This is a genomic window from Nocardia uniformis NBRC 13702 (genome assembly GCF_001613345.1).
Taxonomy (GTDB): domain Bacteria; phylum Actinomycetota; class Actinomycetes; order Mycobacteriales; family Mycobacteriaceae; genus Nocardia; species Nocardia uniformis.
In genome coordinates, this window is the sequence record NZ_BDCE01000046.1 from 115,344 (window position 1) to 227,310 (window position 111,967).

Sequence of the window (111,967 nt, forward strand, 5' to 3'; positions counted from 1 at the left end):
CGTCGCCGATAAAATCGGGCCGGATCGCGACATCGTGGGGGCGGCTGTCGCCTACCGCGATGCCGCCGAACGGCGCGCCATTGTCACGCGGCTCGCGGCCGGACGGTGGCATGAGGCGTCGCTGGTCTCGGCCAAGTCCTCACATCTGGCGGTGGCGCGAGCCATGACCTGGGTGGATGAATTCGACGATCTCGCCATCTGTGAGGTCGTTCCCGGCTTCCAAGCGTTCTCCCTCATCGACGGCGAACGTACCCGGGTGCTGGCGGCGGTCACACTGAACGGCGGTGCGGCCAGTGAGGAGGCCATGCGGGCCGCCGTCACCGCGGCCTGGGATCAGTTCGACGCTGCCGGGGTCCGCCCGGATGCCGTGGTGCTGATCGGTTCCGCCGCAAGCGAACCCGGCGTGGTAGCGGCGCTCCAGGCGGGATTCGGTGCGCCGATCATTCCGTGCCGGGTAGCGGCGGCCGCTCCGGCCATCGGCGCGGCGCTGGCCGCGCTGCCGGAGGTCGAGGTCGCCGGTGAGGCGGCCGAACGGCTGAAGCGCACCCGTGGCACGGCGGCGCTGTTCGCGGCGGCGAGCGTGCTCGCTGGCGGGCTGGTAGCAGGCGGGGTGTACACGGCGAGCAGTAACTCGCGCACGGTGCCCGAACCCATGCTCACCGACGCCCGGGTACGCGCCGACGGTAATCGTGTCGGTAATCAACCGATCGCCGATACCGGTTCGGCTCTCGGGTCTTCCAATGAAACGCATTGGGAACCCGGCATCACCGCACCCACCGAAGTCGGGGCCGAGTTGTCCCGGGAGTCGGCACCCGTGGCCGAACTCGATGTGGTGACCATCGATCCGAGCGGTAGTTGGGGTCCGGATTCGGAATCCGGAGCGCTCGGGCTCATGAGTCCGAAGCCGCTCCTCGAGGCCGAGCCGGAGGCCAATACCGGACCCGGCCACCAGTCCATCATTCCCGCCCCGACCAACCAGGTCGGCGCACCCGACGGCTTCGGTCTGTTCCCCGGGGAGGCGGCCCCGCCGCCGGTGGGTTCTCCGGAATTCCAGAAGTGGTGGGAGGGGCACTGGTCGATGATGCTGAAGTGGGCTGTCGAGCTGATGCCCCGCGCATAGCTCCCCTGCCTCCCCGAAAACTTCAGCGCTCGGTAGAGATCCGTCGACCGTTGTGTATGCGTGCCGACGGTTTTGAGCGGGGACGCCGCGACCTGTCGGTGATTACACCGACAGGTCGCGGTGGATTTCGGCTCGGTGTCTAGACCGAAAGGTCGCGGCGGAGCTTGGCAACGTGGCCGGTGGCGCGGACGTTGTACTGGGCGAGTTCGATCTTGCCCTTCTCGTCCACCAGGAAGGTGGAGCGAATGACGCCGGTGACCTTCTTGCCGTACATCATCTTTTCGCCGAAGGCGCCCCACGCGGAGAGCACCTCCTTATCCGGGTCGGACAGCAGCGGGAAGGTGAGCTGCTCGTTCTCCTGGAATTTGGCCAGCTTGGCGGGCTTGTCGGGGGAGATGCCCACGACCTCGAGGCCCGCGCCCTCCAGCGCCGCCAGGCTGTCGCGGAAATCGCAGGCCTGCTTGGTGCAGCCGGGAGTGCTCGCCGCCGGGTAGAAGTAGATGATCACCTTGCGTCCTTGGAAATCGGACAGCGATACCGAATTGCCATCGGCGTCGGACAGGGTGAAGGCGGGGGCGGTGTCGCCGGGACTGAGCCGGGAATTCTCGGTCATGCCCTGCACGCTAGCCGACCGGACGGACGGTGGTCAGCCGCTGTACCGAGGCGATGGACATCTCGGACGTTAGACTCGCAGCGGGTCGGGACCACAGGCCGGGAAGTGCCGTGTTTTATCGCGGTGGCAGCCCGAAAGTCGGTATGGCCCCATCGGACGACAATGCCGCACCTGAGGCGGCCGAAGACAGGAGTGTGACGTGGCGAGGGATACCGACGACATTCAGCGCGAGATCGAGGCCGCGCGCCATCGGCTCGCGACCACGCTCGACGAACTCGCGGTGCGCGCCGATCCGCAGCGATTGGCCGACAACACCAAGCACGCCATTGTGGCGAAGGTGAACGAGCCGAAGATCAAGTACAGCCTGATCGGCGCGGGTGCCCTCTTCGTACTCCTGCTGCTGGTCAAGATCTTCCGCTGAGAATTCGCCCAACTCTCGGGGCTCTCAGGGGCTTCGCCCCCGGAAACCCCACATGGGCGGCCGGGTCGAGGCGCGTGATCTGATACTCGCGGCTGCGGGGTGCCTGCGCCCGCCTTGGCCACCTCGATCGCCCCGGTTGTCCAGAAGACGCGAGGCCGAAAAGACGAACACCCGGTGCGGTCGAGGCACCGGGTGTTTTGTGTCTGAATCAGGTATTCGTGAATCAGACCGTCGGGCAGGCGAAACCGTCGCCGTCGGGGTCGAGGTGCGGGCCGTAGCCGTCCTCGCCCCGGAACAGTGGGGCGCGGCCCGCGTTTCGGGCGTCATCGCAGTTGCGGAACGAGCCACCGGCGGAACCGGTCTGGGTCAGCTGCGCCGAACCGACGGCGGCCGAGCCGGTATCGATGGTGGATGAACCGGTGCCGGTGGAACCGGTGGGGACGTTGGCAGAGGCGACGGCGGCGGGGGCAAATGCCGCCAATCCCGCGACACTGGCCGTGACGAGAAGCCTACGAACGTTCATGTATTCCTCAATGTTTTGTACGCGATGGGGGGTGAACCGCCGTCCACCTTCGCGAGGGACCGTTGCATTGTCAACCGGATGGGCTATTCATCGAGGCAGAAGCCTTGCGCGAGGACCCTTTCAGTGGTGTCCGACGCCATGCTCTGCGGGAATACGACCCATTCGTCCGGCTTGGAAATCCTCGATGGCATCGATGATCTCCTGTCGGGTATTCATGACGAACGGGCCGTACTGCACGACCGGTTCCCGAATGGGTTGACCGCCGAGCAGCAGCACTTCCATATCGCCGGTGCGGCTTTCTTGTTTCATATCCGCGCCGACGGTGATGGAATCGCCGCGACCGAGTACCGCCAGTTGTCCCGAGACGACCGGACGACGGTCGGCACCAAGCGTGCCGCTGCCGGAGATCACGTAGACCATAGCCGTGAAGTCTTGCGGCCAAGGCGTTTCCAACTGTCCGCCCGGAGTGAGCGAGGCGTGCGCGTACGCGATCGGCGTATGCGTCGACCCCGGACCGGCGAAGCCGCCGATATCGCCCGCGATGATTCGCATCAGGGCGCCACCGTCGTGTGAGCTGACGAGGGTGAGTTCGGCGGCCCGCAAATCCTGATAGCGCGGGGCGGCCATCTTGTTGTCGCGCGGCAGATTCACCCACAGCTGGAAACCGTGCATATCGCCGCCGCGCACCACCAGATCCTCGGCGGGCAATTCATCGTGCAGGATGCCGGAACCTGCCGTCATCCATTGGGTATCGCCTTCGCCGATCGTCCCGCCACCGCCGTGTGAATCGTGGTGGACCATACTGCCGTCGAGGACATAGGTGACGGTCTCGAATCCGCGATGCGGATGCCAGGGCGCACCCTTCGCCTCGTGTGGCTCGTAGGTGACCGGACCCATCTCGTCGAGCAGGATGAACGGATCCGCGCTGCGCAGATCCATACTCGGGAAGGGGCGGCGCACCTCGAAGCCCGCACCCTCGCGCTGGGTATGGGCGGTGACCAGACGGGTTACCGCGCGTTCGCGAGAGGTGGCGGCGTCCGGGCGGGGCAGCCGCGGCAGCACCAGAATGTTGTCGACGGTGATGGCGGGCATGGGGACCTCCTCCATGGGGCCGGGGGCGAACCCGCGGCACTGTTAGTGTCCATGTCAACCAAAGAGGGTTAGGATCTATTTCATGGTGCGCTGGCTGAACGACGCGGAACAGGAAACCTGGCAGTCCTATATCCGGATGCGGCAGCGGCTCGAAGCCGCCATAGCCGCCGGATTGGCCGCCGATGGACTGTCCACTTCGGACTACGAGATTCTGGTGGCGCTCTCCGGTGCGGGTGGCGAGATGCGCGCGAATGCCCTCGGCACGGAGATCTGCTGGGATAAGAGCCGGCTGTCCAAACATCTGGCGCGGATGGACAAGCGTGGCCTGGTGTCGCGGTGTACGGCCACCGATGATGCCCGCGGGCGTGAGGTGCGGTTGACCGATGCGGGTAAGGCGGCCCTCGAGAATGCCGCACCGAACCATGTGGAGTTGGTTCGGCACGCGTTCATCGACCAGCTGAGCACCTCGGAGGCCGAGGCGCTGCGGTCGCTGTCGAAGAAGGTCGTGGGTCGGGTCGAGCGGGAGGATGCGCTCGGCTGAGCGCCGCTAATCCACGCCGCCGGATTGTCCGACGCCGGATTCCGGCGCGGCGGAAGGCTTTTCGAACTGCGCGCGCTTCCAGTCGCCGAAGGGCTCGTCGCGCTCGCGCACGGCCTGGCGGAAACCGGCTGTCATGGATCGTAATTGGAAGGCGTAGCCCTCGCGGGTGTGCCGGGAGATGCCGTCGAACACCGTGCTCACCATGCCGGAATTGGCCACACCCTGATTGATCAGCGCGCTGTTGAGGGCCAGCTTCGCCATGATCAGCTGATTGATCGGCATCTGTGAAATGCGTTGCAGTAGATCCTCGGTGCGCTCATCGAGCTCATCGGCGGGCGGCGCCTCGATGGCGAGGCCCCATTCGGCGGCCTGCTTGCCACTGAGGCTGTCGCCGGTGAACAGCAGGCGCTTGGCCCGCTGATCGCCCACCCGATGCGCCCACATGCCCGCTGCCGGGATGCCCCAGGTGCGGGTGGGCGGGTAGCCGAAGCGGGCATCCTCGGCGCAGATGATCTGATCGGCGAACAGGGCGATATCGGTCCCGCCCGCGATGGCGAACCCGTGCACCTTGGCCACGGTCGGCTTATTGGCGTACAGCAGGCTGGCGAAGCCGCGATTGAAGCGCGACATCATCTGATAGTCGACCATGGGATCCCAATTGGCCCAGGGGTTGTGGTTGCGCGCCTGGACGACCGGATCGAGCACGGTGCCCTCGACGGGGGCCGCGCCCTCGGTCGGGCCGAAGCTGTTCTCCGCGAAGATCGACAGGTCGTAGCCGCCGCAGAAGCCCTTGCCGCGTCCGCTCACCACAATGACGTGCACGCGCGGGTCGAGATCGGCGCGCTCCACCGCTGACGCCAGCTCGATCGGGGTATCGGCGGTAATCGCATTGCCCTGTTCGGGGCGATTGAAGGTGATCCGCGCGATCCGCCCGGTCACCTCGTAGGTCAGGGTGCGGCCGGTGAAGGCGCCCTCCGGCTCCGGGCGGTCGACGAACAGTGATTCGTCGCCGCCGGTCAGGTCGTCGCGCCAGGCCGCGGGGCGGGTTCCGGAGTGGTTCTCGAAGTCGGGTGACACGCAAGCAGTGAACCCCCGTTCATTTCTTGCTGTCAAGGTCTCCACATCATCCCGGCGGGTATTCGGCCGGAATCCACAACTCGCTGCGGATCAACCGATGGTGGTGGAGTCCGGCCGAGCCAGCCGGAATGACGGAACGGGCCGGGATCACCGCAATGACGGGACCGGCGGGGATCAGCGGTCGCCCGGCGTCCAGGGTTTGACGGGCGGCTTCACCCAGAGGATCTTCTCGTCGAGGTGTGTGCGACGCGCGGCCGGATGCTCCGGATGCCGCGCCGCCCACGCATCCTTCTCATCCAGTAACCGCCCCACCACCTGCCAGGTCTCCTCGGAGCTCGGCGGATTCGTATCGGCCTCGCGCGCCAATTTGCGGCGCTGAGCCATCGGCAGATTCAGCAGCTCCGCCCCGGTGACACCGCGCTCCCACACGTACGCCGCCAGCCGCCGCGCCTTGAGCAGGCGGGCGTTCTCGGCGGAATCGGTGTGCGCGAATTCGTTCATCGGGGCTCTTCACATCGGCTGGGGATCTCTGTCCAGCCTACTGTGGGCACGGACCGCTACCGGGTGGCGAGGGCGCTCGAGCTGCCATGAGAGCGGAAAGCGATCGACGCGGTGTGGGAGGGATGTCGCGGTTCTCCGGCATACTGCGCGAAACATCTTCGGAAACCAAAAGATTGGGACCATGAGCGACGAACTGCCCGCCCTGCTGGTGGATCCACCATGGGAGCGGGAGGCCCGAGCCGCCGTCGCCGAGCCCACCGGTCCGCCGAAACTGCCCTGGCTGCACCGGGATCAGCTGCCGAAGGTGTGGTTGCGAAACGGGCGCGTTCTGCCCGCCGGTGCCGTGGACAACCTGATCGGCGCGCTCGCCCTCGGACCGGTGTCGAACGCGGACCCGCACGGCTATCCGGGTCTGCCGGAAACACTCGAACAGTGCGACCGAGATGCGTTGGCCGACTTCGGTTGGGCACTGTTCGACGACTGGGTGAGCGCCCGAATGCCACCCGGCAACGGCTGGGTGATCGACCAATTTCTGTGGTTGGCCAATGATGACTCCGTACGGCAGCTGGGTGCACTCCTGCTGAGCTGGCCCGGAGTCGGCACCGATGAGCACGCGGCGGGTGTGCTCGGCGAGATCGGCACCGATGCCGCACTGGCGCAACTGCATCGAATCACGCAGTGGGCCAAGGCTCCCGGACTCAGGTCGACGGCCGAGGAATGCCTGGCCCGGGCGGCGACGAAGCGCGGGCTCGGCATCGACGAGCTGGCCGACCGGCTCGTCCCCGATTTCGGACTGGATGCCGACGGCACTCTCGCGCTGGACTACGGTTCGCGCCGCTTCACCGTGGGATTCGATGAGAACCTGACGCCCTTCGCGGTCGACGAAGCGGGGGTGAACAGGCAGACCCTGCCCGAACCCGGGATCATTGACGACCGGACACTCGCACCCGCCGCCTACCATCGCTTCAACGAGCTGCGGAATCAGGCGCGCGTGGTTGCCGGCGATCAGATCCGGCGGCTGGAACTGGCCATGGTGACCGGACGTCGCTGGAGCGCAGCGGAATTCGAGCGCTACCTGGTGACACACCCGCTGCTCCGGCATATCGCGCGCCGCCTGGTGTGGACGACGGGCGAGATATCCTTCCGGCTCGCTGAGGACTTCACCCCCACCGATATCGACGACACCACCATCACGCTTCCGGAGACCGCCCGGATCGGGATCGCGCACCCGGTGGAGCTCGGTGCGGAGGCATCGGGTTGGCGCGGAGTCTTCGCCGACTACGAGATCGCCCAACCCTTCCCGCAACTGCGGCGACCAGTGGACGATCCGACGGAGACCGAGCGAGATACCGGCGGTATCGATTGATTCGACTGCTGTAGCAAACGGCTAGCAAGTGGGTGTCGTCACGTACTGGACGGTCCGTCTCGGCGTAACTTGAAAAGGTTCGTGCCCACTCGTTCGATCGACCGAAAGGGATTGTCGTGACCGCCCCGATCGCGCTGAGTTGCGTCACTCTCGACACCGCCGATCCACGCGGGCTCGCCGCGTTCTACAGCGAGCTGCTGGACTGGCGGATCGTGCACGCTCAGGACGAATACGTCCTGATCACCGACGGTCGGTCGGTACTGCGCTTCGGCCTGGTCGAGGGACACGCCGCCGCACCCTGGCCGGAGGATCGCGACCACCCCAAGCGCGTCCATCTCGACCTCGAGGTCGCCGATATCGACCAGGCCAGCGCGCGGGCGGTCGAACTCGGCGCGACGGTACCCACCTTCCAGCCCGGCCTGAATCCGGACTGGGAGGCCCAGCAGCCCTGGGCGATAGTCCTGGATCCGGAGGGCCACCCGATCTGCCTCAATCTCCGCGACCTCGACTGAATTCGGAACCTACAGGGGCTGAATGGATTCGGCGAGCGCATGGGCGGCGGCGCGGTCCACCGGTGCGTCCGCATTGCCGAGCCAGGTGATCCACCAGCGTTCATCGCCGGAGCTCACCACCGCGGCATACACCTCCGCCTGCGGATCGTCATCTGCGAACCGCACCCGGTAGAAGCATGAATCACCGTCCACCTCACGGCCTTTCACCTCCCTGTTCTCCCGATCGACGCGCTCACCCGAGGAAGGGAGGAAGAACTCACCCATGCCGGAGCCCAGCGTGCAGGCGGCCTTGGCATTGTCGGATTCCGCGGACGCGAAGAGTGAGGAGTCCAGCTTGCCGAGCAGGATCGCGCCTTCTCCGCCGGGCTGCTCGAGCGCCACCTGGCCGTAGACGAGGCGGCCGCCACCCTCCTGTGACGCCTCCTGCCAACCCTCCGGTGCGACGAAACTCATTCCGGCGGCCTCACTTACGATGCGGTCGGCCGCGTCGGAGTTCGAACGCCATTGGGATACGGCCAGGTACGCGACGCCTGTCAGCGAGCCGATCAAGAGGACAGCGCACGCGGCAATAGTCCACCGGGCCGTACGCCGCGACACCGTGGGTGGCGGCTGGGACTGGTTCGGGTCCACCCGGTGACGTTAACAAAGGGGCTGGTCAAGGCGGTGGAGGTTGGCCATCGCCACGCCGTCCCGTCATTCCGGCGTGCTTTTTGGCCGGAATCCACCTTCGATCGGTACGAGGCGTCGATCACCACACTGCGGGCCGCACCCGTCCCGGTGTGACCACGCGGGCCAAGGCACTACGCAATTCGACAACCCCACCGTCGCCCAGCGTTGTCGCCCACCCTCCGGTGAATTCGGCGATGGCCGCGTCGGCCGCACGGGTGCACGCCCAGCCGCGTCCGGTCAAGGTGATGAGGCGGGCACGAGAATCGTGGGGGTGCGGATTGCGTTCGGCGTACCCCTTGCGCACCAGTTCGTCGACCATCTGGCTGGCGGCCTGTTTGGTGACGCCGAGGTGTTCGGCGATCTCGCCCACGGTCGCTCCGTGCGGGGCCATGCGCACGAAGGCGAAGCCGTGGGTCGGGCGCACATCGGTGAATCCGGCGGCGACGACGCCCGCGTGGATGGCATCGGTGACCTCGGCGGCCGCGGCGAGCAGCAGTAGCGGCAGATCCTGCGCGGATTCGGGCATGACTGGAATTTTGACACTTGACATGAAAGTCAACAAGCTTGACTATCTATCGAATAGGCAAGCTGCTTGACTAAAGGGAGAAATTCATGCCTGTGATCCGTGCTGCCGAAACCGTCGTTCACGAAATGCACAACACCCGCTTCACGGCTATGGTCCGGCCCGGAACGGGTAGCACCGAACTGTGCGTTTGGCGGATCGAGATCGCCCCCGGCACCGTGGGCGTCGCGCACACCATTCACCGGGAGGAAGCCTTCGTTGTCCTGTCGGGCACGGCGATCCTCACTATCGATGGTGAGGCATCGCCCGTGGAGGTCGGTGACGCCGCCGTGGCCAATGCGGGCTCGATCATCAGCCTCACCAATCCGGGCGCGGATCCGGCCACGCTCCTGGTGACCACCTCGGTCGGTTTCACCGGCGAACTCCCGGACGGCACCATCGTGAACCCGCCGTGGGTGAACTGACCTGCGATCGCTCGTCCACGGTGAAACGACAAGGGCGAGACCGTTTTACGATTTCGCCCGCTTCGGTGCCGGTCATGGCGGAAGGTGATCGACAACTCGCACGGTGCCCGTTATCGATCTGTAACGTGGGGCGAGGGATCGATGTACCCGATACAAGGAGTTGAATACCGTGGAGGAGGTCTTGCGGCCGCTTATCGTCTTCGGCGGCACACTCGCTGTCTCCGTCGTCGCCGGATTGCTGGTCGACCGCGTGTTGCGCTACAGCGGCAATCGGCGTCCGGGATCACATGTGGCGACCCTGCTGCGCCGTATCCAGCTGCCCCTCCAGGCGTTACTCGCCACGGCCGGTTTGCATTTCACCTATCCGCTGGCACAGCTGGACCTGGACCAGGATGAGGTGATCCGCGGCGTGCTCGCCACCCTGGCGATTATGTCCGCGGCCTGGCTGGCCATGCGCACCGCCGATACGGTGGCCGAGAACACGCTCAACAAGTACGCCACCCGCACCGCGGATACCGCGCGGGTGCGGCGCCTGCACACCCAACTCGGTCTGGTTCGCCGCATCATCACCACCGTCCTGGCCGTGACGACCGCCGCGGTGGCCATGCTGATCCTGTTCCCCAGCCTGCGCACCCTCGGCACCTCACTGCTGGCTTCGGCGGGCGTGTTCGGCATCATCGCCGGTGTGGCCGCTCAGTCGACCCTCGGCAATCTCATGGCCGGACTACAGATCGCATTCGGCGATTCGGTGAAGATCGGCGACACCGTGGTGGTCGAGGGGGAGTGGGGCACCATCGAGGAGATCACCCTGACCTTCCTCACCGTCCGCATCTGGGACGACCGCCGACTGACCATGCCGGTCTCGTATTTCAACAGCAAACCCTATGAGAACTGGTCCAAGGGCGGCCCGCAGATCACCGGCACCGTCTTCCTGTACCTGGACCACACCACGCCGGTACCGGAACTGCGCCAGCACCTGCACGACTATCTGCGCGGACGCGAGGACTGGGACGGACGCTCCTGGAATCTGCTGGTCACCGACAGCATGCCGACCAGCATTGTGGTGCGCGCGTCCATGTCGGCCCGCAACGCCGACGATGTGTGGAATCTGCGCTGCGCCGTGCGTGAGGAACTGCTGGGCTGGCTGACCCGCAACCACCCCTACGCACTGCCCAAGATCCCGACCGCCATGGTGGCCGGGGCGCCTGCCATGGCGGAATAGGCGGCAGCGCGTCCCGGTCGGGTGCGGCGGAGCGCCCGGTCACCGATCGGCGGCGCGCTCCACCTGGATCTCGGAATCGGCGGCATCATCCTGGATCGGCCAGGCGTCGATCCGGGATGATCGCCGACAGTTCTTCATGCTCGAAGCCCATGCCGCGCCGTCGAGTACTACTTGCCGAACGTGAGGACTGCCAACGGGAGTGGGCGGTCGACTTTGGCCTGGTACTCGGCCAGCATCGGGTTGTTCCCGAGCGCCCAGGCCGCGAACTCGTCGTACTCCTCACCCTCGAGAACCTTGCAGGTGCCCTGGAACGTCTCAGCGCCGTGCTCGATGGTGACCTGCGAATTCTTCTTCGCGTTGTAGAACCAGGCGGGGTATTTGCCCTCGATGAACGAGCTGACGTACAACACCTCGCCGGCCTCCGTCGGGCGGCGCAGCAGCCCGAGCGGCACCATATGCTGCTTGCCGCTCTTGGCACCGGTGGTGGTGAGCAGCACCAGTTCGCCGCCTTCGTACGCGCCGCCGACTTTGCCCTGGTTCTGGCGGAACTCGGCAATGACACCGTCATTCCAATTGGCCATCTCGGCCTCGGTGTACTCCTGGTTCCAGGGCGCATCGGGATCGTCGTAGGAGGTGATCTCGGTCGTGGACTCCGACATCGCAGACTCGTTCTCGCTCATCCCCGCAATTGTGCCGGAGACCACCGACACGTTTCGACAGAACAGTGTCATCAGCATTGCCGGACCGAATTCGCTGCCGTCTCCGCTGATTTCGCCAATGCGGTCGCGGATCCATCAATGCGGCCCAGCTGCCGCGCGAGCGCGGGCGGTCGCCGCGCCCGCGACGAGGGAACCCGTCTACATCGGCCAGCACCGCGCGGCGATGCCAGCCCTGGATGGTTCCTGAACCAGTTGTCCGCGTTAGCAATGGGAGAGGTCTCCGAAGCTGTCGGAGGCTCTCGTTCCAGAGCTCTTCGTCGAATCCCGTTGCAATGGCCGTTCCAGGCAATAACGCTCACACCGGTCCATCAGCGGATCGCTGGCTTTCGGTGTCTCCTCTGCGGCGCGCCGCGGCGCGCGTTCGCTTGTCGTACCGGTTCACGCGTGGTGCGGGACGGCCCGGCCAGCGGGTGGCCAGTGTATGTCGTTGTGGCCGACTTTGCGTGTTCCGTCGGGGCGGCGGCGGGATAGGAATGGTGTCGAGCGCAGAGCGAGGACGATGGCGCCTATGGCGACACCGCCCGCTGCCGCGATTGCCCGCGTCAGAGACGGCATCAGTGGTGCGATCAACAACGCCGCGTACGCCGCCGAACACCAGTACATGCGTGCGTTGTAGGGCTTGGAATCGGCCGTGAGGACCGCGTAGCCGATGACACCGCCCATCAGCATGGCCCCGGTGATGAGAATCGCAGCCATCGGGCTAGCTTCGGGAGATCCGGTAGGGCGAGCTCGTGGGCGCGAGCTGCGTCGCGAGGATGACCAGCGTGCCGACGATGATGCCTGCTCGAATGTCGGGGGGAGCGAGGACGCATAATGCGGCCGCGCCTACCGCCAGCGCGGTGGTCAGTGTGGCGGTGGCTCGGCGTGGGTGCCCGCGTTCGGCGTCGAGGGCGGAGAAGACGCCGACGCCCAGGGCGATCACTGCGGTAAGGGCCGCGAAGATTTCCATGTTGATCACACGCCTTCCTAGTCGAACAAGCTTCCGAGCCATTTGCCGGCCTTGGCTCCGTATGTGGAGCCTGCGAAGGCACCGATGCCACCGCCGATCACCGCGCCGACCGGTCCGCCCACGGCACCACCGATGGCCGCGCCAGCCGCAGCTCCGGCCCAGCCGCCGCCGCTCTTACCTTTGGTCTCACCTGGCGGTTTGCCGTCCGCAGGTTGGCGTGGTTCCCTTCCACCCCTCGACCGGAGCAGCGCCCCGAGTCGGTCGCGCCGATTCTCTCGATAGCCACTTTGTAGTCGCATTCGTCCATCGATGTTCCCTATTCAACGTTCACGACCTTGCCGCGCACGTCCGCCGCCGGGACGGTGCCCTGGTACTCGTCGTCGGTGTGGTACCGCGAGTCGGCCGCCTCGCGACGGTTGTCACCCATCACCCAAAGGTGGCCGTCCGAGACTTTCACCGGACCGAAAGCGCGGCCGCCGAGGTTGAACCGAATATCGGGGCGACTGGGATCGAAAGGGTTGTTGCGCTTGGGGTCGACGTACGGCTCGTCAAGGGGTTCGTCATCCACGACGACGCGCCCTTGAGCGTCGCAGCACTGGATGGTCTGTCCCCCCACCGCGATCACGCGCGCGACGCGGGTGTCCTTGTCGCGGGGCCTGCCGCGGTTCCAGGAGTCCGTCGGGCCGACGAAGACCACCACATCGCCAGGCTTCGGATCACCCAGGTAGTAACTCAGTTTCTCCGCGAAGATGCGGTCACCCCCGGTCAGGGTCGGCTGCATGGACCGCCCCGGAATCTCGTAGGTCCGCACCAGTGCGACGGTGGCGGCCGCGACGACGACCACCGCGACCCCGACGGCGATCACGGGTATCAGCCACCATCGTCGCCCCTTCCGGCCCTCACCGGACACCGGCTCCCGAGCTTCACCTTCCGCCGAAAGGCTCTCCGCGCCACCACTGTCGTTCGCCATGCTCAGCACGATAGCCAACAGATAACCGACTCGGCTGAACCTTGATGCCGCATCGACGTGACGACGCGTGTGGATCCAGACTCAACCTATGCGGTGGCTCGGTTGCTGTGAACGGTGACGAGAAGGGCGATGGTGCCGGCGAGTCCGGGTAGCGCGAGGATCGCTCCGGCCAGCGCCACGAAGCCGAGGCTGATGTTCGCCGCGTCCGCACCCGTGCGGAGGACGAGAAACACCGTGTAGGTCACGGTCCCCGCGGCGAGCAGTGGCGGATACACCAAGTGCATCCTGCTGCCTTCGAGCTTCCGCGCCAGTCCGAGGCCGGGTGCCCCTCCGATGAGCCCGCAGATCCCGTAGACCAACGCCGAGGCTCCTGGGGCCGAGCCTGCGAAGATCGCACCGAACGCAACCGCCGTCCCGGACACGGCGAGCAGAATTCGTTGTGACCGCGCGACGAATGCGGCGCGGCGGGACGCGGGGGCCGCGCTCACACCTGTTCGCCTTGCTCGCGGCGGCGGTCCACCTCGCGCTGCCTGACTTCCTCCTGTCGCCGCGCCTCGGCGCGCTGCTGTCCTGCGCGCTCGCGCAACCCGCGCAGGAACTGTTCATCGATAGCTGGATCCTGAGCGACGTACCGGCCGGGCCGGTCATATTCGGCATATCGGGTCCTCGACCGCGGCCCGCGCGACTCGTTCAGCGGGCGACCGAGCAGCAGCCACAGCAACGCGCCAACGGTCGGGATGAACAGGACAACCAGCAGCCACCCCGCCTTCGGCAGGTGGCGGATACCGGTCTCGGGCGCGGTGATGAGGTCGATCAGGCAGAACACCCACAGACCCAGCGTGATCAGTCCGACGACCGCGTACGGCATCGCGTTCTCCTCGTACTCGGGTCGAACACTCGACCGACAACCCCCACCCAGGACTGCAACAGGGCTGGTCGCAGACTTTACCGAAGAACCCAAAGCTAGCAAATGCTGAGCTAATGCAAGGATGGTCGCGGTCGACTGCGACCAGTGAGGTCAACAGACGAAGGAGTACGCATGGCTGAACCAGTGGGCGAGGCCGCGTGGCGGAATCTGATCGACCGCCTCGTCGTTCAACGCGGCCGACTCGCGCAGCACGACGAACTCCACCGTCCCATGACCTATCCCCGGCCGGGAGCCTCCGAACAACAGCTACAGGCAGCCGAAGCCCGGCTCGGACTACCGCTGGACCCGCACTACCGCGAATTCCTGTCCGTCGCCGACGGGTGGGAGCTCTACTACCTGGGCTACAGCCTGCTCGGCACCGGGGACATCGGTGCGGGAGCACGCTGGCAATCGGCCAGTGACGCGGTGAAAGAGTTCTCCGAGAGCAGTGAGGGATACTTCGCCGCTGGCCTCGGCGTCGACGAGGACCCGGACAACTGGCAGCCGACCGGCGACACCGACAACGGCTACGACGGTTGCCTCTACCAGTTCGTTCACGACGCACCCGGCTGCCAGGCGGGCAACGTTTTCGAACTCTACGTCGGTGTCGACACCATCTGGCCCGACCTCTATACGTTCCTCACCAATCAGCTCGCCACCCTTACTCGGTGGGCCGTCAGCGCCGAACTCGGACCGCACTCCGACCCGTGGGGACGCGACATCCGCCGGGAACCGCCCTCCATGGCCGACATCATCGCCAAGCTCGCCGAGCTGTCCACCCGCGCCGCACCCAATGACCAACCCGCCCAGCTCCACCCCGGCGCATCCCAAACGGACCTCGACGCCCTCGACGAGAAGCTCGGCGGCACACTGCATCCCGAGCACCGAGAACTGCTCGCCACCACCAACGGCATGAGCGTCTGGAGCCTCGGCCGCATCCTATCCGTCGCCGACCTGCACGACGGTGTCGTCTGGTGTGAAGCCCTCACTCGGACACAGGAATTCGAGGACCGCCAGCTCCGGGACAGTCTGCTGATGGCGGAGATGTACGGCGGGTCACCTATCGAGCCGAAAGCTCCCGTGGCGGAACGGATCACCCAGATCCCCGCGGTTCCTTTCGCGGTTTTCCCCGCTGAACTCTATGGAGTCGACCTCCGCGACGGCCACGTCCGCAACCTGCTCAGCGACGAAATCATTACCCCCACACCAATACCCCGGTCGACATCGGAGGGCACCGTCCGCGAGTACCTCCTCAGTCAATGCAACCGCCTGTGGTGGCAAGCGGGCCAGCCCACCCCATGACCACTCCCAATCAACTGGCTGCTCATCGCCAGTCGGCCGGGTAGCTACGGTTTCTCGATCACCACTCCGTCATCACCAGAAGTACCGGCGCAGGCTGCCAGGAAGCGATTGTTGTGGAATGACCGCCGCAGACTTCCCGAACGCGGCCCGGCGATAGCTGGTCCGTATTCGGAAGCCGGAGCACAGCCTCTCAGGCTGCTGCAATCTTGAGCGTTCGTCTCGCCCAACCTTTGATGCTGTACTTCGGCCGAAAGAAGGGACTGTGATGCTTGGTCCAGGTCAGATCGCGAAGCGGGTTCCGTACACGGCGTCCGTCGCGGCGATGATTTCTGCAGCCGTGACACTGGTTGCGGTCGGCCCTAGCGGGATCGAGCCACTCGCGAATGCCCAAGAACCGATCAGTGCCGAATCGGCGGTGGAGCAGGCGATACGCCAACACGTCGATGCCAGGAACGCCGGTGATGTGGTCACGCTGCGAAATACGGCGTGCGGTGCGATGGCGGAGGACTTCCGCGATTTCGGGCCACTGGTCGACTTGGCGATCTGGTGGCAGGGACCCGGGCAAGGCCGCCAGATCCAAGTCGAGCGCTTTGCCACAATCGATGTCACCGATCAGACCGCAGTCGCCGATACGGAAGTGCGGATCTCGACAATGGCTGGCCTGCAGGATGTGAGCTTCATGCTCGAACACAGCGCGGACGGCTGGCGAGTGTGCTCCACCGATCGCCCGATCCTCTGATGCGTAGTACCGCAGGGAAGGACGGCTTTATGATTTCGCGGCGTGCTTTCCTAGTAGTTAACGGTATATGCCCGATCCTCGTCATCATCGGTGTCATGCTGCCCAAGCTGATCACATCCGGTCCTACAGGAATCATCGGTTGGGCGCTCGTCGCGATCACCCTCATCGTCTGGCTCACCTTCGCGGTCATGAGGACGCGCCCCTTCGATCGGTGACCACGAAGGCCGGCGTCGCGCCGACCGTGCGCTGCGATGCCATCGGCAACCGCAACACCACCGGCTGCATTGTGTCCGCAGCCGAACCCATCCTCGACTACAGCACCCGCAACATCCCCGAACTGGCCACGCACGTCCGCTACGCCCAAGCCAGCGGCTTACCGGGCGACCCGGCCGGCACCAGCCCCTTGAGGCGGCTCGCCGACCCCGTCGCGCAGCAGACCAACCGCAACATCTCCTGTAACCGCGTGCCCAGACCCCGGCCCACGGGCCAGCAATGCGACGAGTACCCCTTCGCCGCCACCTACCAAGGAGGTGGAGCCAACGGCCCGGCCCGCACCTATCAGGGCAGTTGCGACGTCGCGCAGCCAGCGTGGGTGGACACGCTGGCAACGAACCCCGTCCCGTTCAAGTCTTCGACGGGGATCAGTATGTGCCTGCTCAGCGCGTCGCAGAATCAGCGTGCCGGAGGGATTCTGACCTGGTTCTACACCAAGAACCGGGTCCTCGATAATGACACGTTCTACGTGAAGGGATAGCAATGCGCGAAACCGGGACCGTTCAAGTCGATCATCAACAGTTCGTTCTCGCCCACCCCGAGACCGACACCCTCGACACCCAGCACGAAGGAACACTGCTGCGGACCGGCCCCGGTTTCGTCACAATCCTCACCGGAATCGCCTACGGCCCAACCACCCTCACTCTCGAACTCGACGACACACCCCCCATCGACGACACCATCGACGTCTGGGATGCCGTCGAGGAAGCCGTCATCGAATCCGGCGAGCCATTGCAGGTCCTCACCCTCGACGGCAACCCTGCCCCCGGTTTCGATCCGATCGCGCCGGGCCGGTACCGGGTGTGCGCGCACGCCCGCGGCCGCGACACCGATTGGGGACTCGAGGTCACCGAACCCACCGAGTCCTACTGGCTGCGCCTGTGGCCAACACCGAACACCGACACCGGCGTCCGAGCGCTCCACAAGGCCGACGCCGCCTACTCGCCACCAGCGAAAACAATCCCGCAACCCGATCAGACAACGGTCACGGTGTTCGCGGCGGACGGATCGGCGATCCGCGTCCCGGTCGACAGCCCCGAAGCCGCACAGGTGCACGAACAGAACCGGAACTGGGGTGGACGTCCCCCTCGTTACCCGGACGCCGCGATCTCCGCGACGAGCATCGGCGGTCTGGATCGGGCGCTGATCGACGAACTCGAAGAGTTACCCCCGGATCGGCAGCGGATACTTGCTCGGTGGTGTGTACGGCGCGCGTTCGAACAAGCCGGCCTCGACCGGGTCCCCGACTTCGCCGAAGCGCTCGACGCCATGGACGAAGATCGCACACCGCCAAAGGATTTCGCCAACGGCTCACTGCTGCGGCACCGCATCGACACCGACCCCGCCATCCCGCTCACGATCTCTGACGGCTTGCCGGGTGCCCACCAACACATCCTGCAGCACACAGCGATGACGGCCTACGTCTACACCGCCATCCCGGATCCGTTGAAGGCGATGTTCACCGTCGTGTCGATCACCGCCACCACCTACGGCATGAACTATCAGCAGCTGTTCGACCGGATCCGCGACGAATTCCTGCCGGACCCGGGCTCTAGCTGAAAGAAGTAGACGACGATACGGCAGGTGGTCGCGTGTCCAGATCGTTAGAGCGGCAGGAGTCCCATCACATGCGTCGGCGTTGGTCCCTGCCGCTGTCACTGGAACTGCTGTCGCCTCTGGACTCATCGCTCCAACTGTCGCTGGAATGCCAACTGCCGCTGCTCCTTCCGGATGGTGCACCGATCCTGCGGAGCGCGACGACACCAGCGAACGCCATTCCTAGCGAGATCAGAATCAACACGGCAGCGGTTCCCACGCCAGGAACCTGACACAGGACTCTGAGCAGCGCCGTAGGGCGCGAAGGACTCGCGTGAGTCAGGGCGATTGGCGATCTGTCGCCGCGAGCACCAGACAGCTCCCCCGGGCATGGTCGCGATGCAGCGCGTGCAATTGTTCGGCGCGAGGTTCCGTCAGATCCAGCAGTTCGACGTGGCACAAATACTCGGCCAGCAAGCTGTCGGCGCGGACAAACATATGAGTGTAGGTGGGTTCGGACATCACAGGGCTTCCTGTCCGGTGTGCGGGAACTACTTCTGGGCCGCGCGCAGTAGCGCGCTGGCGACAACGTCGATCGGTGGCCGCGCTGGGCCGTGCGGGACCGACAGCCAGCACCGTCGGGGATCGCCAGGGGTCGGCAGCACCAGCGGCGATGGTGTGAGAATCGGAACCACCGCGCACCGGAACAACGCAATCGACAATCGCCACGCCTCCTGGCCGTCGGGCAAGCCCTGAGCCAGGAACACCCGGACATTGCGGCCCACGGAGAAGACGGGCGTGGATTCGGAGGCCAGCAGCGAGGCAGCGTTCGCGGCGAGGGAGCGCGGAACGAGGATGGCCGCCGTGGCACGGCCGGTCGTCACCCGTATATCGCCGTAATCGGGATCGCGGAACGCATCCAATGCGAAGCGCGTCCGGTAGATCTGGCAGCGCTGGTCGATCATGCGCTCGGCGAGCGCGCCATCATGCCTACCGTGAAGGACGATGGGCATCGGAGCCACCTCAATTCTGTTTTTGTCCAATGGTTCTCGGAGTTCAGCGCGTGATTCATCCACACCCCACGGGACCGCCCACCCGTGCCGGGCGGGACGCATCGAGTCGTTCGCGTTCGATCCGCGCGGTGATGTTCTGCACCGTCCAGCACTCCTTCGGTGAAGACGAAGGAGCGGGATTCACTGCCGTGTAGGACACCAGCACCCACACCACCAGCCCGCCCAGGCCGAGGCCGGTCAGGAATGTCCATATCGCTGTCACCATCTCACCCTCCTGATCTTGTGGAACTATCTGCGAAAACGAGTCGACCGGCCCCGCTAGATCCGGTTCGGACTGTCGGTGGTTGCCAGTTCGCACCACACGACCGTGTGCCCGAAGGCGACGTATTCGCCGCAACGCCGACTGATCGCCGCCACCCGTGCGGTGATCAGGGACTCGGATCGGTTCGGGTTGGTGACGGTCATGGCGTGCGCCTCGATCACCACCCGCCGATCGGCGAGGTGACGCAGCCGGATCAACAGGTTGCCGGGGTGCGCCAGCGGTCGGTCGGTGAGGACCAGTTCGTGCACCAGGTCCACGGCGGCGCGTTCGATGGCTGCCCCCGGTGATGGGTACGTCCACTTGTGCATAACGTTGCGGACGAAGACCTGCGTCACCGCGACCGCACTCAACTGTGCGGTCACCGTGATCTCCTCGGCGATCTCACCCACATCCAGTTCGGGAGGACGTTCCTGGACGATCGGGTGCCGCGCCAATAGGCAGGCGGCCACCCGGCTCAATTGCGCTGCCAGCGAGACGCTTTCGGTGAGACTCAAGTGCTGAGTCATGGAGTCGAGGACGCCGCTGTCGTAGTTGCTGACGCGCCGCAGTTCGCACAGCAGGTCCCAGGCCGGGGTTATCGGCTCGCGGTTCATGATGATCGTCTCCTCACGGTCCGTGACTATGCGACTTCTCATGACGCGCAAGGCAATCGCCGCCTCCCGGACGACACTTCGTCGATGAGGTCCTCGTAGCCGACGGCCAACTCCGCCAACCTTTCCCAGGCGATGAAAGGTTCGGAGTCGCACGGGTTCGCCAGTGCAGCGAAGGCGAGGGCGTTGAACTCCGCCAGCCGGTTGATCACCGCACCCAGCGTTTCGGTGTGCAGGCGAGCGCCCCCGGACGGCGAAGGCACCTGCTGCGCGACCCACGAATCGATGGCATGAATCAACGTCGCTCTGTGCTGGTCGATGTCGCCGTGAGTAGATTCCGCTGCGGCGAGTAGCCGGTGGTGAATCTCCGACAGTTCGCAGGCCCACCGAAGAAGAGGGTGATTGTCGCGTATTTCGCCTCGGCATGCGGCGAGCAACCGATCTTTTGCGGGCAGCATCGTCATCGGAGCTGCTCCTGGTTCACAGCAGCCCCCGAGATCGCTGATCGCCGCTTCCATGTTGGCGTTCTAGAGGTTGCTGGGCGTGGCTGCAGCATTGCCTGCCCGATCGCCTCACATGGGGTCAATGCCAGTAGACGTGTCAACGCTGTCAGTTCATCGACGACTTCGGCGATACGGAGTGCAGCCACTGCTTGCTCGATACCGACCGTGCGCCCCGGCAGGTACGACACAACCCATCGGGTCTGCCCGACTGATCGGGCTGAATGGTTCGTCTGGTCGCTGGTTATCAGCGTCCCAGTTACATGTATCGCCATCACTACGAATCCCCTCAGCTACGTCGTAGCACGATTGGAATATGAATAGTGATACAGATCATACGACGCGATTTTACTAAAATAAATAGTCCGATAACGAATCATTATCGGGCGCGCGTCCGTAGTAGGGTGAGACGAGATGTCCACCTTCGAGGAAGGGAGTGCTCGTGACCGCGACCTCGCCGGTCGTAGCGGATTGGGAGCTGCGCCTTCGCATTCGCGAGCAGGTCGAACGACACGGACTGAAGGGCGGCGCGATCGCCAAAGCGCTCGGCATCACGCCGCAGTACTGGTCGAGCGTGACCGTCGGCAAGTTCTTGTTTCCACGCGAGCTGCTCGAGAAGACCCTCGACCTGCTGGAGTTCGATGACGACGACCGGCGCGAGCTGCTGACCCTGCGCGACACAGCCAAGGAACGCGCGCCGTTCGCTGCGTACAGCGCGTTGTTCGGCGAATCGCTGATGCGGTTGTACGGGCTCGAAGCGGGTGCTCACGCCGTCAGGACCTTCGAGAACAGCGTGGTGCCCGGACTTCTGCAAACCGAGGATTACGCCCGTGCCCTCATGCGATCTACCGCGGCAACCAGGCCCACGGAAGCCGAGCAGCGCGTACGCGCCCGGCTGGAACGCCAACGTCGCCTTGACCCGCCGGACCCGTTGCAATTGTCCGTGGTTATCGGCCAGGCCGTGCTGATGTGCCAGGTCGGAGGTCCGCAAGTACACAAACAGCAACTGCTGCACCTGCGAAACCTCGCCGCAGATCGCTCCAACACCATCGATCTGCGGGTGATCCCGTTCGAGGCCGGTGACTCGCTCGCGGGACTGAATGCGGCAACCTTCCATCTTCTGGATTTCCAAAGTGCACGGTTACCGACCGTTGGTTGGTTGGAAACGGCCATCTACGGGGAACTCACTGAAGATGCGCGCAAAGTGGACGCATTGCAGTACCTATATGAGCAGGCCTGGGCAATTGCCCTGAGCGGGGACGAGTCTCTGCAGCTCATCGATCGAATCGCAAACCGAACAGGGCAAACGTGAGCACCGAATTCTTCAAGTCCACCCACAGTGGAGCGAACCAAAGCTGCGTCGAGATCGCCCACCGCGCCGACGTCGTCCTCATCCGAGACAGCAAGTACGTTGGGCCAGAAGAGATTCGACCACTGGTAACAGTCTCGGCTGCGCACTGGGCACAATTTCTCGAACTCGTCCTCGATGGCCGCTCCGCACAACTGGGCGAGCTGGCCGTGACCGTGCACAACGACGGGGGCGCATCGATCGCAGGCTCTGGTCACACCCTGGACTACACCCCTGACGAATGGGACGCGTTCTTGAAGGGCATCGTTGACCGGCAGTTCGACAGACCTGCGTAGGTAGTTCCCAGCTGTCGGGGTGACCCACGGCCGAAATGTCTTGGGCCACCCCGAACCTGTCGTAGGCCTCATGTCACGATCGCAATCCACGAGAGATTTTGTATCGGCTAGTCCAAGACGGTGATCAGGCCCACTCGGCGCAGCTGCGTGACGAATTCGGATACCCCCGAGACCGGATTTCCGATGGTCCGCGATACCAGGTCTGTGATCTGGTCCGGGGTGCGGGTGCCGTCGCACAACTCCCACACCCGGTAGGCGACGTCGTCGACCACGGCGACGGTTCCATCGTCGTCGTTGGGCACCATAACCCAGGTGTCGCCGGTGCAACTGCATTGTGCTGCAACCGCTTTCGGATACAGTCCCGGAGCTCTTTCTCCGGCTGCGGCTGATTGCTGTGTTGTCATCGCAGCGCATCTCCTACGTGTGTGAGCCATGAGTCAACGGCTACCGTCGCCCATAGCGCTGGTCCGTGTTCCGGTGCTCGTCCCGCCAGGTAGTCGTCGAGTGCGGTCCGCAACCCCGCTGTGTCGATCACGCCGGAATCGGCCAGCGGCCCGCCGTCGGCGACTGTTCGGATGGTGTCGGCGGCACGTTCCAACCCTGCGCGCATCAGCGCCCGCGCGTCCGCTTTGTCGCGACGCGCGGCCACTGTCGCAGGAAGCTCCGGCAGTGCCTCGCGCAGTACGACCTTCTCCATTCCCTTGTCACGGAATAACTCCGGTGGCAGCGCCCAGGTCCACGCGGCGAGATCAGGATCCAGGAACGGGTAGGTGACGGTTACTCCGGCGCGCCGTGCGGTGTCCTCCCACCAGCCGCCGCAGTGCACTCGGCCGGCGGCCCCCGCCTCGCCGACCAGCGCCCGCGAATACGCTTCGGTGAAATGGCCGGGCTCGGTCAGATGTGGGTAGCTATCGGCGAGCCGGTCGACCAGGCCGCATTGGTCTTGGTACTCCGCCGTCAGCCACGGCGGGATATCACGGAGGGCGTGTTGCACTCGGCTCCCACGTCGCTCATAGACACCTTCCAAGAGTGCCTGCGTGACCGAGCCCGCACCCGCTGGGTCAGGGAAGGTGCTGAGTTCGGACTCTGCGGCTGCTGTGTCACCAAGTGCTTGTCGGTCCGCGACCGCGAACACCTGCCCCAGCAGGAGTTCGTCCCCGCCCTCGCCAGCGAAGATCGAGCTCACCGGTTCCGAGTCGCTGGCTATGCGCTGGAGCATTGCCCAGTTCCGTGCGGCGTATGTCCATGCCTCCGGCTCATCACCGAAGGGGTGTTCGGCGCACAGCGGCAGTAGGTCGTCGGCCGGTAGGCGCACCACACGCATGCCGGTCGCCTCCTCCACGGCGTCGACGTAGCGGCGTTCGTCGCACGCTCGAAGCGCCGGTGCGCTGTATGTGAGTGCGAATCCACGTGGTCTGGATTGCAGGCCAACGGTTGCTGCTGCCGCCAACGAGGCGGAGTCGATACCGCCCGACAGCAAGACCGCGTCGTGACCGGTCCCGCAGCGCCGCAAGGCCGTCAGTAGACGAGTGCGGAACTCCTCGACCATCTCCGCGCGCGACAGCCGGTGCGTATCGGCGGTCTCGATGTATCCGACTTCTCGTATCGATACCGCCCCACCCGCGTGCACGATGAGGGCGTGGCCGGGTGGCAGACGCCGAACTCCCGCCCACGCCGACCCGGTCCGATCACACAGCGGAGGCACCAGATACGCCGCCAGCCCGACCCTGTCGACAGCTGCCTTCGGGTCGACTGCCCTCAATCCGCGGACAGTCGATGACACCCGCACCGGACCACCGCCGTGACTGTAGAACAAGGGCCGGGTCGCCATCGGTGACCGATACACGACCAGCCCCCCGTCGGGGGTCATCGCAACACAGTGCGCGTCGCCACTTATCGCGCCCAACGCAGTGGCCATGCGGTCCGGACGTTGGGTGACGGCCGGGTCGAGACCGTCGAGCGTGCCTGCAACCTCTGTGGCGACCCAAGGCGGGGCAGACACCGCGACGACAGTGCCGCTCGGCAGCGTGTGGAGGTTGCTGTAGGCGATGTCAACGCAACCCGCGCCGACCGCCACGGCGGCCGACGAATTGTGCTCGGTTTTCCATTCAACCGATCGGTCGAGCATCGTGCGTGTCATGGACGCGATGTCTGTACGGGGGTCGCGGCCGTTCTCAGCCTGTACCAGTGCTATCGAAGGCACTCGTTCTCCTCGGATTTCGTGAAAGCTGTTGTGGGATTGGGCCGGTCGCTAGCGCGGACGTGTACCACACCGGCTTGCGCGACCAACTGCAACGCCAGTGGCGTTAACGCAGCACGCAACTCAACCACCGCACCCGGATCGTCGGTGATAGCGCGACACAGCGAGCACATCGACCCGTTGAGAAGATTCGCCGAAATCCGTTGCCGAGCAGGATCGCTCAGCATGTTGAACATTCGGCGCGGCCCCCGCACATACAACGCATTGATGATCGGATCGCGCGACGCCACCGACAGCGCGTCACCGACATCGTCGGCCCGGCCGAGCGGCAACCGCAGCGGGGAGTCCGGTGGTGCACCCCGTGCAGGACCACAACACGTGTACAAGTCGCCTTCCGGTGTGAGGACAGGGCGCCCGACGACACCGCACGCCGTCTCGGGCACCTCGTCCACCGTCGCGCCTCGCCTCCGTGCCAGCTGAATACCGCGTCCGAACGGCAACACCTCGGCTGCCTCGAATCGCGCCCCGAACCGGTGTGCCGACTTCGTGGCTATGTCGTAAGCGTCGTGGTCCTGCGGTCCGCAGTACTGCACCACCATTTCCAGGTCGGTGCCGCTGGAGGCGGACAACAAGTGGTGCAAGGTGGTCTCACCGACGTACGGGGCAGTCGGCTGGACCAAGTGGTATTGATCGAAACTCACTGCCAGCTTGTCCAAGCCCGACGCGGTGAGTCGCCTGACGATCTCGGTCGCCCTGTTGTCGTCGCGTGCCCAGTACCCGGATGTCACCATCGAGGAACGCAGGCCCAGCGAGCGAGTGAGCTCGATACTCGCCAGCGCCAGCTCCGGCAGCAGCATCGGTTCGCCACCGGTGACGCACACCCCGTCCACATATGCGGCTGCTGACCGCACTGCTGCCTCCACCTGCTCCCACGACAGGTCCCCCCGCGCACGGGGGGACGAGTCGGTGATGCAGTGGGCGCAGGTGAGCGGGCACCGGTTCGTGATGTGCACGGCCAGCGTGTTGTACCGCATTACCTGTACCCTCCGCGTCCCGGTCAGCTGCCCTGCGAGGCGTGAATATGGGGGTCGATGTCCGGAACATCCTCCACAAGTTCGGCTTTCGAGAAAGTAGCCAGCAGCACCGGCCGCACTGTTCGCGGAACGGCTCCGCGACGGCTGCCACCGGGTAGTGAGGAGGGGGTGATGGTTGTCATGTGATGGGGTTCCCTTCCGGTTGTATCCCCGCGCTCCGGCAGAGTCACGTCCCGAATCAGACGCGCTGCTGCTGTGTTCTCCGCATTACCGGTGATCACCTCTGCGACGGCTAACTCGTTGCCAACCAAAGAATTTCGTCGCGATCGCGCATTCGTTCAGTCGGCTGTGTGGTTGAGCTTCTGGTTCGAAACACTGCCTGGCACGTGGTGCACTGTGCGCTTCCAGCGTGTATCGAGACGATGCTCCCGCGGAAGGTCAGGGATGCGGACAATGAATCTGTCCGCATCCACTGGACCACGGCCGTGTGCGATGCTGGTTGTTGACGGAAAGGGGCCTATGGACACCGACTTCCAGTCCAAACTGGCAGCTCGCGTCGCACATGAGCAGAGCGCCAACCATTTGCCCAGCCTGACCGTCGCCGCAGCTGTCGACGGCGTATTGCTCGCAGCAGCGTCGGCAGGGTTCGCCGATCTGAAGAACCTCGTCCCGACCAGCAGCGAGAGTTGCTACCGGATAGGCTCGATCACCAAAACTTTCACCGCCGCCCTCGCGGTCTTACTGTGCCGTCGGGGCACGCTGGGTCTCGAGGCCCCGGTCAGCCGGTACCTGCCCGGAACTCCGTTCGGTCACCTTCCGCTGAGGATGCTTCTCTCCCACAGCAGCGGACTGCAACGAGAAGTCCCCGTAGACATGTGGGAGAGCATGCAGGGGCCGTCGAAGCGCGAACTCCTCGATGCCTTCGGCCACGTCGAACTCGTCGCCGAACCGGGACAACGGTGGCACTACTCCAATCTCGGGTACGCCGTCATCGGACAGATCATCGAGCAGGTCACCGACCAATCGTGCGAGACAGCGATCGAACAGACCTTCCTCGAACCCCTCGACTTGACCCGGACCAGCTGGACGCCTCCAACCGATGCCGTTCTCGGATACCGCCTCGATCCGTACACCGATAGCGCCCACCGAGAGCCGGTCATGGACCAGGCCACAGCCGGAGTAGGCGGCCAAATGTGGTCCACACCAGCTGATCTGCTGAAGTGGGGTTACGCGCTATGCGGCGGCGAACCGGCCGTAGTACCGCCCGCCGTGATCGACGCCATGCATACCTTGCAAATCATGGTCGACACCCAGACCTGGAAACGCGGATGGGGGCTGGGGCTCATCCTCGACCGGCACGGAGATCGCGTACTCGGCGGACACACCGGGGCAATGCCGGGATTCCAGTCGGCCTTGAGCATCGATCGGCGCACCCGCACGGTGGTCGCCGGGCTCACCAACGTCACCCGCGGCATTTCCCTCAGCGACCTCACCACCGAGGTGGCGCTTGAAGCGAGCGCTGGTCGAGCAGAGCCACCGATATCGGAGTGGCAACCTGCACCCCCGTGCCCGGAATACGTGCGAGATCTACTCGGCATCTGGTGGACCGAATCAGACGAACTAGTTCTGCGGTGGGGTAGCGACGGCCTGCATGCTCACCTGGCCTCCAACCCGGCCACCACCGATACGCACTTCATTGCTGAGGGCACCGGGCGCTTCCGAGCTGTCGCAGGACGTCTACAGGGTGAGCTGCTCGTCGTGACAAGAACCCAGAGACAAGTCGAATTGTGTTGGGCAACTTATCCGCTCACCCGCACGCCGCGATGAGGCGGTGGAGTCGCTCGCGCGTGTCGTCGAGTCCGGTGTCGACGGGAAGTGTCATTCGGAGCTTCCGATCGACCGACCGGAAGACGCGGACCACGCGCGGGGTGATCGGCCCGCGCTGCGCATAGTCGAGCGTTTGATTGATTCCGGCCACAGCATCGTCGATCCTGCCCAGGCGTAGGTTGGCGTCGGCGCGTTCGAGCTGCCAGATGATGTTGTTCCTGACAAAACTGGTCGGCCCGGCACCCTCTTGTTCCTCGAGTGCCGCTATGGCCTGACGAGGATTCCCTAGATCGAGCAGGCACGATCCGCGATGCCCCGCCAACGCCCCCGCGTCAAAGACTGTGAGCCATTCGGGGTCCGAATCCTCTGACTGATGGCATGCAAGCTCGGATTCGGCCGTGGACAGCATCCGGCGACAGAGGTCAGCTTCGCCCATTCTGGCGTGTGCCCGCGCGGCCATAGTCGCGACGAACGCCACCAGACGCCGATTTCCGCTGCGGTATGCCCACGACAACGCGCCGTAAGCCTGCTCCGCGCCCCGAGCGGGCTCCCCGCTCCATGTACTCATGAATGCCACGTTCGGCCCACCGACATACGCCATGAGATCGAGAGCTCCCGCCCGTTCCGCTGACACACGCGCGTTCATGAACAGGTCCTCGGCCCTTTTTCGTTGGCCGCGATCGAACATCATCCAGCCCGCTAATTGCTGAGCTTCGGCCACCGTGCGCAACAGCAATGCCCGTTGGCCGACTGGAACTTTCGGAGCGAAACTCTGGGCGACTCGAATATGGCCGACCACCTCATCCAGTCGATTCGCTGCCATGGTGTGGTCCGCACTACGGACCTGCCCGATCAGACTTCGCAGCCGTTCGTCGGCCACATCCGGAGTAAAGGAGTCCAGCTCCAGGAGCTGTGAATCATCACGGAGGTCGATGAAATCCGCAGCAAGGCACAACAAATCGCCTTGCGCACCAAGTGCTTCGTCGAGCCGCTGGACAAGATCCAGCTGAGGCCGCCGCTGTGCCTTTTCGACCTTTCCGAGCAGGTCACCGCTGACGAGTACGGTCTTGCCGAGTTCCCGCAATGATTGGCGGGACCTGAGTCTGCGATCACGGAGTTCGGCACCGAACGCGGCAGCGGCCGACGATCGAGGATCGAGTTCACGAAGCGCCTGCCCCACGAGGGGATTATGCGCTGGCGGCGGCACCTGCGCAGCAGATATGCGACTTTGAAGCGACCCACGAACCCCAGCGCGGTCGACGCCGACTGGCTACGTAGGTGAATCCTGACGGCAGCTATCGATGGACTCGGACACTCGGACAGCACGGCCGAGATCTGTCGGCATCGGCAAACTCTGACCTCAACGACGAGCGTGTCAGGAGCCCTGGGCCTGCCCGGCAAACGCACGTGTCGACGCTCTTCGATATTCGAAGAGCGCTGACAGCACGCTCATGCCGCGACCCGCGCGTTTCAGCCGGGTAGGTCCGCAGAACGCGCCGGGTATTGAATCCGGCGTGCACTGCGGTCGATCATCAATGATTGCTGCTCATGAGCGAGCCCAGCCCGCAGTGGATTCCGCCCGAAGTCTGTGATCGATGCCCGCACCCGATCTCCGAACACACGGTGTGGAAGCCGGACGAGGAGTGCGGCGGCTGGATGCACTGCCGCGCGGCCGACTGCCAATGCTGGCACGACTGGCCGCGACTGGCCCGTCTCTATCCACAGGGCTGACTACATACAACGGTAGTGAGCGCTCATGCCGCGACATGCACTGTTCGGAGCGGCCAGACCGGGACTGCGGAAGATCAACTCACTGCGCACATTCCAGGCCGCAGAGAATGGGACGGCAAAGCCGTTGTCGTGGATAGTATTTGGCAGTGTTATCTCAGTTGCTGGGCACGCTGGGCGGGGTAGTGATCGGTGGCGGGATCGCCTTCCTCGCGTCCTACGTCAATGAACGGTCCAAGTGGAACCGGAGTCAGGCCACGCGGTGGGACGAACGTCGACTACAGGCGTATTCGGACTTCCTCATCGTCACCAGGGGTATGCACACCCTGGCCACACGTGTGGTTCGGATACGAGCAGGTGAACCCGACCAGCAAGGAATGTCCTTGCAAGAGGGCATCGTTCAGCTTGGTGAGCTCGAGCGTGAGCGCATTCAGCGGTGGCAGGAAGTGCAGTTGCTCGGCAGCCCCAACGCGGTGGCGATCGGCGACGAACTGAACAGATGCACATGGACCTTGGAGTATTTCGCATACGGGGAACTCGGCGGTGACGCAGATTGGCTGCTGATCATCCGAGAGGCCTACCGGCTGCGCAAGGAATTCAGTACGGCGGCTCGCAACGACCTCGGCGTCACCGAGACTGGCATCGCGGCCCCTGAGTGGCAAGATGCGTGGACCCCACGTGACCACATGATCGAGGTCCGCCGCCGAGCACAGCCGCTTCCCCCTTCCTAGCCACGGTCGATATGGGGCCGGGCAGTGCAATGACCTCCATTTCACCAGCGATCCACAGTCCCCCCATCGCGGGTTTCCCAACGTCCTCTCCTGCCGCGACCCGCGCGTTGGGCGGCCGTACAGATCTCTTGGCTGAGAAGGCTTCCCGACGTACGCACATGCCGAGGTGAGTGTATTCGGCGGTTGCGATGGGGTCAGGCCGGAAGGTTTCAGTTTACCGCCAGCGGTGGTCGCTGAGTGCCGCCGCTTCCCAACCCTTCGTCGCCGAAGATGGCCTGGCCGATGACGGAGTGGTTGTCTGAGCCTAGCATCGGCTGAGGCGACCACCGCGGTATCCGAGCCGCTGGTCACGCCCTTTCGAGCTGGTCAAGACTCCGGCGGCCCGTGCGCGGTGGCGGCGTCGCGCGGTGGACGGCTACCGTGGCGTCGTGAATTTCGTTCGAGGGGAATCGGTGATCGATCAACGTTCGTTGACCGGATGGGGTCGTGCCGCATCCACAGTGGCACAGGTACTTTCCACGCCCGATCTGGATGTGGTCGCCGAAGCGGTCCGCTCAGCAGGCCCCCGAGGGGTCATCGCGCGAGGACTCGGCCGCAGTTACGGCGACCCGGCACAGAACGGTGGCGGTCTGGTCGTCGACATGACTGTGTTCGACCGCATCCACACCATCGACCCGGACAACGGTGTTGTCGATGTCGACGGCGGCGTCAGCCTGGACGCGCTGATGCGTGCGGTCCTGCCGTACGGGCTGTGGGTTCGAGTGCTGCCGGGCACCCGACAGGTCACCATCGGCGGCGCGATCGCCTCCGACGTTCACGGCAAAAACCACCACTCCCAGGGCAGTTTCGGCAACCACGTGTTGTCGATGGATCTGCTCACCGCCGACGGCACAATCCGCACGCTCACCCCGGACGGTGCCGACGCGGACCTGTTTTGGGCGACCGTCGGCGGCATGGGTTTGACCGGAATCGTGGTGCGTGCCCGGATCCAGTTGAAGCGCACCGAGACCGCGTACTTCCTCGTGGACTGCGACCGCACCAGCACTCTCGATGAGACGATGGAGCTGCTGACCAACGGATCCGACGAGGGTTACGAGTACTCGGTGGCGGTCCCGGACACCATCAACACCGGCGCGAAACTCGGGCGAGCGATGTTTAGCCGAGGAAACCTCGCCAAGCGCGACGAGCTACCGGCCAAGCTGCGACGCAATCCACTGTACTTCGCTGCGCCGCAACTGCTCACGGTGCCCGACATCTTCCCCAGCGGGATGGTCAACAATCTCACCACCCGGATCGGCGGCGAGGTCACTTACCGGGTCTTCGGCAAGCAGGGGCGCGGTCTGATCCAAAACATCACCCAGTTCCTGCACCCGCTGGATGTGGTCGGCGAGTGGAATCGCGCCTACGGCCGCCGCGGTTTCCTGCAGTACCAGTTCTCGATGCCGTTCGGCGCCGAACAACAGCTCGCCGACGCGGTTCGGGCCATCGCGTACTCGGGGCACCGATCATTTCTCAACGTCTTCAAGCGAATGGGCCCCGCCAACCGGGCGCCGCTGTCCTGGCCGCACCCGGGATACATGCTGAGCCTGGACTTCCCGATCGAGTCAGGCCTGAACCAGTTCTGCGCTGAATTCGATCAGCGGGTCCTCGACGCCGGGGGGCGGTTGTATTTCGCCAAGGACTCCCGCACCAACCCGGAAACGATCCGTGCGATGTACCCACGGCTGGAGGAATGGCGGCGCATCCGCGACCTCGTCGATCCCGAACGGATCTTCGTCTCAGATCTCGCTCGCCGACTGCATCTGATCGACGATCATCCCGTCGTAGCACGTCACTGATCATTGATCGGCATTGCTTGCCTGGAACGAGCAAGCAGGCAACGCCGACTCAAACGCACTACTTTGCCGCATAGTGCGTGCTTCGAAACGGCGGATGTCAAGTTCAATCGTGACGTCAGTTATCGCCCATAGGACATGCCGCTCGGTCCGGCCGCCGTCGAGATTCACCGATGAACAGCGTCATGATTCGCCGATGTCACCACGTCTGCACCTCACAACTTTTCGGCGTTGCGACATCAGTGTCCTTTGCCTGTTGACCTGAGGTATTGCCAGCGTTCTGACACAAGTGCGGGGTTTCTGCCACTAACCTGGTGCGGATCGTTCGTTCCGATTGCCGTTTCGGGGCGGCCACCGGGCCCTCCGGCACCATGGAAGACATGCGTAGCCTCTCCAGCGCCGCCGACAATTCCGACGTTCCAGGCGAAGTCGCCCCGGTCAGGTCGTTCTCCTGAACGGTGTGTCGAGCTCGGGCAAGTCGAGCATCGCGCGTCAACTGCTGATCGATCTCGATCGACCCTTCTTCCACATGGGCGTCGACATGATCGGCGCGATGCGGTCGCAAACCAGAACCTACGAACTCGACGCGATCGCACTCACCGATGTCCTGCGCCAAACCCGCGCCGGTTTCCATCGAGCCGTCGCTGCGATGGCCTTGGCGGGCAACAACATTGTCATGGACCATGTGCTCAGCGAGCCATGGCGGCTGCGCGACTGCTTGACCGTCATGACCGGCATAGACGTCGTCTTCGTCGGTGTTCACTGCTCACTCGACGAACTGCGCCGACGCGAACAGCAGCGCAGCGACCGCCCCGTCGGCACCGCCGCCAGCCAGATCGAACCGGTCCACGCCCACTCAATCTATGACCTCGAAGTCGACACCAGCACCGACACGATCGAGGCTTGCTCCGCCCGGATCAAGAAATTCCTCGACCAAGGCCGATTGCGTCGAGCATTCGATCAGCTTCGGACTTCGGCGAACACTGACTTAGGTCAACAATCTGGCGGAGATCCAGTCTGATGGCCTGCCATACACCTGACGCAGCCCTGCTCATGACCCGCAAGCTGCACCACCTCAACTGGCAACGGACAATCAGCGTGCCCGCTACCGCTGCTTGTGGTCTCAGCTGGGTGTGAGCAGAGTTCGGGTGCGGTCGGGGCCGAGGGAGAGCAGGAGAGTCGGCAGGCGCGGGCCTGTGTCACGAGAAACCAGCAGCTGGTAGAGCGCTTTGAAGAAGGTGCGCTGCTGCTTTTTCAGCTCGGGCGTAGGTTCGGCGTCCGCAGGCAACCCGACCATCAACTTCGGTACCGCGTACACAGTGGTGGTGAGATCGGGCAGCGTCCAGTTCTCGCCCATCCGGTCCACGAGCAGCGCGACACCGTCACGAGTGGCAGCGTCGAGCCCGCTCCACGCTTCGGCGTTGAATTCTGTGCGGACGATTGTTCGGTCGCCCTCGGGTAAAGACTCGGTGTAGCGGATCGCGTTGCCCAGACGCGGCTCCAGTTCGGCTAGCAGCGCGTCGTCGGTCTCGGGAACGTCCTGACCAGTGCCTTCAACGGTCAATTGTTCCCGCAGCAGTCGTGCGATCTGGGTGGTACTCCCAGCGGTGATATCGACGAGGGCGGACAACAACCGGAACGACACCGGACGAGCAGACTGTTCGACCGCACCGACGTGGGTCTGTACACACAACTCGTGCAGATGCGTTTCCGTCGGAGATGCCTCTCCCGCAGCAACTTTCGCGCTATAGCGGTCCCACTCGTCGTAGAGCCGGACTATGGCCGAAGGGGACAAGTCGATGGTGAACCCGTTAGAGGGGAGGCGGCGGGCGTACAGCCACCGCACCATCGGGGGCTCGAGTATCGCGAGGATCGTATCGGGTGTAGCCGCACCACCTGCGCTGCTGGACAACTTGCCGCCGCCTCCGGCGGGCCGAACGAACGAGTACACCGCCGTCGACGGGGCTTCCGCGTCATAGAGCGCACGGATGATGACGCGACCGGATGCGAACGAACTGGTCGGAGCGTGGTGGTCCTCACCCGCGGGCTCGAACTGGACGCCCTCGAACGCCCACCGCATCGGCCAGTCCACCTTCCACACCAGCTTCCCGGAAGGCTGGCTGCCGTCGGCGAGGCTGTGCCCGCCGACGTGCCCGCACCGGCATGTGTAGGTGATGTTGGTGCCGTCCCAACCGGTTACCTCGGTCGAATCCTTGCCGCACACTTCGCAATACGGCTTATATGGGTAGTAGGCGGCGCGTCTCTCCTCGACCGAGGTTTCGTGGCGGCCTTCGGTTTGGAAGGTCTCCAGGATGTCGAAGATGTCGCCGCGTCGATCCAGCGCCACACGAATCTGCGAGTTGTAGGTGCCATCGGGATATGCGACCGATTGCCGTACCTCTCGCATGCGGACACCCAGGCGTTCCAATGCGTCGGTGAAGCGAGTCATATGCCGCACCGCGTACGACTCGAACTCCCCAGCCGGATCCGGGATAGCGGCGAGAGGCTTGCCGACATGCTCGGCCCACTGCTTCGGAACTCCGGCCGGCACTTTCCGAAACCGGTCGTAGTCGTCCCACGAGTGGTGGTGAATCGCGTCGAGACCCCGGGCGAGGAGTTCCTCGGCGACCAGGTGCGCGGTCATCGCCTCCCGCAGATTGCCAAGATGAATGTCGCCGGAAGGGCTGATACCGGACGCGCACACCAGCTTGGTCGCACCGGTCTGTTTCGCGTGCTCGATCACGGCGTCGGCGGTGCGGGCGATCCACGACGCCTCACTGGTGGCGTCGCGAGTGTCTGAGGTAGCGGGGCTGGAGAGCACCGGTACACGCTACCAGCGGTGACCAGCCGATATTCGACCAAGCCCTGGCCCCGCCGTGCGGCTAAGTGCTGGACGAGCCCTTCCGGTCGTTGCCCGGTCGGTACTGGTTCCTATGCGGGGTGCACAAGCCCGTGCCGGGTAGGCCGATCGAGTCGGCAGAGTGACGGGCACCGGCGTCGGCATTGTGGGCCAACTCCCGGGGACTTGGAGAGTTCGGAGCTCCTGTTTCGTGACGGCGTGCTGAACGGAAGCTTGCGTCTTTCAGCCTGCGTCCGCTGGCACGCCACACGCCGTTCGACGTTCACGGAAGTGATATGCGATTTTCGTGGTGAGGGGTGCCAGTCCTTAGGTACACGCAACTCCATCGATCCGAAGGGCTGCCCATGTCCCGGACTCTGCACCTGCTGGTACGCGCAGCTAGCTACCCGCCGGTCGGCAATCCCTGCCGCCACGCGGTCTGGGTGTCGGGTGCGACGGATGGGCCGCTGATCGGTGCGTCGGCTGTGCAGGTCCCCGGCCGTATACCCCACGGGCCCTACGGCATGTTCCGGGTTGGCACCGGGCCGCGCGAAGACCGCCCGCTCAGGGTCGACTTGACGATTCCGGTCGTAGGGAGGGTTGATCGTGCCGCGTCCGGATTCGAATCGGCCGATCAGACGGGAATGCGGCTGTGAAGGCCGGGTCCGATGAGCGCGACATGGGAGATGACCTGGTCGGCAAGCGGTGGCTCACTCGCGAGGAAGCGGGCGAATACCTCGGTGTTCACCCTCGCACCCTCGCGAACTGGGCCGCCAAGGGGCACGGACCCCGCTACTCGAAGCCGTCTGGCAACTCGTGCATGTATCGGCTCGCGGATCTGGACGCCTACCTCGAGGCGCACATGGTGCACACCGAGGAGCAGCCCGAAGCTGCATGACCTGCCCGCGACGAAGGGGACCGGAAATGCCAAGGCCAGTAACCGAACTCGGTAGTTACGGTGACATCGGTGCCAAAGAGCAGAAGAACGGGAAGTGGAGGGCGTGGGCCACTTTCCGTGACTACGACGGCAGAGGCCGTCTAGTGGAGGCGTACGGGCCGACGGAGAGCAAGGCGAAAGCGGAGTTGCGGAAGAAGCTCACGGCACGCGCGAAGCAGTACAAGGGCCGCACCCGCGGCAAGATCAGCCGGGACACCCGTCTCACGCTCCTGATGGACATGTGGCTCGAGGAGGTGGAACGAGACGAAGGTATCGGTCAGCAGTCCTATGGCCGATACAAGGGTGAGATCGACGCGAGCGAAGACAAACGGGCCAGCAAGGATGCGATCAAGTTGCGCCCCGCTCTGGGCAATCTTCGTGTATGGGAAGCGGACGCGGGCCGCCTCGATGAACACATCCAGTCGATCGCCGCTGCCGGACTGAAGTCGAAGGCGCGGCTACACAAGGTCATTCTGACCGGCATCATGGGAGTCGCCGTCCGGTACGGGGTCCTGACGGAGAACCCGGTACGCGACACCTCCCGCATGCGCAGACGCAAGACCAAGCCCCAAACCATCGATCGAGACCGCTTGGACGGCTTGCGTGCTCAGCTTCGGAAGTGGCTGGCAGGGAAAGAAATTCCGGGAACACCCGCGTATACGCACGGCCCGAAACGGGATCGCCTCGTGCTTGATGTGGCCGATCTGGTCCTCGGCTCCGGAGTGCGCCCCGGGGAAGCGCTGGCGGCATCCTGGGATCAGTTCGACCTCGCCGCGCAACCGGCGACATTCACCGTGTCGGCGACCGTCGTCAGGCTCGCCGGAAAGGGGCTCTTCCGACAAGAATGGGCCAAATCCGATGCCGGACACCGGATTGTCGCACTGCCCGAGTTCACGATCGGGATGTTGAAGCGGTTGCGCGACGACCCGACGCACGGGCGGATGTGCGAGGTGAAGGCACTGCGCGAGGTGGGCGGCGACGTGGAGGAGGTTGGGGACAAGGTCCCGCTAGTCTTTCCCGGCCGAGGTGGAGTGCTTCGCGATCCGCACAACTTCAACCGGACGTGGCGGGCTGCCCGTGGCACGTTGTACAAGGATGTGACTCAATACACGTTCCGGAAGGCGGTCGCTACGCTGATCGCCGAAGCGTCGGATTCGAAGACCGCCGCCAAGCAGTTGGGGCACTCCCGTGAGGGCATCACCGAGCGGCACTACATCGCGTCACCCGAGCAGGCGCCGGATTCATCGGCGGTGCTGGAGCAGGGTTTTGGCGCGGCAACCAGCTGACGAACATTGCATCGTCAGCGGCGGCGGGGGCCTCGTTCGGAGCGGCGATATCGAAGAGGCGGTGGATACAACAACCACGGTGGTGCTGGATACGAGTCGGTGGTTGTCTATCAGCGGCGACGGAGCCTCTGTGGGTTAATGCGCTGGTGCGGCCGCGATCGCTGCAGGTCACACCGAGCAGGTTGATGGAGGTGGCCGCACGCCGTACCAAAGGTGCGGCAGCGGGGTCAGTTCTGTGCTGCGCGCTATCCGCGCGATATTCGAGGCTTTGTACGTCCCTTCTCGGAATGCCACCGATTGCACGGAATGATCACGTCAGGGCTGCGGTGGGCTAACCGAGTCGCAGCGCGATCTCAATACGGCGTGGCGAACCGTAACCGAATGATTGCCGAACTAGAGTTCTGCGCGGTGTCTCAATAGTCGTTGGGTGGTCAAAGGAATAGGGGATGACGTGGATTCGTCGGAGTCACTGGTCAAGCCAGTTGCGGGCTTGGTGTTCGGGACCGTAGCACTGATCACGGCGTTCGCGTTCTTGTCCCGAATTCCCGGCTGGGCCGACCGCCACGGTGCGATTCTGGTGTATTTCCTATTCTTTCTGACGATGTCGATCGCGGGCCGATTGTTCTGGGTCGGAGCCGACGCGGTGATTGCTCGACTCCGCAATTCTTGAACGGATATGTTCCGGTTTCCGGAAACTGATAGTTTGTCCGTTTCTCCCGTGCGCGGGTGTCGTTTCGGATTCGATAGTTCCTTTGGCGTTTCTCGTTGGCCATGACCAGAAAGGTTTGTCGGTGCGGGGTGCGGGTCGGGTATTCAGTGTTGTTGTCGCTGTGGTGAGCGCGTGTGTGCTCGGTGCGGTGCTACCGCAGGCGAGCGCGGAAGGCAATTGGGACGAGACCGCGACCGAGTTCCTCGATGACGGCACCGAGATCCAGGTGTGGAAGGCGATGGAGAACCTCGACCGCACCCCCAACCTGGCAAGTACTCTACTCAGCCGCGAGGGCTTCCTCACCGTCAAAGGCATTGTGCAAGTGCGGCCTTCGGCGCAGGCCACGGTCAACGCGGGCTCGGTGACCGTGGGATTGCAGATCGGCTGCCAAGTCGATCTGGGCGGCGGAATGCAGGTAGGAGCAGCCTTGTCGGTCGGCCCGTGGGTGTCATTCACCGTCTCTCAATACCCCGGTGTCACCCCGGGGGTCGGCGCGAACGCCGGAGGGACGGTGACCGGTACGATCCGGCCCGGCACGATCGCGGTGGTGCCGCTGGCCTCGAAGCCGTTGCAGGGTGGGTACGGGGCGATCAAACTGAGCAATATCTATATCAAGGTCGATGCCTGTGGCGGGCAAACCAACATCCGCACCTACGTGATCGGCGCGGTGTCCACCAGCACCGACGATATTCAGGTTCCCGCGTACGGGCAGCCGAAATGGCTCTAGCGCCGCAGGGTTCACGCAAGACGAGCCGCGCTGTGACGGCGGTCGCGCCCCTGATGCTGTCGGTGGCTCCGGTGCTGTGGGTGCTGTGCGGTCCGGAACCTACCGCGCATGCACAGCCGCCGATCTGTATCCCGCAGCCGCCGACCTACGGGTGCCCGCCACCACCGCAACCACCGGGGCAGGACAGTGGCCCACCGGCGACTGGTGGGCCACCGGTCCCGACACCGGCACTTCCGGCACCGTACACAGCGCCGCCCTCTGGTGGCACCAATGGTGGCGCGGGCAACGGGTACGGACCCGTTGCGCCCCAAGGGGATCCGAACAACCCCATCATCGTCGGCCCCGAGGTCGAACAGCCGGGTTCTGTCCAGGCCCCGGTTCCCGCGCCGCAGGCCCCCGCCCCGGTGCCGCCGGGCGAGGCGCCCCCGCCGGTCACCGTGCAGGCCCCGCCCCCACCACAGGAGACCCCGACCCCCGTCGCCCCGCCAGCTGGGTCCGATGTCATGTCCCAACTCGAACGCGCGGCGAAGCTACACGAGCAGGGTGTGCTCACCGACGCGGAGTTTGCTGACCTCAAACGAACTCTCCTGCAAGGAAATCCGAGTCCACCCGCGCCGTCGCCCGTGCAACAGGTGCCGACGGCGACCGAACCCGGCGAGGGATCGGGGGCCGACGATCGGATCGCAACGTTGCTGATCGTCGGTAGTGCGGCATTCGTATCCGGTGCAGTGTCGTCGCCGTCCCGAGGTGCCTCTTCGCGTGGGCCGTTCGGATCGCTGATGCATCAGGCCAAGAACGCCCCCTCCGATGGAAGCGGATCGGGGCATGGCGGATCAGGCAATTCCGGCGGCAGCGGGAAGGGATCCACCCCGCCGTCCTCGAGTTCACCGCAGTCGTCCTCGGATTCGCAGGCCGCATTGTTGGGCGCGCTGACTCAGACTGGTCCCACGCCCGACGCTCTGAAACCTGGCGGCGGGGGACAGAAGGCACCCGCGCGGCCGCAGTCACCATCGTCGCAAAATGATTCGAACGCAGCAGTTCTGGGCGAGCTGACCCAAACTCAGATTCAGCAGCAGTCGACTACCACCGGTCCCACCACCACAACGACTACGACGGTCACTGGCCCGGGTGGGCAGACCTCGACCGGCACAGCCCAAAGCCACGAACTCACTGATGGTGGCAAGCAGTCGTTCCACTACGACTCCGACGGCAACCTCACGTCGATCACCGTCACCGACGGCGACGGAAACACTCGCTCCTACGATCCACCCAAACAATCCGCCGCCGATGGCGATACCAGCAACTACAGCGAAGAGGAGATCAACCGTCTACGCGAACGCGCACAACAGAACTACGACCGCGCCGCCCGCGAGGCATATATGCACGTCCCCCTCGAAGACCGCGTCTACAACCTCGACCGGGCACATTCCGAGCTAGAGCTCTACAAACAGTTCGATCACTACGAAGGTGGGCACTGGTACGACGCCGACGGCAACCAACTAGTCGTCGTCGACGGCCACGTTCTGCGATTCGACAACGACGGCAACTACGTTGCCCCCTCGGGTGTCGACGACAGCGGCATAGAGGCGACTCCGCAGAAATGGCGTGACCGTGGCATGCCGGATGTGCTGGCGTTGGACCCTTCCAACCCTCTCCAAGAGGTCACCATCCCTGGTACGAAGTACCCTGTCCCCGCAGACACACCCGGCAAACAGTGGTACATGCTCGACGACGGCACCTTGGTCGTGGAAGACGGGAACGGATTCCATCGCGTCACCAACGCCCCATCGACAGCAGATGTCTGGATCAACCGAGGTATGGCCCTTGTGCCACTTCCCCTTCCTAAAGGCGGTGGGAAGCTCGGGAAAGGTATCGAAGAAGGCCTGGGTGGACCGAAACCGCGCCCGCCCGAGGCGACGAAGCCGGGCGGAGTGGTCAACCCCGGCCCGGCCGCGCCCTCAGTCAAGATTCCGGAGAAGGTGCCAGGCACAGACGTCGAAATACCGCGCTTCAACTTCAACGATCCCACCCAGCCCCCCGCCGGGCCAGGATGGGAGTGGCGCGGTCAGAATCCCCCCGGCGGGGACAGGGGCGCCTGGTTCAACCCGCAGACGCAGCAGAGTATCCATCCCGATCTCAACCATCCCGACCCCATCGGACCCCACTTCGATTTCAAGCCACGCAACGAACCGGGATGGCGCATCTTCCCCGACGGACGTGTACTGCCGAAACCGGAGTGATGAGAGGTGAATACCGTGATCTGGTCATTGCTCCCGCACAGTGTGGCCGGAGCGTACGTGGGCGAAGCGCTACGCTCGGGCCTGGATTTGTCCATGACCGCACTTGCGGCACGCCCGCTACGGGAGTACCGGTACTTCGCGGGAATTTCCAGCGATCCGTCCGGCAGCCGCCTATCCGACTTCACTACAGGAAAGTCATGGCCCACGGTGGTTGGGAAACGTCTGGCCGACGATCTGGCTGTCCGCTTCCCATCCAGCCAGCTTGTCGTCGAGATGCCGCTGGCCAAGCCGACCGATCATTTTGTCGAAAACGGTGCGGACGAGGGACTCGTCGTATGGAACGACAGCGTCTATGCCGTATGTCGGCTCGACGAAGGACCACAACGAGCGAGGTCGGTTCTTTTGGAACACGATCCGTCCTTCCTCTACAACGCATTCGTCATCGATGGTGCGCGGCCGTTCCCTGCCGTGGTGGCCGACGACACTGGCGACTGGCTGGAGGTCATACTCATCGGAGCGTACGACGGTGAGGGAGTGGTCGGAGCTTTCCTCACCGATATCGAATAGGAACTCCTTGAGTCAACCCTCGATGATCAGCTGGCCCACGCGTCGGCTGGACTCGTTGATCGTGGTGGAGTATCGATACGGCTGGCTTGTCGCGCGTCAAGCTTTGTGACAGGGCCCGTTTCTCACGGGAGTTTCCTGCGAAGAGAAATCGGATCGTTCTATCACGAGACCGGCGGCCGTATCGGGAGAAGGTCAGTCCACGCTGGCCGGTGAGTTGACCGCTTCTTAGCTGCGCGGCGGGCGAGGGTGTCCGACTGTCGGTGGGAACTGGAAACGGCAGTTCTTCGAGGCCGGTCGTTGTGAGTCTAGTGGCTGGGAAATCGGGCAATCGCCGCAGGAGCAGCAGCTCAAGGCCGAGATCGCGGGTCTGACCAAGGCGTTGAATGAGGCGAGGGTGTGGAAGCAGTCCTCGCAATGATTCGTGCGCGCATCTCCCACTTCCGCCGACTGCCCGAAGTAGCGAGGAGAGGCTTCATGCTTAGAGAGACAATCGGATCACTACTACTGCAGGGACATCGGGGGGAAGCCGGTAGCGCGGGAATGGGATCCGTTGGTGACTGCGGACATGTTTCAGGAATGCTCGATCGCCGACATCCGATATCTCCCGCTCGTATCCTCGGTCGGCGTAATCGTTGATCTGCGGGCGGCACTCCAGCTCGATGGTGGGAACGTCGAGCTTCTGATCATCGAAGGTGTCACTGAGCTGCGGATATCGAATGAGGACGTGTTCGCTCGTCCCATGATGCGCACCGTCATCGCTTCGACTCCAGCAGTCGAGGCCCATGGATATGCCATGGACCTAGCTTTCCACCCGAGCAGCGTGATGAGCATCCGCGGCAGGCGTGGCATCTTCCATGAAGGGGTTGTCGACGAGATCGGTGATACTCAACCGGACTTGGGTGAAGTTTCTGAGTTCTGGGGAGGGTTTCCGGACTGGAACTCGCCCTTCACGATCTGCTGCTCGACGATTGTGGAGGTGTAGCAACACCGCAACACCAGCGCAGCCCGCCATCGTCGACGCCTGTCGACGCGACAACCACGGCACCGACGCCGTCGTGCCGACGGTGATGTTTGTGACCGACAGCGGTGGTTCGTTCCGCTCGTTCCGGAACCGGCCCGGCGCGGTCCACCTCGGCACCGCCGATCCGATGGTCCCCAACTTTCCCGAGACCGAAAACCTGCCAGCTACGTGACACGGGACATTGGTGCGGCGATCAGCTGACGAACGTTGTGGTACTGAATTTTTGGTGTTTTCTTGGAAATAGCCCGATCCAACGGATGAAACGAAGAAGCCCCTGACCGATGTTGCCTGGTCAGGGGCCAGCTTGTGGTGCGCCATCAGGGACTTGAACCCCGAACCCGCTGATCTAGATCAGACCATCAGCTACCTCAGCTAGTCCTCTCTGACCTGGCCATGGTGGCCGACAGCAAACCCATAGCATCTCACTGCTTCTCGACAAATCTCGTTCATTCTGGACCCATCGTGGACCCCAAGTTGAAGTTCCCACGGCCCTCTGGGAGCGATAGCCAACCGCGATTGCGCCCGTCGAGCCGGAGTAGGTAGTTCGCCCGGCACCGGCTACTGCCCCCTCGCCAGTCTCCTGTGACCGCCGGGATCTTGCTGCCTACGCACTACTGCACGGTACAGCTCGACAGCTGCGTATACGCCTCCACGATCAGCGTCCTCGACAGCGCCGGACCTCCGCGAACACCATTCCCGAACGTCGGGTCCGACAGACGCGTTCAAGCGCATACGGGGCGGTCGACAAGATCGACCAGTTCGACTGGGCGATGATCGACTGCCTACATCGCTGCGCTGGCCGCCGCGCGTCACCTGCGCCAGGCCGCGATCCTTGCAACCCGCGCTGCTCGCCGAGTCGCCGCGACTCCCGCCGACAAGGGTGGGCGCATGTTCCCGTGGGTGCACTCGAACAATCTCATCTCCCGGAGTGCCTCGAACAGTCGACCGTAATGGAAAACGCCCCGGTCCGGCCAGGCTCCTTCGTCGCCGGGCTGTGTTGACCTTGGGCCGTTTCGCCGAAGTTCTTATTTTCTTTTTTCCCTTCCGGCGATCGATTTTGGGCCGGGAATCCGGCGGTTCGTCAACCCCTGTCCCGGAAATTTCCGCCCCCCAGGGGCAGGCTCGCTGTGCTCGTGCGGAATTTTCCGGGACAGGGGTTGCGCCCCGACGGATCTCCCGGCCCGAAATCTCTTTCGCCGGAAGGGCAAAAAGAACGGGCGGTAGGTGGGGAGCCGCACTATCAGTCAGGAGGCGAACTCACGATGAGCAGTACTACGGATTTGTTGACCCGCAGTGAATACAGCGCGAAGCGGAAGAACCAGCAGGCCGGGCCGGTGTCGGATTTGATGCCGGAAACAGTGCAGCGGTTCAAGGATCTGTATCCCGATTGGAAGGGAAAGAACTGGCATGTCTCGGCTGGGGCTTACGGGATGCATTTAGGGCCGGTGAATCTGGTCCGCGATTCCCAGCCGGACGAGGAATCCAGCGGCAACAACGCGTGACACGACAACCGCCGATCCGATCTAGCGGACTGCTATCCCGCCGGTCGGCCGTGCACTGACTATCCCCAGTGCGGCACACCATCCCTTGACGCGGCGCGTCGGATTGCTCGCGCCGATCGTCACCATTCACAGAAAAGCGAAAAATCATGACTCAGAGCATTGAAACCGACACGCCGAACACCGATGAACTCGAAATGACCGCTACCGACAGCGCGCCCACTGAAACCGAAAATCAGCCTCGTGACGCCGCCAGCGTTGCGGGCGGTGAGGTGGCGGTGTTCGACGCGTCTGCGTTGGAACCGGCCGAGGTGGTCTATGACGCCGAGTTGATCGAGGAACACCCCGAAGAGTTCCGGACGCCGGAGGTTGACGCGGACTTGCTGGAGTTCGACATTCCCGAAGGGGAAGCCAGGTATGACCTCGACAACGACCCGGAACTGGTCGAATCCGTTCGGGCCTGGGGAGTGCTGGAACCGGTCACGGTCTACCCCGGTGCCGGTGGCCGGTACCGCGTCGCGCGGGGCCGACGCCGGGTGCTGGCCGCTCGCCTGACCGGGCACAAGGTTCCGATTGTCGTGCGTTACGGGGCGGCCGGGGATGAGTCGGAAACGATGATCCAGACCATTGCGGCTGAGATGCACACCAACGACCGCAGGATCGACTACACCGACCGGGAGCGTGCGAACCGGTGGGCGCAAATGTCGCTGTACGGGGCGAGCGTGGCCCGCATCGCTCGCGACACCTCCGCCAAGCGCGAGGAGGTGAAAGCCGCTCTCGCCGCCGTCGATTCGAGTACAGCGATGGGCGCGGTCGACGCCGGGCAATTCAGTTTCGAGCAAGCCGCCGTCATCGCCGAGTACGAGCAAGCCGGAGACTTGGACGCGGTCACGCGACTTATGCGAGCCCCTGCCTGGGACTTCGGAGCTGAGGCGGGCCGCATCGCGGCCGACCGTGCCCAAATCGCCGAACAGTTCCGCGAGTCGCTGCCTTACGCCGAACGCGGATTCGTCTTTGTAGTCCGTGAACCAGGCTGCGCCGGTACGGAATTGCCCGATGGTGAGTTCATTCGCGCGGAGGAGTTGAGGACCGCCGAGGGCGGCGAGGTCACCCCCGAAGTGGTGGACGCTGCGCCGTTGCTGTGGTCGATGTATCTGGAGTTGCATCCGGAATCGGTGGCAGTGGACGCCGAGACAGGGGAGCCGGTCGAATTCGGCCAGATCGACTGGGACACCCGCTATTACCGGAGCGCCGAGGCAGACGAAGGTTTGCGGCACTTCGACAGCGTCACCCTCCAAGACGGTTGGCAACCCGAGTTCTGGCTACCGGTGGAGAACTTGGAGGCGTCCGGGCTGGTTGTGCACGAGGAATTCGCGCCCGGTGTGGTCGTGGTCAGTGATACCGCCGAGGGCGTCAGCGAGGAGGACCGCGACGCCGCCGGAGCCGCCGCGATCGCGGCGCTGGAGGCGCGACGCAAGGCCGAGGAGGAACGCGAGGAGGCCGCCCGGAAACGACAGCGGGTTACCGCGCTGAACATCGAGGGCGCGACTGCCAAGACCGAGCGGCGCACGTTCGTCGCCCAACTGCTCACTCGTAAGACCCTGCCCAGTGATGCCGCTGCGTTCATTGCCGATTCGCTGCTACTCGAGCCTGATCTGTTGAATCGGCACCTTGCGCAGGCGAGTGGACTGGACTTGCTGAATCTGGGCGACAGGGACAAGGCGTGCAAGCACAACGCCGACGCCTCCGCGAACCGCAGCCTTGTCGTGGTGTATGGGCTGGTTCTCGGGGCGCACGAGGCTCGTGTTGATAAGAGCCATTGGCGCGCGAAAACCGATGGTTGGTGGGGCGACGGGCCGGGCTATCGGCGTTATCTGTGCCATCTCGCGGAGCAGGGCCACATCTTGGCCCCGGTGGAGCAGGTCACGGCCGGAGTTCTGGAGTTGGCCGATATCGACATCGAGGCCCTGTGCGCTCGGCAGAAGGCCCAGCGCCAGGAACAGAAGGCACTCGCCGCCGCAGCGTGAGCACCGTTGTCCGGCCCGCCCCGTCCGTCGAGCCAAGGGCGGGCCGCAGAGATGCCAAAGACTTTGTAGGAGAGGAATATTCAATGTCGCGGGAGACCAGCGAATGGCTAAACACTCAAACGCTGATCGGGATGACCGAGCAGCGCGGCAAGGCGTGGCACTATCGCGCCGAGGACCAGGGCAGCGAACCCAACCATTACCCGGGCTATATCCCGGTAGGCGATGTGCGCCGCCGGTTGTTCGGGTGGCGCGCCGAAGCTGTCGCGCCGCACTACCCGGTGCCGTTCGGCACCACTCCGGAAACTCCGGCCGATCCAGCCAACCCCGGCTATCGGCTGGTCGAGGTGCCCGGGTCGCCGTTGCCGATGATCGCGGACCTGTCGCGGCGCATCGTGTACCGCAGCGACACCGGCCGCCCGTTGGGGGTGTTCTCGAGCAAGTACCCGGTGATGCAGTACGGGGAAATGTTGTTGGACGGCTTGGCGGCGCTGGTCACCCCGGACGGGCTGGCGGTGTCGGATGATTCGCTGGGTATCGGGTCGGCGGGATTGCTCAAAGGCGGCGCGGTCGCGTGGGTGCAGATCGAACGCCCCGAGACCGTAGCCACGCCCGAAGGCGTCGATTTCCGAACCTCGATTCTGGCGTCCGCGTCTATGGATGGGTCGCTGCCGCTGTCGTATTCGGCGGTGAATCAGGTTGTCGTGTGCGACAACACGCATGCGTGGGCCTTGGACGAGGCCGAGCGATCCGGGCGGGTGTGGAAGCTGCGCCGCCGCAGCGCCCTGTCTCAGTTGGCGTTCAAGGACGCCCGCGAAGCGTTGCAGATGGTGGTGCAGGCCGAAGACGGGTTCGCCGCCGATATCGCGAAGCTGTGCGACCTCTCGGTGAACACCACACAGTTCCGGCAGCTCCTGGACGATTTCGCGCCCCTGCCCGAGGAGGAGGCCAGCAAATCCGCGCGCACCCGCGTGCAGAACAAGCGAGACCAGCTCGAATTGCTCTGGACATCCGACGAGCGCGTAAAGCCTTGGACCGGAACCGGTTTCGGATGGCTACAAACGGTCAACACCTGGCAGCACCATATACGCCCCGCCCAGGGCAACCGCGCCGGACGCAACACCACCAACGCCGTCACCGGCAAGACCGCCGACGCGGACGCCCTCACCCTGGAACGAATGTTCCAGGTCCTCACCCCGGCCCGATGACATGGGCAGACAGACCAACACCAGCCACAAGGCCCACTACCGGAGGATGCCGGACGGCGCGATCGGGTGCCACCAATGCGACGCGCCCGCAACCCGCTGGATCGACTGGGAACGGTACGGGTGCAAGCGCTGGTTATCCACCGCCTATTGCGACGCCCACGGCGACTGGTGGTTACGCGATTCCGACACCACTGCCCGCGCTCGCACGATCCGCTGACCAGCACGAGACGAAGCGCCCGCCGGGCGCACGAGGGTCACCGCCCGCGCCAGCGTCTGGAAACCATCACTCCCACAACTATTTTCGAGAAGGAGCGCGCCCGCGCTATGACCAGCTACAACCCACATCCCGCCGATAACCCGCCCACAATCACCGCCGCCGACATCATCGGAGGGCGCGAGCAGATCAACAGGGCAACCCTGTACGCCGAACGCCACGGCGTTCAACTCCGGTTCGTCCTGTACGTCGACAGCTATCGCGCGCAATCCCGGTTCACCGTGGAAGCATTCTCGCGGCCCGAGCTGAGCTGGAACCTGCTGTGGTCGATCATCCCCGGCACCTACGCCTACCAGGACGGCCCGGACACCGCCGCCGTCACCGACCCGGCGACGAACCTGATTGCCAGCCCCTACAGCCTCACCGCCGAGATCAAAGCGAGTAGCTGGCAAAAGATCATCAACGCACTCACCACCCACGCCGACCGCCTTCTGTCCTGAGCTGGCCGCACCAAATCGGAAGGAGTAAAAGCGATGATGGAGATTCCCGAGGCCGCCAAGCGCTGGAAACAAGCCCTACGCGCGCACTGGCCCGGCGTCCGCTGGTCGGTCCGCTCCGCCCCGCGCGGATGGTTCACCGTGATCACCACATGGCAGGACGGACCGACCACCAGCGCGGTCGCCGCCTTCTGCCACGAATGGAAAGTTATCCAACCCGACGCCGCGAGCTGGATTCGCGATTCCGGATTCCGGCGCAGCTACAGCCCGGCCGGATACGCCATCGTCATCGAGGCGATAACCCGGGACATCCCGGGCATGCCGATACCGCGAACCCCGGACGCCGGGCTGGACATCCGCGCTGCGCGAGCGCTCACCTGGGCGGGGCCGGTGAAGGTCGCCGGACGGTTCTATGGCCATGACCGCGTGTACGACCTGGTAACGGTGGTTGAGTTGGTCGCCTGCGATCACGACTACGCCACTGCTCCCGACTCACCTGAATAGAACCGGGCGCATATGAGGCCCCGCCTCAAGGCGGGGCCTCATATGCGCTGGCGAGCGAAGCCACAGCGGCTTCGCTCGAAATGGCCCGACGCGCTGGGCGCGCGTCGGGCCATTTCGCGTGCAGTGCGCGGACGACCCACGCACTGCACGCCAGATATGAAACGGGCCAGCGCGTAACCACAGGGACGGTGCAACCCCCCAGGAGCCCGGCTGCGCAAACGGGCCTACTTATTCCAGCGGCCCATCAAAAGGCCGCATACTGGCGCGCAGTCAGCGTCAAACCAGATCGCATCTGCGCCTCGAAAGATCCCGAAAGTCCGGGCCTACAATCTGAATTCGTGAACCGTGACGCGAGCGATGTGGTTTCGGGCGATTCGGCTCCACCTCTGCGGTTGATCGTGTCTGGGGGAGGCACCGGCGGGCATATCTACCCGGCGTTGACGACGATTCGCACCCTGGAGGCTCAGCTTGCCGCGACGGACCGGCAGCTTGACGTGTTGTGGATCGGCACTGCGGGCAGCCTCGAAGCTCGGGTGGCTACAGCCGAGGACGTGCGATTCGAGGCGGTGGCCACCGGCAAGATCCGGCGAGCGGCGAATCCGCTGAAGTTGTTCAGCCGCAGCAACATTCTCGATATGTGCCGGGTTCCCCTCGGGGTGTTGCAGGCTCGTCGTCTCATCGCCCAGTTCGGTCCCGATGTGGTGCTCACGACGGGTGGTTATGTCGCCGTTCCGACCGGGCTCGGGAGCTGGCTGGCTCGGCGCCCTCTGGTCGTCCATGAACAGACGGTCCGTCTGGGCTTGGCTAATCGGCTCTTGTCTCGGTTGGCGAGCCGAATAGCGTTGTCGTCGGGGTCCTCGCTGTCGCTGCTGGGCGGAAAGCTGCGCCACTCGGCTGTGGTGACCGGGAACCCCGTTCGCGCGGAACTGTTCGGCGGCGACGCCGAGGAGGCTGTGTCGGTCCTCGGGCTCGGTGGTTTTGATCGCGGTGTACCTACTGTCTATGTGACCGGCGGTGCCCAGGGCGCGGTGCAGATCAATCGCGTGGTGCGAGAAGTGCTGCCATGGATGCTGGAGCGGGCCAACGTCATTCATCAATGCGGAAAGTCCTCGATCGACGAGCTGACCGATCATGCCGCGACGCTCGCCCCTGACCTTTCCGGCCGCTACCTGGTGACCGAGTTCGTCGGCCCGGAGCTGGCGGATGTGTTCGACCTGGCCGATGTCGTCATCTCCCGTAGCGGGGCGGGCACGATCGCGGAGATCACCGCCCTGGGCAAGGCGTCGGTGCTCATCCCGCTGGCCTCGGCCGCGGGCAACGAGCAAGCACACAACGCCGGCGTTCTCGCTGAACGCGGCGCTGCGGTAGCACTGCTCGATGAGGTGTCGGCGCACACGTTGCGACAAGCACTCGAACCACTGCTCCGCGACACCGAAAAGCGAACCGCCATCGCGCAAAGCGCTCGACTCTGCGGCCATCCCGACGCCGCTGAGCAGCTTGCTCAACTGGTGCTATCGGAAGCCGACCGGCGCAGGTCGGCCCGCGCCTGAAGGTGGCGCTGGGCACCGAATTCGATGAGCGCAAGGCAGCGTTGGAACGCGCTGGCTAAGCCACCGAACGGATCAGGGACCCCCTCGGTCGCCGAGGTAGAGCGATACTTTGGGCCGGGTTCGCTCGTCGCAGGGTCGCTGTAGCGCGGCCAGATTAGTTACCCGCGCGCTGTTCGGGGGCTACCGGGTTCCGTTGCGTCGACGGCTCCAGCTCGCTGGTCGCCTACCCCGATGGCGCGTTGTGTGTTCAGGTTCCACGAAAGCCCGTCGTCGCCGAAGGTATCGGTGTCTACCAGCAAAATCTGCCCGACCACTTCGGTGACCGGGTCAACCGAGGTCGACCAGTGCGCGGTATCGACTGTGCGGCGGCCGTAGCCGAGAGAGATGTGCGGGCGCTTCTCTACGGCGACCCGGGCGCCGTAGACCGATTGCAGCGCGTCCCCGGCGGCATCGGCCAGAGCGAGTAGTTCCGGTGTGGGATCCATGCGCACGACGACACTGTTGGTGGTGGCTTCGGCCCGCATTGGGGTGAGGGTGACCGGGTCGAGTCTGGAGACTGCTGTGCTCAGGGCCGTGTGCAGGTCGCCCCAGCTGCCAGGGACGGTCGCGGCGGTCGGGATGTCGGCCCACGCCAGCGTCACGTGCCAGAACTGGCGAACCACGGGCCGAGTGATGTCCTGCCAGTCCGGTCGCCATTGCGCCACGGGCCCAGACTCGGCGACCAGCGACGCGCACAGTGCATCCAGCGCCGGGCCGGGCGTGATGTAGACGTGCGGGCGGCTACCCGTGGGTGCCCACACCCGCTCCCCGAAATCTTGCATCCTTACCCCTCCAATACCCGTCGCTGGCGCGGACAGCATGCACGCCAATGTAATTCGGTGTCGCAGATCCGGTAAACCACCTCCCTGGGCGCACGGGGATCAGGGTGGGGTATCGCCGAGCTGAACATGCGCGAGTACCGGCAGATGGTCTGACGCGCGCTTGGCCGCGTCGGTCGATATGGCCTCGAAGCCCGCCACGCGGCCACGGAAGTGATGGGTGCCGTAGATGCGATCCACCCGCCGCGGTGGGTGCCGGTCGGTCGGCCAATGCCCTGTCGAGCACTCCAGCGGGCGTCCGGCCTCGACCGCAGTATCAATCAACTGCCCGAACTGCGGATCGACCAGGATCCGGTCGGCACGGCGGTCCCCACGCACCCCCGAGGCGGTCGGGTCGAGCTGATGCACCCGATCCGGGAACCAACCGGTGCCCGGATAGGGGTCGGGGTCTGACCACGTGGTCGGCTGCCACGGCCGCCGCCAGCGCCGCGACCACGGCACCCCCACCCGCGACGCCGGAAGAGAATTCGAGTCGCAGCCGATCAACGTCGGAACGTTGCCGTTGTTCGCGATCCACGCGATCTGGTACGCCTCGGAGATCCGCCATTGAGGATCGAACACATCGGCATGCCAGGAACACGCCCGCATCCGTGAGCCGCCGTAGTCCAGTTCGACGGCGGCCAGGCAATGCCATAGGCGGGAGCGGCCACGCCCATAAGACTGGAATGTGCCGGGCACGGCCTCGATGTCGGGTCGCCACATCAAGCCCACGTAGAAGCGGTGGCCTGTACGGCTGGCCCAGCTCTCGGCGCGGGCCACGGCCACATGCTTCGACGTCGGCGCCGCGTCCCACGGCGGCTGCGTATGGAAACAGGTCATGCCACAGGCGTCGGCCAGCTGGATCAGCTCTCGCGCGGCTGCTTCCTCGCTGGTGGCGACGATCTCCTGCACACTCCAGCTGTGCGCGCGCTGCTCGGCGGGTGCGTCGGCCTGCGTCAGCACCCTCACCTGGAGGTCACGCCGGTCCCGCAGCTCCTGGTCCAGGCCCGGGTCGCCCAGTCCACGGTTGAGCAGGTTCGCACTACCGTGGACGATAAGTTCACCCGGCACGGTCGCTCCCCCTCGCTCGCTTCCGTCCAACTCTTGCCCGCCATCATGTATCCGATCTCAGAGCGGGGCCGAGGGGAAACGACTCCAGAGTTTCCCACGTGAGCTGTCCGGCTGCTTGGTCGATCGCGACTTCGACCAGCTCGACCCGCGGCAGATACAACGGGGCGCCCGCGGGGTCGATCTGGCGCAGCTTCTTGTTGATCGGGTCGCTGTCGGTGGTCGCGGTGCCGTATCCGAGCGAGACGTGGGCTTTGCTGACCGGGAACGCCGTCGAGTCCGGTCCACGTACCGATTGGACCGCACCTCGCAGGCGCCGATGGATGTCGGTGGTCAGTGGGGCGGCGGGTGAAACGTCGATGAGCGGGCCGGAGCGGTAGCAGTAGCAGCTGCCCGCGCGGCCGAGGTAGGCCGGGACGCCGTCGAGCGCGCGGTGCACCGCCTCGACCAGCCCCGCGCGTTCCCCGGCAGGGATGTCGGCGGCGACGCGATCGGTCACGCATTCGAGGGTGACGTGCAGGTAGTCCGAGTCCAGCAGGGTGATCGGCTCGTCGAGCACCGCCGCACGCCAGCGGGAAATCAGTTCGGCGAGTTCGTGGTTGGCGGGCAGGCTCAGATCCACGGGTGCGTAGAACTGGAGCAGCGTGACTGCCTCGGGCCACGGGTCGGTCCCGAGTTGGAAGGTGTACGACTGCACGGGCACCGAGACTACCGGCCGCACCGGCGATCCCGATTGCGTTCCGGCAAAACAAGATCCGCCGCTTTCGGCTCCCCGGCCTAGTGGTGCGAGGGCCGCTACACGAGGCGATATGCGCTGTGGCGCTGCTAACCTCGGATCCGTGAGCAACACCGGTAACCCTGACCTCGGCGGCAGCGAGCAGGCCGGCTCCCCGACCACCTGGACACCGTGGCGCGCGGCGCACGCCTACGCGGCAGCGATGCTCGAGCTGTCGACATCTGGTCTCGGCGGGGATGACGGGAACCCCGCGGACTTCGATGTGACGATCATGCTCATCACCTACGCACTCGCCGACTACGCCCGCTCCGAAGGCATTACTGTCACCCGGCCCGCCGACCTCGCGGACCTGTCGATCAAGGAATTGTGGCGACGCCTGGCCACCGATCCCCTGATGGCGTCGATTGCGCTGGCGTCGCCGACCGATCACGCGGTGGCCCCCGCCGAGGGCGACCCACTGCATGCGCTGTTCCACCGGATGAAAACCGAGGTCGACGCCAACGGACGATCCCACGGTGCGCGCGGGGGCGAGCAAGCCTGGTACGCGCGCGGTGAGGACGGGCAGGCCCTCGTCGGGTACACGCTATGGACCTACATCCCCCCGGCCGACCGCGACGCCGGCCGGACACCGCTGCGGTTCCTCACCGCCAAGGCCGAAGGCACCCCAGACGCGCAGGACCCGCTCCCTAATCCGCCCGCGCCGCAAGCGTTCCAGGTGTCGGAATATATGGCTGCCGACCAGCTGTGGCCCGAGCGCGGCACCGGTCCGTGGGCGGTGCGTGTCATGCAAGGCAATCTCGGAGGCCGGATGCTTCTCATGCATTACATGGCCTCGGTCGACGACCGCGATATCGGTGTCCCGGCCGATCTGACCGCCCCGCGTAAACCCGGAGAATCGGCCGACGAGTACGCCCAACGTCAGCGACTGTCCACGCTGTACCTCGAAACCCATGTGCTCGCCGCCGATTGGAGCCCCACTGTCGCCGACGAGCTGATGCACATCCGACCATCCGACGCTACGAACGCGGTCGAGGCGATCACCGAAGTCGCCAAGGGATGGTGGACCGCGGCCGGGTACCGCGGCACGATCGACGACCTTGTTCCCGCGATGACGGTGCTGCTGGATGGGCTGGTCGCACCGGAACGGCGCAGCGACGTGCAGCGCGTGCTGAACGTGATCATCGAGGGCGGGGGCGTCGCCCTGGACCGAGTCAGGCTACGGCTCATGGGGGCAGCGCAAGGGGCACCGTTCGAGGCGCTGCACCTGGCCGCCGCGTTCACCAGCGCGATGTATCAAAATCGAACCTGCGTCCCCGATCCGAAAACCGAATCCCTGCGCCTAGCGCAAGAAGGCATGCGCATGGCCGAAGGCAAGTTCGACAAGCCCGAAACCAGCGCACCGGCCTCGATGTCACCCACACCGGCGAAGTCGGCTCAGTCGGCGGATGCTCGAAAGAAGGCGGCCCGCAAAACGGCACGCAAGTCACGACGCCAGGGACGCCGATAGACCGACCTCGCCGGTGCGGTTTCGGGATCCCGGCGTGGAGGGCGAGAAGTCACACGCCGTCCAATTGACACTCTCTCGGGTTTCACACGCCCGCGGCGCCGTCGGTTGAATCGACCTGGGCCAGCAGGATTCTGGAAAAGCGTGAATTGCCGCTGGGCTGTCGGGCGATGAGACTGAATTCGGAAGCAGAACCGGCCACCTCGGCGTCGACTACTCCGTTGTCGGTCAGCCATTCCGTCATCTCCACTGCGTTCGCATACGCCGCTGCGGCGCAGTCTCCCTCGCAGGGGAAAATCTCCTGTATCCAGGGAAAATAGTGCAGAAACAGCTCGTCGGGCAATGCGCCCCACTCTCGCGCCAACTCGCGTAGCCGTTGTGGTGCGACCTGGATCAGTTGCAGCGCACCCTCATCCGAGGTCACGTCGTTGCAGACATGACCCACGATCTCCGCTTTCGCTGCCGCCGAAGTCGGGAACGCGGGCGAGAATTCGGCAGTGAGGTCTGGCGGCCAGGCGATAGCTCGGTACGTGCCGAAATGCCAGTGTTGGGTCCTACCCACAGTTATCACCTTTGTCACTTGATCCTCGGGCCGCCTGCCAGCGCATGTCATCGCGGGTCGTACGGGTCGGCGGCGGTGCGCGACCAGCGTTCGCCGATTGACAGTGTCGAGGCGTCGATGGCGTCCGCCGCTGCGAGGTGGGCGTGCAGGATCGTCGCTGCCGAGGTGATGGCCTGGGCCCAGTCCGGGAGCAGCTGGGGGTAGTCGACCAGGATGGTGCCGTCGCCGTACACCCGATCCCACAGGTCCATGTTGTCGACGATATTGGCCGCGTTCGAATCGAGGCCGCGTAGGCGTGAGTGGATGGCAACCATGTCGACGGTGTTGAGGTCGTTGGCGTGTTCGGCGTCGGGCAGCCGTTGCACGCTCGCCTGGCGGTGGATGAGGCCATCCAGTAGACGACATGCCTTGAAGTCGAACCCGGTCTCGTCATCGGTGCTGGCCCACCGGACGAGTTTGTCTGCCACTTCGCTGACGTAGCCGTCGTGGGCGGTGCTGATGTAGTGGTGCAGCGGGGAGTCGAGGCGTCGCATTTTGTCGTAGATGTCGCCGAACAGCGCGCGGATCTCGGGAAGCTTCAGCAGCTCATCGGTGCGTTCGATCATCTCTCTCTGGCTGCGGGGGCCGTGGGGCTCCCCGCCGAGCCAGGACAGATGTATGTGTCTGTAGTCATGCGGCCAGGGCGTCACGAGCGTGGCGAATGATCGCAGCGCCGCGAGTTGTACACGCAGCGCACCGGTGGACCCGCCGGGTTGGAAGTCGGTTCGACCGCCGCTGATCCATCCAGAGGTGGTATCGGCGCATGGCCGCAGTGGTCCCACGCCTGCCATGTAGCAGGCGAAAGTGTCGACGGGTTCGGCCATCCACCAGATGTGGATCGCCCATAGTTCAGTGGAGCCCCGCCCTTGGGGCACTACTTCGGCCAGCATTCCGGCCGGATGCACCAGCAGGGCCATGTTCTTGCCTGCGAGGTCCCCGCGCCACACAGTGGCGAAGCCCTCGTCGTGCAGCCACTCTGCGGCGTCGGCGATGTCGGCGCGACGGGGCAGCTCTCCGTAGAGAGAGAGTTCGTCAGGGTTCATCCGCCAGTCGGCGACGGTGCCCAGCCAGGCCAGCAGGCTGTAGCGCTGCGGGCCGTCGATGAGGTGCCGGCCTGCTGGTATGTCCCGTGTGTGCGGGACGCGACTCTCGGGGACCATCCACTGCACTTCGCGGGTCTCGATGTCGCCGGGCGGGGTGAATTCGCGCCGGGAGTCCGGCGGCGCCTGCAAGTCTCGTCCGTCCCGCGCGCGGCCGTGCTCGACGCGCCAGGCGCGACTGCGACTTTCCCACTGCACCAATTCCGTCAGCCCCATGCGTATCGACTCTAGCGATCGACCCGCGACTATCACCACCGATTGCGGCCGGTGACAGTAGACAACGCCGACTGGCACCACCCGAGCCCGCACGACATTCGACCCGATTGAGGAGGTTTGGTGCGCCCGGACGGCGCGCCTGATAGATCAATGATCCTCGGTGACGGGCGGCCCGCTAGAGGCTTGTGCGGGTGAGCAGCAGATCGGTCTGGCCAGTGATGGCGGAGTCAATGGCGGTCGGGCTCAACGCCATTGGGTGGCGCGCAGCGACTGTCACATCCTCGGGTGCGTAGGAGTTGTGCACCTTGTACGCGTGGAAGCCGTTGTCTGTCATCGGTTTAAGCACACTTTCGGCGGTGTGGCCGTCGCGGGCTAGCCATTGCGGAGTGATCTCGGTGAGGATTTCGCAGTCCGCGCGCAGCTGGGGAATCAGCCGCGCCAGTTGCGCCAGGACGGTACTCTCCGCGCCTTCGACGTCGATTTTGATCACACGGGCATTGGCCAGATCGCCGCGATCGAGGATGTCCGCCAAAGGCAGCCCATCGGCGGTGATCTCCGATGCGGGGTTCTCGAGGGGCCTCGTGGTGATAGCCCCGGTATTTCCACGATCGGGCAGGTACAGCTGTATCGGTCCGTGTTCGGCGGCGACGGCTGCGGGCACGACCCGCACATTGCCACAGTGATTGAGCGCCAAGTTGATCCGAAGCTGCTCGAGTGCTGCGGGCGTGGGTTCCACGGCGACGACTCTGCCGGTGGGACCTACCCGGCGTGAGGCGAGCACGCTGTACCAGCCTCCGGCCGCGCCGATGTCGATGAACCCGTCACCGGGTCGTAGGCGCGCGGAGATTAGCGTGGAAAGGCATGGCTCCCAACATCCCTGGACATAGATCGTCCTCGGTATGAAGTCGATGGTTGTCGGGATGTGGAATTGTCCATGGTGTCGAGTGCGGACAACCCGTGGTGGGCGGGGATTTTGGCGCAGGCCGACGTCGAGCCATTCACGCACCAGCGCCCGCTTGAGCGCTGTTCCTGTGCCGTAGCGAACCCACCAGCGGGCCGCGATCAACAACGGCGTCCATGGCGGTGGCCACAGAACCGTGTCCTGCCACGGAGGCCGGGACGTCAGTGAAGGCATTGCTCCGACGATATCGGCGTTCCGGTCGGGGCGCAGCGCATAAGAGTTCGGCTACCGATTCTGTTCCAGGACGTGAGATTGGCTGCGTTGGACGAGGTTCCGGTCACCTGGCGGCGTCGCGGGCGGCGAGCACAGCTCGGGCAACGGTCAACTTCCATTCGCCGCTCCAACGCTGCTCGTGATCGCTGAGAATGTCCTCGATCACCTCGACGTGGTAGGGCACCTCCGCTGGCAGCCCCGCAGCCGCCAGCACCAGCTGGGCGGCCAGCAGGTCTTGGTGCAGCCAGCCCAACGCCTCACCTATCGGGTCCGACATGCACTCTCCAACGAACGGTAGTAGTCGCGAGTCCGAAATCCGGCACGCTCCATTGCACAGTAGATCGAACCCGCGCGTCCTCACCTCGGCGGGGCGTAGAAGTTCCTGTGAGACAGCGCAGTAGGTGGGCATGCCACAGTGGCACGAGCTCAGAGGCAATCAGAAATATCACCGATCAAACAACGCCGGACAGTGCGCGGACGCACACTCGTGTCGCCGCTCGGAACCACCTATGCGGTGCGCGTCCAATCCAGGCATGGACACAGATTCCGAATCCGCCGCCGATTGCCGCGCCACAAAGCGGGTGTAGAGCAGCTCGAAGCATTCGCGCGACCCCCTGCTGTGGTCGCTAAGACCCTCTGACTCTGTGCGTATTGCGAGCGCTGTCGGCAACGGCTTCGATCTCGACCAAGCCCTACCTCGATCGGAAAACCGTCCGTCGCTACGCGTGCGCGCAGACCCTGATGCCAGCCCGCTCACCGTGGACAGCGGCCCGCCGCAAGAAGCTCGCGGGTTGGATTGCCAAGTAGACAGCCACCGAGACAGTACCGATGCGGATCGTTCTCGTCGGTCATGCTGGCGGTCCTGTCATCTCTGCTGACGGTGCCCCTCCCGTCGCTCACAGTCAGGCGCTCCTTGCTCGCGCCGAGCCCCCTTGTCGAAGGTGCCCACCACTACGTTCGGGCGGTCCGCGAGCAGCGGCTCGCGGTTACGGCCCGGCGCGGTGACGGTGTAGCCGTCCTCGGTACGTCGGGGCTTGTCGCGTTTGGTTCGGCTTGTCGGGGTCGTTTCGTGCGCGTCGCGGGGAGATCGAGTCGAGTGACCTCGTCGAGGGACGCATCGGTAGGTCCCTGTTGCGTTGGTCCGCCTGGCTGGCAGGTCGCGCGACTGTAGGGCGGGCCGCGTCGCAGCAAAACGGGGCTCGCGATGCTCGGCCGGTCGGCACCGAAAAACTTCTTTCCCCCGAAAGAACGCGGGTCGCTCACTGCGTTCGCTGAAACAACTTTTTCGTCGCTTCCCAGCAGACCCCGTTTGTGCTTCTCCTCGGTCCCGCCCTTGGCCACGAGACAAGCCAGACAGGCAACCAACCGCGAAAGGGAACATCCGATGAGCACCATCGTCAAGGGCAACATCGCCAAGATCAGCGACCCGGTCGTCTACGAGGCCACGGGCACCCAGCCGGAGACCATCGCGGTCTACGTGACCATCATCGACAACCACCAGCGCCGCACCGAGGACGGCTACACCGACACCGGTTCCACCGCCTACGAGGTCCGCTACTCCGGTCCCATGGCCATGCGCGTGCTGGGCACCTTCGACAAGGGCGACCCGGTCAGCGCTGAGGTCCGCAACCTGCGCACCGAGGTCTTCACCTCCCGCAAAGGCGAACCGCTCGCCAGCATCCGAGCCTTCGGCATCGACCTCAGCATGAGCTGCCGCTTCCGCGAGTTCCAGATCATCCGCCCCGTCCGCACCGACCAAGCGGCCTGACACCCGGCACAGCGTGCCCGCCATACCGGCGGGCACCTGGCAGGGGACACCCGGCCGCACCGACTCGCCGTCACCACGAGTGGGCCATTCGGCCCCGGCGCGGCTCTGAGTCCACACCGCATCACCTACTTTCCGAGGAGCCCATTATGTCCGACCACACCCGCCCCATGTGGCGGCCGAATCCCGCAGGCAGCCGCTACGCCTTCCGGTCCCCGGCTATCAGTGCCGCCTACGGTGACGGCTGGTGGATCATCACCCGCGAAGGCAAAGGAGACTGGCTTCGATTCGGCTGCTTCGGCGGTCTGCTGTACCGCAGCGCCGAGACCGAACCTGTCGGTTCGATCTACATCAGCGAGGACCCCTACGCCGATTGCGAGCCGTACTATTCGTGGCGATTCACCCGCGCGTGCGAATGCGGGCAGACCCGATTCCCGGAGTGCCGTGTCGAAACCTTCGCGACCGGTTCCGAGGCGATCGAGGCGGCAGCCTTCCAGTTCATCTGTTGACGTGTGGAGGTCGCGTGGGGCGTGTCGCTGGCCGGTGCGCCCCGGCACGCCCAGTGCGCGCGCAATGCACTGGTTGGCACGTAGTGGCGATTACCTTGCCAGAGGTGATGTTCACCGAGACGACAGCGGGCGCCGGACCGGTCGCGCGGCTTCGCCGCCCACGCATTGCCGGATGGTTTCGGTCAGTGATCCGGCCTCCCGTACCGTCGCCGATGCCCGTGCCTCGGCGGGCGGGTACCGGTGAGGTGGTCGCCGTGCTCTTCGACGCGGACAACATCGCGCCGGCCAAGGCAGGCGCGGTCCTCGCCTCGGTCTCGCAAGTGGGTTCGCTGCGGATCGTGCGCGCCTATGGCGACTTCTTCCGCACCCATCTGGCGGGGTGGCGGCCCGCGATGATCGCGCACGCGATTTTGGCCCGTCAGGTCACCACCGTGACACCGGGAAAGGACACAGTTGATCATGCGATCGTTGCGGACGCGATCACCCTGGCCCTCACCACGGACGTGACCACGGTCGTGATCGCATCCAGTGACTCCGACTTCGTCGACCTGGCCCTGCAATTGCGAGAGATCGGATGCGCGGTGCACGGGTACGGGGAACGCAAGACTTCCTCTGCCATGGTCGCCGCATGCCATCGGTTCGTCTACCTCGAGGACCTACCCGCGCGCTCCGCTGTCACACCGGCATCCGTTGCTGTTGCGGCGGGCAACTCCGCCGCGAAGGTGACGGCGAAATCGAAAGCGGCACCCGTCAAGGCGGCCAAGTCTGGCGAGGCATCTGACGGCTGGGCGGCCTCGGTCCGCGAGGTGGTGGCCGTGCTGAGTACCGGTGGCAACGGTGCGGAGTTGCCGAAGGTCTGTCTGCGGATGCACACGCAGGGGATCACCGCCCGGCTACCGGAGAAGGCTCGCGCAAAACCCGGCCGTTTCCTTGCCACGTGCGGGCTGTTCGAGGTCGTGAAGGTCAAGGGCCAGGATGGGCGCTCCACGCACACCTATTTGCGCAACAAGCCCACGCGCCCTGTTCGCTGAGCCGCGCAGGCGGGTGCGCGAGCCGCCGGCCAGCGCGAGCCCGGCTACTGCGAGGCAGGTGGTTGGGGTTCGCTCGCAGACGAGGGGGCGGCGGCCTTGCTTGGTGGGGTGGTTGCGGCAGCGCGTTTGCGTGCTTGCCGCACAGCTGGGACAGGCTTTTTCGCGGAGGTCTTGCGTGCCGCCGGGGGTTTGGTCAGGTCGCTGATCGCTCGGTAGCCCGCCTCGTTGAGTGCACGTTCGGTGAATCCGGCTTTCAACGCCGCCGCGCGGGTGGCACGGACGGCGGCCACGTTCGTCGCATCGAGGCCGGCGAACTCGTCGCGATCGGCAAGGAGTTTCCGGTAGGCGTCCGCGAGCGGTTTGACCGCCGCGAGTTTCGCGTCCGCTTCGGCGCGCACCAGATCCTCGAGCTGAGCGTATTCCGGTGTCGGTGTGGTCACCCAACCAATGTAAGACCGTACGGTCTCTAGCCTCGGCAGGAACACGATGTTGTGGCGGCGGGTCGCTGTCCAGGATGGCACCGCCGCATCCGCAGTCTGTCTCTGGTGGCGGCACAACCTCATTTGGCTCTACGTCGCCCTCTGGCGTGCTGCTCCGTACCACAGCGGATCGCCACATTTGGGGCACCGCTCATTGACTTTCAGCGAGTCCTCCTCGGCGAGACTCCCGGGAATGATCGCCACCAGCGATTCGCGGCAAATCGCTCCGTGCTGGCTGACCCGTCGTATCGGCGGGTGCTGCCGCGTCCATCCGACATAGTGCCGGATGGCGATGCCGTCGGCGTCGCTGTCACGTAGTTGGGTCGGCTCTTCGAAGCACGCGATGTAGATGTGCTCTGCATGCTCTCGGCATTCATTTGCGCATCGGGGGCGCGTGAGCGGTGGGTCGTCGCTGTAGTCGTGGCTGGGTAGTGCCTCCCTTGTCGGAAGCTGCGGCAGATCGGCGAGAGGCGCACCGTCCCAGATCCGATGCGGGTCGGCGCCGTGCGCGGACACATCTGCGATCAAGGCTGCCAGCCGTTCCGCGTTCGTACGGTAGTGCTCGAGACGTGCGGTCCGGTCGAGGTATTGCGCTGTCGCCGCGGTAACTCGCGGTTCCCATTCGGCGGTGTCGCGGGGACTGCACCGGCACCCCAGGGCCAACGGCGCGCCGTCTCCATAGGAACCCTCGTAGCCAGCCACTCGGTCCTTGCAGAACAGGCACAGCACACCGCGCGGTCTGCGCTCTGCCGCACGGGTCGTGGTATCGACCACCATCGCGTGACAGTTCAGGCACACCATGCACCGCCCACCGAGTAACCGCACCAATTCCTCGAGCTGCCCCCTGGTGAACTTATGTCTCGACGCACGCTTTGCCACTCCCGCAGGGGGCAGTTTCAGCAGGCACTCTCTGGGGCAGTTCCGATGCTGATCAACGTCGTCGGTCATCTTGTCCTACCGTCGTTGCTGGATGCTGCGATAGTCCTCGGCCGGTCTGGGGTTGGAGAGACCGTAGCGCTGGCTGGCCGCGAAACGCCACCAATGGAAGCATCCATTCGGAAACTCTCCCTCGGGAGCGTTCGGCCGCGCGGCAGCCCGTCGTGCCTGTTGGGGGCACCGTGGCCAGAGGCCCCGAAAGCTCAGCGACCCGAGGATTGCTGAGCCTATCCTTACTAATCCTGAGCAAGCTGGATGCTTAGATATCTAAGCGGTTGTGCGTTCGCTCACGCTGCCGCTCGGCGGCGGGCGCCGGACCCACCTGCGGCGTGGCGCTGCGCTGGGCATCTGAAGGGCTAACGGCATTTCAGGGCTGACGAAACCAACGAAGCCCGCTATTCGGCGAGCTCAAGGGCTTGTGTCGACACCGTGTGATTCCGTACTTTCATTCGAAACTGCCCGTCTTGGTGGCTGGGTTAGTCAACAGCTAATGAAGGTGGCGGTGCAATGACTTCGTCCAAGCCAGGCGGCGTGCCGAACTCCGGTGCGAATCGGGCAAAGGTTGAGGCGAGAGTCGGCGAACGTGGCACTGGCGACGCGAAGGTGTTGCAGTTCCCCGTGGCGGCTCGCGCCCGCGCGCAGCGCCGAGAACGCCAAGCCAATACCACCGGCGGTCGGGCCAAGGCGCACTGCGTGAAGGTCACGCCCGAACAAGAACTCGAGCTCGTGGCGCGCGCGGCGCGCGCGAAGGTGTCGGTGTCGCGTCTCTTGGTAGAAGCCGCGCTGTCGGATGCCGGTAGTTCGGTGGGTGCGAGTCGCGACGTGGCGGATCGGCTGATGGGTATCGAACGGCTGTTGGCGAACGTCGCGAACAACGTCAACCAGATCGCGGTGGTCGCCAATTCCGGCGGCACCGTCGACCACGAGCGTCTGTCCGCGAACATGGCATTGCTGCGCCGGTTGCGCGATCGAGTCGATACCGCACTCGACGGTTGGAGCGCGGCGGCGTGATGCCGAACGTGACCCGAGGCGGTCACATGGGCGGCTTGCTGGCCTACCTGGTCGGGCCGGGTCGGGCCGACGAGCACCGCTTTCCGCACCTGGTCGCGGGAGACGAGACGGTCACCACCGACTATCCGGTCGGCGCTGAGTTGTCCCCGGTGCAAGCACTGTCGATCGCCCGGCGCCTGGATCGGGCACGCCGCCTGTTCGGTGTGGAGGTCGGCGTGCCGAACTACCTGCGCGACGAGGACGGGCGAGTCCGCCTCGATGACCGAGGCCGCAAGCTCAAGGACCCCGCCAGGCCGCTGACTCCCGGCCACGTCTGGCACTGTTCGCTGTCACTTCGCGCTGACGAAGGCCAACTGGGCGACGAAACCTGGGGCCGTATCGCCGAGGGGTTCATGACCAAGATGGGATTCACCGCCGACGGGTCCGGTCGCTCACCCGCACGATGGGTCGCGGTGCGACACGGACTGTCCACGGGCGGAAACGATCACATCCACATCGTCGCCTCCGCTGTCCGCGACGACGGCACGAAAGTCGACCTGTGGCGGGACGAGAAGCGATCCCAGCGCGCCGCCGGAGAACTCGAGCAGGAGTTCGGACTACAGGTCCTCGAATCCCGGCACAGTGGCATCGGCACGCGCGGCCTGACCCGCGCCGAACTACCGACCACCCCGGAGCGCACCGCGCAGGAGCCGGCGCGGTGGCGGATCGAGCGTGTTGTGCGCGCCTGCGCGGTGGCCTCCCGCGAGGAGGGGGAGTTCGTTCGCCGGCTCCGGCAGGAAAACTTGATTGTTCTGCCGCGCTACGCCCACGGCGACACCTCCGTGGTCATGGGCTACGCGGTCGCGGAACCGACGCGCAGCCGCGGGCGACTGGTGTACTACGGCGGTGGTCGACTCGCCTCCGATCTGACCCTTCCGGCATTGCGAAACGAATGGGACGCCAGCCCGGCCCTCGATGCCGAAGCTGTCGCGGAGTGGCGGGCCGCTCACCGCAATCGCCCTCCGGTCAATCCTGACGGAGTCGAGGCGGTGCCTGTGGATGCGGCTGAGGTCGGGCGCGCGGCTCAGGATCTGCAATGGTGGAATCGCTACCTGGCGCAGATCCCGCTCGATGACCATGACCAGTGGGCACGCGCGGCGGCCCGCACTGCGGGCGTTATGGCCGCATGGTCGGTGCGGACGGAGACGACCCCGGGCCCGCTGGCCACGGCCGCCCGTGCCTTGGCGAAGTCCGCGCAGCGGCCCGCCCACACCCGATGGCACAAACCGGCACGGACGCTGACGGCTGGCGGTGCGGCGCTGATCATGCTCCAAACACGTCAGCAGTCCTCGTCGGCCTCCTACCACTTGGTGCTCGCGCAACTCACCCGCGCGGCCCACGCTGTGCGAGACGCCCATACCGCGATGGGTGACCTGCACCGCGCGGCGGAACTCGATCGTGTGATGCGTTCAGAGCTGGTCGCGGTTCACGCCCGGTACACACCAGCTCCCGCCGACCACGACCGACAGCTGTCAGCCCAGATGCAACGCGTAATCGACGGCGCCATCGAATTCGGCCCTGTCGCCTCCGTCGAATCGAGCCACCCGCCGCCGACCACCCCGCACGACGACCGGCCGCACCACGATCAGGAGCACGGGCTCGATCAGTCCGAGGATTACGGACATCAGCGGTAGTCATCCGTACGCCAGACACGAACCATCGACCGGGAAGGACGAACCGTGAACGAAGACCATCGCGTACGCCACCGGAACGACCACCGTCTGCGAATTCGACACCTACGAGAACCGGTCGTGCAACTACCCGGCATCATGCTCTGGGGTGTCGATCGGCTGGACGTTTACTCGGCAGTGACCCATTCGAGCTCGTGGATTGCGCCGTTTTTGAGCAGGTAGCGGTCCATCTCGAGGTCGAAGGTCGTCTTTGGATCGTTCCGAGCTGCTCGGCACTCGCGTGCCTGCACGCGTCCGTCGTAGAGAGTCCGCACATTGGTGTAGCCGCGGACCCCCATCGGTGTTTCGAACTCCTGGTACCACGAGCATCGCCGCCTTGGCGGTGACCGCTTTCGGTCAACGGCGTCCGCGCCGAAGGCGAGAAGCTGTATCAATTGGTGATTCCGGCGGTTGGCAGGAACTCCGAAAGCCTGGTGTGGGCGATCAAGTCTTGCAGCGTGTTCGCGGTGAACACCTTGCCCCGGGTCGCGGTGATGAGCTGCCCGATGTCCTCACGGCGGACGCCGAATCCTCTGCCGTCGATGCATGCGACGACCTCGAACGATGGCTTACCCGCGCGCTCGCGGTCATCACGCATGGTCGCCAGGCGGAGGATTCGGGTCACCTTGTCCCGTGCTGTGCCATCGTCTCCGGTGATCTTCGCCTCAATGATGACAGCAGGGGCTAGCTCGTCCGGGGTGAAGAAGTCTGGAGCTTGTTCGAAGCCGGGTACCCGCTCGGCGCGTTTGGTCTTGCGGAACGGAATCCGGGCTGCTGACAGCTGGTCTTCGATGGCATTCTCCATCACATCGCCCACCAGCTCGGACACTCCGTCGCGGTGACTCGAGAACGGTCGCCCTAAGTAGCGCTCGTAAAGGAGTACCGCATACGGGATGTGCTGCTCGGCGGCGTACCGAACTGAGTCCAGACCTTCTTTGGTGTCGATCTTGTCGAGGCGATGGATCATGCCTTCAGGAGCTTCGAGCGCGCCTTCGCCGAGCGCTTTGCACGCAGCGGCGAACAGCGCGGTGGTTCTGGCGATGGTGAGCTCGGAATTCCCGCCCCGGGTGTGGAAGTACTTCGGGTTCGTCCGCATGTTCTTGTCGAGACCGCGAGCCCAGTTGCTCACGAACTCCTGATCCGTCTCCTCCTTGGCAAGGTCCTGCCATTCTGGAGGTGTCACTCCGAGGATTGTGCGTAGGACGATCCCGGCCACCGCGTGGCGGCGTACCGCGACCCAGCATCGGTCCACAGTGAGGGTCTTGAACCCGTCCGTGCACTGCCTCAGTGCTTCGTAGCCTTCCTGGAAGTGGGGGTACTCGAGGAATGATGTCCCTCGGGGCAAGAGCATGAATTGCGAGGTGAGGTCGTCGAAAGTTGCTTGAACAAGTTCATCGAGATTGTGCTGGAGTTCGTTCGGGCTGAGCTGGTACGGGCGAACGGTCATGCGGTGGTGCGCTCCAATTCGTCGCGGATTGCGGCAACGGCTTTTGTTGCGGTCGTGAAGCGTTGTTCCAGGGGATCACCCGCGACCCAGGTGACCCGAAGGTGTCGAATTGTTGCGGCAGCCACATGTCCAGCGGTCAGACAGGCTATGTCGCCGCTTGTCGGCTCATACGGGACCGCTTGCATCGCAGCGACATCCGCGTTGACCAGAGTGCTGATGTCAGCCCCGGAAACTCCCGAGGCGTAGCTCGGGTTGCGGCACACGAAGACCGAGTCGAGGATGGACGACTTCGTCCCTGCGATGTGGAGCGACGCTGACATTTCTCCGGGCGCGACAAGGACCGTTGTGCAAGTCAGGCCGGCATCAAGAATCGCGACGATGAGCGGCACATACGCCTTGGGGTCGTTGTGGTGGTAGGTGAACACCAGCGGCGCGCCGGGCTTGAGCGCCGACGACATTCTGCAGAAGACTTCGCTGAGGCCTGACGTGAATTCCTGGAGGCCGCGAAGTAGCGTCGCGTTGCCGGTCAACTCGTCATCAGTCCGGGTCGTCTCCTGGGAGAACTCCGCCCGTGCTGCCATGAACTTCCGCAGCCAGACGTAGCAGAAGTCCATCAGCTCGGCGTACTGCACGTTGTCGTAGTAGGGAGGGTCGGTGAATACGCCATCCAGCGATTCGGCGCGCAGCATCAGCTTCTGTGAGGGGCCGTTCGACAGCCATACTTCCTGCGGTCGGCCCTCAGGCTCGGACTCGACAAGCGGGGTCTCGATTGACTCCCCGGCAATGGGGTGAATGACCTTTCGCTTACCGTCGTAAACGATCTCGTACGGGTGCTTCGCGTACTGCTTGGCCTTGAGATACTTGGCGACGAAATGGACGAATGAGCCCGAGCCCACCTTGGGTATCCCGAGCAGGCTGTTCTCGCATGCGAGGAGTGCGACCGGAAAGCCGTGTACGGCGAAAATGTCCTGGCACTTGAGCGCATACGTGTCGTACCGGCACAAGAGGTTCTGATAACGGAGAAAATCGCTGAACACGGTCGCAAGGGCGTACCGCACCTCGTCGCTCGGAACCTCGGAGATCCGCTTCATGAGCGTTCCCAGCCCGAGAAGCTGGCGGTCGCTGAACAACTCGTTCCACTTGTGGTATCCCCAGCGGTGCAGTCGTGAAGTCTCGTCGCCTGCGGGGATCGCATCTTCGGGGATAAGGAGTTGATCCCGGGTCGCGCGCAGTTGCTCGGCCGCCCGGTCGATCAGCGCAAGGTCGTCAGCATCGGGCGTCTTGAACTGCCGCCCTCGGATGTTCTCGTAGCAATGGGTGCAGTGGTACTCGATGCCGAAAAGGCGATGGCGCGGAGGCTTCCCGAGATGCTCCGCGAACCTGAACTTGTTACCACAGTGTTGACAGGTCGTCACGCTCCGCACGGTCGGTCGCTGGGCGAGATCGTAGTCACATTGGGGGCAGTGAGGCGTCTTGCTTGCGGTGACTTCCTTCAGAGTGTTGCACCGAGGGCAGTGGTAGACCTCGCGTGGATGCCGCACGGACTCGGCCAGCCTCAGCCCCGGGTGCAGGTCCACCTGCTTGCCGCAGGACGGGCAGTCGCAGTGCTTGACCAGGTGGAAGTACTTCACGTCTGCGAGTTCAGCGCATTCGGTACACCGTGTCCGGTAGTAGTCGCCCAGTTCGTTGCGAACGTCCTGGATAACTTGGGCGGCCTCACGTTCGAACGCCTCGAGATCGAGCGGTGCGACGGCTTGGCGCACCGTCCAGAACGACATCGGATTCACGTCACAGCCAACAACGCTCAGACCGAGCCGGGTGGCTTCGTACACGGTGGTACCACCACCCATGAACGGATCTGCGACAATTCCGGCGAGATCGTGCGCTGAGGTGTACGAGCTTGCGAGTGGTCGGCCGTCGAACTCGGCATGCATCAAAGACCTGAATACCGAGCCCGGACGGCGCGCAAACCATTTGTGGATCTGGATGATCGGCCGGTAGGACTGCTGGACCTGCTTCTCCCGTAGGGCTAGCCGTGCAACGAACGTCGCGTCATAGCGCGTCTCAAGCCCACCCGCAGTATCTGCATCGGGCTGCACGTCGAACAGTGTCGTTTGAGGCCCTGACTGTGAACTCACACGGAGACCATACGCGGAGCAGGGGACAATCTCGCGAAGGCAGGAGTCTTTCTGTCAGCGTAAGACCCCACATTGCCGCTTGCCGATGAGCAACCCGATCCCGTGTTTGTGGTCAAGTTGACGGCGGTGGCAGCACTCGCCGAGGGACATGATCTCGAATCTTTCCTGTTCGGCAGCGGCTTCCAGGTCCGATTGCGCGATGCGGGCGACTGCGAGATCCAAACGCTCCAGCGACATTTCACCGACTCGACGTTCTCCGCTCTACCGGCGATCGTGCCGCGCCACAGGACATCGGCTACGACGCACAAATGCAACGCCACTCATCCCGATGGCCGCGGCCGACGCCGGCGGCGCCACGCAGTGGTGGCTCGTTGCTGCCGCACGGTCGCCGAGCTGACGCCGAGTCGCGAGGAATTCTTTGAGCCGAGGTTCCGAGAGAATAACCGTCCGCGCTCGCCGACGAAGGGACGCATGTGGGAAGTAGGCTTGTGATCGGCGCACGATCGTCACAGCGGGGAGACACCGTAATGCCCAGACGTAGGCCGGAGTTGGCCGAGCAACGCAAGGCTGCCGGGTTCACACAGGCCAGCCTGGCCGCTGCGATGGGTGTCGACCGGGGAACGGTCCGGCGGTGGGAGGCGGGGGAGAACAATCCGCTTCCCCATGAGCGTCCGAGGTTGGCCGAGAGGCTGCGGGTGACACCGGATAGGCTGGCCGCTCTGCTGGGCTCGCCGTCCGATACTCCAGCGACGTTGTTGGACGAGTTGGATCGGACGCGGCGACGGATCGATGACACGTTGTCGACAGGCACGGTGACGCGGTCGCGTGTGGCGTTGATCGACGAGCGGGTGGCCGAGCATATCGCGCTCTACACTCGCACGGCCCCGGCAGAGATGTTGGAGTCGATGGTGTCTGATCTGCTGGAGGTCGAGGGTCTGACGGCGGTGCGACAACCCACGCTGCTGCAGGGCAGGCTGTCGGAAGCCCTGGCCGTGCTGGCCTCTCTCACAGCGGATGCTTGCATGAAGCTCGGCGACGTTCGCCGCTCGGCCCACTGGCACGGAAGCGCCAGACTGGCCGCAGATGACACCGAGAACACCAGACTCCAGGCGATGGTCAGGGCGCAAGCGGCGATGCTCCCGTACTACTACGGCGCAGCGCAGGATGCGGTGAAGTTGGCACGGGAGGCTCAAGCAGTCCACGGCGAGGTATGCGATGCGACGGCCTTGGCGTGCGCCGCCGAAGCGCGGGCGCTGGCCCGCTACGATCCCACCGCAGCCGAGGAGGCGAGACGGCGGGCGGAGGTGATGTTCGACCGGCTCGGCACCACCTCGGACGACGCGTTCCGATTCAACAGAAAGCGATACCTGTTGTATATGAGCGGCGTTCTGACCAACATGGGCGACATCGCGAACGCCCAACCGGTCCAGGACGAGGCGCTGCGGCTCTACGGCGGCGACTCGGGCCTAGTGATCGATCCGGCCTTGATCCGCTTGGATCAGGCGGTCGGACTCGCCGTGGCCGGTGACGCCACCGTCGCCTGCGATCTGGCGTGGTCGGTGGCCGACGAATTGTGCGCCGAGCACCGCACACGGATCGTACTCACCCGAGCCGGTGACGTCCTGCGGGCGCTGCCCGCGCCGTCGCAATCACTTCCGCGCGCCGTCGAACTGCACGCCGCGATCACCACGCGACCGCAGTGAGCACCGATATGCCGCGCCCCGACGCGACCGGGACGGAATTCACGCCGGGTTTCACGGCCCGCATCGTCGAGGTCGCCTGTGTGAGAGCAGGACTGGACCCGACCGGCTACACATTGATCCGGCACCACACCAACGCCGTCTACCGGCTGGCGCACGAACCCGTGGTGGTGAAGATCAACCGGCCCGGCAGCACCGCACCCGCCCGAGTCGTGCCGCTGCTTGGCTGGCTGGAACGTCACGGGATCGCGGCCGCGCCACTACGACCGGTTCCAGGCCAGCCGATGGTCATCTCCGGATGCCCCGTCACGTTCTGGGAGTATCTGCCGCAAGACCGAGAGGTCACGACGGTCGACCTCGCCGAGCCCCTGGCGAAGCTGCATGCGGTGCGCGAGTTCACTCTGCGGCTGCCGGTGCACGATCCGATGGACGGGGTGGAACGCAGTATCGACATGAGCAGCATCCTCGACGACACGCAACGAGCCGCCCTGTACTCGTGGTGTGAACGGGCCAAGATCGAGCTGTCCGACATCTCCTACGATCATGCACCAGCCGTCATTCATGGTGACGCTCAGCACCGTAATGCATTGTGGCACAACATAGCCGGTCGTGCGGTGTTGTCGGATTGGGACAACTGCGCGTTTGGCCAACCCGAATGGGACGCCATCACGGTCGAGGTTCACGCCCGCAGATTCGGCTACCCGCAGTACGACTACGATCGCTTCTGCGGGGCGCTGGGGTGGGATGTGCGGGACTGGAACGGGTACAACACGTTTCGGATGATCCGTGAGCTGCGGATGATCACGACGAACGCGCGCAAGTCCGCGCCCGCCTCCCCGGCCGCCGCCGAAGTACTGCGCCGGATCGACCACGGCCCCGAAACATGGCACAGACTTTGACACAATGAACCAAGGGCGCACCATTTTCCCATAGATGCACCAGAAATGAATCTTGCTGGCCGACAACCGGTGCGGCCAGAGTTGATGCATGGGCGAAGAACTGTCTCGGACGCATTGCGGCGATGCCGTGTTCATCGATGCCGGGGACGGAGAGGGCTACCAGGCCACGCGACGCGTAGCTGCGACACCACGCCTGCGCGCTGATAGTGCCGGGACTCCGCCACCTCAGCGAGGACCAGATCCTCGAGCTGTGTCAGCACGCCAACATATTTCGTGTAACGGGCAACCGGGCGTTGGCGCCGGAGCTCAACCGATCGACCGAGCCGTGTCCGAGCCCACGACGGTTGACCGAGGGGCCAGCAGGGCCATCGGTGATCATGAGCCACTTGTTGATCGGCAACGCCAATGGGGTCTGTCGTTGAGCGTTGACAAGCAAGGCGTGTACGCGGAGCTGGGCCACCCGATCCCGGCACTGGCCGGATGCCTGCTGTGCTGCTGGGATGTCGAAGAACACCAATATCCGGGCATTCGGTCGGCGGCTGCTCGTGGGGGCTTCTCAGTTCCGGCATATCGCACCTGGGAGGGCGGGCGGGTCGCCATGTTAGGTGTCGGAGAACTGGCGGATTTGACGCCGCAGCACCGGGTGGTGCTCGAGCGGGCGGCCGTCCGGTTCTCCGGTCAGGGGCAACTCCAGGACACCAGACGACTGTATGTTCCTGCCGCCGAAGCGGATTGGCTGGTCGCGCCGATCGCGGGGCTGGCGTTGGCCGGAGTCCCGTACATCATGTTCGCCATCAGCAACGTCATCGTCGATGGCATCGGATAAGAGGTGTCGGCGTGATGAATGCGGCAATCGGGTCGGACGACAGGGTGGACTACGCCCGTCCGGTGTGGGGGTTTACGGCTGCGGCGACCGATAAGGGGCGTCTCGGAGTCCGATTGATTGACACCCCCACCTCGGTGTCGCTGTGCGCGGGGGACACGCCGACCACGTTGACGGCAGCCCGCGAGATCATCGAGCACGGCGGAGCGACCGCGGCAGTGTGTTGCATGCTGCGCCGCCGATCAAATCGCCATTGGGTCAACAGCTCTCGCAGCGCGGCCGATATCGCCGACCGTTTGGCCACGGCATCGCCAGCTCCGATGCACAACGAGATGCTGTGCGGTAGAAACTATTACGACTGCGGCCGTCAAGCCAGCCGGCCGACCTGTGAGGCCGTGGGTGAGCGACAGGTCCGCGCACTGGCACAAGTCAACCATCAGCTCGCAGACCAGGTGCTCGACTACCTGGTGCGCGAGCGAGAGATTCACGGGGTCGCTGCCGTCGCTCGGCAGGTGGTGCGGTATCAGGCGTGGACACCGTGCCAGATGGCCATCGAGGTCTGCCACGACAACGCCGATCGAATCCTGCTGCGGCACCACATGTCTCACCGTCCAGACGGTTCGCATCCTGTGGCAGACGACAGCCCACAGGAATGGAAACGTAGTGGACAGCTCCGCCGTTCTCGGGCATCATCCCAGCATGACAATGCAGGGGGATCGTCCAATTCCGGACCGGTCGGTGATCATCGCGGACCGAGTCACATAGGGAACTTCGTTGTGCGACAGGACGTCCCTTGCCGGGCCATCGGCGCGGACGCCCAGGCCGACTCTGAGTTGGGCTCATGGAAGTGCATAGTCGGCAAAGCCTGGGGAGGAGAGTGATGGCGCTGGTGAATTCGGCAGGCGGGCTCGATGTCGACCCATGGAACAACCAAATGCTGTCGGAGCCGCTTCGAGTTTTGCCCACTACTCCGCTTCAGATCGATCCGAGTTCCAGGATCTACATGGGTGCCCGAGACCAGCGGTTGGTCGCCAGCCCGAACACTCTGTACTTCGGAGGCACCGACGTCACCGGCCCGCTGCATCTGGGACATCTCTACTGTTTTGCCGCTGGCCAGTGTCTGTCCGAAAGCGCAGGCGGTCGCTATATCGTCTCGTTGAACGAGGTCGAGAGCGGCACCAGTCGCGACATACCGGTGCCGGTGGCGATGCGCAATGCCGGTCTTATAAGAAGCGCACTGGAGGGTGCTGGTTTCGAGGTTCACTCCCGGCTGGCCGATGGTGAACTCGTCTACGCCTCGCTGCTGCTACACACCTATCTTTCCCGTGATCGGCCTGATCTCGTGCGATCGATCTATGGAGAATCCATCTCGACGTCAGACGTCCTGGGGATCTGTTCCATGTTGCTGCTGCCGGTGTTCATCGCGAACGAGCACGACGTCGTGTGTGCGGTATACGGCTACGACGAGGTCCGGCATGTGGAACTCATCTACAAGTTGTATCGGGATCAAGAATTCGCCGAGTGGACGCGCCACTATTGTCACCGGGAACCACCGGAATTCACCTACATTCTGACACCTTTGGTGGCCTCGTCCACGCCGGGTCTCAAAATGAGCAAGTCGCTCAGGCATGGAGCGATTCCGTGGGATTCGGTGGCACCCGGAGTTGGTTCGGAACACGGTGAGATGTTTGCTCGACTTCACGAGTTAGCCAAGAAACAGGCTCCGAACGTTTCCATTTCGGCCGTCGGCCGGTTGATCGCTCAGCACAGCGGGAGATGACGTGCGTTTCTTTGATGTAATTTTCGCAACTCGTCATTTCGACGCGGAAGACACCATTGCATTGTGGCGAAAACAGGAATGTGGCGACCTCGGGTACGTCACCGAAACGGCCGGCCTCCATGCAGATTACTGTCGGCGGCTCAAGGCCGAGGCCGGTGACGGGTTGGGCGCACTGCTGGGATTCAACATCACGACGTCCATCGGTGCGATGTTGCCGGACCTCCCTCGTACGTTCCTGGCCACGACCTGCGAGTTCCCCGCTGTGCTGAGCCAGTTCCAGCGGTCTGGTTGCGATCTGGCCGCCTGGCTGTGCCCGTTCACACACGAGATCAGATGGCGGTCACCGGCCGCGGGGCACGTCGTGTTGCTCGTAAGTCACGTCGACTACATCACCGGGCAGGACATCGTCGACGATGTCATCGACGTACTCGCTGATTCCGCGCAGGCGCAGGAGCTCCGGTTCACCGTAATCGTGGATGGTGCGCACGGAATCGGGAACAACAGCACCATCGCGGACGTGGCCAAGATGCGAGCATCCTTCAGCGAGCGCTTGGACATCGAGGACTTCGTCTACATCTTCGACCACAACAAGTGGTTACTCGGGTTTCCCGGCATGTCAGTGTCCCTGCACACTGGTGTCCGCGCGCCTGCGATCGAAGGCATCTTCCCGACCCCTGCCTCCCAGTCTTTCGCGGAGTTCGGGGAGCCCGTCTCAGTGTCGTTCAACCCGTTGCTGCCACAGTGGGCGGCCAATCTCATGGGTCCGGCGGAGCGCGCCTTCGACACGGATTCCCTTGAAGCCAACCGCATGCTGAGCGGCACTTTCCGAGAACTGACCACCGGCAGGACGTTTCCCGGTGTCGACATCTTCCACGCCAACAGCAATATGGCCCTGCTGAGTAGCCCAGATCCGAGGGTGCTGCTCAGCCACCTCGGCGAACGAGGCTGCCGGACCCACCTGATGGGCTCGTCGAAGGTGCGCGGAAGCGCACCGGGCGCAACGGGTGGGGTGCGGCTGACGTTCTCCTCGTTGTCCCTGCAACAAGAGGACATTCACACCCTGATCGACGCCCTGGAGGACTTCCGCCCATGAGTTCAGTGATCACCCGCATAGTGGATGGAGTCGACGATCTCGTCTCCCACGCGCTCACCGCCGGTTTCGACCATGCTGTGAAACGCCACCCTGACGAGCGCCTGTTCTGGAACACGCTGTTCACGAGCAAGCTTGAGCACCACGAGCAGACCGGCCTGACCGATTGGGACAACCCGAGATCCCGCACCTACTACCGCCTCCTACACAAAGACCTCACGGCACTGGTGGGCACGCAGGCGAGCGTGGTCGAGATGGGGTGTGGGACCGCGGTCCTGTCGTTGTTGCTTGCCGCCGACGGCAGCGACGTCACGTTGGTCGACCGTAGCGAGCCGGGCCTGGCCTACGCGCGTGTCATCGAGCGGGCGCTGCGGGAAGAGCTGACCTTCGTCGGGTCGGTCAGATACCTGCACGCGGACTTCACGAGTCTGGACAGATCCCTGCGTGCGGACCTGGTGCACAACGCGGGCGTTATTGAGGAGATGGAGATGAGTGAGGCAGTGCGAGTCGTTTCCCTGATGAGGGACCACGCGGACAGACAGGTGGTGGTGGGTGTGCCGAACTACTTCAACCCCTATTTGCTGGGGTTCTGGCTTCGCGGCGGCAAGGGGACCGAGCGTCATTACTCCCGCCGCGGGCTCGAACGGGTCTTACGCTCCGCCGGTTTACCTGATGTCGCCGTCGTGAACACGTCCTGCGTCCACCCGTCCCTGCCTGCGTGGGCCAATCAGGGTTTTGGGCTCGGCTTCCTCCACCTCGCGGCGGCCGCCGTATGACCAATTTGAAGATCATTGACGAGTCGTGTCGTTTCCGGCCGCCTGCCATGGGGCGACTAGTGCTATGGGAGCTGACCCGGTTCTGCAACCTGGCCTGTCGGCACTGCTGCACGGGTTCGAGCCCGGCGATCAGCATGGCCGACGACGTACCGACGGACGCCGCGATTGCCTCGCTGCGCCAGTTGGAGGACGCAGGGGTCCGCGAGCTCTACTTGACCGGCGGTGAGCCCCTGGCGCGTCGGGACTTCATAGAACTGCTTGAAGCGGCTGGGACCGCGAAGGATCTGAGCGTCTTCGTCGCCACCAACGGGATCTTCATCCGTGACCGGCATATCACCGCATTCCGCTCCGCCGGAGTACGCAGCATCACCATCAGCATGGACGGGCACGATGCCGAGAGCCACGACGCCATCCGTGGTCCGGGAGCCTTCCAGAAGGCGGAGAAGGGCATCCGCCGGTGTGTCGAGGCGAGGCTGCCCGTGAGGCTGAGTCACATGATCACGCCGACAAACCTCGGCAACGTCCGGCGGTTCTGCCAGCTGGCCGTGGACCTGGGTGTGCCCACCGTCGCGTTGCACACCGTCATCCCGGCCGGCACCGCCGTCTCGTCCTCGGACTTGGTCATGTCGGCATCTCGTACGTCCGACGTCGCGAGCACGATGGCCGCTGTGGTCGAGGAGTTCAGCTCGGCGTTGAGCATCCAGCACGGCATGGACGGCAGCAGCAACCCCGCCCACTGCATCGCCGGGCAGCAGTTGCTACACATCTCGCCGAACGGTGACGTGAGCCCGTGCTCGTGGATGTACAAATTGGACAAGCGCTTCACACTTGGCAACCTGCGACACGAGTCCCTTTTGGACTGTATCGGCAAGCTCGACTCCGTCGTCGGCGAGTACGCGGGCAAACCCGGCTGCCCGATTCCGATGCTGTCCGAACAGAGTATGCGCCGCAGAACCCAGGATGCCGGAGACCCGACGCGATGACGGCCCAGACGCGCGGCACCCTGAGCCAGGGACTACCACGCAACGGTGAGGCCACCTTCCGGTCGAGGTTCCTGGGCTTGGCCGAACCACCGAATCGCCTCGTGCTCACCCCGGTGGGCTTCCTGGTGCGACCTCTGGGTGAGGGAGGAGTGGAGCTGCCTGGCCTGTGGCCCGCACGCTCTGTGGAAGGGGTGCCCGTCGTCGTCGGCCCACAGGGTCGTCCCGTGGTGGATTGCGTCTTCGCCATGCCGCCCGGGTCGGCCGTGATCTTCGTGGGTCTCGCCGGAGGACTCCGATCGCCTGCCCAGGTCGGCCGGTGGGTGCGGGTCGAGCAGGCGTGGGACGGCAATGCGTGGCACCGATCCACCCTCGAACCCGTTCCTGAGCTGCCCTCGGTGCGTGCTGTGACTGTCGGTTCCCTGACCGAGTCGTGGTCGCAGACGGAATCTCTCCGAGAGCAGGCAGACGTGGTCGACCTGGAGACCAGTCATGTGTTGGCCGTCGCCGCCGCTCGAGGAGTGCGGGCGGCGAGCCTGCTGCTGGTGTCGGACGAACCTCCTCACAACCCGTTCTGGGACACGAACCTGGCTGAGCTCGCCCCGGCTGCGGATGCGCTGGCCACCGCCTTACGGCAGTGGCTGCGCGCTGGCGGAGCAATAGGTTGACCACCGCCGATAAATCTAGGAATGACGATGAAACAGGTTGTACTGTCCGAAGCGGACATAGCGCGCTTCGAGTCCGACGGGTTCCTCCGGCTTCCCGCTGCCCTGGACGACGGCGAAGTGTCGGCTCTGCTCGCAGGAATAGCCAAGCTCCAGGCCGATGGCGCGGCGAACGACGACTCTCGCGCCTGGTGGCGTGAGTTCCACGACGGCGCCCTGACCCCTCAGGCCCGCGAGAGCTTCGACTTCCGCAACGTCGCGATGAGCGAGCTGGTCTTCGAGGATCTGGTGGACGCCCCTCGCATCTTGGTGCCGATCACCCAGATCCTCGGCCCGAGAATCGCGCTCCTCAGCTCGCATGCGGCAGTCCGGGCGCCTGTCAGCGATCTGACCGTCGAGCAGCTCAGCCGCACCCGGCTGGGATGGCACCGGGACCTCGGTATCTCCTCAGTGGAGATGGCGCACCCGCAGCCACGACTCGCGGTCAAGGCCGCCATCTGGCTCACGCCGCTGACCGGTTCGGCGCAGGGCGCGATGCGGGTGGTCCCCGGCAGTCACCGGCTGGTCGGTGATCTCGCGTTCGACGAGCTGACCAACCAGCCGCATGGCGCGATCGACATGCTCGCCGACGCCGGCGACATCGTCCTGTTCGAGCAGCGGCTCTGGCATACGGCTACCCCGAACATCCTCGGCCAGGCGCGAGTGTCGCTGTTCTATTGCTACGGGTACCGGTGGCTCCGGCCGCAGGATTACGGGGAGGTGGAACCTGCTCGGCTGGCCGGGATGAGTCCTGTTCGCAAGCAGCTTTTCGGGGCGAAGACGACTGTCATGGGCCATCACCTGCCGACGTCGGAGGACGTCCCACTCGCCGCCGGGCTCGCGGAATGGGAAGGGGAACGTTCATGAGTGCGCACGCGGAACTTCTACGCGAGTTCGATACCAACGGCTACGTCATCCTGCGGGACGTCCTCGACGCGGCCGAGGTGTCGCGGCTGGCCACGGTGGTGGGCGAGAACACCCACAAGATCCTGGACAAGCGGGGAAAGTCACCGGACGAACGTGCCCTGGTCCTCGACTTCCTCGGTTTCGACGAGGGACTCGTCGATCTCGTCGATCACCCGCGCCTCCTGCCGGTTGTGGCAGCCATCCTGGGCAGCAATATCTATCTGTACCACACCCATTGGTGCGTAGCGCCGTCCCTCAGCGGGCAGACGTTCCCGAACCGGCAGCACTTCCTGCACGCGCACAACGACGCGGCGGACGCTAGCGCTGAAGTCATCGGAGCCGACACATTCTGGCGCTGGCACCGTGACGGCGGCCAGATCAACAACGAGCTCGGTCCACATCCGCAGCCCCGACTCTCCCTCAAGGCCGGGGTGTTTCTCACCGACCTGTCCGAGCCCAGTGGCGGCAACATGGCCGTGGTTCCCGGCAGTCACAAACGGGACGTCCCCCTCCCGTGCGCAGGCGCACCCGCCGATGCGGGGGTGGAGATTCTGGCCCGCGCTGGTGACGTGGTCGTCTTCGACCGGCGGCTGATCCATTCGTCTTCGCCGAACCTGTCCTCGCGGACGCGGATGGTTCTGTTCTACGGGTACAGCTACCGGTGGCTGCGGCCCAGGGACGAGATGACGGTCGAGCGCTACCTGGACAGCGCTTCACCCGTCCGCCGACAGCTCCTCGGCGCGACCAGTAGCGCCTACGCGTACTCATCGCCGTCGTGGAAGGACGTGCCATTAGCCGAGTGGCTGGCTGCAAGCGGCAATGTCGCGGGTCCGCTGGAGGAACTGTGAAGATCACCAAGGTCCGTGCTTATCCGCTGCGTTCACACGCGGTCTGGGTCGAGGTGGAGGCAGCCGGGGTGTCCGGCTTCGGCGAGTGCTACCCCAACCGGGCCGACTGGGCCACCAGACTGACAGCCGATGTGGTGAACGAAGGACTGGCCAGTGCCGTGGTCGGCTCGGACTGCCGGGACATCGACGTGATCTGGCACCTGTGCTACCGCAAACTCACTCCCCGACAGGGCGACAAAGGCCCGTACATGGCGGCGATCTCCGGTCTCGACATCGCGCTGTGGGACCTTGTGGGCAAGGTGCAGGGCGTCCCAGTCCATCAGCTGTTGGGCGGCGCCCACCACGACCGGATACCGCTTTACGCCAGCATCGGCGGCTCGGCGGACCGCGATCTCGACGAGTACCTGACGGAAGTGCGCCGTTTCGCCGACCGCGGCTTCGCCGCGTTCAAGGTGCGCACCCATTGGGGCGCGCACCGGGTCGACGTCGACCCGGTGCGCGATCTGGCGGTCCTACGAGCGGTGCGGGCCGAGATCGGCGACTGTGCACTGGGATTCGACGTGAACAACGGCTACACGCCCAAGACCGCGATCAGCCAGTGCCGAAGACTGGCGGACCTCGACCTGTTCCACATCGAGGAGCCCGTCGCCCAGCACGACCTCGCAGGCATGGCTCAGGTCGCAAGGGCGGTAGACATTCCGGTGGCTGCGGGCGAGCAGGAGTACACCCGGTGGCAGTTCCGCGATCTGGCTCTGCGTGGCGAGGTTGATGTGCTGCAACCCGATGTGACCAAGTGCGGCGGGATCACCGAGCTGCGGAAGATCATGCATCTCGCCGACATCCTGGGGCGGCGGCTGGTGCCGCACCAGAACCAGGCGACCATCGGTCTAGCAGCGAGCATGGCCGTGGTGGCGTGCTGGCCGTTGCCCCTGCCCCCGCAGGAGTTCCTTGGAGAACAGCCGGAGCTCGACGACTTGCTGGAGGAGCCGCCGCGCATCGAGAACGGTTCGTGGGTCCTCGGCGACGAGCCGGGCCTCGGTCTGCGGGTCAAACGGGCCTCGCTGGAAGCAGAGTCCTTGTGAGCGGCGTAATGGGCGGCACCGTGGCGGATGCTGTTTCCGACGCACTGGTCTCAGTCGGAGTGGAGACCGTGTTCACCGTACCCGGGGCGCATATCGACGACCTGTGTCTGAGCATCGAGCGTCACCCAGGTCTGCGACTAGTAGTGTGCCGGACCGAATCCGGTAGCGGGATGATGGCAATCGCGCATGCCCGAACACGTCCCGGCACGATCGCTTGTTGTCTGTCCATCCCCGGCCCAGGTCTGTTGGACCTCGGTACCGCGCTGATGACCGCCCGCGCCGTTGGCGTCCCACTCCTGTGCATCGCGGGCGGGGTACCCAACGGTCGCGAGGGCCTTGGTCTCCTGCACGAGACGCCCCAGGTTTTCACGGCCGCCAGTGGAGCGGTGAGCGAGGCACACCGCTTGATGCCCACAGACGACATCCTCGCTGTGGTCGGTCGGTTGGCGAATGCGACGCTGATGCCCCCTAACACGCCCGCGTTGCTTGAGGTGCCGGTCGACGTGGCCGGGGCGATGACCGTGCCGATGGCCGGCGCAGTGTTCGATGCGCCCCGCCGAGGTGTTGGCGGAGCACGAGGCTTGGCCATCGATGCCGCCAACTCGCTGCTGAACGGTGCAGCACGGCCTCTGGTGATTGCAGGCGGTGGTGCCAGGAACGCCGCGGGTGCGGTGTGCGAACTCGCCGAGCGTCTGGACGCACCGCTCGTCGCCACGGTGAACGGACGCTGCCCGACGGTGGAGGACAGCCCACGCCTGTTGCCAGTTCCAGCGCTCCGCGTGCTGTGGGACCACTGCGACGTCGTGGTCGCGGTAGGGACGCGCCTCGCCGCCGTCTTCGGCAGCGACAAGCACGGCACCGTGCGGCCTTCCCTGGTGAGAGTCGACGCCGATCCGCGCCGTACAGAGGATCTCCAACAGGTGACTGTCGGCCTCACCGGGCGCGCGGAGCTCCTGATCCCGGAACTAGCCCCTGATGAACCGGTGCGGCGGTGTTCGACATGGAGTCCTGGAGGACTGGCGGATCTGCGGTCGCGGTGCATGCTGGCGCTCGCGACGGCCGACCCGCACGCGGGATACACGGCCGCCCTGCACGAGGCGCTGGCCGCGGACGCGGTGATCGCACTGGACTCCACGCAAATGAGCTACCACGCGATGTATGCACTTCCGGTCGCTTCCGGGAGGCTGACGCTCTCCGCCGGTCAGCAGGGAGTGATGGGGAGTGCGCTGCCGCTGGCGCTGGGTGCCAAGCTGGCCCAGCCCGACCGGCAGGTGGTGTGCGTGACTGGGGACGGTGGTCTGGTTGCCGGTCTCGGCGAGCTCGCCACGATGGTCAAGGAGCGGCTCGGCGTGGTCGTCGTGGTGTTCAACGACAACGCCTATTCCGAGGTTGTGCTCGCGTCCCGACACAGCGCCGCCGTGACGTACAGCCGGCTGGTCAACCCCGACTTCGTTGCCATAGCCGCCGCGTTCGGGATCACGGCCACCCGTGTGCGCTCGCCCGAGGAGCTCGGCCCGATCCTCGCCAGGTTCTGCCAGCGGAACGAGCCCGCGCTCATCGAGGTCGAGCTCGACCACTGCCCCAGTTTGTCCGGCATCTTCGAGGTGGGTGACTACCATGGCTCCGCCGATGAGCACTGACTCGGCACTGGGTTGCTTTTGCGCGCTCGGCTCGCCGCTCGCCGTCGAGCTTCTGGCGCGCAGCGGCGAGTTCGACTGGATCTGCCTGGACCTCCAGCACGGCATGGGTGGGTTCGACGCGTGTCTAGCCGCGTTGCAGGCAGCTTCGGGCACGGACATAACCATGTTGGTTCGGGTCCCGCCGGGCGAGCCTGCGTTGGCGAGCCGGGTACTAGACGCGGGGGCAGACGGGGTGCTCGTGGCCAATGTCGACTCGCGCGAGCAGGCCCACACGGCATGCCAAGCTGCGTTCTACCCACCGCTCGGGACACGGTCCGTCGGTGCCACCCGTGCACGGTTCCTGCGACCCGGTTACGTCGCGGCGGCGACATCGAGTACGCACTGCATGGTGATGGTGGAGTCACCAGTCGGGTTCGCAAACATCGACGCGATCCTGGACGAACCAGTGACCGGCGTGTTCGTGGGGCTTGCCGACCTCATGATGGCCTTGGGGTGTCTCGGCGCGGATCCACTGGCCGACAACCAGGTGCGGGATTGGTTGGAACTGACCGTGCGCCTGTGCGAGGCACGTGGTTTGACCAGCGGCATCTTCTCGGAGAACCCGCGAACGGCGGCAAGCCTGCGCGCCATGGGTTTCGACCTGATCGGCTCGGGACTCGACGTGTCGCTGTTGCTCTCCGGAGCACGAGCGCAGCGCGCCGAATACGAGAAGGCCCGCACAGCGGTCACTCCGCCAAAGAGGACGCCGGAGTGACCATTCAGCAGCGCTTCACCGGCCGGGTCTGCGTGGTCACCGGCGCTGCCTCAGGGATCGGGGCGGCAGTGGCCACAGCCCTGTCGCGCGAGGGCGCCCAAGTGTGGCGGCTCGATCGGCGTCAGGGGCCCGGGATCATCCGTTGTGACGTGACCAACCACCAGGACGTAGAGAACGCACAGCGAACCGTCCTGGCCGAGACCCCCGTCGTTCACCACATCTACAACGGTGTCGGCATCCTGCCCCCGCGCGGAGGAGTGCCGTTGGAGGACGAGGATGTCGCGGAGTGGAACCAGGTCTTCGACACCAATGTCATCGGAATGCTGAGGATCTTGAAGGCGTTCGGCCGCGCACTGGACTCCACCGGGTGCGCGAGTGTGGTCAACATGTCCTCGGACCAGTCACTGGTACCTCACGGGGACGCGCTGTCGTACGCCGCGTCCAAGGCGGCGGTCAATTCGCTGACCGTGGGGTTGGCCAAGCAGTGGGTGGGGCGCAGGACCCGCGTGAACGCAGTGGCGCCGGGGGCGGTGCGGACCGGCTTCATCGACGAGATTGCAGGTAGCGGGGAACGGCGCGATTCCATGCACGACCACGCCGACCGGGTCCTGCCCTTGGGGCTCGCGGACCCGGCGACAACCGCCGCGCTGGTGCTCTTCCTGCTGTCCGACGACGCACGGCACATCACCGGTGAGGTGTGGCGCTGCGATAGCGCGCAGACCCTCCTCGGCGTCCGCTTCTGACAATGCACTGGGCAACGTGGCCAATGGTGGCCTTTGAACAATCGATGGACGGAGACAGATGACTGAAGCAGGGGGAACGATCGAGGTCGACCACAATCGGCGCTACCTCGAGGCGATTAGGTTCGGCTGTGTGCGGCTGCTGGAGCTCAGCTCGGCGATCATGGTGCGGACCGCAAGCACCGAACGGAAACTTGAGCTCAGCCACCAGATCTGGGCGCTGGCACAGGCAGCGGAGCTGATCGGCAACCGACTGGTCGGCCTTCGGTCCACGGTGGACGCTTCCGCGGCGACAGCGGAGTACGTGGCGTTCACCGACGCGGTCTGCTCGCTGCAGAACCCGGAGATGGAGTACACCGCACTGTGCCATCTCGCCTATCCCGACCTGCGTGACGCGGTGCTCGCCCACCACGGGCGGGTGCCGTTCAAGGCCGATGAGCTGACCGTGTCCTGCCTGACCGGTGTCCTAGAGCTCCTCGACGCCGTGCCGACCGGTGGAGTGGCCGGCGCGCCATGCATCGGCGCCCTGGCGGATCTCCTCGCCGATGCAGGGGGTGTGACCGGCAGGATTCCGGAGGGGCTGCCAGAGCGGGTGGTCGCACTGCCAGCGATTCCCATCCGGCCCGGTCGGGAGTCGACGCTGCGCGAGAGGTCGAAGGGCGAGGGGGTCTCTGACGGGAGTCGGGGCTCGCTCCTGCACGATTCGGTGTTCCGGATCGAGCTGTGTGCCGCAGAGATCTGCGCGGCCATGATCGCCCACCACCCGGATGCTCCGTGGGGCCTGCGCTTCGACCTGGCCAAGCAGGTCCGTGACGAGGCACGGCATTTCGAGCTGTTCGCCGAGCGGATGCACGAGCTTGGAGTGTCCGAAGGCGACTACCCGCTGGCCTTCGACGTCTGGGACAAGTTCGTGTTGGGCAGGACCCTGCCTGAGCGGCTGATGATCGAGCAGCGGCTCGGGGAGGGAACCGGTCTCGACGGCGCGGTGAAGGTCCTCCGATCTCTCCGCGAGGAAGGCGACCTCAAGACGATGCTGATTTACGACTACATCATTGCCGACGAACTCACCCATGTCGGCAACGGGAACAAATGGCTGCGGGAGCTGACAGTGTCCCCCGAGCGGCTCAGCGAACTGGACCGCGATGTGCGGGAGCTGCTTGCCGCACACGGGATGCGGGTGAAGCACAACCACCCTGTCAACGTCACCGAACGCGCTATGTCCGGGTTCACCGAGCAGGAGATTGAGGAGTTGCAGCGGATCTGGGAGCAGGAGCGGGCGCTGGCCCAGTCGCAGCTGGCAGGCACGCCCACCTCCGAATGAGAACTGATCGCCGCGTGTCGGACGATGCGCCATGCTCTGCTCGATGTCATGCCGCGTCGGACATTCAGCGCGAGGAAGGATGGCAATATGGACGGCGAGTTGGACAATAGGTACGACCGGCCAGATGCGCCGGCCAGATCGACCCTCTGGCTCGACGGCAGGCGCTTGTCATATATCGACTACGGCGGTCCCGGGCACCCGCTGCTCGCTCTGCACGGTCACCTAGGGGAGGGTCGTACCTTCACCAGGCTGGCGAAGGTACTTACTCCCCGCTGGCGGCTCGTCGCCCCGGACCAGCGCGGCCACGGCGAATCCGACTCCGTGGGGGACTACTCCCGCGACGGCTACTTGCGGGATACAGTCGCTCTGCTCGATCATCTGGGATTCGACCGACTCCCCGTTATCGGGCACTCCCTCGGCGGTGTCAACGCGTACCAACTCGCGGCGGCACAACCCGATCGGGTAAGCGCCTTGGTGATCGAGGACATCGGAGCCGTCGTAGACAGCGACCTTTCGTTCACCCTGGACTGGCCCAACCGTGCGGTGAATCGGGAAGCGCTCAGCACGGCGCTGGGCCGACTGGCACCGCACCTGGTGGACGCGTTCCGCCAGTACACGGACGGTTGGGGACTGGCGTTCAACCCCGCGCACATGGTGGAGTCCCAGCGCTGTCTGAACGGCGACCACTGGGCTGACTGGCTCGCCTCGGACTGCCCCACGCTGCTGTTGAGGGGGACTCGAAGTCACACGTTATCCTCCTACCACGCCGCTGCGATGGCGTCGAGGCGCGCACGCACCCGCCTCGTCGAGGTCTCCGCCGGACATGTCATCCACGACGACCAGCCCGAGATGTTCGCCGCCATAGTCAGGGACTTCCTCGACCAGGCCAGCGATGTCGGATCCAGGTGTGGCACCAGTGTCGCCCAGGGCGACCCGTCACAGCCCGTGGACCAGACGGGAGTTGGTCCCATTATCGCAAGACCTGGTCAGCGGCCGGTTCATGGAGGTTGGTTCTTGCCGAACGGAAGTGGCCAGCTATCGTCGATTGTGTGCGAGTGCGAGCCACTCCCGTTGACCCGGCCGGTTCACCAAACCGCAACACACGGAGAGAAGAGTAAGGCCACGTGAAGCTCTACTGCACGAAGCAAGGCAGCGACGTCGAGGTCGCGATGTCCGACGAGATGACGCTGTATGTCTGCGGCGTCACCCCCTACGACTCAGCCCACACCGGTCACCTGGCCATGGCGACAACCTACGACGTGATCGCTCGGCGGCTGCGTGACCTCGGAGCCAGGGTGCGCCTTGTTCGCAACATCACTGACATCGACGATCCCCTGCTGCCACGGGCGGAGCTGCTGAACATCCCGTACTGGGACCTCGTCGAGCAGGAGGTGGCCCAGTGGAATGCGGACGTCCAGCAGCTGAACCTGACCTGCGATGTCGAGCCGAGGGCGTCGCAGCACGTCGAGGACATGGTCGCGGCCGTGGAGGAAATGGCCGCGGACGGTCGCACCTACCGGATCGACGACACGGTCTACTTCCGGGTGGCCCCCGACGAGCAGTTCGGCACAGTGTCCCACTACAGTCCCGGCAAGATGGTCGACATAGCGCGCGACCGCGGCGGCGACCCGGACCGCCCGGGCAAGGAGAACCCGCTCGACTTCATCCTGTGGCAGCCCTCCCGACCAGGCGAGCCACAGTACGACTCGCCGTTCGGGCGCGGTCGTCCAGGCTGGCACATCGGCTGTTCGGCGATGCGTCGGAAACACTCCGGACGCCGGGTGGACATTCACGGCGGAGGCGCCGACCTCATCTTCCCCCACCACGAGTGCGAGGCTGCGCAAGACCGCAGCATGCGCGATGGCAGCGAGGTCGGTATCTGGTTCCACTCCGCACTGCTCGACTACAAGGGCGAGAAGATGTCCAAGTCTCGCGGCAACCTCGTGCTGGCTCGGGACCTGCTGGCCGAGCATGACGGCATGGTCGTCCGTCTTGCCACGCTCAGCCACTACTCGCCGCGAGGTGGCGGAGAGTGGCAGGACCACTACATCGACGAGGCCACAGAACGGCTCGCCCTATGGACCCACGCCGCGCAGCTGGGGCACGGACCAGACCCCCAGCGGTTCGAAGAGGCGTTCTACTCGAAGATCGACAACAATGTCGAGCTGAGCGAAGCGGTCGCCATCGCGGACGAGTTGGCGAGCCAGACTGCCGCCGGGGGCGGCAGCGACGCCCGCGCACCGAAGGTGATCCAAGATTTCTTGAACGTTTTGGGTCTGATCCGGTCGTAGTAGTACGCGGCGGCCATGCCCATGACGACACGCTGACTCGTGCTCTAGTCGCGGATCTGCCAGGACCAGGTTGTCGGCACGGTGGCGGTGCCGTCCTGCACGAGCACGCCAGCCTCGGTCAGGCGGTCGCGGGCCTCGTCGGCACGCTGCCAGTCCCGCGCCGCGCGCGCTTGTTGCCGGGCCGCGACCAGCGCCTCAACGTCATCGTTGCCCAACGGAGCGTCGGCCGGCCGGATGACGAGGTCGCGCGGGTCGAGGGTGAGCAGGTCGAGCCCGAGTACGAGGTCGAAAACGCCGATGACCTTCAGCGCATCGAGCGCGGGGATGTCCTGATCGGACAGTACCGAGGACAGCACGGCCAGCGCTCTCGGCGTGCCCAGGTCGTCGCTGACAGCCTCGGCGAACTCTCGGATGGCCTGCTGACCAGCGGTGCCGAGGCCGTCCTCATAGCAGCTGCGCAGGTAGTCGTAAGAGCCGCCCGTGGTGGAGGCGGCCTGGCGCGACAGCATCGCCAACCCCGCTCCGTCCTCCCCGGCCTCGGCCACCAGTGCTGCGACCCGGCGCAGTATCCGCTCGAGCAACACCCGGGCGGCGACGACCGCCTCCATCGAGAAGTCGACCTGTGACCGGTAGTGCGCCTGGAACAGGAACAGGCGGTAGGCCAACGGATGAACGCCCCGGTCGACAAGCGACGAGAGACGCCAGAAGTCGCCCGTGCTTTTGGACATCTTCCGGTCCTTCATGATGAGAAACTCCGAATGCGCCCACAGGCGTGCGCCAGGCTCGGAGTCGCCGAGGTACCCCTGGTTCTGGGCCATCTCGTTCGGGTGGTGTACCTGCCGGTGGTCGATTCCGCCAGTGTGGATATCGAACGGGCCGTCCAGATACTTGAGACTCATCACCGAGCACTCGACGTGCCAGCCGGGAAATCCCTTCCCCCACGGGCTGTCCCATTCCATCAGGCGGGTGCCGTCCGGCGGGGAGAGGCGCCACAAGCTGAAATCCCACGGCTGCCGCTTGTCGGGATCGGCCGCCACCCTGGCACCGGCGAGTTGGGACTCGAGGTCGAGCGCGCCGAGCTGCCCGTAATTGCTCACCTTGCTGGTGTCGAAATACAGACCACCCTTGAGCTCGTATGTATAGCCCCGGCGATCGAGCACCCTGATGAACTCGATGATCTCCTGAATGTGCTGGGTCGCGCGCGGGTACATGGCCGCCGGACGAATGTTCAGGGCTTCCAGGTCGTCGAAGAATGCACTGGTGTACTTCTCGGTTATGTCGTATACCGAGCTCTTCTTGGACCGGGCGGCCAACTCGACCTTGTCGTCGCCAGCGTCCTCGTCGCTCGTCAGGTGGCCGACGTCGGTGATGTTGATGACGTGGGTGACGTCGTAGCCGTTCCACTGCAACGTCCTCCGCAATGTGTCGGCGAACAGGTAGGCGCGCAGGTTGCCGATGTGTGCGTAGTTGTAGACGGTGGGGCCGCAGGTGTACACCCGTGCGGCGTTGCCGTGCATCGGAGTGAAGACCTCCAGACGCCGATTGAGGCTGTTGAACAGCCGGACCGGCGTCCGCCGACGCTCGTCGTCATTATGGGCTCCCGTACCGCGCATCGTGCAAGTATAGGTAGAGGAACCGGCGCTTCGGCGGTCGAGGGGGCCTGCGAACAGCCAGGTGTCGGGTAGAGGGCTCGGCGGCAAGTGACGTTGGTCGATGCCTCGGTTGGCCACGGAAAGCGTAGATAGCGGCGCGGTGGAATCACCCGGTCACTGACGGCCTTGCCCCCGAAACCTATTCGGGGGAAAGGCCGTCTCATTACCCCCCGAGGGCGGGTGTCCCTATCGGCAAATCCGCTTTGACTGCGTGAGGGGTGACAAAGTCATTTATAGGTTGTCCATCTCGCTGATAGGTCACCGTTTTGGAACGTGGTGAATCGGTGGCGCCACTGGTCGAGCAATGATGTATTGGAGCGCAGTACCGGCAATACGCTGGTGACAAGCTGAAATTCACGCAGTCGGCGGAGTGCGGGGAAGTGCGGCCATCGAGTGATGTCGTAGCCATATTCGGCTACGGCATCACTGTGATGGTCTGCTGGATAATTGAAACGGAGCTTTCCTACCGCGACCGGTGTGAGATCCCATTCGCGAGGTCCATCGGAGGCCGAGTCGAAATCGCAGATCACAGCCCCAGCTGGCCCTGCTATGAGGTTGCCGACAAAGCCGTCACCGTGGATGGGCCCGGCCGGAAGCTGGTAGTCAACCGCATCGAGCTGCTCAGCAAGTTCGTCATGCGTGTCCTGGAGAAACAGGTGTTCGTCGGCAGTCAGGATCTCATCCTCTGCGATCCGTTCACGGATCCCGGTCAGCAGATCCCACTTCGGAAGATCGAACGGCGGCCGAGGTAGCGCGTGGTACCGGCGAAGGATGCGGCCTAGATCATGGCCATCCGGAGCAGCAGAATGTGGCGGGGGTGTCACGGTGTGCCAGAACGTGATTACGTGTTGGTCGTCAAGGACGAGTGGCTGGGGAAGGTCCTCGACCAGGCGGACAGTTGGCATGTCGTGGCGGGCGAGCCAGCGTGTCACCTCGATCACTTTCGATACTCGCTGCTGGATGACTGTGGAGCCAGCTATTCGTACCGTGACTGGAGCTCTGAGGTTGTAGACAGCGTTGTTGGTGAACTTGATGAGCTTGGCGCCCTGGGGATCCAAGCCGACCTGCGCGCACGCACCATCCAAGATTTCACGCGCCCATGCGACATCCACTCCGCCCACGGTAGCGGTCATCGAGGTGGTCATGCGCTCTTCCTCATGCTGTCGATGGCCTGCACGAGGGGGTGCAGGCTGGCTGTCCGGCGTGCACGTGCAGCGTCGCGAAGTGGTCTGAGCCTGTCGACCGTACGCACGGACCGCACTGCTGCCGCTGCCTTGAGCGACTGCTGGCCGATGTGCAGGCCGAGGTCAGTGGAGCCCTCCCTCACGTATGCAGTTGCCAGGGCTGTGAGCTCGAAGGTGCGGCTGCGGGTCATGTCGGGGCCGCGTTGATCGATGGCGCGGGTGATGTGTTCGATTCCGCTGGCCAGATCTGCGGAACTCGGGGACGGGAGCGCGGTCAAGGCGATGCCGGTAAGGGCATCGAGATCGGCTTCGCTGAAGAACCGGACCCAAGCCTGCGAGTCCCCGGGTGTCGATCGCGCGAACTCATCCTGTGCACGCCCCAGGGAGCGCGACATCTGTGCGCGATCCCCGAGCAGGCCATAGGCCCATCCCTCGTTGGCGCACAACATCGCCACCGTGAGCGAGCTACCGGAGTCTTGTGCGGTGATTTGCCCGAGCTGGAAGAACTTCAGGGCCACTTTGAACATCGCCACGCGCTTGTTCTCGGTGTCGCAGTCGGTGCCACGATGGAGGTGCAGTCTTCCGGTGCGGTAGAGGATATTCGCCGCCAGGGAATGATCTCCCGCTCGTTGGGCCATCGCGTGAGCGCGACCGAAGTGCTTCCGGGCGACGCGGTACATACCGACGTCGAAGCTGGTCCAGCCGGCCAGGTTGTGGAGATCCGCGAGGGCGGTGAGGAGCATCCGGTCGGTCACCTCGTTGCGCTCGGCATTGAGCAGCTGTTGTGCCCAGCGCACTTGCGCAGCAACGGCGTCGCGACAGGATCCGCCACCATGGCGGTAGTCCAGGGTGCGCATCGAATCGGTGAGAGCGCGGATACGGATGACATCCGCTACATCAATACGTTCGGGCGCGGGGGCGGTCTCACTATCGATGGGTTGCCACCACGCGGCGATGTCGTCGGCGGAAGTCCCCATCGTGACGTTCGCTGCGTGTGAGAGCAGTTCACGGACCTCATCGCGTTCGTCGGCGTCAGTCGAACACGTGGCAGCGGCGAGATCCAAGGCCAGCTCAGTGGTCTGGTCGTAGGCCAGACCCATGTAGCCGCGGGGAATCCCCAGACCGTCGGCGATGCGCGCCAGCACGTCGTACGCCTGGATCTGCCGGTTCTTGTGAAGGACCTCGTAGATCTCGGACTGGCTTTGCCCTGTGCGCGAACCGATTTCGCGCTGGGAGACACCGCTGCTTCCAAGGAACTCGTAAACCTGCTTGAGGTCGCGATTCGCTAAAGCATTGCGCATCTTTGCCGATTCCCAGATCGCTGCACTCAATCCCGGCGGCGCGCCATCTTCCACATTCACAGCCACTCCTTCGTCGCTGCCACCCACTTGTGACCGGCCTTCAGACTAGCTTCCGCACGTGACCTACGGGAGCGTCGGAAGAAAATTGACTAGCGCTACTAGTCGATGAACTGACTAGCCAAGCGAATTGGTGCACCGACTTACGTTCTGATCGTTTGGTGTAAATGCTGGATGCCACGAAAAGATTTGAGGCTGCCCGAGCATTTCAGGGACCGTACGGGCACCCCTGACCTGCTCCCACCCTTGTCAAAGAGTTGTTTCGGCGACCTAACACTGGAGGTCCAATGTCGAACTCCGCACTACCACTACACATTCCAGATCAGCTGGGAGCACCTACCTATTTCGAACTGTCGGTGGAGACGCTCTATGCACTCCGGGAGGGAATACGCCAATGGGCGGACGCCGAGCCGGACAAGACGTCTCGTTCAGAGATCGGCGTCGCCCGATCAGTGGACGTACCTGCGGCGCGGGCACTTACCCGGGCCGAAGCTGTGGCTGCGCTGCGGGCTACGGAGAAGGCGGCAGATGCTGAGCTCCATGCGGCACCGACCTTCCCTTCGGTGTGGCTGATCGGTCGCGCTGGAAAGGACATGGTCTGCAATGTTTGAAAGCTGCCATAGCCCACAGGAAGTCGCCTACGTCTACACCCATCGGTACGGGCTACCAGCCAAGGTGGTCGACCGCCGAGTCTGTTACCTCACCACCTCGAACCTCGGTGCGGTGATGATGCCACCCGAGCTCGGTCGGCGCGTGTGGACTGCGATCGACCGAAGTTTCCCGACGCCGATCATCCACCATGCCCAACCCGATAGACCCCAGCGGCCATGGGTTTTTGTGGTCGGCCCGAATCGCGGACTCACCCGCAATCGTGCGGCCACTGCGCTCGAACAGCGCGGCGGACGGCTGCTCGACAGTGGCAGGTGGGTGTGGCTGCCAATGACCGATGCCTGGCACGGATGGACCTGGTACTCACCACCTTCGGCGGCCGAGGACGCATTCCCGCCGCGCACAACGTTGATACACGCAGCCCGGGAGGTCATCGACACGTTGCAGGACCCGATTCCGGCTCCGGCGCGGAGGTGAGGGCTCATGTGCGCGGCACCTGCTTACCTCGGGCACCTGCCGATCGTAAGCTCGGAAGCCCTGCTGGACTTCCCGTCCGCGGATGCGCTGCTGTCCGCGATCCGCGGGCAGCACGTCGGAGTGCACCGGTTATGCCAACTCGCTCGCGAATTGGGGCGAGTGTGTGAAGCACAGTTGTCGACCCCGGACTCGTTGACGCTGCGCCGTGAGCGCTCGATGCTCATCGACGACATCGATGTGTGGGTGGCGCAACGGCTGCCGACTCCGCACCCCAATTCGTCCCTGCACAACGAAGCGATGGGAGCGGTAATCGCTCGCCTGGCGGCAGCGCAGGTCCGGGCGTACCGCCTGCTGATGACCGTGAAACCAGCCGACGACGACCGGGTACACGCGGAGTGGACTCACCTCGCCGTGTTGGTCGACGGCTACACCGACCTGACGACCGAGGTCCTGGCCCGCTCGCGACGCCTACCACCTTCAGGAGTGGCCCAGTGATCGTGACCGTCAGCGCCCGACAAAGACACGATTCTGGCGGCGTACAGGGGGTTCCCGCTGATCGGTGGCGACCTGCCCACCTCGCCGGGCGGCGGCCCTGAAGCGCATGCGCCGCCTTCCTCCGAAATCCATTGCAGTCAGAGGGTTCATGTACCACGTTGCCACCTGCCAATCCGACGAGACCGCTCAACTGCCCTCATCTGATCCCCGGGCAGCGAATCAGCCGAAACAACAGTTTGCCCGGCACAATTCGGGGCGCCCGCGAGTCGTCAGATCACGATCGGCCATCGCCTATGTCCGCCGCGAAGTCTCCAGTGCCGACCTCGAGTGGGACAAGATCCACACGCGGAAGCTCATCGAGGACTGGGGCTACATCCCTACGCGCATGGTGATCGTCGACGCGAACGTGGATTACCCGATGCTGCGCCTGCACAATCTCGCCCGCAATCTGACCAGGGTCTACGGGGTCAAGATCGGGGCGGTGTTCACACCGCATCTCGGCCACCTAACTGGGAACCTGTGGCCGGTGCTCGACTGGTGCGACGAGGTCGTGACCGTGGATGACGAGACAACTTACTGCCGGGCACAACTGCCGAGGACAGCGTGATGCCCTGGTGGCAGCTGACCCTCGCCGTCGCCGTGACCGGGGTGTTCGCTGGTGCGCTCACGGCGACGGCATGGCTGATCCACCAGAGCCCGAACGAAGACAGCATCGATTCCGCCGTGGCCGCCGCCGAGATCCTCTCGCGGCTCGAACCCGAGTACAACCACCACGACCCGAGGAAGGTTTGATTTCGTGCCGATTTCCCATGAGCCTCCACCGAAGTGGCGCCATCTCGCAGACCTGGAGATCCTGCCGTGGCTGGCTGAGCACCCGGGCTGCACACCTGTCGACGGCGGAAGCACACCGCAGTCGCGCGGTGCCAAATGGTGGCTGCAACAGCGACAAGCCCGCGCGGGCTGGACTTCCCAATCCCCCAGGCGGACAACGGCAATCACGCCGGGCCCGCCCGCACAGGGTGCTTGCGGGCGGTGAGAAGGGCACCCGCGCGGGAATGACTGAATCGGACTCCTCCGGCCACCGGCCCGGCACCACGGTCTACCGCGATCTGAGCACATAGCCGCCGAGACAGCTGACGGGATTTGCTCGTACTGGATTTGAATCGGATTGCAGCGCAGTTGTCAGCAAACGCTCACGCTGGTGCCTTCGCTTGCCCCCGCTCGCTGTCGGATTCATCTATCTGGCGGCCAGAGCCGTGACCTTCGCTGGTCCTGTCCGGCTTGAGATCCGACGGTCACGACAACTCAGTCCTGTGCGCCGACAATCGGAAGCCACGGAACAGCGTTGGGGCGGAAGCTCTGGCGCTCGGGTGTCAAGCCACGGTGATCGTCGAGGCTCATCATCGTCACGCCAACCAGCTTTGAGTCAGCATCATCCTGGGCGGCAACACTGCTCCCGCAGATCCCGCAGAATCCCCGCTGGGAATCGGGAAAGGTGTTGTACCAGACCGGCTCCCCGCCTGGCCCGGTCCACTCGAACCCCTCGCGGGCGTAGTCAACCCACGACATCACCGGGCTACCAGAGAGTTTCTGGCAATGTTCACAGCTACAGAGTTCCCCGTCAAGTGCTTCTGTTCAAAGGTAACGCCAACGACAGGATCCGGTCTGGGAAACTCGCCTACCCCGACGACGCTGCTGTTCCATTTGCTGCCGTTGGGAGAACTCCGGCCGCATTCATCGCCACCGTCAGCGCCGGGTACCGGTAGTAGTCCTCTGGGTCGGGTGCCTTCTGCTGCGCCGCTGCCAGGAACTCCAGGAACGCGACTTGTTGGTCGGTGCCAAGATGACGGGTACTTTCGAACAGCTCAGTCGCGATCTGTGGCATCTGGGCGGCCTTCAGGCATTGGTCGTTGGCCGCCCACGCCTGCAGCGCCTGACGCAACGTGTCCGGTCGCAGCCAGTTCGCATGAGCCACAACGAGCTGACCGATAGGCTCGGCGTCCCGGAAGGACGGTGCCTCACGCAAGAGTTCGATCAGAGTCGGGACGTAGAACTCGGCCGGCCTGAGGTCGATGAGATAAAGCTTGCTGTACCAGTTCATCTCGTCGAACCGTCGCTCCAGCACTGGCAGTCGCCTTCGTGCCTGGCTGTTGCCTACCATCGCTAACCCGGCTGTCAGATCTGGATCCAGGGGGCCGGGCGGAGTCGGCACGTTCAGCAGGTTCGTGAGTCGATCGGTGAGAGGGCCGTCGACGAGATCCCAGAAGAAGTCCTCGGCGCCGAGCCGACCAAGCGCTCGCAGTTGCGCGGCACCGTCGAGGTTGTCGAACTTGTCGCGTTGCTCGGCGACGACGGTCCGAACTAGGGTTGAATCCCGCTGCGCGAATGCTGACAGCACCACTGCAGATCGATCCGCGTACTTTTGCGTTGAAGGGAACCGTTCACCAGGGTCGACTTCCAGCAGAGCATGTTTGGCTGCGAGTTTGGCGATTCCCTTGCGGGTCGCGGCACGTAACCGGTCGAAGAACACGGCCTGGATGTGGGAGACCGACTCGGGAGCGAACATGGGGTCGCAGGTGTAGTCGAGATAGGCATCAATCGCTTTGCGGCCCTGCGTCGGCGGGTGAATCAGAAGCGTCGTCAAGGCGATCGCCAGGTGGGCTCGCGCCTGCTCCGGCCGAGGTTCGTAAACATCCCCGAATGGCCGCAGCGAGGGGTGAACACACAGGTTGCGGTCCTCACGGATTCGCTCCAGCTCCCGCTTCCCGACCGAGTCGATAAGCTCGAACTCGACCGCGGTGTCGAGCAGCTCGTTCTCGATCTGCTGCATCTGCTTCACGCCGTCGGTGCTGATCCCTTTCGACTGCGCTGCAACCACTTTCGCCGAGAACAGCTTCGCCTTGCCGTCGTCGCCATCGGCCAGCTCGATCAGCTTCCCGATGATGTCGGTGGTCACCGCACTCCACGTCGCAGCGATGCTTGCTCGGACTGCGCCTGCGGAGTAGCAGATCCACGCCTCACCGACCAGCGGCCGCACATCCGGAGTGCGCACCTGAGTCAGCAAATGCTCCACATCACTCACCGCCAACGGTCCTCTCTGTCAGTCCTGTGCGCCGACGATCGGCAGCCACGGGACGGCATTGGGGCGGAAACTCTGCCGCTCGGGCACCAAACCGGCGTGATTATCGAGGCTCATCATCGTGACGCCGACCAGTTTCGCGTCGCCGTCGTCCTGGGCGGCCACCGAACTTCCACACACGCCGCAGAAGCCACGCTGGGAATTGGGAAAGGTGTTGTACCAGACCGGCTCTCCGCCCGGCCCGGTCCACTCGAAACCTTCCCGGGGAAAGTCGACCCACGACATCACGGGGGCACCAGACAGTTTCTGGCAGTGGGTACACGAACAAAGGTGAGGAAAAGAAAGGTCGCCCGAGGCTCGAAACCGGATGTTGCCGCACAAGCAGCCGCCAAAGTGCATGGCGCATAAGTCCTTTCACGGGATTCTTGCAGGTGGGAAGATTCGTCGGCCGAACCGTAAGGAGCGGACGGTGGCTCGTCATCGCCCCCGGCCGATCACCGGTGCAATAGGTCCGATTCCGGCCAGCCGTCGAGGGAGAAGCTGTTGCCGTTGGCGATTTGGTGGAGGGCGCCAGCGGTGTACGCGACCGTAGTCGCGGGTGGATTTGCAGGGTCAGTCCAGAGGAGCCGGGCGCATTTGTGCGGCTCGCGGTTCCAGGGCTCGCCGTCCCAGGTGTCGGTGACGAAGAAGAATCCGATTCGGCCCTGCTGTTCTGGGCTGCGATAGTGCACGACATGGGCACACCGCAGGTCCTGCGCAGCGATGAAGACCCCAACTTCCTCGCTCGCCTCCCGGATTGCACCTGCGATCACGGATTCTCCGTCCTCGAGGTGCCCGCTCGGTGGGCACAGTTGTCCGTCGGCATAGCCGGTGTTGGCGCGTTCCATCAGGAGAATGTGGCCGTCGGCTCGGCGGAGCAGGATGTAGACGTCGACGACGCTGAGGTATCGGTCCTTCACTGAACTCCTTTGTGCTCTGGGGGTTTCGGGCCGGACCTGGCACAGCTCGTCGCACAGTAGTCGAACATACGATCGCATTCGGCGAGTCGCCCGACCTACGCGTGTCTTGAATGAACTTCGGCAAGTGCGGTTCGCAAATTTCGCAGTGGGTAACGAACCTTCGGCGTAGCCTCACCCTTTGAGTCCCCGGACAGCCCCTTGGTCCGGGGACTTCTTCTGTCCCCCAGGCTATTTCAGCGCTCGGTGCGTCCCAGGCCGTTCGTCGCGGGACCGGCTGATGCGATTCGAGCGGACTCTCCGCTATCTGTCGTGGTCGAAGTCCTGCATAACTTGATGCAGTTGCATGTCCGGCTCCACTGCGATCGGGTCGGCAACAGGGGTTGGTGGCTTCGTGATCACTGCGCTGAGGGGCACCGCGTTGTCTTGCTCGAGGTTCATCCGGATTCGTTGCAGCGCGGGATCGACGTTGCGATCCTTCAGCTGGGATCGGATGGCGGTAGTGCGCTCGGTCTGGTTGTGATCTGTGATTCCCGTGGAGCGGGCGGATTCCCGCCTAGCAGGGTCGGTGCTGGTCGAGCTCCGGAAGCGTTCGACTATGGCCTCCTGAACGCTCTGAAGGCCAGAGTTGGTGTCGGGCAAGTTGGCGATCTTCCAGTCGCGCACGGCAAGCCATTCCGGATCGTGCTCCGTCAGCCAGCCGCGGGCCTCCTGGAGGTCCGAATCCGTCCACGCCTTGGACCGGGGTCTGGGTGCAGGTTCCTGGTGGCGGGCATCCCGACTTCGTCTGGTCTTCCGCGCAGTCGGTTGTGCTGGTGCCAGCCGGAGTTCGTTCACGGTGTACGGATCTTCGAGGACGCGATGCAGCGCGGCGTGGGGATTGGATCGCCAGGTATCTAGCCAGCGTCGGCCTGAATCGCCGGTGGCTCCCACAGCGGCGATCGCATTATCTCGGTCGGGCCGAGGTGTTCGGGTAGGTCCGACGATTTCGCTGTCGTGCAGCTGCTGCACGGCGGCGTGTAGCTGGCGCCGGGTTGCTGAGTTGGGAGCCACGAGAACTCGCGCGTATGCGCGGTGGGGGTCGGTGTCGAAGTCGCGCAGCCACCGTTGCCCGAGCGGCCCGAGATCGCGCAGTTCGGCTTCCGCGTCGCTGATCGCTAGAGCGCGCTGACGCTGATCGCGTCCGGGACTCGCGGATTCGTACCGGTTGTCGCCGTGCGCCAGGTACGCGCTGGTGGCGGTCGAATGGTCGGCCACAAGCTTGTAGAGGTGGTCGTGTTCGAGGCGCTGATGTTCCTCGGTTTCGGTCTTGGCCGGCGAGGCTCGGATGGAGTCCATTTTCGCGGCGGCGACCCGCCAGGCCGCATGGTCGAGCATGCCGCGCGCCTGAGCTAGGTCCATGGCGCTGTCCGCTGAAAGGTCCACGCCGAAGCGTTCGAGGATCTGGGTGGTGAGCCGGTCGTGGACGGTGGCGGCCAGAGGGGAGTGCTCGCGCCAGGTTCGTGCGGTGTCCCAAGCATCGAGAATCTCGACGCGCTCGGCTGTGGCGAACCATTTGCCCGTCCGGCCTCGCAACTCTGCTTCTGCCGTGCGACTTTGTGCGCTGAATTCCATCTCCGCACGCTTGGTCAGTTCCTCCTGGACGTGGCGGTTGTCCAGCACGTGGTGGTACGCGCTCTCGTGGTCGGCGTGCCATGCCTCGAGCCAGGGTCGGGCGGGTTCGCCGAGGTCGTCGATCGCTGACAATTCGCTGGCTGTGCGCGTGGCCAGGTCGTCGTCGCTGATCTCCGATGCGTTGGCGAGGGCGCGGAGCTTCTCGGCGCTGTCGTAAATCGCGGTTCGAGTCGCGGTGTCGGGGGCGACCAGGACGCGCGCGTACGCCTGGTGCGGTGCGCGATCGAATTCCCGCAGCCACTGCTGGCCAGGGCCGCCCAACGCCTCCAATCCAGCTTCCGCAACGGCGGTTCCGGTGCTGTCGACTGCGAGGCTGGTTGCGCGGGCGTGCTCGGCGACGAGAGCGTAGAGGGCTTCAGCTTCGGCTCGGCGTGTAGCGGCGTCGTCGGCCAGGACGTCAGCGTGCGGGGTGCCCTGGGGTGCGAGGGTCTGTCGCCACGCCGCTCGGGCGAGCAGGTGGTGGATGGCGGCGGGGTCGGCTGGCGCGTTGATCGGGGTAGTGCTGGTGAGGTCGATTCCGTAGCGTTCCGAAATTTGGCCGTTGAGCCGTTTTTCGGCGGTCGCGGCGACTGTTGAGTGGTGGCGCCAATGTCGTGCTGTGCACCATGCTTCGGTGACGTCGCTGCGGCTGGCGTCCCGCCACCACGCGGCGCTGCCGGTGGTGCGCAAGTAGCTCTCGGCGGTTCGTTGCTGGGCTTGCCAGCGAGCCGCGGATTCCCGGGCTCTGGTTTCGTGGCGTGCTGTGGCCGCCTGTGCCCGCGATGCGGTGCGCCGACCCCAGTGCTCTGCCAGCAGGCCGGCGACCTGGAGAGTGGTGCGCAGTGCGGCGGCGGTCTCGCGGCCGATCTCATCATCCGCCATCAGCGGTGTCCCTTCGAATGTGTTCGGATCTGATTCACGCGCACCCGAGATGCGCGCTGGAAAGCTAGGCAGCGCGGGGGATTTCGCTCTCTGCCCATGCGTCGAGGGCGGCGAAGGCGTCGCGGTCGGCTTCGATGTGGGGCAGTGGGGCGATGCCGTAGTGCGGGTTCCCGTCGTCGTCGCCGTCGCGGTGGCCCTTTTTGCACAGTTCGAAGGGGCCGTCGACCGACATCAAGACCCGCATGTGCGGGTCGGCGTGCTGGAGCCACCAGTTCGAAAGGCCCAACCCTGTGTCGTCGCGGCGCAACGCCTCGTAGGCGCGCCACAGCGCGGCCAGCCTTAACACGGCTTCGTCGTGGCGCCACCATTCCGGGCACCACCGCCGCGCCGCGCTGTCGGGCACCCGCCGGTAGACGAACACCAGACGTTGCTGCACGAAGTCGACCAGATTCGTGAACGCGGGCTTCGGAGGCTCCGGAGCCGACCTGGTGTTGTCGGCCGTATTCGCGGACTCGGGCCGGCGAGGCCGGAACTCGATCTCCTCGCCCATCATCGGCTCCTCCTCGTTCACCGCGATTCCTTCTTTCCTCGCAAGTCGTTGTGGTCGGAAGGTGTTGTCACAGTGGGTTGTTGGGTCGGTCCGTAGTGGGCGCGAGAGGCTGCTACTAAGTCGGCGTAGGGGCGGCGCATCCACGGCACGGTCTCCACAAGCACCGGCCTCATTCCGGCGGTCCAGATCAGCGCCCGCCCGCGCGGGATCGCGGTGAGATCAGCAAGGGTCAGGATGCGTTTGTCGGTGAGTTGCCACGAGCGAGAGACCGAGCCGCTGTGTCGGGTCAGAGTGCCACGCAGTTGTTCGCGATCACCGATGCTGTCGGAACGCCGCCGCAGGAACTCGTTGTCATCGACACCGGAGCCGACCACCCGGACACCGGAGGCCGACCACAGCGCCTCCATCCCCTCCGCGCCCCAGCAGCGCACGCCCTGGGACCACGACTGAAGAATGGTCAGCACGAGAATTCCGCGAGATCCGAAGTGGGAGTAGCGTTTCGGCAGATCACGCCAGCGCACGACGTTGGCGGCCTCGTCGAGAACGCACACGAGCGGTGTCGATAATCGGCCCATAGGCTGCTTGGAGCCGATATGGGTCGCAGCCTCGAGCACCGAGGCTGTCAGCGCGTTGACCAGCGGCCCGCAACTGCCCGCGCCCTCCAGCGACAACATGTAGAGGGTGTCTCTACTGGTCGCCAACGCGGCGGGGTCGAGTTGAGGCCGTTTGTCGGTGGGGCTGTCGCTGGTGACCCAGCGGCGGATCGACTCCAGGCGAAGACTCGCCGCCATCTTGCGACCGGTCGCGAAAACACCGCTGCGGGTGCGGCGATCCAGCTCGTACTGGGCGCGCAACCCGGTCGCGATCAAAGGCCAGCGCTGCTCGAGCATCCGTACCGGCTGCAGATCATCGGGATCGGAGATCCACTCGTACACGCGAGTGATCGGCTCATCACCGACAGCGGCAGCCAAAAACAGTGCGGCCAGCAAGGATTCGCCTTCGGGGTCGAAGAACGCGTCTTTGCGCACCGCCTGGCCGTCGTCGCCGTCGGCGAAGTGCGAGGCCAGCTGGGCGGCGTCGACCTCGGTCCGAACCGAGGTCAGCGGATTCCACCACCAATCCGGATCGCCGGAGTCTGCGACGGCTTGCGGGTCGAAAATCCAGCAGCGGCCCTTCTTTTCGCGGATGCCGCGTGTGTCGTCGACGAGATCGCGTTTGTTGGAGGTCACGATCGCCGGGCCGGGTGCTTCGCACACAGCCGGCACCGCCCGCGAGGTGCTTTTGCCCTGGCGTGGTCCCCAGATGTCGATGTGCAGGGTTTCGTAATCGGCCCACAGGTTCTGGCGGTCGGCGACCGCGATCCCCAGCGACAAGCCCGCGACCGTGTCACCGGGCACCCGCACTCCGAGCATCGCGGCCTTGGCCGTGACCGCGGATTCGGTCAGCGGCAACAGTTCCGGGCCGTAGGCGAGGTGCTTGGCTTTGGCGTCAATCCACGGTCGGGCAGGGTGGCGGGCCTTCCACCATCGCAGCGCGGGAATCACCACGGCCGCCAGGAGCACGAGTTCAGCGACGAGGGCGAGGGTCGCTGTGATCGGCCAGCTGACTTGCCCGGCCGCCGCCGTCACGATCAACACGAGCGGGTTGATCGCCAGGGTGTCGGTCGCGCGACCGTCCAGGCAGTAGCCCAGATGGATGGCCAGGGAGACCAGCGTCCCCCCAGCGGTCGCGGCGGCCCCCGCGATCAGCAGCCCGAGGGCTTCCCGGTTGCCGAGCGCGGGGTCCCGGTCGCCGTTCATGCGGGTTTCTCCTGACTGGTCGAGCGGCGCGGAGCGCGATTGCGGGTGACAGTGGCGAGAGCGACGACGGATTCGCTGGCGACCACGACGGCGAGGGCGGCCTGCCAGGGCATGTGGCCCCCGGCGGACCCGAGTAGCAGGATCAATGTGAGCGGTACCCGTGCGCCGAACCGCCGTGTCAGCTGCGACACCGGCATCACCCGGTCCTTTGCGGACTCGGCCTCACGCGCCGGGTGGTCGCACTGCTCGAGTGCTTGTGCCACGGCGGCGTGGTCGAGGGCCAGGGCGGCGGCGAGGTCGGCTTGCCGCAGGCCGGTGGTGTAGTCGGTGGTGGCGGTGTGGTGGGTGTGGTTGTCGGGGGTGTGGTTCATGGTGGTGGTCTCCTCGCCTGGGGCGGCTGTTCGCCCGGTGGTGGTGCCGTGGGTGGCGGGGACCTGTGGGGTCGCGTGTCGGGTTGTGGGCCAATCCGGTTGCGGCGCAGTCGAAAAAGTTCCCGGCGAGCGGGTAGCGAGTGTCTTCGGGCAGTTTTTCGGCGGAGGTGTCGAGCCACCTTGTGGTGAGTCCGGATTTGCCGACGACACGGCCGTGACCATGCTGGTTCTCCGCGCACACGGCACCCCGCCACCGGGTGCCCAGTCGCCTCGGGCGAGGGACCCCTCACCGTGGAGCCGCCCGCGACAACCACAGCCGTCGCACCGGCACGCCGACGCCGCACCAGCGCCACCGCGGACTGCCGGTGTCGCCCGCCCTCGCCTAGCAGCGGGCCGGAAATAGCGCGCATGTTCATCGGGGCGCGATCAGCGAGACGCGCCACCCGCCGGGGGTGGCGGTGGCGGTGACGTAGACGGCGGAGTCGCGGTCGGGCTCGGTGCCGCTGACGGTGTTCACGCGCTGGCGCAGCGCCACGACGCGCTGGCGGGTCTGCGCGGTGTCGGCGGGGTGATCATCGGGCGTGATTACCGCTGTGGCGGTGATCGAGGCGTGCGCGCTGGCCCAGCGCGCCCACACACCAGCCGGAACGGCTGTTAGCCCCGAGGCGGTGGCTCCGACCTGGGCGCGGTAGCGCTCGGTGAGCAGCCCGCGCGCGCGGTCGAATCCGGCCGCGCTGTCGGGGTCCGGACCCGGTTGCCAGGTGTAGGCGGTCTCGATGGCCGCGACCATGACCGCCAGCGCATCGCCGGTGTCGATGCCTGCGATGATTTCAGCGCTGCTCTGCGGCGCCGGCGGCGGCGCGGCAGGTTGGGTCGGTGTCCCACAACCGGCCGCTATCAGTCCGAGCATGATCAGGCTCACCGTTACGCCCAGGCGTGCGCGATGGCTTCTCGCGATCGTTGGTGTCATTGCGTCGTCTTCCGTGTGCGGATCGGTCATGGGCGTGAATCCTGTTGCTGGGCACCGAATCTCCGGACGTCCATCCGGTCTGATGCGAAGTCGGAGAGGGGCTGCACCTGTACCGGGATTCCGTGAGTGGGTGCGTTGAGGAGCTGCGGCTCCCCGGTGGCGGGATCGAGGCCCGCGAAGATCCCGGTGTGATGGGAGTCGGCCTCACCTGGGGAGGTGAAGTAGATGAGGTCGCCGGGTTGCATCCGGTCGAGCGCGACCGGGGCACCTCGCGGGTCGCGTTGCTGGTCACCGGTGTAGTGCCCCAGCACGATTCGCCCTTCCGATGCCTGGGCGACTGCGAACAACGTCAGGCCCGAGCAGTCGAATCCGCCGCCGGTGGGTCCGGTGTGGTCGCCGCCGCCCCACACGTACGGCAGCCCGAGCCCCCGCATTCCTTCGGCCAACACCCGAGCACCGAAATCCGAAGCGGCACCGCCGCTTCCAGCGCTGGCGATCCCCGTCGCGGGATCGGTCGTGCACAGCGGGCCTGCGCCGGAGGCCGACACGACGGCCGGGGGTGTGGCGCCGCGGAACGCGCGGTGCAGGGCGTGGGCGGCTTCGCGTTTGGTGGCGTAGGCGTCGGGGTAGGCCGAGCGTTCGACGGCTTGGGCGAGGTCGGCCGGGTCGCGGGTCTGCCACCCCGGCACGGCAAGGAGCTGGTCGTAGAACCAGCCGATCTGACGCAGCGGGTCCATCAGCCCGGCCATGCCCCCGACCTGGTCGGCCCAGATCGAGGCGCGCAGCTGGAACGGGCCGACGGAGTCGTGGTCGGACCCGACAGCGTCATGTGGATACGACAATGATTCCGGCACACCGGAATTCGCGTAGTTCTTGAGTCCGGATTCGGTGGAGGCGGCCATCAACGCCGCCAGAATCCCCGACTCGGGGATCTGACGTTGCTCCCCGATCGCGACGATGGCACGCGCGATGTCGAGCTGCTTGCTGTCGTATCCCGCCAGCGTCGCCGGTTGCGAGGTATCGGGGCCGAGGGTTCCCTGTCCCATCGGGGCCGCGACCGCGCACCCGCGGATCTCCTCACCGGAGATCACGGTCACGATCACCAGCACGGCCGCGAACAACAAAGCGCTCACGACCGCACCGGCTTTCATCACTACGGCGGTCATCGCGGTAGTCGGTCGCGGTCGTGCAGCAACGTCATCAGCTCGCGGTTCAACCCGAGGACGGCGTCCAGCTCGGCGCGGGCGCGGGCCAGCTCGGCGGCCAGGCGCGGGCTCACCTCAGCCTGTCCGTGGGGGTCGGGGCCGCTGTCGCGAACCCAGTTGCGGACGGTGTTGTAGTGCACCCCCAGACTCGCGGCCACGACTCGGCAGGCAGCGGTCTGGGAGGAGCCGACCGCAATAAGCTCGCGGCAGCGGGTCACCGCTGCGGCGCGCACCTCCTCGGGCACGAGCATGTATCGGCGGGTACTCATGCGGCCATACCCCCCGCCGCGTCCCGGTGAAACTGCGAGAACAACTCGGACGTGCTGTGAATCCCGAAATTTTGCTCAACCTCAGATAGGAGGAGCTGGAACGGAATTCCCGGTGAGCGGTCCTCGCTGACCTTCAACAGGAACTTGCCGACGCCTGCGGCCATCGGCCGGGGCATGCCCGGCCGTAGTGGTTCGCCGGTCAATGCTTGTGGCGCTGACCAGCTCGTCACCATGTCGGCCTCGGCTCCGGTGAGCTTGACGATGCCGTCGAGCAGTTCCAGTTCCTCGGCGGGTAATGCGCCAAGGATTTTGGCGCGGGAGCGTTCGAGGAAGCCGAGCGCTCTCGCGCCGGCGGTGCCGCCGATGTTGTGCAGGTCGCGCACGGAGTGGCTGATCAGGATCAGCGCCACGGCCAGGGAGCGTTGCAGCCGGGTCAGCTCGTCGACGCGGGCGACCATGAATTCACCCAGGCCCAGGACTTGCCAGAGTTCGTCCATGACGACCTGGAACACGCGTTGCTTGCCGATCCCGTTCTCGGCGAGCATGTTCAGCGCTTCGATGGACCCGAAACCGATCGCCCAGCACGACAGCATCACCGCTGCCTTGAGTTTGGTATCGCCGGTGGGGATGTGGGAGACATCCACACACACCGCCGGTGCCTCCAGATCCAGCGCCACGGTGGTGTGGCCGTTGAAGACCTGACCGAACGGACCCTGAGTCAACGCCCGTAGTGAACGGCGCAGCGGCACAATCGCTTCGGCATACCGCTGTGGTGTCGCAGCTGCGGCATCGAGCATCAATTCCTCACCGCCGCCGGTGATCACCTCCAAAAGGTCGTCCAGGATCGCAGGCGAGTCGACAGTGAAGCCACGCCCGCCTTCGGCCTCGGGGGTGTTCAGCAGGCGCAGCGCGGTAGAGATCAGGGTGTCTTCGTAGTCGGCGATCCGTTCGCCGCGGATCAACTCCACAAGTCCGGCGATGAGATTGGTTTGGCGGGCACGCAATTCGGCGGCGACATTCTCGGCCGCCTGATGCAGCCCGGCCGCGCGCAGCTGCTGCATCGCCCTGCCCAGCAGCGCCGGGTCCAGCGGATTGAGCTGGCCGTGCCCGTAGCCGACATCGACTACCTGGCCGCCGCAGGCGAGCACGGTGGAGCGGTAGTCGGGTTTGACGTCGGCCAGGATCAGCGGCGTGACGCCCTGGGCGATGCCGCCCAGCACGATCCGGCGCACGAGCGAGGATTTGCCGAATCCGTTGAGCCCCAGCACGAACAGGCTCGGTGCGGTCAAGAACGAGCCGCGTGAGAACCAGTTGAACGGGTCGAAACACACCGGCGCACCCGTGGTCAGGTGCGAGCCGAGCGGGGTACCCAACAGCGGTGCACCGGCACCCACGCACCAAGGCCACAGTCCGGCAATCTGGGCGGTGGTACCGCGCCATTCGGCCGGGCGGGCGATGCTTCGCCATCGGCCGCCCCCCGCACCGCTGGCCCCCGACACCGTCAGCTGCGGACCGGTCGCCGTGGTGGCCCGGCGGTTGGCTCGGTTGGCCTGGCGGTTGTCGTCGGTGCGCAGCCGTAGCCGCGCCCAGCCCGAGCCCAGGACTCCGGCCTCTGCCGTTCGGCGTTCCAGGCGCTCGCGTTCTGCCGCGTCGAGCAGGCGCGGCCCGCGCTCGCGGTGCGATTGTTTGCGGGTCATGCCGACATCACCCGTGGCAGAGTCGCCATCTGAGGCAACAGCACGCCCACGCCGAGCGAGCCGGCGAAGGCGGCGGCTTGGTAGTAGTAGGCGCGGCGTATCCGCAGCCGGGCCTGGTCGGAGAGATCGCCGGTGAGGGCGTCGATGCGCGGCAGATCGGTTCCGGCGGGAACGGTGACGGTGACCAAGACCCCGAAGCGGGAGACTCCGTGTCCGCGGGCCTGTTCCTCGCGGGCCTGCTCGGTCGCGCCGACGCGCAGCATCGCGTGCGCGGAGACCACGCCCTGACCGGATTGCTGGGCGACCAACGCGTTTTTGAAATCGTCGTCGACGATGTTGGCGGCATCGGCTGCGGCGTGCGGTCGCAGGACCAGGGCCACGCGTTTGCGCGGCAGGTCCGGCGTCGGGGCCAGCAGCCGCTGCAACACTCGTTCGTCCACGGTGCCCGAAGGGGCGTAGTCCATCTCCCAGGTAGTCGAGACCACGCCATCGTGCTCGAGGCGGCCGACACGTTCGTGGTAGTAGATCGGCCCGGCGTCATCCCAGCCGAGCCCGTGACCGTCACTGCTCGCGGCAGCGGTTTCCAGGTCGGCTTCAGCGGCGGGGTCGAAACTGCGCCGCACTGTCGCGGTCACTTCGGCCGCTGTCATCGGCCGGGTCCGCACCCCGGCTTGGGCGAGCGCGGCGACGATGCCTGGTAGCCGGCGCCCGATCTCTACGGCCTGCTCCGCAGGTTCGCGCCGCCGTTCAGCGGTGGTGGCGCGGAAGGTGATCGAGCACCACGCGTCCAGCTGAACCGTGTGCGAGGGCAGGGTGGCGGCGAGTTCGGACATCATCGCCCGCGCCATCTCCGGCGCATCCTCGCGGGTCAGTTCGGCGACCTCACCGGCGAGGCGGTGCCCGGTCTCCGGGACCGTCGACAACACCGGGGTGATCGCGACGATGTCACTCGCACCGCCGAGAGACGCGACGAATCCACCCCACGCCGCGACCCATTGATCAATGACAGCCTGATCGACGTTCTCCGCGCCGGAGGGCCACACCCGCAGGAGCACGGTGTAGAGCGAGTGTTTCGGCATGTGCACCATGCCGAACCGGTACTGATCGGAATCGACACCCTCATACAGGCGCGAGAGCGCGAGGAGCCCGGGAAGTTTCGCGGTCCCGAACTTCGAGAACGTGCCGCTGCGGTACAGGTTTTCCTTGCGTGCCCAGGTGCGCAACCACTGCGCCATAACCAAAGCCCTCTCATACCCGGTGCGCCCGTTGACACGAAAAGCCAACGGAGCCCACACGATTGCTTGAATCGCCGCGACAACCAGCGCGGCGGTGAAACTGACGAAAACGGCGGTCACCATCGCGATCACCACGAACACGAACCCGAGAACCGTTGCCTCCCAAGCGAGGCCGAACATTCCTTCCGAGCGGGGGCGCGACCATCCGCCGTAGGTGCGCCGCTGCGGCGACGCGGGGGCGCTCATCGCGGCACCTGCGATCCGGACGGACCGGAGTAGGGCCGCGTGGGAGGCGGCGCGTTGCCGGTCGTGGTGGATTGCTCGACGGTGGACTGCATCGTCTGAATTCCCTTGCTTGCCAACCCGATTCCGGCGGCGGCGGCGACGCCGACCGGGCCGGCGGCCTTCGCGGCGGTCGCGGTCGCGCCACTGGCTCCGCCGCTAGAGGTGGCGCTACGCAGCGGTATCGCGCCGGAGGAATGGTTGCCGCCGCTGTGGCCGGTGGCGGTGGAGGCGATGCTGCCCGCGCCGCCCTTGGCGCTGGCCGCGCCTGTACCGGCCGATCCGCCGGACCCGCCGGTCATCGAGACCCCGGCCGCGACCGCTGTTGCCGCCCCGGCCGTCGCAGCGGCACCGGACCCGCCGCTCATTCCGGCGATCGGGGACACCAATCGCATCAGCGCGGGCAAGGTGAGTGCGGCCGAGCACACCAGCACCAGCCCGACCAGTGCGCGTTGCGCCGATTCGGCATCGACGCTTCCACCGCCGGTGGGGTCCAGGGCGGTGTCCCCGACGGTGGTGAACGCGATCAGATACACCATCGCCGCGAGGGGCTTGTAGAGCAGGAACGCGACCGACCAGCCGATCAACCTGTCGTAGAGACCACGACCGGAGTTCGTAGCCGAGCTGGCAGCCGCCAGCGGCAGCACTCCGGCGACCACCACCAGCAGTCCTTCGCGCACCACCGCCAGAACCACCTGCGCGAGTGCGCCCAGGATGCCGACGCAGGCCAGGATCAGCACCAGGCCGGGGGAGAACACCGACAACCCCGCTGTTTGCGCGAGCGCTTTCGCTGCGGTCTTCGGGTCACCGCCCGCGGATTCGGTGAGAATCCAGTTCGCCAACGCATCCGATGCGTGGGTGCTCGCCACCAGCACCGCGCTCCACATCGTGGAGGCGAAGATCGTGCGCGCCAGCACTTTGAAGGTGTCGTGCGCGGCGTCGTGCATGGCGTGGCGGCGTGCCTGGGCCAAGCGAATCCCGCACAGCATCACACTCGCCGCCAGCAGGTACCACTGAAGCTGATAGGTGTAGTCGGAAATCTTGGAGAACAGATCCGGGCTGTCGGTGATGGCTGTGGGCAGGCGCGCCCAGAACGAGAGCGACAACACGATCGCCTGGCTCAAGCCCGAGATCAGCGACTCCACGACCTTGCCGAACGCGGTACCCCACGCCGCATCCGCCACCGCGGACACCGCCTGGCCGGGATGGGAGGCGACGTTCGCGCCCTTGCAGGCTGCGGAGACAGCGTTGCCCAAATCCAATGGAGTGCCGGGGATTCCGACGCTGGATAGGGCATCGTGCATGTCGTTGCAGGTCTGGTCGAACCCGTACGAGCCGCCGGTGTCGGGCGTCGGCTGCGCCGTCGCGACACCCGCTCCGGCAAGGCCGACGGCAAGCGCGGCGACCAACAGCGCGAGCACTCGGAACAGGCTCCGGTGCAGTCGATTGCGGTCCGTGCGACCGCCGAACGCGGTGGCGATCACCACTTGATCCACCCCCCGGTCAGCGTCGAGATGACGTGCTGGGGAGGTGTGGCGCCGGGCGGCGGTTGCAGCCGCCAGTCCCCGCCGTCCCACACCATGACGATCTGGGTGGCCGTCCACGCCGGTGCCCCGTTGTTATCGACGCCGCGCGTGGCGATCGCGACCACGGCCATGTCCTCGGCATAGCTGTCGATCCGGAAGGCATCCGGGGCGACGAAGTACCGAGTCAGGTTCTCCGGCAGCTGGTCCGGCAGACGTCCCGCTGCCTTGTTCGACTCGAATTCTCGTAATCCCTTGGCAGGATTGATGATCAGGCGCTCGCGCACGGTGCGGCTACCAGGGCGGGCGTTGACCTGGTAGCCGGCGTAGACCGCCGCCAGTGCCGCGCCCTGGGGCGTGTGCGCCCACCCGGCCGCCACACCATCGGCTACCCGGGTCGGTCCATCGGAGGTGGAGAAAGGTACCGACGCTCCGGCGACTCGCTGCCATCCACCCTGAGTGGGAAGCACGGGCGCGCCCGTCAGCCAATCCGGATCAGTCGATGTACGCCCCCTGCCGGTCTGCGTCAGCGGCTGACCGGCCGTATTGCGGGGTGTGTCGACGCGCCGACCGAATACATCGGTCGCGGGAACGTCGAAACCGGTGGCGGTCGAATCGCCGTGACTCGGCGCGGAGACCGGCGCGTTCGTTGTCGGGGTGGCGTTGTCGTGGCCGACGTTGAGGGCGGCAACCCCGCCGACGATGACCAGCGCGACCACAGCGAGGGCGGCGATCAATCCGATCTGTTTGCCTCGCTGCTGATCTTGGGGTGCATCGTGGCCGGTGTCGCTGGAGGTGGTTTCGCGCAGCTTCACTGCGTGCCCTCCAACCGCACGAAACCATCGGTTGGAACCGAAGTGATCGCGGAGACGGTGGGCGTGGTGCTGGCGGGGTCGGGCAGCTCGAGCCGCCAGTCCCCGCGCTGCCACACCACCGCTATGGCGGTGGCGGCCAGGCTCTTGTCCGGGTAGGCGCTGACCGCGTTGACCGTTGCCCGTTCGGGCTGGTAGCTGGTGATCTGATAGCCGAGGATTCGGGGTGCGGTGGCGGGGTCGGCGGGCTGAGCGATCTTGACGCGTGCCCGCGCCAAGGTCCACGCGTCGCGGGCGGGACCGGGTGCGACTTCGGCGGCGGTGATGTGTGCCCAGCTGGTGTTGTCGGCGGTCGACAGACGCACGGTGTGGGCGATGGCCGCCAGCGCCGCGCCCTGGGGAGTCTGGCGGTAGCCGGTCGCGGTCACACCATTCGTGGTGGGTCCGTCCTCCCCGGCGGGGATCGCGATGCCTTGGAAGCTGTTCCAATGCAATCCGGCCGGGACGCTGGTCAGATCCGGTTGCGGCGCACTCGATTCCGAGTCCGCGCCGCACCCGGCGAGGGCCGCCGCTGCCACGAGGGCAGCGGCGAGGCCGCTCAGTGCTGCCCTGTTTTGGGCATGCGAAAGCAGAGACATGGTTGATTCCTTGAGAAAGATTGCGGCGCAGTCCTATTGGTGCACCGAGAGGTGATGCGTCAGAACGGCGAGAGAACGGCTGTCGCGACGGCGGCGGCGCTGCTGGCTAGGATCGCGCCGAGCAGGCTCATGACGATGCTGTGGGTGCCTTCGGACCAGATGGGTTCGCCGTGGCGGTGGGCCAGCCACAGCCGGCCCGCAGCGGCGATCAGCCAGGCCAGGCAGATGGTCAGCGCGAACCATGCGCCCCATCCCCACAGCTGGTCCAGCGGCCCGGTGACCGAGGCGGGTAACTGCTTGTAGGCGGTGGTCATCAGGTGAGGACGACGGCGTTCATGAGGCTGGACGCGCTGGTGGCGATGATGCCGCCGATCGCGGCGGCTGCCACCATCTTCGGTGATTCCAGGGCGGCGCCGTTCCATTTCTCCCACCCGAACTTGCCGCCCGCGTAGATGATCGCCGCCACACCGCACAACATCACGAACCACATCAGGTAGCGGACCAGGCGAAGAATCTGCCCCGAGCCCGGTGGTGCTTCGGGCTGGATATCATCGACGGCCAAAATGACTGCGTGGCTGAGTGTTTCGAGAATCATGCTGCTGCTCCTGTGGTTAGTTGGTCGGTGGTTTCTCGGGTCGCGGTGGCGCTCACTGCGGCCAGGAGGTGATGTCCCAGTTCGCGTGCGGCGGCCAGGGGGTCGCTGCCACGGCTGGGGTAGGGGCTGTCCGGTCTCCAGACCGGTAGGTCGCTGCGTTGGGTCAGCGGCCACGCGGGTTGCCAGCCCACGCGCCAGCTCCCGCCTTCGGGTACGAGTTCGTCGATGACGCGGCGGTAGCGGCGGATGTCCAGGGGGACGCGTCCGGGTTGGTGGGCGCAGGTGATCAGCCCGAGAACGTGGCTGGGTCCGGCGTTCCCGGCGCGGTGCTGGCGCAGCAGTTCGTGCGCGCGCGCCAAACCGTCGAGGGTTTCGCGCGCGACGATCACGACGAACGGTGATTCGCCGTCGAGCACGGCGGGCCAGCGACGCTGTGCATCGGCCGCGGGCGCGAGGACACGTTCCAGGGTGCTCACACCCGCGCCGCCGTGCGCGCCCAAAAGCCACACCATCGGCGCGCGCGCTCCGCTGTGCGGGACGGGCCGATCCCAGATCGGCGTCCCACCGTGGGCATCCTGTGCGGCGACGGTCTCGCTCACGCGGCAGCCTGTGTGGGCACGCTGTGCAGGTGACGCGGGCGCAGCTCGCGCACGACGCTGACCCACACACCGAGCAGGCGTGCGGCGGCCACGAACTCCTCGATCTGGCCGACGGGGAGTCGGTAGACGAATCGTGTGCCGCCGGGATACTCCACGTGCACGGTCATGGTTGAGGTAGTGGACATGTCGATACTCCGTTCGAAAAGCAAGCGGGCACAGCGACGCCGAGGGCCGGGGCGTGTGCCGGAGGGAAAGGGGTTCAGGAATCGGCGCCGGTGATAGCGATGACGCGGGTGTCCCCGCCGCTGCCGGTGGTGGTGATCAATTGCGTGAAGGTACGCGGCGCGGCCTCGGGGGCGGTCTCGGTGATCGAGACGTGGTACCGGCCGGGATTCATCGGCACAATCACCACGCACGCACTCGTTTCCGGTGCCAGCGTGCCGATACCGGCGTCGATGTCGGCAGCGGACGGTACCGCCGCGTCCGGCGTCGTTACCGCGCGTGCCGCTGTGCCCGAGCGCAGCGTGTAGTAGGCGTGTTCGAAAGCCAGGATGGCATCCGGCCCGTTGGATAGTGACCCGGTTCCGTTGCCCCGCACCAGGTTCGGGGTTCGGATAGGATCACAGCCCGGCCCGCCCCCGAGGGTCGTATCGGGCCGCGCCACCGGCGCGACCGTGGTCGTGGTGGCGGCGTGCTGCGCTACCGGTTCCGTCGCCGGACTCGGGTGCGGCCACAGCCACGCGGCCCCGCCCGCGATCACCGCGACCGCCAGACTGGCACTGATCACCACTCGATGCCGACGCAATGCCGCCGACAGCGTCACCGCGGACCTACCGCGCCGCGTAAGGGACGCGAGTTCGGTTCCTGCGGAACCGAACTCGACCCCACGACTGTCGTCGTCGCCGTCCGGTTCTGCGGCGGCGGGCGGAGCTGGTAGCCAGTCGCTCCAATGGCCGTTGTCGTTGAGCGTGGACAATATTCTTCACCTCCTCGAAGTGATGTCGTTCGTTTGGTTCAGGCCCTGGCGGTGGGGGCGGGAATGGCTCGCTCCCCCACCGCCAGGGACAAAAGGCTTGTCAGGAACCGGCGCCGACCGCGCCGCCGATGGCACCGCCCACGACGGCTCCGGCCAGGCCGGCGGCGGCTCCGGCACCGAGTGCGCCGAGTCCGGCTCCGG

The 111,967-nt window shown here is 65.2% G+C and carries 117 protein-coding genes and 3 pseudogenes (1 of these 120 running past the window's edge); 60 read left to right on the top strand and 60 right to left on the bottom strand.

Annotated features, from left to right (window positions below):
* Window positions 1–1,120: the 3' portion of a DUF7159 family protein gene (locus NU1_RS15260; RefSeq protein WP_067521917.1), read on the top strand. The gene continues 161 nt to the left of window position 1, outside the view; 1,120 of the gene's 1,281 nt are visible here — the last part of the coding sequence; its start codon lies beyond the left edge, outside the window; its stop codon occupies window positions 1,118–1,120.
* 139 nt (window positions 1,121–1,259) lie between these two features.
* Here NU1_RS15260 and bcp read toward each other — a convergent pair whose 3' ends face one another.
* Window positions 1,260–1,733, bottom strand: coding sequence for a thioredoxin-dependent thiol peroxidase (gene bcp / locus NU1_RS15265; RefSeq protein ID WP_067521919.1), 474 nt, complete (start codon window positions 1,731–1,733; stop codon window positions 1,260–1,262).
* 199 nt (window positions 1,734–1,932) lie between these two features.
* Between bcp and NU1_RS15270 the strand changes: the two genes are divergently transcribed.
* Window positions 1,933–2,154 carry a DUF3618 domain-containing protein gene (locus NU1_RS15270; RefSeq protein ID WP_067521921.1) on the top strand — a complete coding sequence of 74 codons (222 nt, stop codon included), beginning with the start codon at window positions 1,933–1,935 and terminating at the stop codon, window positions 2,152–2,154.
* 223 nt (window positions 2,155–2,377) lie between these two features.
* Here NU1_RS15270 and NU1_RS15275 read toward each other — a convergent pair whose 3' ends face one another.
* Window positions 2,378–2,677: an excalibur calcium-binding domain-containing protein gene (locus tag NU1_RS15275; RefSeq protein WP_067521923.1), complete on the bottom strand. Its 300-nt coding sequence runs from the start codon at window positions 2,675–2,677 to the stop codon at window positions 2,378–2,380.
* Between the two features lie 120 nt (window positions 2,678–2,797).
* Window positions 2,798–3,769, bottom strand: coding sequence for a pirin family protein (locus NU1_RS15280; protein ID WP_067522135.1), 972 nt, complete (start codon window positions 3,767–3,769; stop codon window positions 2,798–2,800).
* Window positions 3,770–3,851: 82 nt separating this feature from the next.
* On the opposite strand from NU1_RS15280, the gene NU1_RS15285 reads away from it, so the two are divergent.
* The gene (locus NU1_RS15285; protein ID WP_067521925.1) at window positions 3,852–4,310 is read left to right on the top strand and encodes a MarR family winged helix-turn-helix transcriptional regulator; all 459 of its coding nucleotides are present in this window, start codon (window positions 3,852–3,854) and stop codon (window positions 4,308–4,310) included.
* Between the two features lie 6 nt (window positions 4,311–4,316).
* Here NU1_RS15285 and NU1_RS15290 read toward each other — a convergent pair whose 3' ends face one another.
* Both NU1_RS15290 and NU1_RS15295 read right to left on the bottom strand, forming a co-directional pair.
* Complete coding sequence (locus tag NU1_RS15290) at window positions 4,317–5,387, bottom strand: crotonase/enoyl-CoA hydratase family protein (RefSeq protein WP_067521928.1); 1,071 nt, start codon at window positions 5,385–5,387, stop codon at window positions 4,317–4,319.
* Window positions 5,388–5,561: 174 nt separating this feature from the next.
* Window positions 5,562–5,888: a hypothetical protein gene (locus NU1_RS15295; RefSeq protein ID WP_067521930.1), complete on the bottom strand. Its 327-nt coding sequence runs from the start codon at window positions 5,886–5,888 to the stop codon at window positions 5,562–5,564.
* A gap of 181 nt (window positions 5,889–6,069) precedes the next feature.
* Between NU1_RS15295 and NU1_RS15300 the strand changes: the two genes are divergently transcribed.
* Together NU1_RS15300 and NU1_RS15305 are read left to right on the top strand one after the other, a co-directional pair.
* Window positions 6,070–7,254: a DUF4132 domain-containing protein gene (locus NU1_RS15300; RefSeq protein ID WP_067521932.1), complete on the top strand. Its 1,185-nt coding sequence runs from the start codon at window positions 6,070–6,072 to the stop codon at window positions 7,252–7,254.
* Between the two features lie 116 nt (window positions 7,255–7,370).
* Complete coding sequence (locus NU1_RS15305; RefSeq protein ID WP_067521934.1) at window positions 7,371–7,766, top strand: VOC family protein; 396 nt, start codon at window positions 7,371–7,373, stop codon at window positions 7,764–7,766.
* 9 nt (window positions 7,767–7,775) lie between these two features.
* On the opposite strand, the gene NU1_RS15310 is transcribed toward NU1_RS15305, so the two are convergent.
* On the bottom strand, window positions 7,776–8,396 hold the full coding sequence (locus tag NU1_RS15310) for an APA family fibronectin-binding glycoprotein (RefSeq protein ID WP_157552304.1): 621 nt from the start codon (window positions 8,394–8,396) through the stop codon (window positions 7,776–7,778).
* 118 nt (window positions 8,397–8,514) lie between these two features.
* Window positions 8,515–8,961, bottom strand: coding sequence for a MarR family winged helix-turn-helix transcriptional regulator (locus NU1_RS15315; RefSeq protein ID WP_067522137.1), 447 nt, complete (start codon window positions 8,959–8,961; stop codon window positions 8,515–8,517).
* Between the two features lie 86 nt (window positions 8,962–9,047).
* Here NU1_RS15315 and NU1_RS15320 point away from each other — a divergent pair, with 86 nt between their 5' ends.
* Both NU1_RS15320 and NU1_RS15325 read left to right on the top strand, forming a co-directional pair.
* Window positions 9,048–9,422 carry a cupin domain-containing protein gene (locus NU1_RS15320; RefSeq protein WP_067521938.1) on the top strand — a complete coding sequence of 125 codons (375 nt, stop codon included), beginning with the start codon at window positions 9,048–9,050 and terminating at the stop codon, window positions 9,420–9,422.
* 169 nt (window positions 9,423–9,591) lie between these two features.
* Window positions 9,592–10,644, top strand: a complete 1,053-nt coding sequence (locus NU1_RS15325; protein WP_067522138.1) for a mechanosensitive ion channel family protein — start codon at window positions 9,592–9,594, stop codon at window positions 10,642–10,644.
* Window positions 10,645–10,811: 167 nt separating this feature from the next.
* Here the strand turns inward: NU1_RS15325 and NU1_RS15330 are convergent, their stop codons facing one another.
* From NU1_RS15330 to NU1_RS15355, 7 genes are all read right to left on the bottom strand, one after another.
* Window positions 10,812–11,324: a nitroreductase/quinone reductase family protein gene (locus NU1_RS15330; protein ID WP_067522140.1), complete on the bottom strand. Its 513-nt coding sequence runs from the start codon at window positions 11,322–11,324 to the stop codon at window positions 10,812–10,814.
* Window positions 11,325–11,741: 417 nt separating this feature from the next.
* The gene (locus tag NU1_RS15335) at window positions 11,742–12,059 is read right to left on the bottom strand and encodes a hypothetical protein (RefSeq protein WP_067521940.1); all 318 of its coding nucleotides are present in this window, start codon (window positions 12,057–12,059) and stop codon (window positions 11,742–11,744) included.
* A 4-nt stretch (window positions 12,060–12,063) separates the two neighbouring features.
* Window positions 12,064–12,321 (bottom strand): hypothetical protein, encoded by a 258-nt coding sequence (locus NU1_RS15340; protein WP_067521942.1) that lies wholly within the window; start codon window positions 12,319–12,321, stop codon window positions 12,064–12,066.
* Between the two features lie 8 nt (window positions 12,322–12,329).
* A complete protein-coding gene (locus NU1_RS44225; RefSeq protein ID WP_371859793.1) occupies window positions 12,330–12,611 on the bottom strand; it encodes a glycine zipper domain-containing protein in 282 nt (93 codons plus the stop codon).
* A gap of 17 nt (window positions 12,612–12,628) precedes the next feature.
* Entirely contained in the window at window positions 12,629–13,282 is a 654-nt protein-coding gene (gene lepB / locus NU1_RS15345) for a signal peptidase I (RefSeq protein WP_084521467.1), read from the bottom strand.
* Between the two features lie 86 nt (window positions 13,283–13,368).
* A complete protein-coding gene (locus NU1_RS15350) occupies window positions 13,369–13,770 on the bottom strand; it encodes a hypothetical protein (protein WP_067521947.1) in 402 nt (133 codons plus the stop codon).
* The gene (locus tag NU1_RS15355; protein WP_067521949.1) at window positions 13,767–14,150 is read right to left on the bottom strand and encodes a PLD nuclease N-terminal domain-containing protein; all 384 of its coding nucleotides are present in this window, start codon (window positions 14,148–14,150) and stop codon (window positions 13,767–13,769) included. The genes NU1_RS15350 and NU1_RS15355 overlap by 4 nt, the downstream gene beginning before the upstream one ends.
* A gap of 171 nt (window positions 14,151–14,321) precedes the next feature.
* On the opposite strand from NU1_RS15355, the gene NU1_RS42550 reads away from it, so the two are divergent.
* The 4 genes from NU1_RS42550 (at window position 14,322) to NU1_RS15380 (ending at window position 18,063) form a co-directional block, all read left to right on the top strand.
* A complete protein-coding gene (locus NU1_RS42550) occupies window positions 14,322–15,491 on the top strand; it encodes an SMI1/KNR4 family protein (RefSeq protein ID WP_174565939.1) in 1,170 nt (389 codons plus the stop codon).
* Between the two features lie 322 nt (window positions 15,492–15,813).
* Window positions 15,814–16,230: an Rv0361 family membrane protein gene (locus NU1_RS15365; RefSeq protein WP_157552306.1), complete on the top strand. Its 417-nt coding sequence runs from the start codon at window positions 15,814–15,816 to the stop codon at window positions 16,228–16,230.
* A gap of 211 nt (window positions 16,231–16,441) precedes the next feature.
* Window positions 16,442–16,984 carry a NucA/NucB deoxyribonuclease domain-containing protein gene (locus tag NU1_RS15375; RefSeq protein WP_067521957.1) on the top strand — a complete coding sequence of 181 codons (543 nt, stop codon included), beginning with the start codon at window positions 16,442–16,444 and terminating at the stop codon, window positions 16,982–16,984.
* A 2-nt stretch (window positions 16,985–16,986) separates the two neighbouring features.
* The gene (locus NU1_RS15380; protein ID WP_067521959.1) at window positions 16,987–18,063 is read left to right on the top strand and encodes a hypothetical protein; all 1,077 of its coding nucleotides are present in this window, start codon (window positions 16,987–16,989) and stop codon (window positions 18,061–18,063) included.
* A 315-nt stretch (window positions 18,064–18,378) separates the two neighbouring features.
* Here the strand turns inward: NU1_RS15380 and NU1_RS15385 are convergent, their stop codons facing one another.
* The 5 genes from NU1_RS15385 to NU1_RS15405 are packed head-to-tail and all read right to left on the bottom strand — an operon-like array spanning window position 18,379 to window position 20,428.
* Window positions 18,379–18,561 (bottom strand): hypothetical protein, encoded by a 183-nt coding sequence (locus NU1_RS15385; RefSeq protein WP_067521961.1) that lies wholly within the window; start codon window positions 18,559–18,561, stop codon window positions 18,379–18,381.
* 29 nt (window positions 18,562–18,590) lie between these two features.
* Window positions 18,591–19,052, bottom strand: coding sequence for a hypothetical protein (locus NU1_RS15390; RefSeq protein ID WP_157552308.1), 462 nt, complete (start codon window positions 19,050–19,052; stop codon window positions 18,591–18,593).
* 55 nt (window positions 19,053–19,107) lie between these two features.
* Window positions 19,108–19,317 carry a hypothetical protein gene (locus tag NU1_RS15395; protein ID WP_067521965.1) on the bottom strand — a complete coding sequence of 70 codons (210 nt, stop codon included), beginning with the start codon at window positions 19,315–19,317 and terminating at the stop codon, window positions 19,108–19,110.
* A 53-nt stretch (window positions 19,318–19,370) separates the two neighbouring features.
* Window positions 19,371–19,967: a hypothetical protein gene (locus NU1_RS15400; RefSeq protein ID WP_067521967.1), complete on the bottom strand. Its 597-nt coding sequence runs from the start codon at window positions 19,965–19,967 to the stop codon at window positions 19,371–19,373.
* A gap of 38 nt (window positions 19,968–20,005) precedes the next feature.
* Entirely contained in the window at window positions 20,006–20,428 is a 423-nt protein-coding gene (locus tag NU1_RS15405) for a DUF4254 domain-containing protein (protein WP_067521969.1), read from the bottom strand.
* A gap of 478 nt (window positions 20,429–20,906) precedes the next feature.
* On the opposite strand from NU1_RS15405, the gene NU1_RS15410 reads away from it, so the two are divergent.
* Both NU1_RS15410 and NU1_RS15415 read left to right on the top strand, forming a co-directional pair.
* The gene (locus NU1_RS15410) at window positions 20,907–21,776 is read left to right on the top strand and encodes a DUF5753 domain-containing protein (RefSeq protein ID WP_067522141.1); all 870 of its coding nucleotides are present in this window, start codon (window positions 20,907–20,909) and stop codon (window positions 21,774–21,776) included.
* Window positions 21,773–22,108: a DUF397 domain-containing protein gene (locus NU1_RS15415; protein ID WP_067521971.1), complete on the top strand. Its 336-nt coding sequence runs from the start codon at window positions 21,773–21,775 to the stop codon at window positions 22,106–22,108. Before NU1_RS15410 ends, NU1_RS15415 begins: the two co-directional genes overlap by 4 nt.
* 107 nt (window positions 22,109–22,215) lie before the next feature.
* Here the strand turns inward: NU1_RS15415 and NU1_RS42230 are convergent, their stop codons facing one another.
* The 4 genes from NU1_RS42230 to NU1_RS41455 form a co-directional block, all read right to left on the bottom strand.
* Complete coding sequence (locus NU1_RS42230; RefSeq protein ID WP_067521973.1) at window positions 22,216–22,413, bottom strand: PqqD family protein; 198 nt, start codon at window positions 22,411–22,413, stop codon at window positions 22,216–22,218.
* 95 nt (window positions 22,414–22,508) lie between these two features.
* Window positions 22,509–23,978, bottom strand: a complete 1,470-nt coding sequence (locus NU1_RS15425; protein ID WP_169815066.1) for an asparagine synthase-related protein — start codon at window positions 23,976–23,978, stop codon at window positions 22,509–22,511.
* A gap of 320 nt (window positions 23,979–24,298) precedes the next feature.
* On the bottom strand, window positions 24,299–25,342 hold the full coding sequence (locus NU1_RS15430; protein ID WP_067521977.1) for a radical SAM protein: 1,044 nt from the start codon (window positions 25,340–25,342) through the stop codon (window positions 24,299–24,301).
* Window positions 25,343–25,365: 23 nt separating this feature from the next.
* Window positions 25,366–25,524, bottom strand: coding sequence for a hypothetical protein (locus NU1_RS41455; protein WP_157552312.1), 159 nt, complete (start codon window positions 25,522–25,524; stop codon window positions 25,366–25,368).
* A gap of 337 nt (window positions 25,525–25,861) precedes the next feature.
* Here NU1_RS41455 and NU1_RS15435 point away from each other — a divergent pair, with 337 nt between their 5' ends.
* The gene (locus NU1_RS15435) at window positions 25,862–27,169 is read left to right on the top strand and encodes a serine hydrolase domain-containing protein (RefSeq protein ID WP_067521979.1); all 1,308 of its coding nucleotides are present in this window, start codon (window positions 25,862–25,864) and stop codon (window positions 27,167–27,169) included.
* Here the strand turns inward: NU1_RS15435 and NU1_RS15440 are convergent.
* Window positions 27,150–28,349, bottom strand: a complete 1,200-nt coding sequence (locus NU1_RS15440) for an NsdA family TPR-like regulatory protein (RefSeq protein ID WP_169815067.1) — start codon at window positions 28,347–28,349, stop codon at window positions 27,150–27,152. The genes NU1_RS15435 and NU1_RS15440 overlap by 20 nt on opposite strands.
* 368 nt (window positions 28,350–28,717) lie before the next feature.
* Between NU1_RS15440 and NU1_RS41460 the strand changes: the two genes are divergently transcribed.
* From NU1_RS41460 to NU1_RS15455, 4 genes and pseudogenes are all read left to right on the top strand, one after another.
* A complete protein-coding gene (locus tag NU1_RS41460; protein WP_157552314.1) occupies window positions 28,718–28,900 on the top strand; it encodes a hypothetical protein in 183 nt (60 codons plus the stop codon).
* Between the two features lie 146 nt (window positions 28,901–29,046).
* A complete protein-coding gene (locus tag NU1_RS15445) occupies window positions 29,047–29,628 on the top strand; it encodes a hypothetical protein (protein WP_067521982.1) in 582 nt (193 codons plus the stop codon).
* A gap of 428 nt (window positions 29,629–30,056) precedes the next feature.
* Window positions 30,057–31,466 carry a decaprenylphosphoryl-beta-D-ribose oxidase gene (dprE1, locus tag NU1_RS15450; protein ID WP_281221118.1) on the top strand — a complete coding sequence of 470 codons (1,410 nt, stop codon included), beginning with the start codon at window positions 30,057–30,059 and terminating at the stop codon, window positions 31,464–31,466.
* A 445-nt stretch (window positions 31,467–31,911) separates the two neighbouring features.
* Window positions 31,912–32,484 (top strand): annotated as a pseudogene (locus NU1_RS15455) (chloramphenicol phosphotransferase CPT family protein); the annotation flags it as partial.
* A gap of 102 nt (window positions 32,485–32,586) precedes the next feature.
* On the opposite strand, the gene lysS reads toward NU1_RS15455, so the two are convergent.
* Window positions 32,587–34,284, bottom strand: coding sequence for a lysine--tRNA ligase (gene lysS / locus NU1_RS15460; RefSeq protein WP_067521986.1), 1,698 nt, complete (start codon window positions 34,282–34,284; stop codon window positions 32,587–32,589).
* Window positions 34,285–34,981: 697 nt separating this feature from the next.
* Between lysS and NU1_RS15470 the strand changes: the two genes are divergently transcribed.
* From NU1_RS15470 to NU1_RS15535, 12 genes are all read left to right on the top strand, one after another.
* The gene (locus tag NU1_RS15470; RefSeq protein WP_067522145.1) at window positions 34,982–35,200 is read left to right on the top strand and encodes a helix-turn-helix transcriptional regulator; all 219 of its coding nucleotides are present in this window, start codon (window positions 34,982–34,984) and stop codon (window positions 35,198–35,200) included.
* A 26-nt stretch (window positions 35,201–35,226) separates the two neighbouring features.
* Window positions 35,227–36,525, top strand: coding sequence for a tyrosine-type recombinase/integrase (locus NU1_RS15475; protein WP_169815068.1), 1,299 nt, complete (start codon window positions 35,227–35,229; stop codon window positions 36,523–36,525).
* A gap of 791 nt (window positions 36,526–37,316) precedes the next feature.
* Window positions 37,317–37,961: an MspA family porin gene (locus NU1_RS15485; RefSeq protein ID WP_157552316.1), complete on the top strand. Its 645-nt coding sequence runs from the start codon at window positions 37,317–37,319 to the stop codon at window positions 37,959–37,961.
* Window positions 37,962–38,881: 920 nt separating this feature from the next.
* The gene (locus NU1_RS42235; protein ID WP_169815069.1) at window positions 38,882–40,201 is read left to right on the top strand and encodes a polymorphic toxin type 37 domain-containing protein; all 1,320 of its coding nucleotides are present in this window, start codon (window positions 38,882–38,884) and stop codon (window positions 40,199–40,201) included.
* Window positions 40,202–40,216: 15 nt separating this feature from the next.
* Window positions 40,217–40,768 carry a hypothetical protein gene (locus NU1_RS15495; protein WP_157552320.1) on the top strand — a complete coding sequence of 184 codons (552 nt, stop codon included), beginning with the start codon at window positions 40,217–40,219 and terminating at the stop codon, window positions 40,766–40,768.
* A gap of 553 nt (window positions 40,769–41,321) precedes the next feature.
* A complete protein-coding gene (locus NU1_RS15500) occupies window positions 41,322–41,750 on the top strand; it encodes a hypothetical protein (protein ID WP_157552322.1) in 429 nt (142 codons plus the stop codon).
* 1,166 nt (window positions 41,751–42,916) lie between these two features.
* Window positions 42,917–43,291 carry a hypothetical protein gene (locus NU1_RS41465; RefSeq protein WP_157552324.1) on the top strand — a complete coding sequence of 125 codons (375 nt, stop codon included), beginning with the start codon at window positions 42,917–42,919 and terminating at the stop codon, window positions 43,289–43,291.
* 146 nt (window positions 43,292–43,437) lie between these two features.
* Window positions 43,438–45,315, top strand: coding sequence for a ParB N-terminal domain-containing protein (locus tag NU1_RS15510; protein ID WP_067522002.1), 1,878 nt, complete (start codon window positions 43,438–43,440; stop codon window positions 45,313–45,315).
* A 131-nt stretch (window positions 45,316–45,446) separates the two neighbouring features.
* The gene (locus NU1_RS15515) at window positions 45,447–46,520 is read left to right on the top strand and encodes a DUF932 domain-containing protein (RefSeq protein WP_212761962.1); all 1,074 of its coding nucleotides are present in this window, start codon (window positions 45,447–45,449) and stop codon (window positions 46,518–46,520) included.
* A 324-nt stretch (window positions 46,521–46,844) separates the two neighbouring features.
* The gene (locus NU1_RS15525) at window positions 46,845–47,234 is read left to right on the top strand and encodes a hypothetical protein (RefSeq protein WP_067522008.1); all 390 of its coding nucleotides are present in this window, start codon (window positions 46,845–46,847) and stop codon (window positions 47,232–47,234) included.
* A 33-nt stretch (window positions 47,235–47,267) separates the two neighbouring features.
* Window positions 47,268–47,735 (top strand): LPD29 domain-containing protein, encoded by a 468-nt coding sequence (locus NU1_RS15530; protein WP_067522010.1) that lies wholly within the window; start codon window positions 47,268–47,270, stop codon window positions 47,733–47,735.
* A 188-nt stretch (window positions 47,736–47,923) separates the two neighbouring features.
* The gene (locus NU1_RS15535) at window positions 47,924–49,285 is read left to right on the top strand and encodes a UDP-N-acetylglucosamine--N-acetylmuramyl-(pentapeptide) pyrophosphoryl-undecaprenol N-acetylglucosamine transferase (protein ID WP_245720137.1); all 1,362 of its coding nucleotides are present in this window, start codon (window positions 47,924–47,926) and stop codon (window positions 49,283–49,285) included.
* A gap of 158 nt (window positions 49,286–49,443) precedes the next feature.
* Here the strand turns inward: NU1_RS15535 and NU1_RS15540 are convergent, their stop codons facing one another.
* From NU1_RS15540 to NU1_RS15550, 3 genes are all read right to left on the bottom strand, one after another.
* A complete protein-coding gene (locus NU1_RS15540; RefSeq protein WP_067522011.1) occupies window positions 49,444–50,106 on the bottom strand; it encodes a hypothetical protein in 663 nt (220 codons plus the stop codon).
* A 99-nt stretch (window positions 50,107–50,205) separates the two neighbouring features.
* Window positions 50,206–51,213: an endonuclease/exonuclease/phosphatase family protein gene (locus NU1_RS15545; RefSeq protein WP_157552328.1), complete on the bottom strand. Its 1,008-nt coding sequence runs from the start codon at window positions 51,211–51,213 to the stop codon at window positions 50,206–50,208.
* 43 nt (window positions 51,214–51,256) lie between these two features.
* Entirely contained in the window at window positions 51,257–51,907 is a 651-nt protein-coding gene (locus NU1_RS15550) for a 2'-5' RNA ligase family protein (protein ID WP_157552330.1), read from the bottom strand.
* Window positions 51,908–52,049: 142 nt separating this feature from the next.
* Here NU1_RS15550 and NU1_RS15555 point away from each other — a divergent pair, with 142 nt between their 5' ends.
* Complete coding sequence (locus NU1_RS15555; protein ID WP_067522017.1) at window positions 52,050–53,453, top strand: hypothetical protein; 1,404 nt, start codon at window positions 52,050–52,052, stop codon at window positions 53,451–53,453.
* Between the two features lie 82 nt (window positions 53,454–53,535).
* Here NU1_RS15555 and NU1_RS15560 read toward each other — a convergent pair whose 3' ends face one another.
* The 4 genes from NU1_RS15560 to NU1_RS15575 all read right to left on the bottom strand — a co-directional run bounded on the left by NU1_RS15560 (window position 53,536) and on the right by NU1_RS15575 (window position 56,818).
* A complete protein-coding gene (locus NU1_RS15560) occupies window positions 53,536–54,030 on the bottom strand; it encodes a hypothetical protein (protein ID WP_157552332.1) in 495 nt (164 codons plus the stop codon).
* 29 nt (window positions 54,031–54,059) lie between these two features.
* Entirely contained in the window at window positions 54,060–55,367 is a 1,308-nt protein-coding gene (locus tag NU1_RS15565) for a hypothetical protein (protein WP_067522021.1), read from the bottom strand.
* 175 nt (window positions 55,368–55,542) lie between these two features.
* Window positions 55,543–56,502 (bottom strand): FkbM family methyltransferase, encoded by a 960-nt coding sequence (locus NU1_RS15570; protein WP_084521449.1) that lies wholly within the window; start codon window positions 56,500–56,502, stop codon window positions 55,543–55,545.
* A gap of 103 nt (window positions 56,503–56,605) precedes the next feature.
* Window positions 56,606–56,818, bottom strand: a complete 213-nt coding sequence (locus NU1_RS15575) for a hypothetical protein (RefSeq protein WP_067522023.1) — start codon at window positions 56,816–56,818, stop codon at window positions 56,606–56,608.
* A gap of 1,107 nt (window positions 56,819–57,925) precedes the next feature.
* Between NU1_RS15575 and NU1_RS15580 the strand changes: the two genes are divergently transcribed.
* From NU1_RS15580 to NU1_RS15590, 3 genes are all read left to right on the top strand, one after another.
* The gene (locus NU1_RS15580; protein ID WP_067522025.1) at window positions 57,926–58,309 is read left to right on the top strand and encodes a hypothetical protein; all 384 of its coding nucleotides are present in this window, start codon (window positions 57,926–57,928) and stop codon (window positions 58,307–58,309) included.
* Between the two features lie 146 nt (window positions 58,310–58,455).
* Window positions 58,456–58,815 (top strand): hypothetical protein, encoded by a 360-nt coding sequence (locus NU1_RS15585; RefSeq protein WP_157552334.1) that lies wholly within the window; start codon window positions 58,456–58,458, stop codon window positions 58,813–58,815.
* 254 nt (window positions 58,816–59,069) lie between these two features.
* Window positions 59,070–59,846 (top strand): NYN domain-containing protein, encoded by a 777-nt coding sequence (locus NU1_RS15590; protein WP_169815070.1) that lies wholly within the window; start codon window positions 59,070–59,072, stop codon window positions 59,844–59,846.
* Window positions 59,847–59,890: 44 nt separating this feature from the next.
* Here the strand turns inward: NU1_RS15590 and NU1_RS15595 are convergent, their stop codons facing one another.
* Both NU1_RS15595 and NU1_RS15600 read right to left on the bottom strand, forming a co-directional pair.
* A complete protein-coding gene (locus NU1_RS15595) occupies window positions 59,891–60,286 on the bottom strand; it encodes a hypothetical protein (protein WP_067522031.1) in 396 nt (131 codons plus the stop codon).
* Between the two features lie 129 nt (window positions 60,287–60,415).
* On the bottom strand, window positions 60,416–61,102 hold the full coding sequence (locus NU1_RS15600; RefSeq protein ID WP_067522033.1) for a hypothetical protein: 687 nt from the start codon (window positions 61,100–61,102) through the stop codon (window positions 60,416–60,418).
* 666 nt (window positions 61,103–61,768) lie between these two features.
* Between NU1_RS15600 and NU1_RS40330 the strand changes: the two genes are divergently transcribed.
* Both NU1_RS40330 and NU1_RS15610 read left to right on the top strand, forming a co-directional pair.
* A complete protein-coding gene (locus NU1_RS40330; protein ID WP_084521451.1) occupies window positions 61,769–62,272 on the top strand; it encodes a plasmid mobilization protein in 504 nt (167 codons plus the stop codon).
* A gap of 26 nt (window positions 62,273–62,298) precedes the next feature.
* On the top strand, window positions 62,299–63,945 hold the full coding sequence (locus NU1_RS15610; protein WP_157552338.1) for a relaxase/mobilization nuclease domain-containing protein: 1,647 nt from the start codon (window positions 62,299–62,301) through the stop codon (window positions 63,943–63,945).
* Between the two features lie 427 nt (window positions 63,946–64,372).
* Here the strand turns inward: NU1_RS15610 and NU1_RS15615 are convergent, their stop codons facing one another.
* Together NU1_RS15615 and NU1_RS15620 are read right to left on the bottom strand one after the other, a co-directional pair.
* Entirely contained in the window at window positions 64,373–65,428 is a 1,056-nt protein-coding gene (locus NU1_RS15615; protein WP_067522037.1) for a hypothetical protein, read from the bottom strand.
* Window positions 65,425–67,566 carry a DNA methylase gene (locus NU1_RS15620; protein ID WP_157552340.1) on the bottom strand — a complete coding sequence of 714 codons (2,142 nt, stop codon included), beginning with the start codon at window positions 67,564–67,566 and terminating at the stop codon, window positions 65,425–65,427. The genes NU1_RS15615 and NU1_RS15620 overlap by 4 nt, the downstream gene beginning before the upstream one ends.
* Before the next feature lie 72 nt (window positions 67,567–67,638).
* On the opposite strand from NU1_RS15620, the gene NU1_RS41470 reads away from it, so the two are divergent.
* From NU1_RS41470 to NU1_RS15715, 19 genes and pseudogenes are all read left to right on the top strand, one after another.
* A complete protein-coding gene (locus tag NU1_RS41470; RefSeq protein ID WP_157552342.1) occupies window positions 67,639–68,058 on the top strand; it encodes a hypothetical protein in 420 nt (139 codons plus the stop codon).
* Window positions 68,059–68,093: 35 nt separating this feature from the next.
* A pseudogene (locus NU1_RS44230) lies at window positions 68,094–68,276 on the top strand (helix-turn-helix domain-containing protein); the annotation flags it as partial.
* Window positions 68,277–68,399: 123 nt separating this feature from the next.
* Window positions 68,400–69,269: a hypothetical protein gene (locus NU1_RS15630; RefSeq protein WP_245720138.1), complete on the top strand. Its 870-nt coding sequence runs from the start codon at window positions 68,400–68,402 to the stop codon at window positions 69,267–69,269.
* An 8-nt stretch (window positions 69,270–69,277) separates the two neighbouring features.
* A complete protein-coding gene (locus NU1_RS15635) occupies window positions 69,278–70,165 on the top strand; it encodes a phosphotransferase (protein WP_067522155.1) in 888 nt (295 codons plus the stop codon).
* Window positions 70,166–70,583: 418 nt separating this feature from the next.
* Window positions 70,584–70,991 (top strand): hypothetical protein, encoded by a 408-nt coding sequence (locus tag NU1_RS15640; RefSeq protein ID WP_157552344.1) that lies wholly within the window; start codon window positions 70,584–70,586, stop codon window positions 70,989–70,991.
* 877 nt (window positions 70,992–71,868) lie between these two features.
* Complete coding sequence (locus NU1_RS15650) at window positions 71,869–72,768, top strand: hypothetical protein (protein ID WP_067522049.1); 900 nt, start codon at window positions 71,869–71,871, stop codon at window positions 72,766–72,768.
* Window position 72,769: 1 nt separating this feature from the next.
* Entirely contained in the window at window positions 72,770–73,861 is a 1,092-nt protein-coding gene (locus tag NU1_RS15655; RefSeq protein ID WP_067522051.1) for a hypothetical protein, read from the top strand.
* Entirely contained in the window at window positions 73,858–74,634 is a 777-nt protein-coding gene (locus NU1_RS15660; RefSeq protein WP_067522054.1) for a class I SAM-dependent methyltransferase, read from the top strand. Before NU1_RS15655 ends, NU1_RS15660 begins: the two co-directional genes overlap by 4 nt.
* Before the next feature lie 47 nt (window positions 74,635–74,681).
* Window positions 74,682–75,617 (top strand): radical SAM/SPASM domain-containing protein, encoded by a 936-nt coding sequence (locus NU1_RS15665; RefSeq protein WP_245720141.1) that lies wholly within the window; start codon window positions 74,682–74,684, stop codon window positions 75,615–75,617.
* Window positions 75,614–76,282: a hypothetical protein gene (locus NU1_RS15670; protein WP_067522058.1), complete on the top strand. Its 669-nt coding sequence runs from the start codon at window positions 75,614–75,616 to the stop codon at window positions 76,280–76,282. Before NU1_RS15665 ends, NU1_RS15670 begins: the two co-directional genes overlap by 4 nt.
* Window positions 76,283–76,309: 27 nt before the next feature.
* Window positions 76,310–77,185 carry a phytanoyl-CoA dioxygenase family protein gene (locus NU1_RS15675; RefSeq protein ID WP_169815071.1) on the top strand — a complete coding sequence of 292 codons (876 nt, stop codon included), beginning with the start codon at window positions 76,310–76,312 and terminating at the stop codon, window positions 77,183–77,185.
* Window positions 77,182–78,072 (top strand): phytanoyl-CoA dioxygenase family protein, encoded by an 891-nt coding sequence (locus NU1_RS15680; protein ID WP_067522062.1) that lies wholly within the window; start codon window positions 77,182–77,184, stop codon window positions 78,070–78,072. Before NU1_RS15675 ends, NU1_RS15680 begins: the two co-directional genes overlap by 4 nt.
* Complete coding sequence (locus NU1_RS15685) at window positions 78,069–79,154, top strand: mandelate racemase/muconate lactonizing enzyme family protein (protein WP_067522064.1); 1,086 nt, start codon at window positions 78,069–78,071, stop codon at window positions 79,152–79,154. Before NU1_RS15680 ends, NU1_RS15685 begins: the two co-directional genes overlap by 4 nt.
* 8 nt (window positions 79,155–79,162) lie before the next feature.
* On the top strand, window positions 79,163–80,794 hold the full coding sequence (locus tag NU1_RS15690) for a thiamine pyrophosphate-dependent enzyme (protein WP_067522065.1): 1,632 nt from the start codon (window positions 79,163–79,165) through the stop codon (window positions 80,792–80,794).
* Window positions 80,784–81,548 carry an HpcH/HpaI aldolase family protein gene (locus tag NU1_RS15695; RefSeq protein WP_169815072.1) on the top strand — a complete coding sequence of 255 codons (765 nt, stop codon included), beginning with the start codon at window positions 80,784–80,786 and terminating at the stop codon, window positions 81,546–81,548. Before NU1_RS15690 ends, NU1_RS15695 begins: the two co-directional genes overlap by 11 nt.
* Window positions 81,545–82,291: an SDR family NAD(P)-dependent oxidoreductase gene (locus NU1_RS15700; RefSeq protein ID WP_067522070.1), complete on the top strand. Its 747-nt coding sequence runs from the start codon at window positions 81,545–81,547 to the stop codon at window positions 82,289–82,291. Before NU1_RS15695 ends, NU1_RS15700 begins: the two co-directional genes overlap by 4 nt.
* Before the next feature lie 58 nt (window positions 82,292–82,349).
* Entirely contained in the window at window positions 82,350–83,609 is a 1,260-nt protein-coding gene (locus NU1_RS15705; protein ID WP_067522073.1) for a DUF455 family protein, read from the top strand.
* A gap of 87 nt (window positions 83,610–83,696) precedes the next feature.
* A complete protein-coding gene (locus tag NU1_RS15710; protein ID WP_084521468.1) occupies window positions 83,697–84,737 on the top strand; it encodes an alpha/beta fold hydrolase in 1,041 nt (346 codons plus the stop codon).
* Window positions 84,734–85,900, top strand: coding sequence for a hypothetical protein (locus tag NU1_RS15715; protein ID WP_084521458.1), 1,167 nt, complete (start codon window positions 84,734–84,736; stop codon window positions 85,898–85,900). Before NU1_RS15710 ends, NU1_RS15715 begins: the two co-directional genes overlap by 4 nt.
* Before the next feature lie 44 nt (window positions 85,901–85,944).
* Here the strand turns inward: NU1_RS15715 and cysS are convergent, their stop codons facing one another.
* The 3 genes from cysS to NU1_RS15730 all read right to left on the bottom strand — a co-directional run bounded on the left by cysS (window position 85,945) and on the right by NU1_RS15730 (window position 90,097).
* A complete protein-coding gene (cysS, locus tag NU1_RS15720) occupies window positions 85,945–87,513 on the bottom strand; it encodes a cysteine--tRNA ligase (RefSeq protein WP_067522076.1) in 1,569 nt (522 codons plus the stop codon).
* A gap of 266 nt (window positions 87,514–87,779) precedes the next feature.
* A complete protein-coding gene (locus tag NU1_RS40335; protein WP_084521459.1) occupies window positions 87,780–88,697 on the bottom strand; it encodes a phosphotransferase enzyme family protein in 918 nt (305 codons plus the stop codon).
* Window positions 88,694–90,097, bottom strand: a complete 1,404-nt coding sequence (locus NU1_RS15730) for an NsdA family TPR-like regulatory protein (RefSeq protein WP_084521469.1) — start codon at window positions 90,095–90,097, stop codon at window positions 88,694–88,696. Before NU1_RS15730 ends, NU1_RS40335 begins: the two co-directional genes overlap by 4 nt.
* 284 nt (window positions 90,098–90,381) lie before the next feature.
* Between NU1_RS15730 and NU1_RS15735 the strand changes: the two genes are divergently transcribed.
* The 5 genes from NU1_RS15735 to NU1_RS15755 all read left to right on the top strand — a co-directional run bounded on the left by NU1_RS15735 (window position 90,382) and on the right by NU1_RS15755 (window position 92,467).
* The gene (locus tag NU1_RS15735) at window positions 90,382–90,705 is read left to right on the top strand and encodes a hypothetical protein (protein ID WP_157552346.1); all 324 of its coding nucleotides are present in this window, start codon (window positions 90,382–90,384) and stop codon (window positions 90,703–90,705) included.
* On the top strand, window positions 90,698–91,180 hold the full coding sequence (locus tag NU1_RS15740) for a hypothetical protein (RefSeq protein WP_157552348.1): 483 nt from the start codon (window positions 90,698–90,700) through the stop codon (window positions 91,178–91,180). Before NU1_RS15735 ends, NU1_RS15740 begins: the two co-directional genes overlap by 8 nt.
* Before the next feature lie 6 nt (window positions 91,181–91,186).
* Entirely contained in the window at window positions 91,187–91,675 is a 489-nt protein-coding gene (locus NU1_RS15745; protein ID WP_067522085.1) for a DUF4254 domain-containing protein, read from the top strand.
* A 148-nt stretch (window positions 91,676–91,823) separates the two neighbouring features.
* A complete protein-coding gene (locus tag NU1_RS15750) occupies window positions 91,824–92,282 on the top strand; it encodes a hypothetical protein (protein ID WP_067522087.1) in 459 nt (152 codons plus the stop codon).
* The gene (locus NU1_RS15755) at window positions 92,282–92,467 is read left to right on the top strand and encodes a hypothetical protein (RefSeq protein ID WP_067522089.1); all 186 of its coding nucleotides are present in this window, start codon (window positions 92,282–92,284) and stop codon (window positions 92,465–92,467) included. Before NU1_RS15750 ends, NU1_RS15755 begins: the two co-directional genes overlap by 1 nt.
* Window positions 92,468–92,980: 513 nt before the next feature.
* On the opposite strand, the pseudogene NU1_RS44235 reads toward NU1_RS15755, so the two are convergent.
* From NU1_RS44235 to NU1_RS15855, 21 genes and pseudogenes are all read right to left on the bottom strand, one after another.
* Window positions 92,981–93,277 (bottom strand): annotated as a pseudogene (locus NU1_RS44235) (GFA family protein); the annotation flags it as partial.
* A gap of 76 nt (window positions 93,278–93,353) precedes the next feature.
* Window positions 93,354–94,757, bottom strand: coding sequence for a hypothetical protein (locus tag NU1_RS15765; protein ID WP_212761961.1), 1,404 nt, complete (start codon window positions 94,755–94,757; stop codon window positions 93,354–93,356).
* 18 nt (window positions 94,758–94,775) lie between these two features.
* Window positions 94,776–95,153, bottom strand: a complete 378-nt coding sequence (locus NU1_RS15770) for a GFA family protein (protein WP_084521460.1) — start codon at window positions 95,151–95,153, stop codon at window positions 94,776–94,778.
* 95 nt (window positions 95,154–95,248) lie between these two features.
* On the bottom strand, window positions 95,249–95,713 hold the full coding sequence (locus tag NU1_RS15775; RefSeq protein WP_067522097.1) for an NUDIX hydrolase: 465 nt from the start codon (window positions 95,711–95,713) through the stop codon (window positions 95,249–95,251).
* A 300-nt stretch (window positions 95,714–96,013) separates the two neighbouring features.
* Entirely contained in the window at window positions 96,014–98,245 is a 2,232-nt protein-coding gene (locus NU1_RS15780; RefSeq protein ID WP_067522099.1) for a hypothetical protein, read from the bottom strand.
* Window positions 98,246–98,309: 64 nt separating this feature from the next.
* Window positions 98,310–98,798 carry a DUF4913 domain-containing protein gene (locus NU1_RS15785; RefSeq protein WP_157552350.1) on the bottom strand — a complete coding sequence of 163 codons (489 nt, stop codon included), beginning with the start codon at window positions 98,796–98,798 and terminating at the stop codon, window positions 98,310–98,312.
* 14 nt (window positions 98,799–98,812) lie between these two features.
* Window positions 98,813–100,594 carry a type IV secretory system conjugative DNA transfer family protein gene (locus tag NU1_RS15790; protein ID WP_067522102.1) on the bottom strand — a complete coding sequence of 594 codons (1,782 nt, stop codon included), beginning with the start codon at window positions 100,592–100,594 and terminating at the stop codon, window positions 98,813–98,815.
* Window positions 100,591–100,965 carry a hypothetical protein gene (locus NU1_RS41475; protein ID WP_067522104.1) on the bottom strand — a complete coding sequence of 125 codons (375 nt, stop codon included), beginning with the start codon at window positions 100,963–100,965 and terminating at the stop codon, window positions 100,591–100,593. The genes NU1_RS15790 and NU1_RS41475 overlap by 4 nt, the downstream gene beginning before the upstream one ends.
* Window positions 100,966–101,377: 412 nt before the next feature.
* On the bottom strand, window positions 101,378–101,965 hold the full coding sequence (locus NU1_RS15800) for a hypothetical protein (protein WP_067522106.1): 588 nt from the start codon (window positions 101,963–101,965) through the stop codon (window positions 101,378–101,380).
* The gene (locus NU1_RS15805) at window positions 101,962–103,101 is read right to left on the bottom strand and encodes a C40 family peptidase (protein ID WP_084521463.1); all 1,140 of its coding nucleotides are present in this window, start codon (window positions 103,099–103,101) and stop codon (window positions 101,962–101,964) included. The genes NU1_RS15800 and NU1_RS15805 overlap by 4 nt, the downstream gene beginning before the upstream one ends.
* On the bottom strand, window positions 103,098–103,409 hold the full coding sequence (locus tag NU1_RS15810; protein WP_067522108.1) for a hypothetical protein: 312 nt from the start codon (window positions 103,407–103,409) through the stop codon (window positions 103,098–103,100). The genes NU1_RS15805 and NU1_RS15810 overlap by 4 nt, the downstream gene beginning before the upstream one ends.
* Window positions 103,406–105,106 carry a putative type IV secretion/conjugal transfer ATPase gene (locus NU1_RS15815; RefSeq protein WP_067522110.1) on the bottom strand — a complete coding sequence of 567 codons (1,701 nt, stop codon included), beginning with the start codon at window positions 105,104–105,106 and terminating at the stop codon, window positions 103,406–103,408. The genes NU1_RS15810 and NU1_RS15815 overlap by 4 nt, the downstream gene beginning before the upstream one ends.
* Window positions 105,103–106,587, bottom strand: coding sequence for an SCO6880 family protein (locus tag NU1_RS15820; protein ID WP_067522112.1), 1,485 nt, complete (start codon window positions 106,585–106,587; stop codon window positions 105,103–105,105). Before NU1_RS15820 ends, NU1_RS15815 begins: the two co-directional genes overlap by 4 nt.
* Complete coding sequence (locus NU1_RS15825) at window positions 106,584–108,107, bottom strand: TrbL/VirB6 family protein (RefSeq protein WP_157552352.1); 1,524 nt, start codon at window positions 108,105–108,107, stop codon at window positions 106,584–106,586. The genes NU1_RS15820 and NU1_RS15825 overlap by 4 nt, the downstream gene beginning before the upstream one ends.
* Entirely contained in the window at window positions 108,104–108,961 is an 858-nt protein-coding gene (locus tag NU1_RS15830) for a DUF8175 domain-containg protein (RefSeq protein WP_084521464.1), read from the bottom strand. Before NU1_RS15830 ends, NU1_RS15825 begins: the two co-directional genes overlap by 4 nt.
* Window positions 108,958–109,596, bottom strand: a complete 639-nt coding sequence (locus NU1_RS15835) for a DUF8175 domain-containg protein (RefSeq protein ID WP_067522116.1) — start codon at window positions 109,594–109,596, stop codon at window positions 108,958–108,960. Before NU1_RS15835 ends, NU1_RS15830 begins: the two co-directional genes overlap by 4 nt.
* 59 nt (window positions 109,597–109,655) lie before the next feature.
* Window positions 109,656–109,910 carry a hypothetical protein gene (locus tag NU1_RS15840; protein ID WP_067522118.1) on the bottom strand — a complete coding sequence of 85 codons (255 nt, stop codon included), beginning with the start codon at window positions 109,908–109,910 and terminating at the stop codon, window positions 109,656–109,658.
* Window positions 109,910–110,191, bottom strand: coding sequence for a hypothetical protein (locus tag NU1_RS15845; RefSeq protein WP_067522120.1), 282 nt, complete (start codon window positions 110,189–110,191; stop codon window positions 109,910–109,912). The genes NU1_RS15840 and NU1_RS15845 overlap by 1 nt, the downstream gene beginning before the upstream one ends.
* A complete protein-coding gene (locus NU1_RS15850) occupies window positions 110,188–110,790 on the bottom strand; it encodes a hypothetical protein (protein ID WP_067522122.1) in 603 nt (200 codons plus the stop codon). The genes NU1_RS15845 and NU1_RS15850 overlap by 4 nt, the downstream gene beginning before the upstream one ends.
* Entirely contained in the window at window positions 110,787–110,975 is a 189-nt protein-coding gene (locus tag NU1_RS41480; protein ID WP_157552354.1) for a hypothetical protein, read from the bottom strand. The genes NU1_RS15850 and NU1_RS41480 overlap by 4 nt, the downstream gene beginning before the upstream one ends.
* A 74-nt stretch (window positions 110,976–111,049) precedes the next feature.
* The gene (locus tag NU1_RS15855; RefSeq protein ID WP_067522124.1) at window positions 111,050–111,766 is read right to left on the bottom strand and encodes a DUF8176 domain-containing protein; all 717 of its coding nucleotides are present in this window, start codon (window positions 111,764–111,766) and stop codon (window positions 111,050–111,052) included.
* Between the last annotated feature and the right edge of the window lie 201 nt (window positions 111,767–111,967).

Bases quoted from the DNA above. Each gene is read 5' to 3' on its own strand.
- bcp (WP_067521919.1), bottom strand. From the start codon at position 1,733: ATGACCGAGAATTCCCGGCTCAGTCCCGGCGACACCGCCCCCGCCTTC.
- NU1_RS15275 (WP_067521923.1), bottom strand. From the start codon at position 2,677: ATGAACGTTCGTAGGCTTCTCGTCACGGCCAGTGTCGCGGGATTGGCG.
- NU1_RS15280 (WP_067522135.1), bottom strand. From the start codon at position 3,769: ATGCCCGCCATCACCGTCGACAACATTCTGGTGCTGCCGCGGCTGCCC.
- NU1_RS15285 (WP_067521925.1), top strand. From the start codon at position 3,852: ATGGTGCGCTGGCTGAACGACGCGGAACAGGAAACCTGGCAGTCCTAT.
- NU1_RS15295 (WP_067521930.1), bottom strand. From the start codon at position 5,888: ATGAACGAATTCGCGCACACCGATTCCGCCGAGAACGCCCGCCTGCTC.
- NU1_RS15300 (WP_067521932.1), top strand. From the start codon at position 6,070: ATGAGCGACGAACTGCCCGCCCTGCTGGTGGATCCACCATGGGAGCGG.
- NU1_RS15315 (WP_067522137.1), bottom strand. From the start codon at position 8,961: ATGCCCGAATCCGCGCAGGATCTGCCGCTACTGCTGCTCGCCGCGGCC.
- NU1_RS15320 (WP_067521938.1), top strand. From the start codon at position 9,048: ATGCCTGTGATCCGTGCTGCCGAAACCGTCGTTCACGAAATGCACAAC.
- NU1_RS15330 (WP_067522140.1), bottom strand. From the start codon at position 11,324: ATGAGCGAGAACGAGTCTGCGATGTCGGAGTCCACGACCGAGATCACC.
- NU1_RS15335 (WP_067521940.1), bottom strand. From the start codon at position 12,059: ATGGCTGCGATTCTCATCACCGGGGCCATGCTGATGGGCGGTGTCATC.
- NU1_RS44225 (WP_371859793.1), bottom strand. From the start codon at position 12,611: ATGCGACTACAAAGTGGCTATCGAGAGAATCGGCGCGACCGACTCGGG.
- lepB (WP_084521467.1), bottom strand. From the start codon at position 13,282: ATGGCGAACGACAGTGGTGGCGCGGAGAGCCTTTCGGCGGAAGGTGAA.
- NU1_RS15355 (WP_067521949.1), bottom strand. From the start codon at position 14,150: ATGCCGTACGCGGTCGTCGGACTGATCACGCTGGGTCTGTGGGTGTTC.
- NU1_RS42550 (WP_174565939.1), top strand. From the start codon at position 14,322: ATGGCTGAACCAGTGGGCGAGGCCGCGTGGCGGAATCTGATCGACCGC.
- NU1_RS15365 (WP_157552306.1), top strand. From the start codon at position 15,814: ATGATTTCTGCAGCCGTGACACTGGTTGCGGTCGGCCCTAGCGGGATC.
- NU1_RS15380 (WP_067521959.1), top strand. From the start codon at position 16,987: ATGCGCGAAACCGGGACCGTTCAAGTCGATCATCAACAGTTCGTTCTC.
- NU1_RS15385 (WP_067521961.1), bottom strand. From the start codon at position 18,561: ATGTCCGAACCCACCTACACTCATATGTTTGTCCGCGCCGACAGCTTG.
- NU1_RS15390 (WP_157552308.1), bottom strand. From the start codon at position 19,052: ATGCCCATCGTCCTTCACGGTAGGCATGATGGCGCGCTCGCCGAGCGC.
- NU1_RS15395 (WP_067521965.1), bottom strand. From the start codon at position 19,317: ATGGTGACAGCGATATGGACATTCCTGACCGGCCTCGGCCTGGGCGGG.
- NU1_RS15400 (WP_067521967.1), bottom strand. From the start codon at position 19,967: ATGAACCGCGAGCCGATAACCCCGGCCTGGGACCTGCTGTGCGAACTG.
- NU1_RS15405 (WP_067521969.1), bottom strand. From the start codon at position 20,428: ATGACGATGCTGCCCGCAAAAGATCGGTTGCTCGCCGCATGCCGAGGC.
- NU1_RS42230 (WP_067521973.1), bottom strand. From the start codon at position 22,413: ATGGTGCCCAACGACGACGATGGAACCGTCGCCGTGGTCGACGACGTC.
- NU1_RS15425 (WP_169815066.1), bottom strand. From the start codon at position 23,978: ATGACCCCCGACGGGGGGCTGGTCGTGTATCGGTCACCGATGGCGACC.
- NU1_RS15430 (WP_067521977.1), bottom strand. From the start codon at position 25,342: ATGCGGTACAACACGCTGGCCGTGCACATCACGAACCGGTGCCCGCTC.
- NU1_RS41455 (WP_157552312.1), bottom strand. From the start codon at position 25,524: ATGACAACCATCACCCCCTCCTCACTACCCGGTGGCAGCCGTCGCGGA.
- NU1_RS15435 (WP_067521979.1), top strand. From the start codon at position 25,862: ATGGACACCGACTTCCAGTCCAAACTGGCAGCTCGCGTCGCACATGAG.
- NU1_RS41460 (WP_157552314.1), top strand. From the start codon at position 28,718: ATGAGCGAGCCCAGCCCGCAGTGGATTCCGCCCGAAGTCTGTGATCGA.
- NU1_RS15470 (WP_067522145.1), top strand. From the start codon at position 34,982: ATGGGAGATGACCTGGTCGGCAAGCGGTGGCTCACTCGCGAGGAAGCG.
- NU1_RS15475 (WP_169815068.1), top strand. From the start codon at position 35,227: ATGCCAAGGCCAGTAACCGAACTCGGTAGTTACGGTGACATCGGTGCC.
- NU1_RS15510 (WP_067522002.1), top strand. From the start codon at position 43,438: ATGACTCAGAGCATTGAAACCGACACGCCGAACACCGATGAACTCGAA.
- NU1_RS15515 (WP_212761962.1), top strand. From the start codon at position 45,447: ATGACCGAGCAGCGCGGCAAGGCGTGGCACTATCGCGCCGAGGACCAG.
- NU1_RS15525 (WP_067522008.1), top strand. From the start codon at position 46,845: ATGACCAGCTACAACCCACATCCCGCCGATAACCCGCCCACAATCACC.
- NU1_RS15530 (WP_067522010.1), top strand. From the start codon at position 47,268: ATGATGGAGATTCCCGAGGCCGCCAAGCGCTGGAAACAAGCCCTACGC.
- NU1_RS15540 (WP_067522011.1), bottom strand. From the start codon at position 50,106: ATGCAAGATTTCGGGGAGCGGGTGTGGGCACCCACGGGTAGCCGCCCG.
- NU1_RS15565 (WP_067522021.1), bottom strand. From the start codon at position 55,367: ATGGGGCTGACGGAATTGGTGCAGTGGGAAAGTCGCAGTCGCGCCTGG.
- NU1_RS15570 (WP_084521449.1), bottom strand. From the start codon at position 56,502: ATGCCTTCACTGACGTCCCGGCCTCCGTGGCAGGACACGGTTCTGTGG.
- NU1_RS15575 (WP_067522023.1), bottom strand. From the start codon at position 56,818: ATGTCGGACCCGATAGGTGAGGCGTTGGGCTGGCTGCACCAAGACCTG.
- NU1_RS15580 (WP_067522025.1), top strand. From the start codon at position 57,926: ATGAGCACCATCGTCAAGGGCAACATCGCCAAGATCAGCGACCCGGTC.
- NU1_RS15585 (WP_157552334.1), top strand. From the start codon at position 58,456: ATGTCCGACCACACCCGCCCCATGTGGCGGCCGAATCCCGCAGGCAGC.
- NU1_RS15600 (WP_067522033.1), bottom strand. From the start codon at position 61,102: ATGGTGGTCGATACCACGACCCGTGCGGCAGAGCGCAGACCGCGCGGT.
- NU1_RS40330 (WP_084521451.1), top strand. From the start codon at position 61,769: ATGACTTCGTCCAAGCCAGGCGGCGTGCCGAACTCCGGTGCGAATCGG.
- NU1_RS15610 (WP_157552338.1), top strand. From the start codon at position 62,299: ATGGGCGGCTTGCTGGCCTACCTGGTCGGGCCGGGTCGGGCCGACGAG.
- NU1_RS15615 (WP_067522037.1), bottom strand. From the start codon at position 65,428: ATGACCGTTCGCCCGTACCAGCTCAGCCCGAACGAACTCCAGCACAAT.
- NU1_RS15635 (WP_067522155.1), top strand. From the start codon at position 69,278: ATGCCGCGCCCCGACGCGACCGGGACGGAATTCACGCCGGGTTTCACG.
- NU1_RS15650 (WP_067522049.1), top strand. From the start codon at position 71,869: ATGGCGCTGGTGAATTCGGCAGGCGGGCTCGATGTCGACCCATGGAAC.
- NU1_RS15660 (WP_067522054.1), top strand. From the start codon at position 73,858: ATGAGTTCAGTGATCACCCGCATAGTGGATGGAGTCGACGATCTCGTC.
- NU1_RS15665 (WP_245720141.1), top strand. From the start codon at position 74,682: ATGGGGCGACTAGTGCTATGGGAGCTGACCCGGTTCTGCAACCTGGCC.
- NU1_RS15670 (WP_067522058.1), top strand. From the start codon at position 75,614: ATGACGGCCCAGACGCGCGGCACCCTGAGCCAGGGACTACCACGCAAC.
- NU1_RS15675 (WP_169815071.1), top strand. From the start codon at position 76,310: ATGAAACAGGTTGTACTGTCCGAAGCGGACATAGCGCGCTTCGAGTCC.
- NU1_RS15680 (WP_067522062.1), top strand. From the start codon at position 77,182: ATGAGTGCGCACGCGGAACTTCTACGCGAGTTCGATACCAACGGCTAC.
- NU1_RS15690 (WP_067522065.1), top strand. From the start codon at position 79,163: ATGGGCGGCACCGTGGCGGATGCTGTTTCCGACGCACTGGTCTCAGTC.
- NU1_RS15695 (WP_169815072.1), top strand. From the start codon at position 80,784: ATGAGCACTGACTCGGCACTGGGTTGCTTTTGCGCGCTCGGCTCGCCG.
- NU1_RS15705 (WP_067522073.1), top strand. From the start codon at position 82,350: ATGACTGAAGCAGGGGGAACGATCGAGGTCGACCACAATCGGCGCTAC.
- NU1_RS15710 (WP_084521468.1), top strand. From the start codon at position 83,697: ATGGACGGCGAGTTGGACAATAGGTACGACCGGCCAGATGCGCCGGCC.
- cysS (WP_067522076.1), bottom strand. From the start codon at position 87,513: ATGCGCGGTACGGGAGCCCATAATGACGACGAGCGTCGGCGGACGCCG.
- NU1_RS40335 (WP_084521459.1), bottom strand. From the start codon at position 88,697: ATGACCACCTCGATGACCGCTACCGTGGGCGGAGTGGATGTCGCATGG.
- NU1_RS15735 (WP_157552346.1), top strand. From the start codon at position 90,382: ATGTCGAACTCCGCACTACCACTACACATTCCAGATCAGCTGGGAGCA.
- NU1_RS15740 (WP_157552348.1), top strand. From the start codon at position 90,698: ATGTTTGAAAGCTGCCATAGCCCACAGGAAGTCGCCTACGTCTACACC.
- NU1_RS15745 (WP_067522085.1), top strand. From the start codon at position 91,187: ATGTGCGCGGCACCTGCTTACCTCGGGCACCTGCCGATCGTAAGCTCG.
- NU1_RS15750 (WP_067522087.1), top strand. From the start codon at position 91,824: ATGTACCACGTTGCCACCTGCCAATCCGACGAGACCGCTCAACTGCCC.
- NU1_RS15755 (WP_067522089.1), top strand. From the start codon at position 92,282: ATGCCCTGGTGGCAGCTGACCCTCGCCGTCGCCGTGACCGGGGTGTTC.
- NU1_RS15770 (WP_084521460.1), bottom strand. From the start codon at position 95,153: ATGCACTTTGGCGGCTGCTTGTGCGGCAACATCCGGTTTCGAGCCTCG.
- NU1_RS15780 (WP_067522099.1), bottom strand. From the start codon at position 98,245: ATGGCGGATGATGAGATCGGCCGCGAGACCGCCGCCGCACTGCGCACC.
- NU1_RS15785 (WP_157552350.1), bottom strand. From the start codon at position 98,798: ATGATGGGCGAGGAGATCGAGTTCCGGCCTCGCCGGCCCGAGTCCGCG.
- NU1_RS15790 (WP_067522102.1), bottom strand. From the start codon at position 100,594: ATGAACGGCGACCGGGACCCCGCGCTCGGCAACCGGGAAGCCCTCGGG.
- NU1_RS41475 (WP_067522104.1), bottom strand. From the start codon at position 100,965: ATGAACCACACCCCCGACAACCACACCCACCACACCGCCACCACCGAC.
- NU1_RS15800 (WP_067522106.1), bottom strand. From the start codon at position 101,965: ATGACCGATCCGCACACGGAAGACGACGCAATGACACCAACGATCGCG.
- NU1_RS15805 (WP_084521463.1), bottom strand. From the start codon at position 103,101: ATGACCGCCGTAGTGATGAAAGCCGGTGCGGTCGTGAGCGCTTTGTTG.
- NU1_RS15810 (WP_067522108.1), bottom strand. From the start codon at position 103,409: ATGAGTACCCGCCGATACATGCTCGTGCCCGAGGAGGTGCGCGCCGCA.
- NU1_RS15815 (WP_067522110.1), bottom strand. From the start codon at position 105,106: ATGACCCGCAAACAATCGCACCGCGAGCGCGGGCCGCGCCTGCTCGAC.
- NU1_RS15820 (WP_067522112.1), bottom strand. From the start codon at position 106,587: ATGAGCGCCCCCGCGTCGCCGCAGCGGCGCACCTACGGCGGATGGTCG.
- NU1_RS15835 (WP_067522116.1), bottom strand. From the start codon at position 109,596: ATGTCTCTGCTTTCGCATGCCCAAAACAGGGCAGCACTGAGCGGCCTC.
- NU1_RS15840 (WP_067522118.1), bottom strand. From the start codon at position 109,910: ATGACCACCGCCTACAAGCAGTTACCCGCCTCGGTCACCGGGCCGCTG.
- NU1_RS15845 (WP_067522120.1), bottom strand. From the start codon at position 110,191: ATGATTCTCGAAACACTCAGCCACGCAGTCATTTTGGCCGTCGATGAT.
- NU1_RS41480 (WP_157552354.1), bottom strand. From the start codon at position 110,975: ATGTCCACTACCTCAACCATGACCGTGCACGTGGAGTATCCCGGCGGC.